We start from the raw sequence: 113560 nt of genomic DNA, 5'->3' as shown, positions 1-113560 counted from the left end.
CCTGTCGCCGCCGGCCTTCCGCTATGAGCTGACCGAGCTGGCGCGCAAAGCCGGCAAACGCATTGTGCTGCCGGAAGGTGACGAACCGCGCACCGTCAAAGCGGCCGCCATCTGTGCGGAACGCGGTATCGCCGAATGTGTGCTGCTCGGTAACCCGGATGAGATCCAGCGCGTCGCGACGGTTCAGGGCGTGGAGCTCGGCAAGGGCGTGACCATCGTCAACCCGGAAGAGGTGCGTGAAAACTATGTGCCGCGTCTGGTGGAGTTGCGTAAAAGCAAAGGCATGACCGAAGTGGTGGCGCGCGAGCAACTGGAAGACAACGTGGTGCTCGGCACGCTGATGCTGGAACAGGGCGAAGTGGATGGCCTGGTCTCCGGTGCGGTGCACACCACCGCCAACACCATCCGCCCGCCGTTGCAGCTGATCAAAACCGCGCCGGGCAGCTCCCTGGTCTCCTCGGTGTTCTTTATGCTGCTGCCGGATCAGGTGCTGGTGTATGGCGACTGCGCCATCAACCCGGACCCGACCGCAGAACAGCTCTCTGAGATCGCCATCCAGTCCGCGGATTCCGCCGCCGCCTTCGGCATCGAGCCGCGCGTGGCGATGATCTCCTACTCCACCGGCACCTCCGGTGCAGGCAGTGACGTAGAAAAAGTGCGTGAAGCCACCCGGCTGGCGCAGGAGAAACGCCCGGATCTGATCATCGACGGCCCGCTGCAATATGATGCCGCCATCATGGCGGACGTGGCGCTCTCCAAGGCACCGAATTCGCCGGTCGCCGGGAAAGCCACGGTGTTTATCTTCCCGGATCTCAACACCGGCAACACCACCTATAAGGCGGTGCAGCGTTCAGCGGATCTGGTGTCGATTGGGCCGATGTTGCAGGGGATGCGCAAGCCGGTGAATGACCTCTCCCGCGGTGCGCTGGTGGATGACATCGTCTACACCGTGGCGCTGACGGCGATCCAGTCCGCCCAGGCCGAAACCCAGACGGCCGCGCTGGCAGAAAAAGAGTAACCGTTCGCCAACACAGAAACGCCGGCAGATGCCGGCGTTTTTTTGCCTGTTTTCAGGCGATGGCCTGTGGATCAGGCCGTGGGGGTCTCGTCATGCGCGTCGGGCTGCGGATCGCTCTTTTTCAGCGTGTCATTCAATAATCCCTTTTCCGCCGCCACCGGCTGAGGTTTCTCGTCGCGCACCAGCGGTTTGCCGTAATCCTGCTGGTTATTGCGGCTCAGCCAGAGTGACAGGGCTTTCAGCGAGTCCGGGGTAAATTCGTCACAGCGGGCGGTGATCTCCTCCGGCAGCATCCAGCTTACCTCCACCACCTCCTCTTCCTGCAAGGCAAACGGCCCGTGGGAAACGCAGCTGAACAGCCCGCCCCAGACGCGGCAATGCTCCTCTTCGAAATAGAACAGCCCATGCTCGGCGAACGGCACCCCGGCAATGCCCAGTTCCTCCTCGGCTTCACGACGGGCGGACTCCAGCACATTTTCGCCGCTCTGCACCACGCCACCGGCGGTGGCATCCAGCCAGCCCGGATAGTAATCCTTGCTGTCGGTGCGGCGCTGAACCAGGATTTTACCCATGCCGTCATGTACCACGATATAGGTGGCGCGGTGGCGCAGCCGTTGTGCACGCATCTGCTGACGACTGGACTGAGCAATCACTTCGTTCTGCTCGTCAACAATGTCCACCCACTCTTCAGTGTACGCAGTCTGACCTTGATCCATCCTCTGAAACCTTCTTTCTGGGCGCGGGTCCCCGCGCGATTAGGGTTGTTACGGCCGATAATCTGTTGTTATCGCAATGGCTGTTGTTATTGCAATGGCTGTAGTTATCGCCATCGCTGTTTTATAGCACTGGCTGTTTTATGGCAACGGCATCGCGTGCGGGTAGCCCTGGCGCAACCGTGAAAACGTGCCCCGCGCTCCGTGATGGGAAGGTGTCTATGACCATAAATCAACACCTCCTCCCCATGCAAGCGGGGCAATGCAGCGGGATGATAAAGGTGACCGGGGGGCAAAAACAATGGCGGCGGCCGTGTCATTACCTGTTACTGCTATCGCCGTGACACACGCACCACTTTCCGGTGCCAAACCGGACACAGACAGCATCGGACTATTCCCGCATTGCCTGCTATTCTTAGCTGTTATTCTAGCCTGGTTGTTTTGGATGACGGGCCTGCATGCCCGCCCGTGTAATGACTTACAGATCACCTAACGCAGGAGGCACGATGATTGACCTGTATTACGCACCGACCCCGAACGGACATAAAATCACCCTTTTCCTTGAGGAAGCGGGCTTGCCTTACCGCCTTCACCCGATCGACATCAGCGCCGGTGACCAATTTAAGCCGGAGTTTCTGGCCATTTCCCCGAATAATAAAATCCCGGCGATTGTCGATACACAGCCGATTGACGGCGGCGCCCCGGTCAGCATTTTTGAGTCAGGTGCCATTCTGCTCTACCTGGCGGAGAAAACCGGCAAACTGCTGAGCCAGGAGCTGCGCGAGCGCGCCTCAGCCCTGCAATGGCTATTCTGGCAGGTGGGCGGCTTCGGGCCGATGCTGGGCCAGAACCACCATTTCACCCACTATGCGCCGCAGCCGGTCCCTTACGCGATTGAGCGTTACCAGACCGAAACCCGGCGCCTGTATGGCGTGCTCAATACCCAGCTGGAGAAAAAGCCCTATCTGGCCGGGGATCAGTACAGCATTGCGGACATCGCCACCTACCCCTGGGTGGTCTCCCATGAGCGCCAGCGTATCGATCTGGCGCAATTCCCGGCTGTCCGCAACTGGTTCGAGCGTATCAAAGCCCGCCCGGCTACCGTGAAAGCTTACCAACTGGCCCACTGACCCCGTGCGCCCGGCAGTTTCCCGGCCACGGGGGCTGCCTTTCCTGCCCCACCCCGTTGATTCAGGTGAAAATAGCGGCTCCGTCGCATGACGGCGGCAGCGTATCGCCTATGCTAAGAAGAGTCTTTACTGTCTGGACGGGAACCCAATATGCACGTGCTGATAACCGGCGCAACCGGCCTGATTGGCCGCCATCTGATGGCGCAACTTCAGGCCCATCATCAGGTCACGGTGCTGACGCGTAATGAAGCGCGGGCGCGGGCCATTCTGGGGGAGGATGTCACCTGCTGGACGTCGCTCGGCGGGCAGCGCACGCTGGACGGCATCGATGCAGTTATTAACCTGGCCGGTGAGCCGATTGCCGACCGCCGCTGGAGCCAGGAGCAGAAGCGTCGCTTGTGCGACAGCCGCTGGCAACTCACCGGTCAACTGGCGTCGCTGATCACCGCCAGCACCGTGCCGCCTTCCGTGTTTATCTCCGGCTCGGCCACCGGCTATTACGGCGATCAGGGCGAGGCGGTGGTCACCGAAGAAGAGGTACCGCATGACGAATTTACCCACCAGCTCTGCGCCCGCTGGGAAGAACTGGCGCTGACGGCAGAAAGCCCGCAGACGCGCGTCTGCCTGTTACGTACCGGCATGGTACTGGCCCCGCATGGCGGCGCGCTGGCGAAAATGGTGCCGCCGTTCCGGCTGGGGCTGGGTGGCCCCTTTGGTCATGGCCGCCAATACCTGCCGTGGATCCACCTGGACGACATGGTGGCCGGTATTCTTTACCTGCTGCACCATGCGCAACTGCGCGGCGCCTTCAACCTGGTCGCGCCCTACCCGGTCCACAATGACAAATTCGCCGCCACGCTGGCGGAGGTGCTGCACCGCCCGGCCTTTGTGCGCGTGCCGGCCTTCGCGGTACGGCTGCTGATGGGCGAGGCGGCGGTGCTGGTACTCACCGGCCAGCGCGCCATTCCCAAACGGCTGGAGGCGGCCGGTTTCCATTTCCGCTTTTCCGAGCTGGAGGCGGCGCTGAGCAACGTGCTGGCGCGCCGCTAACCTCTACTCCTTCAGCGAGACATAACGGAAGATGTGCTTGCCAAACGGATCGATCTGGTAATTCACCACCTCTTTGCGCACCGGCTCGAAAATGGTCGAGTGCGCAATCATCAGCGCCGGCACCTGTTCGTGCATCATCACCTGCGCCTGCTGGTACATGGCGATGCGCTGGTTCTGGTCGGTGGTGGCACGCGCGGCGGTGATCAGCTTGTCAAACGGCGGGTAGCACCACTGGGAGGAGTTGGAGCCGCCGTTGGCCGAGGCACAGCTGTAAAGCGGGCCGAAGAAATTATCCGGGTCGGCGTTGGCGGTGGTCCAGCCCATCAGCGCAGTCTGGTGTTCGCCGCGTTTCACCCGTTGCAGGTATTCGCCCCACTCATAGGTGACAATGGTCGCTTTTACGCCGATTTTCGCCCAGTCAGCCTGAATCATCTCCGCCATCCGGCGGGCATTCGGGTTATAGGGGCGCTGCACCGGCATCGCCCACAGGTCAATGGCGAAGCCCTGCCCCAGCCCGGCCTCCGCCAGCAATTTTTTCGCCTGCGCCGGATCATAAGGGTAATCCTGCACCGCCGTATTAGCGCTCCAGACGCCGGGCGGCAGCAGGTTTTTCGCCGGCTGGCCGGTGCCGTTGAACACGGCCTCCATAATCGCCGGTTTATTCACCGCCAGCGCCAGCGCCTGCCGCACCTTGAGGTTATCCAGCGGCGGTTTTTTCACATTAAACGCCAGGAAACCGATGTTCAGCCCCGGTTTCTCCATCAGGGTGAGATCCGGGTTCTTGCGCATCCGCGGCAGATCGGCCGGGTTGGGGAACGGCATCACCTGGCACTCATTCTTCTCCAGCTTGGCATAGCGCACCGCCGCATCCGGGGTAATGGTGAACACCAGCCGGTCGAGCTTCGGCTTGCCCTCCCAGTAGTGGTCAAACGCCTTGTAAAGAATGCGTGAATCCTTCTGGTACTGCACCAGCTGGAACGGCCCGGTGCCCACCGGCTGGGTATCGACTTTCTCCGGCGTGCCCGCTTTCAGCATCTGGTCGGCATACTCTTTTGACAGAATCGACGCGAAATACATGCCGAGATCCGCCAGGAACGGCGCTTCGGCGTGTGCCAGCGTGAAGCGCACCGTGTAGTCATCCGGTTTGTCGATGGCGGTGATCAGCGTGCCCAGCGCCATGCTGTCAAAGTTGGCGTAAACCCCGCCGGAGACGTTATGGTAAGGGTTGGCCGGATCTTTTTGCCGCATAAATGAAAAGATCACATCGTCGGCGTTGAAATTGCGGGTGGGCGTGAAGTTTTTGGTGGTCTGGAATTTCACATCTTTACGCAAATGGAAGGTGTACACTTTGCCGTCAGGGCTGATGTCCCACCGCTCGGCGAGGCTTGGTTCCAGTGTGGTGCCGCCGACCTTGAAATCCACCAGGCGGTTATAAATTGTCACGGAGGTGGCATCGACCGTGGTGCCGGAGGTGGTGAGCTGCGGGTTAAAGCTTTCCGGCGCGCCTTCTGAGCAGAACACCAGCGTCTGCGCCGGGGCGTTGGACGCCAGCCCGGCCGTGAGCAATGCGGCCACTAACCCTATTCTGTTTTTCTTCATTGGTTTTCCTTGCCTGAGGTAAAGGACAAATGACGTAGAACGCAGAACCAAAACAGATTACCATTCCTGCGATATTTGGTAACAAGTTGTTATATATGAAAAACGTATGAACGTGGACACCCGGGGAATAACCATGCAAAACGCGCTTGCCGACCAGCTTACTGAACGTTTTTTCCGCTATCTGGCCATTACGACCCAGAGTGACGCGGCCGCCACGACCCTGCCAAGTACCCCCGGCCAGCATGAGCTGGCGGCGCTGCTGGCAGACGAGCTTCGCCAGCTCGGCCTGCAACAGGTGGTGGTGGATGAGCACGCCACGGTGACTGCCGTGAAGCCGGGCAACCAGCCGGGCGCGCCGCGCATCGGTTTCATTACCCATATCGACACGGTGGATGTCGGCCTGTCGCCGCACATTCACCCGCAGATCCTCACCTTTACGGGGGACGATCTCTGCCTGAACGCCGAAAAAGATATCTGGCTGCGGGTCAACGATCACCCGGAAATCGCCGCCTATCAGGGCCAGCCGATCATTTTCAGTGACGGCACCAGCGTGCTGGGTGCAGACAATAAAGCGGCCGTCACGGTGGTGATGACCTTGCTGGCCAACCTGACGCCGGAAACGCCGCATGGTGACATCGTGGTGGCGTTTGTGCCAGACGAGGAGATCGGCCTGCGCGGCGCGAAAGCGCTGGATCTGGCGCGCTTTGATGTCGATTTTGCCTACACCATCGACTGCTGTGAACAGGGCGAAGTGGTGTATGAGAACTTCAACGCCGCCGGCGTCGAGCTGAGTTTCACCGGCATCCCGGCGCACCCGATGTCCGCCAAGGATGTGCTGATCAACCCGCTGCTGATGGCCCATGACTTCATCAGCCATTTCGACCGCAACGAAACCCCGGAACACACCGAGGGGCGCGAAGGCTACACCTGGTTCCAGGAGATGAGCGCCAACGTCAATGTCGCGCACCTGAAAGCGGCGATCCGTGACTTCGATGCCGACAGCTTCCTGCGGCGCAAACAGCGGATTGGCGACGTGGCCGAGATCATCGCCCGCCGTTACCCGCGCGCCAAAGTAGAGTTCAAAATCAGCGACGTCTACAGCAACATCGCCAACGCGATCGGCGACGATCGCCGGGCGATCGACCTGATCTTTGCGGCCATGGATCAGGCAGGCATTGAGCCGAAAGTGATCCCGATGCGCGGCGGCACTGATGGCGCGGCGCTGTCAGCCAAAGGGCTGCTGACGCCGAACTACTTCACCGGTGCGCACAACTTCCATTCGCGCTTTGAATTCCTGCCGATTGGCGCCTTTGTGAAATCCTATGAGATGACGCTGGCGCTCTGCCGGCTGGCCGCCCGGCAGTAAGCCTCTGGCCTGCTGCTGCGGCAGGCTATTTCAGCGCGCCTGACAGGAACTGCCGCAGGCGCGCACTTTTCGGGTTACTGAACAGCGCAGCCGGCGGCCCCTGCTCCTCAATGACCCCCTGATGCAAAAAGATCACCTGGCTCGACACATGGCGGGCAAACTCCATCTCATGCGTCACCACCACCATGGTTTTCCCCTCTTCCGCCAGCTTCTGCATAATGCGCAACACTTCGCCCACCAGCTCCGGGTCGAGGGCGGAGGTCGGCTCGTCAAACAGCAGCACCTCCGGCTCCATCGCCAGCGCGCGCGCAATCGACACCCGCTGCTGCTGGCCGCCGGAGAGGTTGACCGGGTATTTGGCGCGCGCCCGTTCATCGATCCCGACTTTGTCGAGGTAACGGATCGCCCGCTCGCGCGCCTCCGCTTTGCTTAAGCCCAGTACCTGGATCGGCGCTTCCATCACATTCTCCAGCACCGTCATGTGGCTCCAGAGGTTGAAGTGCTGGAACACCATGGTGAGTTTGGTGCGCAGCAGCTGCAGCTGTTTCTTATCAAACACCTTCAGCTGGCCGTCCTTATCCCGCACCATACGGATGTCCTGATTATTGACGCTTATCGACCCTTCACTCGGCTTTTCCAGGAAGTTGATGCAGCGCAGGAACGTACTCTTGCCCGAACCGGAGGAGCCGATGATGCTGATGACATCACCGGCATTGGCATACAGCGAGACCCCTTTCAGCACTTCATGGTCGCCGTAGCGCTTGTGCAGTTCGGTCACCGCCAGTTTGTTGTCAGCCATGGTCAGAATTCCGCAAAAAAAAGTTATCGGTCAGTGCGCGCGCTGCGGCCTGACGTGGGCCAGCCAGCGCCGCTCCGCCTGCCGGAACAGGCCGATCAGCACAAAGGAGATTGCCAGGTAAATCACCGCCGCAATGCCGAAGGCGTAAAACGGCTGGTAGGTGGCGGAGTTGATGTCGCGGGCAATCTTTAAAATATCCGGCACGGTGGCGGTAAAGGCCAGCGCCGTGGAGTGCAGCATCAAAATCACCTCATTGCTGTAGGCGGGCAGCGCGGTGCGCAGCGCCGACGGCAGAATGATGCAGCGGTAGAGTTTGAAGCGGGAAAAGCCGTAGGCGTTGGCCGCCTCAATCTCACCGTGCGGCACAGCGCGGATCGCCCCGGCGAAAATTTCGGTGGTGTAGGCGCAGGTATTGAGCGTCAATGCCAGGATGGTGCAGTTCAGCCCGCTGCGGAAAAAGGTATTGAGAAACTCGGTGCCGCGCACGATATCCAGGCTGTACATGCCGGAGTAGAACACCAGCAGCTGCACATACAGCGGCGTGCCGCGAAACACATAGGTATAAAACCAAATCGGCAGGCTGACCCAACGCAGCGGCGACACCCGCCCCACCGCCATCGGGATCGCCAGCAGGCCGCCCACCACCACTGACGAAATCAGCAGCCACAGGGTCACGGCCAGCCCGGTGAGGCGGTAGCCGTCGCTCCAGAGCAGCGCCATGCCGTACTGTTGCAAAATCTCGATCATAGCTCGCCCCTCTTCACACCCATCGAATAACGCCGCGCCAGCCACCACAGCACCCCATTGGAGAGCGTGGTGAAAATCAGGTAAATCGCCCCGGCCACCATGGCAAAAAAGAACGGCTGGTAGGTGCCTTTCCCCGCCAGCTGTGTCGCTTTGACCACGTCATTCAGCCCCAGCAGCGACACCAGCGCGGTGGCTTTCAGGATCACCTGCCAGTTATTGCCGATGCCCGGCAGTGCGAAGCGCATCATCGCCGGGAACAGGATACGGCGGAAAATCTGCACGCCGCTGAAGCCATACGCCGTGGCCGCCTCAATCTGCCCGCGCGGCACCGCCATAAACGCGCCCCGGAAGGTTTCGGTGAAGTAGGCACCGTAGATAAAGCCCAGGGTGATGATGCCCGCCGTCAGCGGGTCGATGTTGATCTGCGCCATCCCGGCCAGATCGGTCAGGCTGTTCAGGGCGATTTGCAGGCCGTAGAAAATCAGCAGCATCAGCACCAGGTCGGGCACGCCGCGGATAAGCGTGGTGTAGCCGTTGAAAAGGCTGCGCAGCAGCCGGCGTTGGGAGAGCTTACCCCCCGCGCCTGCCAGCCCAATCACCACGGCCAGCAGCACGGACGAAAGCGCCAGTTCAAGCGTGACCAGCGCACCCTGTAAAATCAGTTGGGAATACCCGTCAAGCATGGCGGTTTCTCTGTATTACGGGAGCAACGCAGGGGCGGGCGCCCCTGCGGAAACGGTGCGGGCATCAGCCGCCGTAGACGTCAAAGTCAAAATACTGTTTGGCGAACTTGTCGTAGGTGCCGTCTTTGCGCATCTCGGCAAAGGCCTTGTTCAGCGCCTCCCGGAGTTCGGTCTCATCTTTGCGCAGCCCCATGCCGGTGCCGACGCCAAAGAATTTGTCATCTTTCACCGCTTCCCCGGCGAACGCATAGTTTTTGCCGACCGGCTGCTTCAGGAAGCCTTCACTGGCGGCCACTTCATCCTGGAAGGCGGCGTCGATGCGCCCGGAATCGAGGTCTGCATAAATTAAGTCCTGGTTCTGGTACGCCACCACGTCGATGCCCTTCGGCTGCCACATCGCATTGGCATACGCTTCCTGGGTTGAGCCTTGCAACACGCCCACCCGCTTGCCGCGCAGCGCCTCCAGCGTCGGCAGAATCGGTGAGCCTTTCTTGGCAATCAGGCGCGCGTTGGCGGCAAACAGCTTGTCGGTAAAGGCGATCTCTTTTTCACGCTTTTCAGTGATAGAGAGGGACGAAATAATGGCGTCGATCTTCTTCGCTTTCAGCGACGGAATCAGCGCGTCGAAGTCGCTTTCCACAAACGTACATTTCGCTTCAATGCGTTTGCACAGCTCTTTGGCCAAATCGATATCAAACCCTACCAACTGACCACTGGCATTTTTTGATTCAAACGGGGCATAAGTGGGATCGGTGCCGATACGGATATCTTTCGGCACGGCGGCAAAACTGTGTACGGCCGCAAACGCCAATACCAGGGGAAGGACTTTGACCAGCTTGTTCATAGCGTACCCTCAAATTATTTTATGATGCCAAACCCAGCATTTCCTTTCGGTTTATGCAGTTTCCATGCCGTTTATGCAGGCGTGGCGGGTGCGCAAAAAAAGTGCCGTGGCGCGCTGCAGAAACAGGGGATAACGCGCGCCTTAAGCGCAATTCAGAGAATGAACATAACGGGGTATCAGGCTCATCCGGCAGGCCGCCGGTGAGCATGCACCATAAATGACCGCATCAGGATCAATTATGGTGCAAAGCAGAAAGTGTGATCAGTTATAGGGCAATCTATGTCACAAATATTTAACGCGCACCCTGCCAGCGGGTAAACAGATCGTCAGGTAATTCAATGTCGAACTGATCCAGGACGCGGTTTACCGTCTGATCGACGATCGCCTGCACGCTTTCGGGTCGGTGATAGAAGGCCGGTACCGGCGGCATGATGACCGCCCCCAGTTCGGCGGCCTGGGTCATTAAGCGCAGGTGGCCGAGATGCAACGGCGTCTCGCGCACGCACAGCACCAGCGGGCGGCGCTCTTTCAGCACCACATCCGCCGCGCGCGTCACCAGGCTGTCGGTGAAGCTGTTCACAATGCCGGACAGGGTTTTGATCGAGCACGGCAAAATCACCATCCCGGCGGTTTTAAACGAGCCGGAAGAGATGCTGGCCGCAATGTCACGTGCATCGTGCACCACGTCGGCCAGCGCCTGCACATCGCGCAGGGCGTAGTCCGTCTCCAGCGCCAGCGTCTGGCGGGCGGCATTGCTCATCACCAGATGGGTTTCAATCCCTTCAACCTCACGCAGAACCTGCAACAGGCGCACGCCATAAATGGCGCCGCTGGCACCGGAGATGCCAATGATGAGACGTTTCATGCTTTTCCCTCGGAAGTGATCGCGCCGGGCAACCGTCCGCCGCACAAAAAAAACAGGGCCAGGCAAGCCTGGCCCTCTCAGCAGGGTATGGTAACGAAAGCAGCGGGAATTATCAGCCCTCGTTATGCATTTCCAGATTTTCCACTTCCTGCTGGCCGCGCAGCGCCTTGGCATCGTCATTACGCAGCGCTTCCAGATGCTCCAGGTAACCCTGGTCCACATCTTTGGTCACGTAGATGCCGTCAAACACGGAGCACTCAAACTGCTCGATGTCTGGGTTGTCTTCACGCACGGCGTCGATCAGGTCATTCAAATCCTGGAAGATCAGCGCGTCTGCACCGATCAGCTGGTTGATTTCACTGACTTCACGGCCATGGGCGATCAGCTCGTTCACGCTCGGCATGTCGATGCCGTACACGTTCGGGAACCGGATCTCCGGGGCGGCGGAAGCGAGATAAACGCGCTTGGCACCGGCATCACGCGCCATTTGCACGATCTGCTCTGAGGTGGTGCCGCGCACGATGGAGTCATCCACCAGCAGCACGTTCTTGTCACGGAACTCGGCACGGTTGGCGTTCAGCTTGCGGCGCACTGACTGGCGGCGCGCCTGCTGGCCCGGCATGATAAAGGTACGGCCGACGTAACGGTTCTTCACAAAGCCCTGGCGGTAAGGCTTGTTCAGGATGCGGGCAATCTCCAGCGCGATGTCGTTGGAGGTTTCCGGGATCGGGATTACCACATCGATGTCGAGATCTTCCCATTCGCGGGCAATTTTATTGCCCAGCTTTTCGCCCATGCGCACGCGGGCGCTGTAGACGGAAATTTTGTCGATAAAGGAGTCCGGGCGCGCAAAGTAGACGTATTCGAACAGGCAAGGGTTGCTCTTCGGGTTATCCGCACACTGGCGGGTAAAGAGCTGCCCTTTCGCGGTGATATAGACCGCTTCGCCCGGGGCCACGTCACGCAGGAACTCAAAGCCCAGCGTATCCAGCGCCACGCTCTCGGAGGCGACCATATACTCGTTGCGGCCATCTTCCAGGGCGCGCTTGCCGATCACCAGCGGGCGGATGCCGTTCGGGTCACGGAACGCCACCAGCCCGTGGCCGATGATCATCGCCACGCAGGCGTATGCGCCGCGGATCTGCCGGTTCATCGCCGCCACCGCGGAGAAGATGTTTTCCGCTTCCAGCGGATAGTGCTGGAAACGGTCCAGCTCGCTGGCAAAGATATTCAGCAGGATTTCGGAGTCAGAGGTGGTGTTCACATGGCGACGCGCCCCTTCGAACAGCTTGCTGCGCAGTTCGTGGGCGTTGGTCAGGTTACCGTTGTGCGCCAGGGTAATGCCGAACGGGGAGTTGACGTAAAAAGGCTGCGCTTCAGACGCACTGGAACTGCCGGCGGTCGGGTAGCGGACATGGCCGATGCCCATGTTACCCTGCAGGCGTTGCATATGCCGGGCTTCAAATACATCCTTCACCAGGCCGTTTGCTTTACGCAGACGGAAGCCGTTGTTGGCATCAATGGTGATGATGCCTGCGGCATCCTGCCCACGGTGCTGGAGCACCGTTAACGCGTCATAAATCGACTGGTTTACCGGCATAAAACCGGCGATCCCGACAATACCGCACATGTTGTCTTTTCCTCATCAGCGCTGCCGCAGTTAGAGATGCTGCGGCAAGAAACTCGACGTGCTCTGCAGGTAGCTGAAAAACCACCTGATGATATAGCTGAACTGCGGAATCAACTGAGACTGTTTCCAGTCAGCACTTTGTGAAAAGCCGGTAAAGGTATCCAGAAAAAACAGGATAGCGGCAACAATCAGTACACCGCGCAGCGCGCCGAAACACACGCCCAGCACCCGGTCTGTTCCTGACAGCCCGGTGCGCTCCACCAGCGAGCCAATCACATAGTTAACAACGGCACCTACGAGCAACGTCGCGATAAATAAGATGCCGATTGCGATTCCGTTCCGGACCAGTTCCTCTTGAAAACGGGTGAAGTAGATAGCAAGGTAGGGATAGTAATGACTGGCCACAAAGAACGCACATCCCCAGGTAACCAGTGACAACGCTTCGCGGACAAATCCCCGGATCAGGCTGACCAGAGCCGAAAATCCAATAACTGCAATGATGACGAAATCGATCCAGACCATGGTTATTCCAATGATGATCCGCCCCGCATCCAATTCGCGGCGAATTCTAACAGAAAAAGAAAACGTTTGCGTAGGGGAAATCCGGCCCTGTCGCAAATAATTAATACTGATTATAAAAACATCAATCCAGGCAGAAACATAGCGTGGGGTGCCGGTCTTCTCTCTCCCTGAAAGAGGAAACGGGGCACCTGGCGGTACCCCGTTTGATGGGCCGGAACTAGCGCCCGGCGCTGTATGCCCGGACCTGCCCGCTCAGCCCGCTTAACTGGTTCATCTCCGGCAAGGCGGACTGAAGCTTCTGCTTCGAGGCGTCCGGCCCCACGAAGATGCGGGTGATCTGCCCCTGCACCGGCGTGGACGGCACGGTATAGGCGCGATAGCCCGACAGGCGCAGGCTGGCCACAATCTCATTTACCTTGGCGGCATTTTTCAGCGCGCCGAGCTGGACGATATACGCCTGCCCGGCCGGGGCCGTCTCGGTGGGTTGCGGTTTGATCTCCGGTTTCGGCTGCGGTTTCGGTTCTGCCGGCTTCGGTTCCGGTTTCGGTTCAGGCTTCGGCTTCTCCACCGGTTTCACCGGTTGCGGCTTCGGCTCTGCCGGTTTCGGTGCCGCTTTTTCCGGTTGCGTGGGTTTAGTGACCGTGACCGGTGGTGCCGCGTCCGGGGCGCGCTGCGCCGGTGCGGTCTCCGGCACCTCTGCCGCGCTGCCCTGCCCGGCCGCCGGCTGGCTGGCCGCGCCGACTGCCTGGCCTGCGCCTTCCGGCGGCTGGGCAGGCAGTGACTGGGTTACCGGCGGCACCGCGTCATTCTCCTGGCTGTCACCGGCTTTCGGCACCAGCGGAATGGCCGCGAACTCATCCTCATAATGCTTCTTTTTGCCGTCCAGCAGGCCCGGCAACACGATCACCCCCACGGCCACCAGGATGATGGTGCCGACCAGGCGGTTCTGAAACTTACTTGCCACTGCTGTTCCCTGCCTCTAATACCGCCATGACATGCGCCACGGTATGAAATGACCCGCAGACAATCACGATGTCATGATCATCAGCATCCTGCATGGCCTGTCGCCAGGCCGTCTCGACATCCGCAAACTGCCGCGCTTCTGCCAGGTGTTCCGCCAGCTGTGCCGCCGTGGCCCCGCGCGGCCCTTCCAGCGGCGCGCAGTACCAGACATCCACCTGCGGCGTAAGGCAGGCCAGCGTCCCGGCGATGTCTTTGTCCGCCAGCATCCCGGCCACGGCACGCACCCGGCCGCCCTGCTTCGGCAACGCGGCCAGCCGCTCTGCCAGATAGGCAGCGGCGTGCGGGTTGTGCGCCACATCCAGAATCAGCCGCGGGGATTCACTGACCGTCTGGAAGCGCCCCGGCAGCATCGCCTGTTGCAACCCCTGGCGGATCGCCTCTTCATCGACCGTGTGCGCAGGCACCGCCGCCGTCAACGCAGGCTGGGCGTAGTGCAGCGCGGCCAGCGCGGTCGCGGCATTGTCGAGCGGCACCTGCGGCAGCGGCAGATCGGCCACTACCCGGCCGCCCGCCTGCCATTGCCAGCTGGTGGCCTGCACGCTGAAGTGCCAGTCAGCGCCGCGCGCATGGAGCGCTGCGCCGAGCTCGCGCGCCACGTCCGCAATGGTGTGCGGCATCGCCGGTTCCCCGACCACGGCCGGGCGGCCCGGCCGGAAAATTCCCGCCTTCTCGCGGCCGATGCTTTCGCGGTCCGGCCCCAGCCAGTCGGTGTGGTCCAGCGCGATGCTGGTGATCACCCCGACATCGGCATCCACAATATTGGTGGCATCCAGCCGGCCGCCCAGCCCGACTTCCAGGATCACCACATCCAGCGCGGACTGCTGAAACAGTTGCAGCGCAGAGAGGGTGCCGTACTCGAAATAGGTCAGGGAGATGTCGCCGCGCCCGGCCTCAAGCTGGGCAAATGAGGCGCAGTGTGCCGCTTCCGGCAGCTCCTGCCCCTGAATGCGTACCCGTTCGGTGTAACGCACCAGATGCGGCGAGCTGTACACGCCCACCCGGTAACCGGCCGCCATCAGAATCGCTTCCAGCGTGCGGCAGGTGGTGCCTTTGCCGTTAGTCCCGGCGACGGTGAAAACAAAGGGGGCGGGTTTGAGCAGGGAGAGGCGTTCCGCGACGCGTTTGACGCGGTCAAGGCCCAGGTCAATCGCCTGGGAATGAAGGTGTTCGAGGTAATGAAGCCACGCGGCCAGGGGCGACGTGGCGTGGGGAGTGCGTTGAGTTTGCATGTGTCCCGTTCGCTTGCTTACGCTGCGTATGGCGCAACGGTAGTGGACAATGCACCACCCACGACGTCGGCGCAGGTGGTGCCCCTTGTCAGGTGGCGGGTGGCTGCCGCGGCGGCCACCCGTTGCCGGTTGTTACCGGGCTGGTCAGGCGTCCTGCTGGTTGTCGCTGACCACGTCGTCGCTGTCAACCACGTGAACCACCACATTCGGTTCCGGGTGGTGCGTCAGCTTGGAGAGGATGCTGGCCAGTTTGCCGCGCATCTCAGGGCGGCGGATGATCATGTCGATCGCGCCCTTCTGGAGCAGGAACTCACTGGTCTGGAAGTCCGCCGGCAGTTTCTCACGCACGGTCTGCTCGATCACGCGGCGACCGGCAAAGCCGATACGCGCTTTCGGTTCCGCCACGTTCAGATCGCCCAGCATCGCCAGGCTCGCGGAGACGCCGCCCATGGTCGGGTCAGTGAGCACGGAGATGTACGGCAGGCCGCGCTCCTGGAGTTTGGCCAGCGCCGCACTGGTTTTCGCCATCTGCATCAGCGACATCAGCGCTTCCTGCATACGTGCGCCGCCGCTGGAGGAGAAGCAGACCAGCGGGCAGTTGTCTTCCAGCGCCTGCTCGACCGCACGCACAAAGCGCGCACCGACCACCGAGGCCATGGAGCCGCCCATAAAGGCGAACTCAAAGGAAGCAACCACGACCGGCATCCCGTGCAGCGTGCCCTTCATGACGATCAACGCATCTTTCTCGTTGGTCTCTTTCTGGGCCGCGCTCAGGCGATCTTTATACTTTTTGGAATCCTTAAACTTCAGTACGTCTTTCGGCTCAAGCTCACTGCCCAGTTCCACGTCGCTGCCTTCATCCAGGAAGGTATGCAGGCGCATGCGCGCGGCAATCGGCATGTGATGGTCGCACTTAGGGCACACCATCAGGTTACGTTCCAGCTCGGCGCGGTAGAGAACCTGACCGCAGCTGTCACATTTGGTCCAGACCCCTTCAGGAATGTTCGCCCGACGGGTTTGGGTGATTGTGCTCTTATTGAGAATTCGTTCAATCCAGCTCATTGATGACCTTTCTGTTTGAACCCGGCCATTGCCGGTCCACTGTTCTTGTCCGCCGTAAACCGACCCATAAAAAAATGCCCGAGATGTGCGCCGCTACGGCGCCACTAAGGCACTGACATTAGGGTGTCCGCACGGACAGACCATAAATGCCGCTCATTAAACCATAACGGATCGACACTGTGGATAAAAAACTGGTCGAACCGTTAGGTTTATGTCGTCAAAACTTAACAATAATGTGACGGCGCCACCCTGTTTTACTGTTTTTGCGCCCGCGCAGCAGCGCGGCGGTGACGCCACACTTCAATAATGCCCGGCAGAATTGAAACAAGGATAATGCCGACAATCAAGAGCTTCAGGTTCTCCTGCACCACCGGCAGGTCACCAAACAGGTAACCGGCATAGGTGAACAGCAGTACCCACAGCAGCCCGCCCACCACGTTATAGGCGGCGAAATGGCGGTAGGACATATGCCCCATCCCGGCCACAAACGGCGCAAATGTCCGGACGATCGGCACAAAACGCGCCAGGATAATGGTTTTCCCGCCGTGCTTGTCATAAAACTGGTGGGTTTTGGTCAGGTAGCTCTGACGGAAAATTTTAGAATCAGGGTTACTGAACAACCGGTTACCAAACAGGCGGCCGATAGTGTAATTCACTGCATCGCCCAGCACGGCGGCGCAGACCATCAGAAACGCCATCACATGCACATCCAGGCTGTTGGACGGCAATGCCGCCAGCGCACCCGCCACAAACAGCAGGGAATCGCCCGGCAGGAACGGGGTGACCACCAGCCCGGTTTCACAAAACAGGATCAGGAAGAGAATGCCGTAAATCCACACGCCATACTGCGCGACCAGTTCTGCCAGATGAACATCAATATGCAGAATAAAATCAATAACGAAATGGATGAATTCCATAGGGCCCATCTTCTGTGATGCAGGTAACAACCCCGCAGGTTTAAACGTATACCCGGCGAACCGGGTCCCTGTGTTGCCTGTCAGTGTGCCGGGACAAGATCATCCGGCAGGAACAGCGGCCCCAATGGCGGGGCCGGCAGATCAAAGCGTGCCGGGTAATCCACCGACACCAGATAAAGCCCTTCAGCGCGGGCCGTGGCCGCCGCCTGCGTGCGATCTTTCAGCGCCAGCAGGTCGGCCATCCACGTCTCCGGCTGGTTACCGCAGCCGATCTCCATCAGGCTGCCGACAATGTTGCGCACCATATGGTGGACGAAGGCGTTGGCCTTGATATCTACCACAATATAGTGACCCAGGCGTGTAATATTTACATGCTTTACATTGCGCCACGGGGTGCGTGACTGGCACTGCACCGCCCGGAAAGAGGTGAAGTCATTCTCCCCCAGCAGGCTCTGCGCCGCGCGCTGCATCCGGTGCTCATCCAGCGGCTGGTGGTAGTGCGTCACCCCCTGCTGGAGGATCGCCGGGCGGTAGCGGTGGTTATAAATCACATACCGGTAGCGGCGGGCGGTGGCGCTGAAACGGGCGTGGAAATCCTCCTCCACGGTTTTTACCCAGCGCACGGCGATGTCACGCGGCAGATGGGTATTGACCCCCATGGTCCACGCGGCATCTTTGCGCACCGCATCGGTGGTGAAATGCACCACCTGCCCGGTGGCATGCACCCCGGCGTCCGTGCGCCCGGCGCAGAAGACGCTGACCGGGTGGGCGGCCACCTTACTGAGCGCCTGCTCGAGGCAGCCCTGCACGCTGGCGACCTCCTGCTGCCGCTGCCAGCCGAAATAACGGCTGCCGTCATACTCAATACCCAGCGCAATTTTTAACTGGCCTGCCGCCGGTTCCGACGGCAGGGTCACGGCCTCAGACATCAGTACATGTACTCCTGCACCAGCTTCTCAGCGGTTTCCACGGCCATCAAGGCGCCGCCGAAGCGGATATTGTCCGCCACCGACCAGAATTGCAGGATCTCCGGGATGCCGTAGTCATTACGCACGCAGCCGATGCTCAGCGCATCGTTGCCGGAAGCATCCGTCACCTGCGTCGGGAAGTCCTGCTCATCACTCAGCTGGATCTCTTCGACGGTCTGGAAGGCGTCACGCGCCTCATCGGCGGCCATCGGGCGCAACGCCTCCAGGCTCACCACCTGCGCCTGGCCATAAAACACCGGCGACTGGATGCAGTTCACGGAGATCGGCAGCCCTTCGTCCTGCAACACCTTGCGCACCTGATCCACCAGGCGGCGCTCCTGGCGCACACTGCCCTCTTCATCTGCCAGCAGCGGCAACAGGTTGAACGCCAGCTGCTTGCTGAACAGGCTCTGCTCCACCGGCAGGCCGTTAAGCAGGCGGGCGCTCTGTCCGGCCAGATCGTCCACCGCGGCCTTGCCGTGCGCCGAGGCAGAAATCAGGCTGGTGACGTGCAGGCGGGAAAGCCCGGCCTGTTCGGTCAGCGGTTTGATGGCGGTCAGCAGCTGGCTGGTCAGGCTGTCGGCCAGCGCCACGATGTTGCGGTTACGGTAATCCGCCAGCACCTGCGGGTTCACGCCCGGCACCACCAGCGGCACATCCGGCTCCAGCGCAAACAGGCCGCTGCTGTCAATCACCAGGCACCCGGCGTTGCCTGCTTCGTCCGCATAACGTGCAGTGGCCTCTGTGCCGGCCACAAAAAACGCCAGTTGCGCCTGCGACCAGTCAAACTGCGCGGCGTCCTGTACCATCACCGATTTCCCGTTGAAACGCAGGGTCTCACCGGCGCTGCGATCGCTGGCCAGCGGGAAAAGCTCCCCCACCGGGAACTGACGTTCCTCCAGCAATTCCAGTAAGGCGTTGCCTACCGCGCCTGTGGCCCCCAACAGGGCAATGTTCCAGCCGTCAGACATAGTGGTTTCTCCAGAAAAACAAAAACAAAGGGCGGTCACTGCCGCCCATGAAAAGAGGGGTGACGCGCTTAGCGTAGCCGGGCGGTAAAGCCGAGCCGGGTCAGCAACGCGGCCGTGGCCTCGTCGTCACACTGTATGCAGAGCGACGACCATTCGCGCCGCTCCTGATAAAACTTCCGCAATTTGTCGAATTCACCGGGGATACCGGCCACCCGCCGCAGCGGGGCATCATCACGGCGCACATCATACACCAGGTGCATCAGGCGCAGCAGGGTTCCCTCATCGAGATGGGCGACCAGGGAGCCGTTCAGCGTCACCTCACTGACATCCGGCACCGGCAGCAGCGTCTCCAGCGGCACCGCGTGCGGCTGCCCCAGGAAGCGGCTGTACGCCTCAAACACCTGCGTGGTGCCGCGCGCCTTGCCCTCCAGGCTGTAACCGGCGATGTGCGCAGTGCCGATGTCCACCGCGCGCAGCAGCGGCAGGGAGAGATCCGGCTCCGGCTCCCACACATCCAGCACGGTGCTCAGCACCTTGCCGCCGTTGAGGGCGGCCAGCAGCGCGGCGTTGTCCACTACTTCACCGCGGCAGGCGTTGATCAGCACGCGGTTGTCCGGCAGGGCGGCCAGCAGCTCTGCGTCCACCAGGTGTTGGGTGCGGTACGGGCCGTCTTTATACAGCGGCGTGTGGAAGGTGAGAATATCCGCCTCGGCCACCAGCTTCTCCAGCGGCCAGAACGGGCCGGCGTCACCGCGCGCGGCGCGCGGCGGATCGCACAGCAAGGTTTTCACGCCCAGCGCTTCAAAGCGGGCCTGCAGGCGTGAGCCAACGTTGCCGACGCCCACAATCCCCACGGTTTTGTCCCGCAGTTGCCAGCCGTCGCGCTGGGCGAGGATCATCAGCGCGGAGAAAACATACTCCACCACGGCAATGGCATTGCAGCCCGGCGCGGCAGAAAAGCCGATGTCCTGTGCGGCCAGCCAGGCTTCATCCACGTGGTCGGTGCCCGCCGTGGCGGTGCCGACAAATTTCACCCCGGTGCCGGTCAGCAGATCGGCATTCACTTTGGTCACGGAGCGTACCATCAGCGCGTCAGCCCCCAGCAGCGCCTCCCGCGGGATCGGGCGGCCGGGCACCGCCTGGACATCCCCCAGGCGGCTGAACAGGGTCTGGGCATACGGCATATTTTCATCAACCAGGATTTTCACGGCACACTCCGGCAGCTAAGCGGTAAAGAAGGGCAAATATTCTGCCACTGAATGGCGCAGAATCCCATTACTTCAGGCGAAACCCAGACTATTGCGCACGGCGGAAGCGCTCCGGCGTGGTGCCGGCGATCTGCCGGAACATGGCGATAAAGGCACTGGAGCCGCTGTACCCCAGCTCCAGCGCTACCTGCTGTACGCTTTTCCCCTGCTCGAGCAGTGAAATGGCATGTAAAAACCGCAGGCGCTGCCGCCATTCGCTGAACGCCATGCCCAGATCCTGGCGGCAACGGCGCGACAGGGTTCGCTCGGTGGTGTAGACGCGCTGCGCCCAGACGCCGAGCGGCGTGTTGTCTGCCGGGTTGCGCTCCAGTTCACGCAGCACCGGCGCGAGCAGCTTGTCCTGCGAGGTCGGCAGGTAGGTGCGCTGGAGCGACGAGCGCCGCAGCTGGTCGATCAGCACCCGGCAGAGCCGCAGGTCACTGCGCGTGGCCGGTTCCGCCAGCTGGCGGGCGAAGCAGTCATCCACAATGGCGGTGAAAATCGCGCTGACGCCGAGCAAACAAGGGGATTCCGGCAGGCCATGGCAGAGTGACGGCGCAATATTAATGGAGCGGAAGCGGGTGGCGCGGCGGCTGGAGCTGCTGTGCTCGTGGAGCGGCGGTAACCAGACGGCGAACTCCGGCGGTGCCAGAAAGCGCTGGCCGCCCACATTCAGCGACACCACCCCGCTTTTCACATAGATCACCTGGCCCCAGGGGTGCGTATGGGGCAGAAAATCGGTGAAGGGGTCATGATGCTCTTCGCGGAAAAAAAGATGCCGCGGCAGCGCCGCGCTGTCGCCGGGGGCGGTCACCGGCAACAAAGGATAGTGCGCCGGCGGGGCAAAGGTGGTGTGTGGGCGTGGCATGTTGTCCTGTTATGCGCATGGGATGTCGGGTTATCGCTATCTCTATCAAACCAGACAATCGTACACTAGCGCTTTTCTGAGATTGAGACGAGTTTCACTATGAATGCGCTTTTTCCGCTGCTGGCGGTACTGATTTGGTCACTGAATGCCGTGGTCAGCAAAATCGCGGCCGGCGCCATTGATCCGGCGGCCATCTCTTTCTACCGCTGGCTGCTGGCCTTGCTGGTGCTGACGCCCTTTGTGCTGCCCGGCCTGTGGCGTAACCGGCAGACGCTGGGCCCGCAGCTGGGGAAACTGCTGGTGCTCGGGCTGCTCGGGATGGTGCTCTACCAGAGCCTGGCCTATTACGCTGCGCACAGCGTCAGCGCGCTGTTTATGGGCATTCTCAGTTCGCTGATTCCGTTGCTGACCATCCTGTTCAGCATTGTGCTGCTCGGTATCGCGCCCACGCGCGGCATGGCGCTCGGCGGCGTACTCTCCTTCGGCGGCCTGCTGTGGCTGGTGAGCGCCGGCCGGCCGGGGCAGTTGCTGACGCACGGCATCGGCAGCGGTGAGCTGATGATGTTTGCCGCGTCAGCCTCGTACGCCTGTTACGGCGTGCTGACCCGGCGCTGGGCGATCCCGTTGCCGAACTGGCAATCGTTATATGTGCAGATCCTGTTCGGCGTGCTGCTGTTGCTGCCCAATTTCCTGATGACGCCGGACGTGGCCCTGACACCGCAGAATATCCCGCTGGTGCTGTTCGCCGGCATCCCAGCCTCGCTGATTGCGCCATTCCTGTGGATTCAGGGCGTGATGCGGCTGGGGGCGAACACCACCTCGATCTTTATGAACCTGACGCCGCTGTTTACGGCGGTCATCGCGGTGCTGTTCCTGCATGAGCAGTTGCACAGCTATCACCTGATTGGCGGCGGCGTCACGCTGCTGGGGGTTTTCCTGGCGCAGCGCCTGCGCACGCCGCTGCTGCGCCCGGTGAAGCGCGCTGATCCCTGACGCCCTCCCCTTTCGCGCCCGTTGTGCGGCGCATCAGCCCGACGCCGGCCAGCATCAGGGCGCTGCCCAGCAGTTGCCACGGCGTCAGGGTTTCCCCCAGCAACACAAAGGCGATGGCAGCGGTAAACACCAGCTCCAGCGACAGGATCAGGTTAGCCACCGCCAGCGGCAGGGTTTTCAGGCTGAGGTTATACAGGCCGAAGCCCAGCAGGGTCGGCCCCGCGGCCAGCAGCAACAACAGCCCCCAGCCGTGCCACTGAATGCCGGCCTCCCCCCGCGATAAAAACCAGAGGCTGCCGGTCAGGCTGCCGTCCGGTACCGGCAGGTGCCCGGCCACCGTGTTGAACAGCAACTGGTAAAGCGCCGCGAAGGCGAACACATACAGAATGGTATTCCACTCCGGGTAGCCGCGACGGCTCGCCAGCCGCCCGCACAGCGCATACAGCGTGGAACCGGCGCCGGTCAGCACGCCAATCAGCAGGCCGAACAGGCCGGTGTGCGCCGCCCCGGCGCTGCCGCACAGGCTGACCAGCGCACAGCCAATCAGGCTGATGCCGATCACCGCCAGCTGCCGGGCGCTCAGCCGCTCACCAAAGCAGGCCCAGCCGAGAAACACCGTAAACCCCACTGAAAAGTAGCTGAGGATGGTGGCGACAGACGCGCCGTTCAGCATGATGGAGAACGTCCAGAGCGCATTGAACAGCGCCAGCACCAGCCCGAACAGCGCATAAAAGCGCAACCGTGCCCAGCTGAGGCGCAGCCACTGCGGCCGCACACAGAGCAGCACCGGAAACAGCACCGCCGCCACCAGCGCCGCCCGCCAGAAAGCCAGCACCAGCGCGGGCAGCCGGTACTGCTCCGTAAGCACGCGGATGATGATGGCGGTAAATGCCAGCAGAAAGGCGCTCAGCACCGCCAGCGAAAACCCGTTCCCGGCGCGGGCAAGCAGGCCACCCGCCGTGGGGGTGCCTGCGGGCGCTGTTACGGTGGAGATCGGCATAACATCCTCTCTGATAACAATAAAAACCATTATTCGCAATTTTACGCCGCGCCCCCTTTCCGGCCAGAGCCACTTACTATTAATCTTAAGCAGGCCACTTTATGCTGATACAGGCCACCTTATGCGTAAGCAGGCCACATTGCCTTTTTCTCTGCCGCTCAGGAGCCCCATGCATATTCCTCTCGATCGTCACAGCGTCATTCCGCTCTACCTGCAAATTGAAGAGACGCTGCGCTGCGCCATTCTGGACGGCAGCCTGAAAGAGGGGGACAAGCTGCCCTCCACCCGGGTGCTGGCGGCGGAACTGGCCGTCAGCCGACTGACGGTGGAAAACGCCTACGGTGAACTGGCAGCCAAAGGCTTTTTGCAGGCGCGGCGCGGCAGCGGTGCCTATGTGTGCCACCCCTATGCGCCTCCCGCCCGGCCAGTGGCGGAGGCGGCCCCGTTCCCGGTTGACCCGTTTACCACCGGCGCGTCGCGGCTGGATGGGCAGGCCGACAGCCCGCTGCCGCCGGATGTGATCAATTTTGCGGCCGGGGTGGGTAACCCACGCATCTTCCCGCAGGAAGCCTTCCGCAAAGTGATGCACTCGGTGCTGCGCCGCCATGCAGAGGAGGCGTTCCACTATGGCGATTACTGCGGTTACTACCCGCTGCGCGACACGCTGGCGCGCATCCTCTCGTTGCAGGGCATCCCGGCACGGCCGGAACAGATTCTGATCACCAACGGCTCGCAGCAGGCGCTGAGCCTGGTAAGCCAGACGCTGCTGCGCCCCGGTGACACGGTGCTGGTGGAGGAGCCGACCTACGCCGAGGCGCTGACGCTGTTTGAGCTTCAGGGCATCCGCACCGTACCGGTTCCCTGTGATGCTGACGGCCTGTGCGTGGACGCCCTGCCCGCGCTGCTGGCCGCGCACCGCCCGGCGCTGATCTACACTATCCCCAATTTCCATAACCCTACCGGGCGCTGCCTGAGCGAACCCCGGCGGCGGCAACTGGTGAAACTGGCAGAAGCGGCCGGGGTAACGCTGCTGGAGGACGACTTTGTCGGTGATTTGCGCTACCAGGGCGCGGCGCTGCCCTCGCTGCGTTCACTGGCGACCTGCGGGCAGGTGATCTATGTCGGGACCTTCTCCAAAATGCTGATGCCGAGCATCCGCATTGGCTACCTGGTGGCCGACGCTCCTCTCTACCCGCGGCTGGCGCTGCGCAAACATGTAGACAGCTTCACCACCTCCAGCCTGCTCCAGCGCTCGCTGGACGCCTTCGTGACCGTGGGCAGTTACCAGCGCCAGTTGCAGCGCGCCTGCCGCCTCTACCGCCAGCTGCGGGATGTCGCGGCCGACGCGCTGGCCCGCCACCTGCCGCCGGGGTGCCGTGTGGAGCTGCCGGAGGGCGGGCTGTTCCTCTGGGTGCAGCTGCCGCCGGATATCCCGGTCTCCCGGCTGATGCCGCTGGCGTGGCAACAGAACGTGACCTTTGCCCGTGGCGCGTGCTTCTACCGCGATAACCCACAGGCGGAATTCACCCTGCGGCTCAATTTCAGCGCCCAAACGCCGGAGCGCACCGTAGTGGGTATTGAGCGGCTGGCGCGGGCCATGGCGCTGTGCCGGGAACAGACCAGGGGCCGGGAACAAACCGGCGACCCGGAGCAAACCGGAAGCCCTCCACAGCAACAGGAAGGCGCACCGGGTTACCCTGCGCCCGAAAATGCGGGCGGAGTGAGCAATCAGCCGCCGCCGATGATTTAAGCGACATTCATCACTATCCGTGATGGGTACAGGTTGGTATCATTTGCCCACACTGCCGCCCCGGCGATTCCTCTGCGCGGCACCCGGCTGATACCACCCTGCACATTAAGGACTCCAACGCTATGCAACCATTGAGTGGCCCCGGCACCCCTCCGGTCAGTGACCGGCACCTGCCGTCAGCCAAAACCGGGCCGACCCCGCCCGGCGAGAACCAGCCGCTCACCTCCGCACAGCGCACCACACTGGAGAAACTGGTGGTGAAAATCATGGCGCTGACGCCGATGAAAGCTGCCGAGCTGTGGGCCACGCTGCGCCACGACCTGCATGTGCCGAACGAGGGGGAGATCAGCGCCGGGCAGTTCCCGCAGGCCGAGCAGAATTTGCAGAGCCGCCTGGTTAGCGCGCAGGAGAGCCATGCCACCCGCCAGTTGCTGCAACAGCTCACAGAACTGCTGCCGCTCGGCAATAACCGGCAGGCGGTCAGTGATTTCATCCGGCAAAATTTTGGCCACACGGTGCTCAGCCAGCTGAGCCATGAGCAGCTGCATCAGGTGCTGGCGTTGATCCAGACCGGCGGGCTGACCATTCCGCCGCCGCAGCAGACCCCGGTGATGGACCGCCCGGTGCTGCCCGCCGAGCAGCGCAGCCTGCAACAGCAGGTGGCGCGGCTCAGTGCCGCCACCGGCGAGAAACCGGCCAAGCTGTGGCAGGAGCTGTTCAACCTGGCCGGGGTCTCCACCACCGACCCGATGCCGGCGCGCCATTTCCAGGTCATTACCCAATACCTGCAGGCGCGCCATACCCTGAGCCAGCAGACCAGCCCGACGCTGCACAGCCTGCATGGGGCGCTGAAGCACCCGGCCAGCCCGGAGGAGCAGCAACAGCTGACGGAGTACGCCCAGACGCAGTTTAACGCCGGGCCGACCACCCCGCTGACCGCCGCACAGCTGCATGACCTGCTGGGGATGCTGTTCAGCCGCCGCGTCGATCGCAGCGTGACCTCCGCGTCGATGGTGCAGTCCGCCACCGCGCCGCAGCCGCTGGTGAACCCGCTGATCGCCCTGCTGCCGCCGCAACTGCAAGGGTTGGGCGGCGCGCCGCTGCTGTTTGCCGCGCTGCTGGTGGTGCTGATCCTGCTCTGGCTGCTGTTCTGATCTCAGCCGGTTAACGCCAGCAGCCCCCAGCCCACCAGCGCGCTGACCAGCAAAAACGGCAGGGAGTAGAGGTGGAAGCGCAGCCAGATGCGCCGGTCAGCGGCCATCCTGAGTGCGATCAGGTTCGCCAGCGAACCGATGGCCAGGCCGAAGCCACCAATGTTGACGGCATAGGCCACCAGCGCCGTGGAGGGCACGGTGTTCATCAGCAGGATAGTGGCCGGGACATTGCTGATAAGCTGCGACAACCCGATGCCGAGCAGGTAAAGCCCGCTTTCCGGCAAGTGGGCTACCTGGGCAATCAGCGGCCGCAGCGGGGGCAGATCCACCAGCAGGCGGATGTCGATGAACATCGCGATAAACACCAGAATCAGCCCCCAGTCGATCTGCACCAGCACCCGCCGCGCCAGCAGCAGCAACCCCAGCAGCACCGCCAGCAGGCCATACCCGGCCGCCCCGAGCTCCACCGACACCAGAAACACCCCATACAGCACCGCACAGGTGGCAAGCAGCGGTTTGCGGCAGGCGGTGCCTTCCGGCAACCGGACATCCTTGATCGGCCGTGCCGGGAAGCTGAACCAGGTCAGCGCCAGCAGCAACGCCATGCTGACCGCCATCAGCGGCAGCATCTGGCCGGTAAAGGCAGCAAACGACACCCCGGCGCGGTTCCATAACAGGATATTTTGCGGGTTGCCGATCGGCGTCAGCAGTGACCCGGCATTCACCGCCAGCGCCTCAAAAATGATCAGGCGCGTCACCGGCAGCGCAGAGAGTTTTTTCAGCGTAATGGTCAGCGGTACCACGATAAACAGCGCCACGTCGTTGGTCATAAAGGTGGAGAGCAGCGCCGCTGCGGCCACCAGAAACAGCGCCAGCGCCCGTTCCCGGTGCAGGCGGCGGATCATCGCCCGCCCCAGCAGGTCAAAGAACCCGCTGCGCTCCACCCCTTTGGTCAGCAGCAGCAGGCCCAGCAGGGTGATGATGGTCGGCCAGTCAACGGCCGCCGGAAAGGTGCGCACCGCCGCCGGGTGCAGCGCGGTGAGCACCACGCCCACCAGCAGCAGCGCCTGCAACAGGCGGTCATGGAACAGGCCGCGAAGTACGCGGTAAAACAACGTCTTGACCATACAGAACAGCTCTTGGGAAACGGGAGAGAGAAGGTAACGCGGCGTGCGGGATTATGCCAGTGCGGTGCGTGATTCTGGAAAGCGTCCCGCAAACTTCTGTTTGCGGGACGACGGAGGCGGGATCAGCGCGTCAGGCTTTTTCCCTTGCTGCGGATGACCTCCTGGTACCAGGAGAAACTCTTCTTACGGCGGCGTTCCAGCGAGCCCTCGCCGTTGTCATCGCGGTCCACATAGATGAAGCCGTAGCGCTTCGACAGCTCCGCTTTCGAGGCGCTGACCAGATCGATCGGCCCCCACGCGGTGTAACCCATCACCTCTACGCCATCCTCAATCGCCTCGCCCACCTGCACCAGGTGGTCGTTGAGGTACTGGATGCGGTAGTCGTCCTGGATGGTGCCGTCCGCCTCGATCTTATCTTTCGCCCCCAGGCCGTTTTCCACGATAAACAGCGGCTTCTGGTAGCGATCCCACAGCAGGTTAAGCAGGATGCGCAGCCCCACCGGGTCAATCTGCCAGCCCCAGTCTGAGCTGGCGAGGTGCGGGTTCGGCACCATGTTGAGAATGTTGCCGCGCGCTTTCTGATTCTGCGCCTCATCAGTGGTGACGCAGCCGCTCATGTAGTAACTGAAGGAGATGAAATCGATGGTCTCTTTCAGCGTCTCGCGGTCTTCGTCGGTGATCTCAATCTGGATATTGTTCTCACGGAAATAGCGGTTCATGTAGGCCGGGTAGTAGCCACGCGCCTGCACGTCGCCAAAGAACAGCCAGTCACGGTTCTGGCGCTGCGTTTCCAGCACATCCTCCGGTTTGCAGGTGAGCGGGTAGAGCAGCCCGCCCAGCAGCATATTGCCGATTTTGCCGTCCGGAATTATCTCATGCAGCGCCTTCACCGCCGCGGCGCTGGCCACCAGCTGGTGGTGGATCGCCTGGTAGATCTCACTTTTGCTGCTCGCTTCCGGCAGGCCGACGCCGGTGAACGGCGCATGCAGCGACATGTTGATCTCATTGAAGGTCAGCCAGTGTTTGACCTTCGCGCCATAGCGCTGAAACACCGTGCGCGCATAGCGGGTAAAGAAGCCGATGGTGTCACGGCTGCCCCAGCCACCGTGGTTTTTCACCAGCCCGTAGGGCATCTCATAGTGTGACAGCGTCACCAGCGGCGTGATGTTGTGCTTTGCCATCTCATCAAACACCCGGTCATAGAAGGCCAGCCCGGCTTCATTCGGCTGTTCTTCGTCGCCCTGCGGGAAGATACGCGTCCAGGCGATGGAGATACGCAGGCAGGTAAAGCCCATCTCCGCGAACAGCGCGATGTCTTCCGGGTAGCGGTGGTAGAAGTCAATCGCCAGATCTTTGATGCCGCTGTCGCCCTCATGGCGCTCAGTGATCTCACCAAAAATGCCGCGGGGTTGCAGGTCAGAGGTGGACAGCCCTTTGCCGTCCGTCAGGTAGGCGCCCTCGACCTGGTTGGCGGCAATCGCCCCACCCCAGAGGAAATCCGCCGGAAATGCCTGTGTCATGGTTCTCTCCTTGTTGATTAATGAATCACGGTCAGCAGCGGTGACTGCCCCAGGATGCGGGCACCCGGTACGCAGAGCACATCAGTGAAGTCGTCGCTGTTATTGACCAGCATCGGTGTGGTGAGGTCATAGCCCGCCGCCGCAATCGCCTGGCGGTCAAAGGTCAGGAGCAGGTCGCCGGCCGCCACCCGGTCGCCCGCCTTAACATGGGCGGTGAAATAGTGACCGTCAAGTTTTACCGTGTCGATGCCGACATGGATCAGAATCTCACTGCCGCCCTGTGACGTGATGCCGATGGCGTGGCGGGTGGCGAACACTGAAGCGATTTCGCCGTCCACCGGCGAGGTGACGCGCCCCTCCTCCGGCACAATCGCCACGCCTTTGCCGAGCAGGCCGCTGGCGAAGGTTTTGTCCGGCACCTGATCCAGCGCCACCAGCGCCCCGCTCATCGGGCTGAGCAAGGTCTCCCCGGTAGCGGTTTTTGGTACGGGCGCGGCGGGCGGGGCCTCCACCGGCGCGGCAGCTGTGGTGCGCGGCACGCCGAACAGCCGGGTCATCAGGGCGGCGAACAGCAGCGCCGCCAGTGACCCGGCGATCGCCGCCCATACGGTGCGGTCAATGCCGCCGGGCGGGATAATCTGCGCGAAGGTGAAGATGCTCGGCAGCCCGAACGAGAAGATTTTGGTCTGGTAGAAGCCCATTATGCCGCCGCCCAGCGCCCCGCCCAGGCAACCGAAAATAAACGGCCGCCGGGCAGGCAACGTCACGCCGTACACCGCCGGCTCCGTGATGCCGAACAGCGCGGCGGTAAAGGCGGAACCGGCCAGCGCCCGCGCCCTGGCTTCGCGGCTGAGCAGGAACATGCCGAGCGCTGCCCCCGCCTGCCCGAGCACTGCCGGGATCAGCAGCGGCAGCAGGGTGTCATGCCCCAGCACGCTGAGGTTGTTCATCATCAGCGGCACCAGCCCCCAGTGCAGGCCGAAAATCACGCAGACCTGCCAGAACGCCCCCATCACCGCCCCGGCCAGCCATGGCGCGAAGGTATAGATCGCCTGGAAGCCGTGCGCCAGTTGCTGGCTGAGCCAGGTGGCGGCCGGGCCAATCAGCAGGAAGGTCAGCGGCACGGTGATCATCAGGCAGAGCAGCGGCGTACAGAAGTTGCGGATGCTGCTGTGCAACCGGGGGTGGATAAGGCTTTCCAGCCGGCAACTGACCCAGGCCGCAAACAGGATCGGGATCACCGAGCCGCTGTAGTTAATCAGCGTCACCGGCAGGCCAAAGAAGGTAAACGGCGCGCCCGTGCCGCTGCTCTCCGCCTGAAACGCCGCCAGCATCAGCGGGTGCATCAGCGCACCACCAATCGCCATGGTGACAAACGGGTTGCCGCCAAATTTTTTGCCGGCGGTGTAGCCTAAAATCAGCGGCAGGAAGGTGAACAGCGCGTCACCGGCGGCAAAGAAAATACGGTAGGTGCCGCTGCTTTCAGCCAGCCAGCCGCAGGCCAGCGCCAGGGCCAGCAAGCCCTTCAGGATGCCGGAGGCCGCCATCAGGCCAATCACCGGCGTGAAGATGCCGGAGATTACATCGATAAAGCGGCTGAACAGGTTCTGCCGGGTGCCCTCATCCGGTTCCGGCGCGCTCTGCTCGCCCAGCCCCGCCTGCTGCACCAGTGCCTGATACACCTCGCCCACGTGGTTGCCGATCACCACCTGGAACTGGCCGCCGCTCTCCACCACCATAATCACGCCGGGATGCTGTTTCAGCCCTTCGGCATCCGCCTTTTCACGCGCCCGCAGCCTGAAGCGCAGCCGGGTGGCGCAGTGCATCACGCTGAGGATATTCTCCCGGCCGCCGACCCCATTAAGGATGTCACGTGCCGTCTGCTGGTTATCCATTGCCTCTTCTCCTGATAGGGTGACAGGCCGCCGGGGCAAAAAAAAACCTGAATGCCCCACGCCGCCTGCCGGCAACCGGGAACATTCAGGTTTTGCCCGCCTGACGGCAGTAACAATCCTGTGTGCTGACTGCGTGCGCACCCGGCTCAGCCCGGCGGCAACCGCCCTTCCTTACGCACCCGCTCAATGTGGATGGTCAGGAACATCAGCTCTTCTTTGGTCAGCGCCTGCTGATACTGACCGGCCATATGCTGTGCAATTTTTCCCGCGCACCGGTACGCCGCCGGGTAGGTGGCTTTCACGGCGTCGTGCAGCGAGAGATCGTCACTCTCCACCACCGTGCGGGCGTGCATCCGCTGGGCGAAAAATTTCAGGTGCGTCACAAAGCGGTGGTAGCTCAGCGAGGCTTCGTCATAGTCCAGCGCCAGCTGGTATTTGACGATCTGCAAAATCTCCTGCATCACCCGGGTCACGTGCATCACTTCCGGCATGTGGCCGTTGAGCTGGGCATTCACCAGATGCAGGGCGATAAACCCCGCTTCGTCATCCGGCAGCTGCACCTTTAACCGCCGGGCGATCAGCGCCACCGCTTCCCGCCCCAGCGCGAACTCTTTCGGATAGAGCCGGGCGATTTCCCACAGCAGGCCGTTGCGCAGCGGCGTGCCGAGTTTTTGCCGCTCAATGGCGTGGTAACAGTGATCGGCCAGCGAGATGCAGAGGCTCTCATGCAGTGTGCCGAGTCTGGCCGCCGCCAGGGTAATGATGCAGTCACAGGTGGTCATTACCTCCAGCGGGATGTGGCTGAGCAGTTCGCCCAGGCGCGCCGTGAGATCATTGCCTTTCAGGGCAAAAATCTTCTCCACTGCCGCCTGGCGGATAGCCTCGCCCACCTGTTTCTGGAAGCCGATGCCGCGCCCCATCACCACCTGTTCCTGCCCGTGGCCGTCCAGCACCACCACCACATTGTTATTGAGTATCTTGGCGATCTGCATTCTCATACCCTGAAAACAAAAAAACCCGACCGCCCGGCGTAAGCCGTTCGATCAGGTCTTGCCTGCGGTTGCAGTCACAATCCTACTGCGGTCAACGTATCATATTGATGAATAGCAGCAATATGATGAATACAAAAACGTGATGTATCTCTCCCGCCGCCCATAAAAAAACCCGCCGGAGCGGGTTTTTATCAGCATCGGTCAACGCTTACTGGGCGAACTTGCGCATCACCAGGGTGGCGTTGGTGCCGCCAAAGCCGAAGCTGTTGGACATCACGGTGTTCAGCGCGCGCTGGGTCGGCTGGGTGATGATGTCCATGCCTGCTGCTTTCTCATCCAGCTGTTCGATGTTGATGCTCGGCGCGATGAAGCCATGCTCCAGCATCAGCAGGCTGTAGATCGCTTCCTGCACGCCCGCCGCGCCCAGCGAGTGGCCGGTCATCGCTTTGGTGGCAGAGAGGGCCGGGGTGGTGTCACCGAACACTTCACGGATCGCACCCAGCTCTTTCACGTCGCCTACCGGGGTGGAGGTGCCGTGAACGTTAATGTAGTCAACCGGGGCATCCAGGCCCTGCATCGCCATCTTCATGCAGCGCACCGCGCCTTCACCGGACGGGGCCACCATGTCTGCGCCGTCAGAGGTCGCGCCGTAGCCGACGATCTCTGCGTAGATGTGTGCGCCGCGCGCCAGTGCGTGCTCCAGCTCTTCGACAACGACCATACCGCCGCCGCCGGCGATAACGAAACCGTCACGCGCCTGGTCGTAGGTACGGGAGGCTTTTTCCGGGCAGTCGTTGTAGCTGGTGGAGAGCGCGCCCATGGCGTCGAACTCACAGGCCATTTCCCAGCACAGCTCTTCGCCGCCGCCGGCAAAGACCACGTCCTGTTTGCCGAGCTGGATCATCTCTACCGCGTTGCCGATGCAGTGTGCGGAGGTAGCACAGGCGGAGCTGATGGAGTAGTTCACGCCGCGGATTTTGAACGGGGTCGCGAGGCAGGCGGAGACGCCGGAGGCCATCGCTTTGGTCACCATGTACGGGCCAACGCCGCGCAGCCCTTTGGCGCGCATGCCGTCAGAACCGGCAACCTGGTTACGCGGAGAGCCGCCGCCGGAACCGGCAATCAGGCCGGTACGCTCGTTGGAAACCATCTCATCCGTCAGGCCGGAATCTTTGATAGCTTCCTGCATGGACAGGTAGGCATAAAGAGAGGCATCACTCATAAAACGCATGATCTTGCGGTCAATCAGGCCGGTGGTATCCAGTTTCACATCGCCCCATACGTGGCTGCGCATACCGGAATCTTTCAGTTCCTGTGAGAAAGTGATCCCAGAACGCCCTTCCTGCAGGGAGGCCAGAACTTCCTGTTTGTTATTACCAATACTTGAGACAATCCCCAGGCCAGTAATCACTGCACGTTTCATGTAATACCTCTTCCACTTTTAAGTCGGGATTTTGCCACGCACTCTAGCGTACAGTTGTACGCCGAACAAGTCCGATCAGCAACAGTCTGCTTATTATATGCAAATTTGCACCGGCGTGGCGGCGCCGTTAAACTCCCCCGCAACCCTTGAGCCATGAGTATCGCGCGTGAATCACCCCCCTATCCAACCGGCCAGCCTGAGCTGGAATGAACAGGGTACACCTGTTTCGCAACAGTTCGATGACGTCTACTTTTCCAACCAGGATGGGCTGGCGGAAACACGCCATGTTTTTCTGCACAGCAACGGTTTCCCGGCCCGTTTTTCTGACCATCCGCGCCGCCGCTGCATCGTGGCTGAGACCGGCTTCGGTACCGGCCTCAATTTCCTGACGCTGTGGCAGGCGTTTGACCAGTTCCGCCGGGAGAACCCGGACGCGGTGCTGCAACAGCTGCACTTTATCAGCGTGGAGAAGTTCCCGCTGTCGGTAGACGATCTGGCGGCCGCCCACGCGCGCTGGCCGGAGCTGGCCGCCTACGCGCAGGCGCTGCGCGACCAGTGGCCGTTGCCGTTCGCCGGTTGCCACCGCCTGCTGCTGGCCGGCGGTGCCGTAACGCTGGATCTCTGGTTCGGGGATGCCAACCAGTGGTTTGCGCAGGCGGACAGCAGCCTGGAAAATCAGGTGGATGCCTGGTTCCTTGACGGGTTCGCGCCTGCCAAAAACCCGGATATGTGGTCAGAGACGCTGTTTGGAGCGATGGCGCGGCTGGCGCGCCCCGGCGGCACTTTCGCCACCTTTACGGCGGCGGGCTTTGTGCGGCGCGGGTTGCAGCAGGCCGGGTTTGCGGTGCAGAAGGTCAAAGGGTTCGGCCAGAAGCGCGAAATGCTCGCGGGCGTGATGGGTGAACAGCCCGCCGCCCCGTTAGCCGCGCCCTGGTACGCCCGCCCGGCGGCAGATCACCCCGCTGAGGTGGCGATTATCGGCGGCGGCGTTGCCAGCGCGATGCTGGCACTGGCGCTGTGGCAGCGCGGCAGCCGCGTCACGCTCTATTGCGCAGAGAGCGAGGCGGCGCACGGTGCCTCCGGTAACCGGCAGGGGGCGGTCTACCCGGCGCTGACCGGCCGCCAGGACGCGTTCGAGCAGTTCTTCGCCGCCGCCTTTACCTTCGCCCGCCGCCACTATTCTGAGCTGGCGGCGCAGGGCGTGGCGTTTGACGGCGAATGGGGCGGCGTCGGCCAGCTGGCCTATGACGACAAAAGCGCGCGCAAAATCGGCACGCTGCTGGCGGGCGGCTGGCCGCAGGCGCTGGCGCAACCGCAGGATGTGGAGGCGATGGCGCGCCACAGCGGCGTGGAAACCGGCTGCGGCGGCGTGCGTTATCCGCTGGGCGGCTGGCTCTGCCCGGCGCAGCTGACCCGCTCGCTGTTGGGCTGGCTGGGTGAGCGCGGCGTGACGCTGGCCTTCAGCCACCGCCTGCAGAGGCTGACGCCGGAGGGCAGCGGCTGGCAGTTGCAGTTCGCCAACGGCACCACCGCGCAGTACGCCACGCTGGTGCTGGCCAACGGCCACCAGCTGACCGACTTTATCCCGCTGCCCGCTTACCCGGTGCGCGGCCAGGTGTCACACATCCCAACCACCCCGGCGCTCAGTGCGTTGCAACAGGTGCTCTGCTATAACGGCTACCTGACCCCGGCCGATGCCCAGGGGCAGCACTGCATCGGCGCAAGCTATCAGCGCGGCGACACCGACACCGGCTACCGTATTGAGGAGCAGCAGCAGAACCGCCAGCGGCTGATCGACTGCCTGCCGGAGAGCGCCTGGCCGCACGAGGTGGATGTCTCCGCCGGTATGGCGCGCAGCGGCGTGCGCTGCGCCACCCGCGACCATCTGCCGGTGATCGGGCAGGCACCGGACTTTGCGGCCACGCTGGCCGCCTACGCTGACCTGCCGCGCCAGCTGGTCGCCAGTGCACCCATTGTGAACGCGCCGGGCTATGCCAACCTTTACCTGCTCGGCGCACTGGGCGCGCGCGGCCTGAGCACCGCCCCGCTGGCCGCCGAGATCCTGGCGGCCCAGATCCACGGCGAGCCGCTGCCCTGCCCGGCCGATATTCTGGCCGCGCTCAACCCGAACCGGTTCTGGGTCAGGAAGCTGCTGAAGGGCCGCCCGGTGGGTGATGCGGACTGATCGCCGCCCGCCCCTGACCTTCGCGCCATGAAAAAGGGCCTCATCATGAGGCCCTTTGTTCAGGTATGTTCAACTGCCGGATCAGGATTCGAGCTTCGCCTGATGGTAGAGATTGTCCCACATCGCCTGCACCAGCACCTGATCGCGCGGGGCCAGTTCACCGGCATGGATCGCCTTGTTCAGACTGATTTCAACGCGCTGTTTCAGCGCCTGCGGCGTATGCTCGCCGTTCTCTTCGGCTTCCGCCACCGCCAGGGTCAGATGACCGCGCAGGTAACCGCCCGCAAACAGTTCATCGTCACTGGCGCGGTCCACCATGTCATCAATCAGCGCCAGAATACGCGCTTCAAATTCAGCGATCATCACTCTTCCTCATTCATCAATCGGGGCGAATGCTGCGCTCAGAGATCTTCCGGGTAGGGGAAGTGCTCTGCGGTCAGCGTTGGCGTATTGTAAAACGAATGTAACGCGTTAATAAAGCGCGCCGGTCGCGCCGGGATGCCTTCCGCCAGCAGGTGCAGCACCCGTTCGCGCACTTTGCGCTGGAACGCAATGCGATCCGGCTCCACATCGCCGCTCAGATTGTCACAACTGACATTAAACGGGAAGCCTGCCGCCACGCAGAACATCCACTCCAGCGCCTGGGGCTTGATCTCGACCTGTTCAAATTCAGACTGGGTCTGGGCGTCGCGCCCGTCCGGGCAGTACCAGTAGCCGAAATCAACCTGCTGACGCCGCGCCTCCCCGGCGATGCACCAGTGGGAGATCTCATGCAGCGCGCTGGCGTAGTAGCCGTGGGCAAACTCGATGCGGTGGTAAGGGATCTGATCGTCTGCGGGCAGGTAGATCGGCTCGCCCTCGCCGCGCACCAGCCGGGTATTGAACTCGTCGCTGAAGCAGTGGTTAAAGATCTCGATCAACTGCGGATAGTGGTGTGTGGTCTCTGCCTGGGTCGTGTTCATCATGGTCATGTCGTAAAAAGTAAGGGGCCGGAAAAGGCGATAACCCTACCGGCCCTGTGGAAAAAGGCAAGCCGCACTTTTTCTGAATCGTTACGTCAGGTGCAGCGCCAGCCAGTGCTGGATTTCCGGGCCGTGATTGTCATACAGCAGTTTGCCGCTCATCACCAGTGACACCAGCACTATCATCGGGCGGATCAGTTTTTGCCCGCGGGTCAGCACCATGTGCGCACCGAGCCGCGCGCCGAGCACCTGCCCCACCAGCATCACCAGCCCGATCCCCCAGATGACCTTGCCGCCGAGGATAAACAGCAGCAGGCCCCCGGCGTTGGAGGTGAAGTTCAGCACCTTGGCGTGGGCGGTGGCTTTCGCCAGCGTAAAGCCGGAGAGCGTCACATAAGCCAGGGCGTAAAATGACCCGGCCCCCGGCCCGAAGAAGCCGTCATAAAAGCCGACGCAGCCCCCGGCCACCAGCCCGAACGCCAGGCCGGTGAGGCGCTGCGCCCGCTCCTCCTCGCCCAACCGCGGCGTCAGCAGGAAGTAGAGGCCGATGCCCACCACCAGCAGCGGCAAAATTTGCCGCAGCACGTCGGCGCGCATATGCTGCACCATGATCGCCCCGGTCATCGCGCCGATAAAGGTCAGCAGGATGGTGAGCTTCTGCTCGCCCAGCTTCACCGCCCCCCGGCGCACAAAGTAGAGGCTGGCGGAAAACGAGCCGCCCACCGACTGCAACTTATTGGTGGCCAGCGCCTGCGCAGGCGGCACGCCCACCGCCAGCAGCGCCGGGACAGTCAGCAGCCCGCCGCCGCCGGCGATCGAATCAATAAACCCTGCCAGTAACGCCACGGCAAACAGGATGCCGAGCATCTCCGGCCCGAGAAGCATACCTTCCATGATTACTCTCCGAAATGGTTATCCAGCAAGGCCTGACAGGAGGGCGGCAACGGTGGCGGCACGGCTTTACCCGGCTTGCCGGTGGACGGTTTCGGCGGCAGGAACCAGCTTTCCAGCTCCGCGCCGCAGCCGTCACCCGGCGGTGGCGGGGCCTGATCCTGGCACTCGAGGCTGTCCGGCGGGCAGTAAAGCCGCACGTGCATATGGGCGCGATGGGCGAACCACGGCCGCACCTTGTTCAGCCAGGCGCGGTCGCTGCCTGCATCAGCACACAGGCGCTTTTTGATGGCGGCATTAACGAAAATGCGCGCCACCTGGTTATCTTCCGCGGCCATCCTGATCAGCTGCTCAATCTGCGGCTGCCACTGGCGGCTCACCACCTGTTTACCGTCAGCGGAGACCAGATCGATCGGCTGCGGCTTCAGCAATTGTTGCGGCGTCCAGCGCTGTTTCGGCAGTTGCAGCCAGATGTCGACGTCCAGCCCCGACTGGTGGCTGGCATGGCCGCTGCTGAACCGGCCGCCGGCCGCCATGCCCATGTCGCCAATCAGCACCGTGCCCAGCCCGCGCTGGTGCGCCTGGTTGCTCAGGCGGCCGATGAAGTCCAGCAGGTGCGGGTGGCCGAAGTAGCGGCGCTGGTCCGGGCGCATCACCTGATAATCGGGTGACTGCAACGGCAGCGGCCGCGCACCAACAATACAGCCGTTGGCATAACTGCCGATCGCCTGCGGCGACCCGGCCACCGGGTGCGTGAGTTGCTGCCACGGCGTCAGCGCCATGGCGGGCAGCGCCGTGAGAAGCGCCAGGCCGCCTATAAGTGCGGCAAGAAGGGGCTTGCTCATCATGTTACCAACGTGGAACAGAAGTCGTGACATCCGCGCACTGCGCACGCTGGCGCAGCAGGTGGTCCATCAGCACAATCGCCATCATCGCCTCAGCAATCGGCACCGCCCGGATGCCGACGCACGGGTCGTGGCGGCCACGGGTCACCATCTCCACCGCCTCGCCCTGCCGGTTAATGGTGCGGCCCGGCACCATAATGCTGGAGGTCGGTTTCAGCGCCAGGTGCGCAATCACCGGCTGGCCGCTGCTGATGCCGCCCAGCACGCCGCCCGCGTGGTTGCTCTGGAAACCGCCCGGGGTGATTTCGTCACGGTTTTCGCTGCCGCGTTTGGTCACCACCTCAAAGCCGTCGCCAATCTCCACCCCTTTAACCGCGTTGATGCTCATCAGCGCGTGGGCCAGATCGGCATCAATCCGGTCAAATACCGGCTCGCCCAGCCCGGCCGGGACGTTCTCCGCCACCACCGTGACTTTGGCCCCGATGGAGTCGCCCTCTTTTTTCAGCGCGCGCATCAGTTCGTCCAGTGCTTCCAGCTTGGCCGGATCGGGGCAGAAGAACGGGTTCTGTTCTACCTGATCCCACTCCTTCAGCTCACAGCAGACGTCGCCCATCTGCGCCAGATAGCCGCGCACCTGCACGCCATGTTTCATCTGCAGGTATTTTTTGGCGATCGCCCCGGCCGCCACGCGCATCGCGGTTTCACGCGCCGAGGAGCGGCCGCCGCCGCGGTAGTCGCGCAGGCCATATTTCTGTTCGTAGGTGTAGTCAGCATGGCCGGGACGGAACACGTCTTTAATGGCGCTGTAGTCCTGCGAGCGCTGGTCGGTATTTTCGATCAGCAGGCCGATGCTGGTACCGGTGGTGACGCCCTCAAAGACGCCGGAGAGAATTTTGACCTGATCCGGCTCGCGGCGCTGGGTGGTGTAGCGGGAGGTGCCGGGGCGGCGGCGATCCAGATCGTGCTGGAGGTCGGCCTCGGTGATAGGGATGCCGGGCGGCACCCCGTCGATAATGCAGCCCAGCGCGACGCCATGGGATTCACCAAAGGTGGTGACGCGGAAAAATTGCCCAATACTGTTCCCTGCCATCACGGCTCCTTACCGTTGTCTTGGTTATCTGAATGCTTGAAAGAGGCCGCGCCGGGTGAAGGTGCCCGGCGCGGCAGGCCCGTGGTTACGAGCGGTACATCGCGAAGTGTGCGTGGCAATCCAGCAGCTGTTGCCGGGTCAGCATAAAGACGCCGTCGCCGCCGTTGTCAAACTCCAGCCAGGTGAACGGGATGTCCGGGTACTGATCCATCAGGTGCACCATGCTGTTGCCGACTTCACAAATCAGCACGCCCTGCTCGCTGAGGTAGTCCGGCGCGCAGGCCAGGATGCGGCGCACCAGTTTCAGGCCGTCGCTGCCCGCTGCCAGGCCCAGTTCCGGCTCAAAGCGGAACTCGTCCGGCAGGTCGGCCATGTCCTCTTCATCCACATACGGCGGGTTGGTGACGATCAGGTCATACTTCAGCGCCGGCAGGGCGCGGAACAGGTCGGAACGGATCGGCGTCACCTGGTTCTCCACGCCGTGCTCCTGGATATTGCGCTCGGTGACGGCCAATACGTCTTCGGAGATGTCCACTGCGTCCACTTCCGCATCCGGGAAGGCGTAACCGCAGGCGATGGCGATGCAGCCGCTGCCGGTGCACATGTCGAGAATATGGCGCGGGGCGTCAGCGATCAGGCCGTTGAAGCGGTTGTCGATGAGCTCACCAATCGGTGAACGCGGCACCAGCACGCGCTCATCCACATAGAACTCCAGGCCGCAGAACCAGGCTTTGTTGGTGAGGTAGGCCACCGGCACGCGCTCATTCACGCGGCGGATCACCCGCTCAACAATGCGCTGGCGCTCGCTGGAGGTCAGGCGCGCGGTGTGCATGTCCGCCGGGATGTCCATCGGCAGGTAGAGGCTCGGCAGCACCAACTGCACCGCCTCGTCCCAGGCGTTATCGGTGCCGTGGCCGTAATAAATGTTAGCCGCGTTGAAGCGGCTGACGGCCCAGCGCAGCATATCCTGAATGGTATGCAGCTCGCTGACGGCTTCGTCGACGAAAATCTTGTCCAAGGTGTTCTCCCACGCTGCGGCGGGCGTGTGCCGCCGCCTTACAAAATGCCGTCTAGTGTGCCATGAAGCCGGCGACAAATCAGCAGCTATAGTCACAGCCAAAGGATAGCGAAGCGGCAGGCCGGACTTTTTATGCCGGAATAGGTAAACTGGGGTTAACTTTTTTATCACACTCTTTCACGACGACCACCGTATGAAAAAACGATATCCGCTCAGCAGTGAGGAGCAGCAGCTGTTCCGTGAGACCCTGGCGGGCACCAAACGGCTGCACCATGACACGAAAGTGCACCCGAAGCCCCGCCCGAAAGTAAAGGCGCCCGCCCCGAAGCGGCTGATGCAGGAACAGATCGACGCGACCTACTATTTCTCGGATGAGTTCCAGCCGTTGCTGGAGAGTGACGGCCCGATGCGCTACGTGCGGCCGGGGGTGGATCATTTTGAGGCGAAGAAATTACGGCGCGGCGACTATTCGCCGGATCTGTTCCTTGACCTGCACGGGCTGACGCAGCATGAGGCGAAACAGGAACTGGGGGCGTTGATTGCGGCCTGCCGGCGGGAGCACGTTCACTGCGCCTGCGTGATGCATGGGCACGGCAAGCATATTCTGAAACAGCAGACGCCGCTGTGGCTGGCGCAGCACCCGGATGTGCTGGCGTTCCATCAGGCACCGAAAGCGTTCGGCGGCGATGCGGCGCTGCTGGTATTGGTGGAGCTGGCGGAGTAAGGGTTACCGCGGCCGGGCAGACCGGCCGGGCAATCAGGCTTTGGCCATGACCTGAGCGGGGCTGAGCTGCCAGTCAAAGGTGCCTTTGCCGCTGGCGGCATCCAGCGTGATGCCGGCAACCGCAGAGGTCGCGAACATCGGCGGGCATTCGCCGGGGCAGAGTTCCGCCACCAGGTAACCGACCAGCGGCAGGTGGGAGACCACCAGCGCCGCAGAGACGCCCTCTTTCGCCAGCGCCTGTAAATAGCAGGCTACCAGCGCCGCATCCCCACCCGGCGTGAGTTCCGGCAGCACTTCCTCGCCTTCCGGCAGGGTCAGCGCACTGCGCAGGGTCGCGAGGGTTTGTTCGGCCCGCAGATAAGGGCTGACCAGTACCCGGTCAATATCCAGCGGTTTGCCGTTCAGCCAGACCGCCATCTGATGGGACTCATCACGGCCACACTGGGTAAGCGGCCTTACCGAATCGCTGGCGGCCTCAAGGGCGGCCTCACCGTGACGCATAATCAAAACTTGCATATTGCACCGTTTTTGTTGACAAAATAACGCCATACAGAAACGCGTCGCGTGCTGTATCGCTGACTTCCCCAGTCTCCCCGGGGCAACCTGATAACGATAACGCGCCGTCTCTCTCTTATGGCGGCCGGGCATTTTGCCTGAAAGTTCTCACAAAGAAAATGCTGTTTTTTAGAGCAACCCGGGGTCAGCCCGTGCGGCACTGGTTACTTAACCAGCAATTCAACATCTTATTGAATGCCGTAACCTCTCGAAAAGTTTTGTAAAATTCTGGTTCACTTTTCGTGGTCGCTCTTTTTACGGTAGTCCTCTGCTCATAACGTGTACAGCGTTAGGCCATCCTCAACCCTCAGCCAGTGATCTGCATCACAAAAACCAATGAAATACCCGGTAAAACGCTGAATTAGCGTTCTGCCTGCCGGGCGATCTTTACCTTTCCGGGGCGTTCAGGCTTCCGGGGGATAGAACCTCTGCTGCGCTTCGGCCATGGCGACCAGCCGTTCGCAGGGAGCAAAGCGCTCGCCGAAGCGTGCTTCCAGCGCCCGCAGGCGGCTGACCGCCTCGGCAGCACCAAGCCGGTCAAGGTAGCGGAACGGGCCGCCGAGGAATGGCGGAAAACCGATGCCGAACACCGCACCGACATCGCCGTCACGCGCGCTGTGAATCACCTGCTCATCCAGGCAGCGCACCGCCTCATTCAGCATCATCATTACGCAGCGCTCGGCCAGTTGCGGCTCCGTAAACACCGGCTTCGGCGTCACGCCCAACAGCGTGTAGAGCGAGGGGTCAGGCTTTTTGCTTTTGCCCCCACCGGAATAGAGGTAGAACCCGCGGCCGTTCTTGCGCCCTTTGCGGCCATCTTTCAGCACCGCGTCAAACGCCTCCGGCGCGGCAAAGCGCGGCCCCAGCTCCCGCACCAGCACCGGAATAATTTTGGTGCCGACATCAATCCCCACTTCGTCGAGCAGCATGATCGGCCCGACCGGGAAACCATAGTTCACCAGCGCCCGGTCGATGCGCTCCATCGGCTCACCTTCCAGCAAACAGCGCGCCGCCTCATTGATATAAGGGGCAAGGATGCGGTTGACGTAAAACCCGGCGCGGTCGGCCACCACAATCGCCGTTTTGCCCTGCTGTTGCGCCAGCCGAACGGTGGTGGCGAGCGTGCGCGCATCCGTGCCGGTATGGGGAATGACTTCCACCAGCGGCATTTTCTCGACCGGGCTGAAATAGTGCAGGCCAATCACCTGCTGCGGGCGCTGTGCCTGCGCGGCAATCTGCGCAATCGGCAGGGACGAGGTGTTGGAGGCAAAAATGGTATGCGGCGCGGCGTGCTGCTCCACCTCGGCCACCATCTGCTGTTTCAGCGCCAGATCCTCAAACACCGCTTCAATCACCAGGTCAACATGGGCGAAGCCCTGATACCGGGTGCTGCCGGTGATCAGCTGCATCTGCCGGTTACGCTGCCCGGCGGTGATTCGTTTGCGCTTCACCTGTTTGCCCAGCGTCTCCCAGGTGGCTCTCAGCGCGTGGCCGATCCCCTCCTGGCTGATGTCTTTTATCCGCACCGGCAGCCCGGCACGGGTGGCGGTCACGCAGGCGATGCCGCCGCCCATCAGCCCGCCGCCCAGCACCCCGACCCGCGCCACCGTGGCCGGTTCCGCGTCGCTGCCGCGTGCTTTTTTCAGGGCAGTCGAGGCAAAAAACAGGCTGCGCAGCGCGGCGGATTCCGGCGTCATCGCCAGTTCGCCAAATGCCCGCGCCTCTGCGGAATAACCGCTGGTGCTGCCTTCATCCAGCCCTTTGCGCACCACCGCCAGCACCCTTTCCGGGGCCGGGTAGTTGCCGTGGGTTTTAGCCAGGGTTTTCTTGCGCACCATCGGGAACAGCAGCGCCTTGCCCAGCGGGCCGCCCATCAGCCGCTCCTGCCAGGGCAGCGGCCGCGAGGGCCGCCAGCCGCGTTTAACCAGCGCGGCCGCGCTCTCCAGCAGAATAGACACCGGCACCGCCTCATCCACCAGCCCCATCTTCAGCGCCTGTCGCGCCCGCAGGTGGCGGCCGGTGAGGATCATATCCAGCGCCTTGCTGACGCCCACCAGCCGCGGCAGCCGCTGGGTGCCCCCGGAACCGGGCAGCAGGCCGAGCTGCACTTCCGGCAGGCCGAGCCGGGTGTTGTCTTCCAGCGAACAGACGCGGTAATGGCACGCCAGCGCCAGCTCCAGCCCGCCGCCCAGACACGCGCCGTTGATCGCGGCGGCCACCGGCACCGGGAAACCGGCAATCTGCGCCATCGCCATCTGCCCTTTTTTCGCCAGCCGGGTCGCCTCCCCCGCCGTATGGCAGGCGGCGATCATGCTGATGTCCGCCCCGGCAATAAAGGAGTCAGGCTTGCCGGAGATGATCACCAGCCCCTGCAACCCCGGTTCGGCCTGCGCCTGTTTCAGCACCTGCGCCAGCTGTTCGGCAAACGCCGCTTTCAGCGTATTCATCTTTTCGCCCGGCACATCCAGGGTGATCACCCCAACCCCGTCCGGCCGCAAGGCAAAGCGGAACGCCGCCTCCGGCGGCAGGCCCGCGTCCAGCACTTCCGGCGGCCGGGCCGCTGCGTTGTCAAAACTCATGATGCCACCTCCAGAATCATCGCCGCGCCAAGGCCACCGGCAGCACAGGCGGTGGTCAGGCCGAACCGGCCACCCCGGCGGCGCAGCTCATGCAGCGTCTGGGTAATCATCCGTGCGCCGGTGGCGGCAAACGGGTGGCCGTAGGCGATCGAACCGCCCAGCACGTTGAATTTTTGCGGGTCCACCTCGCCTACCGGCTGCGGCCGGTGGAGTTTGTCGCGGGCGAAACCGGCGCTGGCGAACATCTTCAGGTTCGCCAGCGTCTGGGCGGCAAACGCCTCATGCATATCCACCAGGTCCAGCTCCCCGAGCGTTAACCCGGCGCGATCCAGCGCCAGCGGCGTGGCGTAGGCCGGGCCGAGCAGCATATCTTCCCAGACGTCGGTGGCGGTAAAGGCATAGCTGCGCAGGTAGCCCAGCGGCACCATGCCGAGTTCCGCCGCGCGCGATTCGCTCATCATCAACACCGCGGCGGCCCCGTCAGTGAGCGGCGTGCTGTTGGCGGCGGTGACGCTGCCGTGCCGCCGGTCAAACGCCGGGCGCAGTTTGGCGTAGTGCGCCAGCTGGGAATCCTGGCGGATGTTGTTGTCCTGCTCCAGCCGGGTACGGTAGGGCGGCAGGTGAGCGGCCATCACCTGCTGTTGCAGATGCCCCGATTTCCAGGCCTCTGCCGCCAGCTGGTGCGAGCGGTGCGCCAGCGCGTCCTGCTCTTCGCGGCTGATGTGGTGGCTTTTCGCCATCTGCTCGGCGGTGTCGCCCATGCGCAGGCCGGTGGAATACTCCGCCACGGCGGGCGGCACCGGCAGCAGGTCACGCGGGCGCAGGCGGCTGAAGAGTTTCAGGCGCTGTGACAGGGTGCGCGCTTTGTTGGCATCCACCAGCGTGCGGGCCAGCGTTTTGCTGACGCCGATCGGCAACACTGAGGAGGAGTCCGCCCCACCGGCAATGCCGACCCGCACCGTGCCGGCCATGATGCTCTCCGCCACATTCGCCACCGCCTGGAAGCTGGTGGCGCAGGCGCGTGACACGCTGTAGGCGTCGGTCTGCACATGCATACCGGTACCGAGCACGATCTCGCGGGCGATGTTCGGCGCTTCCGGCATCTGCACCACCTGGCCGAACACCAGTTGGTCAATCACCTGCGGGTCCAGGCCGCTGCGCGCCAGCAGTTCACTGACCACCATTTTGCCGAGATCCACGGCCGGGATGCCGTGGTACGCCGTGGCCTGTTTGGCAAACGGCGTGCGCAACCCATCGACAATCGCGATGCGATCGCCGCCGCGGGTGATCAGCGGTAACACCTTGTCCATAGCTGCTCCTGAAACCGGGATAATGATCGTCTGCCGTTAACAGGTCAGACCTGACAGGGGTATTTTTAACCAAATGTTTACATGTCGCAAACCGCAACACGCTGAAAGTGGGAGCCTGAACACCTTTTGCCCCAGAAACCGCGGTTCATCGGCCGGCCTTCCCGGCATAGCAGATAAAAAAAACCCCCGCCGGGGCGAGGGAGAGAGAGGCAGTAAAACAGCGGGATCAGCGCAGGCCGAGCTGGAAGATCATGGTTTCAGCCTGGCAGGCAAAGGTGAAATCCACCGTCAGGCGCACGCCCTCGCCTTCCGGCGTGATCTGGCTGTCAACCTGGCACGGGTCGGACTCCACGTTGCGCGCTTTTTCAGTCAGTGTCGCCAGCATCGCTTCAGCGGCGGCGCGGTCAGCAAACGTCTGACTGTAAGAGGCGGTGCAATCGCTGTTATCCATGATGGTGCCGACATCAACACAGCAGCAGGCGGCGGTTTCCTGGGCGTTACACGCATTAATGGCATCGGACATAGTTCGCTCCTTGGTGGGAAGTAAAAGGGGAAATGACAAGATGTGTAAGATTTTACGCCTGCCGCCGGGGATGCACTAGCACTTACTTTTTGTATGCCTTTTATGGAGCACTTATCACACAAAATCCCGGGTTCGTGCCGGGAAATGCCGACAGTGCGATAAGTTCACGGCTTTTTTGTTAACACCGTCTAATTTTTGTTATCAACACTGCAATATTTGGAAAACATTATTGCAACAAAAAGCAAGGTCAGCTCTATAATTCGCTCACTGGTCTGATTTGTCGGCCGCTCCCCGGACCCTACAATCCGCGCTCCTTGTTACGTCATGTAACATTGCTAAAAATAAACAGATAACATGAGGTTTTGGTCATGAACCAGAAAAACCTGTTCAAAAGAACTGCACTGGCAGCAGCACTCACCGTCATTACCTCGCAGGCTTCTGCCGCGGGCTTCCTGCTGAATGAATATTCTGCCGCCGGGCTGGGGCGCTCATTTTCTGGTGAAGGGGCGATTGCAGACAGCGCCGCCTCCGGCAGCCGTAACCCCGCGACCATGACCATGTTTGATCGCCCGGCGTTCTCCGTGGGCGCGATTTACATCGACCCGGACGTGGACATCACCGGCAATTCGCCGCTGACCGGGGCCAGCACCAGCGCCAGTAATATTGCCCCGTCCGAGTGGGTGCCGAATATCCACTTTATTCTGCCGCTGGATGACCAGTGGTCAGTGGGCGCGTCCGTGACCTCCAACTATGGCCTGGCGACCGAATTCAACAGCGGCTATACCGCAGGCCCGATGGGCGGCAAAACCGACCTGAAAACCGCTAACTTCAACCTCAGCACCGCCTACCGCCTGAACCAGCATTTCAGCGTCGGCGTGGGGTTTGACGCCGTCTACGCACGCGCCAAAATTGAGCGCACCGCCGGTGAGGCGGGCGTGCTGGCAAGCCGCGGCCTGATCTCCGCCGATACCCAGATTGCCCACCTGAAAGGTGACGAATGGGGCTACGGCTGGAACGCCGGGCTGTTATATGAAGTGGATGACAACAACCGCTATAGCCTGACCTACCGCTCGAAAGTCGATATCGATTTTGACGGCGACTACCGCAACGAACTGCCGGCGCAACTCGGCGGCACCGGCGGCAGCACCATCCCGGGCGCATTGACGCTGAACCTGCCGGAGATGTGGGAAGTGTCGGGTTACAACAAAGTGGCGCCGAAATGGGCGATCCACTACAGCCTGACCTACACCAGCTGGAGCCAGTTCCAGGAGCTGAAAGCCACCGGCACCAGCGGCCAGACGCTGTTTGAAAAGCATGAAGGCTTCAAGGATGCTTACCGCCTGGCGCTCGGCACCACCTATTACTACGACGACAACTGGACGTTCCGCACCGGTATCGCCTTTGATGACAGCCCGGTACCGGCGCAAAACCGCACCATCTCTATCCCGGATCAGGACCGCTTCTGGCTCAGCGCCGGGACGACCTACGCCTTTAACGAGGATGCGTCCGTGGACGTGGGCGTCTCTTATATGCACGGCCAGAAGGTGCACATCAGCGAATCCGTCTCAGCCAGCCTGCCGAACTACGAGTTTGACTCCGAAGGCAAAGCCTGGCTCTACGGTATTAACTTCAACTACCTGTTCTGACAAACGTTTCCCCAACAAAAAAAGCGCCCAAGGGCGCTTTTTTTATGGGTGGGGATGCTCCGCTACTGCGAGTCGATATCATCCAGATCGCCCTGAATCGCTGACGCGTTCGGGTTGGTGGCAGGGGTGAGCTTGCCGCCGCTCGCCAGGAAATCGTGCCGCTGGAAGTACGCCTCACGCACCATCACGTAAGGGTCGGAGGAGTTACGCAGCAGGCCGTCAGAGTCCAGCAACTGGGCGCGGGTTTCGATCCCTTCCACCACCCATTTTCCGGCGGACATCCAGAAAGTCAGGTAGCTCAGCGGCGGGTAGAGTTTGTCTACCCATTCGCCGCCATCCTCACGCACGGTAAAGCTGCCGTAGCCCGGCAACTCGACATACGGGCCGTAACCCACGCCGTAATAGCCCAGGGTGCTGCCGAAGCGGTGCGGCTCTTCGCGCGCCAGCTGCGGGTTCGCCATACCGGCGACGTCAATCAGGCCGCCCATCCCCAGCAGGGTGTTGAGGAAGAAGCGGGTAAAGTGCTTCATCGCATCATAGGGTTTGCCTTCCAGGAAGTAGTTGACCATGGTGGCCGGTTCATCCAGGTTGCCGGTAAAGTTGCTCAGGCCGTTACGTGCCGGCATCGGCACATAATCCCGCCAGGCTACCGCCGCAGGCCGGACAATATAGGGGTCCAGCACATCGTAGTTAAAACTGAACATCGCCCGGTTGAAGCCTTCGAGCGGGTCAGACCGCCCCTGCTGCTGCTTATCCGGTGAACTGGCGCAACCGGCAAGCAGTACGCCGGCAAAGGCCAGTCCCATCAGGCGGTAGTTCATTCTTCTCTCCCTATTTTTACGGCAGGCGCGCTACGGCACCTGCTGATTAATCTCAATGTTAACCTGTTTTTGCCCGGAAAATGGCTGGAGGCCGCTCTCACCGGCCCACTCCCCGGTGTGGGGGGTGGCCGATCCGTCCGGCGATATGCGTACCTTGACTTTGACCTGATGCATTGAAGAAAGCAACCTTTCAGGCATCATTGCATTGGTGTCATCAATAGTCAGCGTTAGCGGGAAGCGACTGAGCGGCAGGCGTTTTACCGCCACCGGCACCGGGCTGCTGCCGTCAGTAACCGAGATCAGCACCATGCCCTGCGGCGGCAGGTGGCGCGCCGCTTCCGGCGAGAGCGTGACCGCCACTCCGAGCTGCACATTATCCATACCTGCTTTGCTGCGCGCTTGTTGAATGCTGCGCCGCAGCATTTCCGCCCGCGGATCGTCCGGCGGCAGCACTTTCAGCATCAGGCCCCAGCCCTCAATCGCTTTCGGGTAGTTCCCCTGCTGGAAGGCGTTAAACGCCAGCAGGTTCAGCACCCGCAGATCGGTAGGGTCGGCGCTGCCCAGCGCTTTCAGCATCGTTTCCGCCTGGCGCTGATCGGCCGGGTCGGCTGAGCGGGTCAGCACATCGGCATAGGCGAGCTGCACCTCGCGGTTCTCCGGTTGCAGCGCATAGGCGCGGCCAAACGCCTGGGTGGCGGTGGCGGCATTGTTCAGCGCCACGCCGACCCGCCCGAGCATCAGCCAGTTGTCCACATTCTGCGGGTCATGCTGCAACGCGGTGCGCAGCCCCAGCCCGAGGCGCGCCACGTCATCCCCGGTCAGCGGTTCCGCGTGTTCATCCGCCACCTGAGCGCGCAGCGCAGGTAAGTCGCGCACCGCCTGCTGCCAGGCGGCCACCTGCACCAGTCCGCCGGTTTTCAGGTAGAACCCCACTGACACCAACACCAGCGCCAGCACGCCGGGAATCAGCACCCAGCGGCCCAGCGGCCGCACCGGGGCGGCGTCACGGCCGGGGATGTCGCTCAGCAGATTCTCCTGCAGCTCCTGCACCAGCACCGGCCGCTCAGCAATAATGCCCTGCTGTTCGTCATGGGCCAGCTCGGCCAGCCGCTCATGGTAAAACGCCTTGTTCAGGCTGTCCCGGCTGGCACCCGCCGTGCGGTCAACCCGGCGGAAGGTGGGCGCAACCAGCAGGGTCGCGGCGATCACCAGCAATAACAACGCAATCAGCCAAAAAGCCATCAGTCATGTGTCCTGTCAGAATCATTCAGCAGTTGCGCCAGCCGCGCCTGCTCCTGCGGCGAAAGCGTTGCCGCCCGCCCCTGCCGCCGCGCGCGCAGCAGTACCACCAGCCCGCCCACCAGCACAAACAGCGCCGGCCCGGCCCACAGAATCAGGGTGGAGGCGGTCACCGGCGGCTCATAAGTCACAAAGTTGCCGTAACGCGCCACCATGTAATCGATGATTTGCTGGCGCGACTGCCCCTGCTGCATCAGCTGGTAGACCTTGGTGCGCATGTCCGCCGCGATCATGGAGTTGGAATCCGCGATGCTGTTGTTCTGGCATTTAGGGCAGCGCAGCTGCCCGGTCAGCTCGCGGTACTGCTGCTCCTGTTCAGTGCTCTTGAACTGGTAGGTGTCAATCGCCGCCCAGAGGTTGGCGCTCAGCAGCAACCCGGCCAACAGGCAAATCAGCCTTCTCATGAAGCGCCCCCGCCATATTTGCGGTAGAGCGGCGCGACCTCACGCTGCCAGACTTCCGCGTTCAGGTCACCGGCATGGCGGTAGCGGATGATGCCCTGCCCGTCGATCAGGAAGGTTTCCGGCGCGCCGTAAACGCCGAGATCCAGCCCCAGCATCCCGTCGCCGTCATACAGGCTCAGCGCGTAGGGGTTGCCGAGGGTGTTCAGCCAGTTCACCGCTTTGGCGCGGTCATCTTTGTAGTTCAGCCCCACCACGCGCACGCCCTGCGCCGCCAGGCTGTTCAGGTACTGGTGTTCCGCGCGGCAGGTCGGGCACCAGGTCGCCCAGACATTCAGCAGCAGCGGTTTGCCGTCATGCAGCACTGACTGGCTGTAGGTTTTGCCCGGCTCCGCCAGCGAGGCGAGCGTAAACACCGGCACCGGTTTGCCGAGCAGCGCCGACTCCAGCCGGGTCGGGTCGTCGCCGTGGGCGTTGCGCTGCAGCTGCACCACAAAGGCGGTCGCCAGCAACAGGAACAGGATCAGGGGAATAAATAACAGCTTACGGTTCATACTTTCTCCACCACAGGCCGGCGCGCCTGCTTTTTGCTCATCCGGTAGCGCGGGTCAAGGATGCAGAGCACCCCGCCTGCCGCCATCAACAGGCCGCCCAGCCAGATCCAGCGCACAAAGGGTTTATAGTAGAGCCGCACCGCCCAGCTGCCGTCGTCCAGCTCTTCGCCCAGCGCGGCGTAGAGGTCACGCACCAGCCCGCCGTCGATCGCCGCTTCGGTCATCATGCTGCGCGCCACGCTGTAGTAACGCTTTTCGGCGCGCAATTCGGTCACCGGTTTGCCGCCTTCGCTGACGTCAATGATGCCCGCGCCGCCGCTGTAGTTGGGGCCGGAAATGCTGTGTACGTCGCGGAACACAAAGTGGTAGCCGTGAATATCCACGCTGTCGCCCGCTTTCATCCGCACGTCACGCTCGACGCTGTAGTTCTGGCTGAAGGCGATGCCGATCACCGTGACCGCCACGCCGAGGTGGCCCAGCACCATGCCCCAGTGGCTGCGCGTCAGGGTGGTCAGCCCGCGCCAGAAGCTGTGGCGGTGGGTGGCGCGCTCATGCAGCTCCAGCAGGGTGAGAAGGGTCACCCACAACGCCATCATCAGCCCGAGCACCGTCATCCCGGCGATGCGGTCCTGCATCAGCCACGGCAGCAGCACTGACAGCAGCAGCGTCACCACCAGCGAGGCCGCCAGCCGCTTCCAGAACTTCCCGGCGTCGTCCCGCCGCCAGCGCACCAGCGGCCCGATGCCCAGCAGCAGCGCCAGCGGCGCCATCAGGAAGGTGAACATGGTGTTGAAGAACGGCTCACCAATCGAGATGCTGCCGAGGCCGAGTTGCTTGTGTACCAGCGGCAACAGGGTGCCGAGCAGCACCACCAGCATCGCCGCGATCAGCAGCACGTTGTTGCCGAGCAGGAAGGTCTCACGTGAGAACACTTCATGGCGGCTCGGGCTGCGCACCTGCGCACCGCGCACCGCATACAGCAGCAGCGAACTGCCGATAACGATCACCAGATAAGCCAGGATGTAGAGGCCGCGCTCAGGGTCGGAGGCGAATGAGTGTACCGATACCAGCACGCCGGAGCGTACCAGGAAGGTGCCGAGCAGGCAGAGCGAGAACGCGGTGATCGCCAGCAGCACCGTCCAGGCTTTGAAGGTGCCGCGTTTCTCCGTCACCGCCAGGGAGTGGATAAGCGCGGTGCCCGCCAGCCACGGCATAAAGGAGGCGTTTTCCACCGGGTCCCAGAACCACCAGCCGCCCCAGCCCAGCTCGTAATAGGCCCAGGCAGAGCCGAGCACGATGCCGATGGTGAGGAACACCCAGGCCGCCGTGGTCCAGGGGCGTGACCAGCGCGCCCAGGCGGTGTCGAGCCGCCCGGCCATCAGTGAGGCGATGGCAAAGGCGAACGCCACCGAGAAGCCGACGTACCCCATATAGAGCAGCGGCGGGTGGAAGATCAGGCCGATATCCTGCAACAGCGGGTTGAGGTCACTGCCGTCAATCGGGAAGTCCGGCAGGGTACGGGTAAAGGGATTCGACGTCAGGATAATAAACAGCAGGAAACCGCCGGTGATCATGCCCAGCACCGACAGCACCCGCGCCACCGCATCCTGCGGCATCCGGCGGCTCAGCAGCGCTACCGCCAGCGTCCAGCTGCTCAGCAGCAGCACCCACAGCAGCAGTGAGCCCTCATGCGCGCCCCAGGTCGCCGCCACCCGGTAGTAAACAGGCAGGTGGCTGTTGGAGTTGGTGGCCACATAGGCCACGGTAAAGTCATTGACCACAAAGGCGTGCACCAGGATCGCGAACGCCCCGGCGATGCAGGCAAACATGCCGTAGGCCAGCGGCCGCGCCACCGCCATCATCCGGGCGTCCTGGCGCGCCGCGCCCCACTGCGGGTAGATACTCAGCAGCAGGGCCACCGCCAGCCCGAGGCAGAGCAGAAAACTGCCGATTTCCGGGATCATGATTTACTGCCCTCATTGGCGACATACTTCGCCGCCGGGCCGTGATGGTTCTCTTTCATGGCGTCTGCCACCTCCGGCGGCACATATTTTTCATCGTGCTTGGCCAGTACCTGTTTGGCATTGACCACGTTGTCCGGCCCCAGCACGCCCTGCGCCACCACCCCCTGCCCTTCGCGGAACAGATCGGGCAGGATGCCGGTGTACGTCACCGCAATCGCGCCGCGTGCGTCATAGACCTTAAAGCTGACTTGCAGGCTTGTATCGTCCCGCCTGACCGAGCCGGGCATCACCATGCCGCCGATCCGCAGGTGGTCGCCCACTTCCGGCTTCTCATGGTTTTCACCCTTGCCCTGTAGAATTTCACTCGGGGTATAGAACAGATCGATGTTGGAACGCAGGGCATAGAGCACCAGCGCGGCGGTCAGGCCCAGGCCGACCAGCACGGCCACCGCCAGATAAAGGCGGCTTTTACGACGTGGATTCACAGTGAATTCTCCTGCGCTGACGCGGCGGCGGCAGGCGTAACAGATTTGGACGCCCGGATGCGCACGTCACGCGCCTCGCGGCGCTGGACAGCGGCGATCAACCGGCGGCGTTGCAGGCGGGTATGCAGCAGCAACCCGGCCAGTGACAGCAGCGTCACGGCCACCGACAGCCAGACGTAAAAGGCGTAGCCGCCCATGGCAAAAAAGGCGGCCCAGGATGGAAAAGCAGGACTCATGGGCGGGGTCTCCGGCTGAACAGGGCCAGCACCCACGGGCGGTGGCTCTCCTGCATCAGGATCAGGTTGCGCAGGCGCATCAGGGTCAGGGTCAGGAAGAAGAACAGGTAACCGACAATCGCCCAGCGCAACGGGTAGCGCATGCTTGGGTCGATGGTCTGCTGCATGTTGGTCGAGCCCTGGTGCAGAGTGTTCCACCACTGCACCGAGTAGTGGATGATCGGGATATTGACGATGCCGACCAGCACCAGAATGCCGGCAGCACGCCCCGCCAGCCGCCGGTCTTCAAAGGCGTTATAGAGCGCGATCACCCCGAGGTAGAGGAACAGCAGCACCAGTTCGGAAGTGAGGCGCGCATCCCAGATCCACCAGGTGCCCCACATCGGCTTGCCCCAGGCCGAACCGGTCACCAGCGCGATAAAGGTAAAGACCGCGCCGACCGGGGCCATGGCGGCCACCACCAGGTTCGCCATCTTCATCTGCCAGACCAGCGCCGTAAACGCGGCCACCGCCATCGCGGTATAGATGCCCATCGACCACATGGCGGCCGGCACATGGATGTACATAATCCGGTAGCTGTTGCCCTGCTGGTAATCCGCCGGGGCAAAGCCAAAGCCCCAGACCCAGCCGAGTGTCAGCGTCAGCGCCCCTGCCAGCCCCAGCCAGGGCACGAACCGGCCGCACAGGTGGTAAAGCCGGTCCGGCTTACCGAGTTGGTGTAACCATTTCCACATTGTTCAGCGCTCGTTGTAAAAAATTCACGGTGTCAAAGCCTGCCCGTGGTGCGGGGTGGCAGCCTCCCGCAGGGGCCGCTCTTGTCAGGCGGAGTTAAAACAGCGCGCCCGGTGGGCGGCAGACGTTATGGTCAATCAGTACGGTCATTCAGTACGGTCATTCAGTACGGTAAGTCAGTGCACACTTATGCGCAGCGACGCGGCGGCAGCGAACGGCGCCAGCGTCATACTGCCCACCAGCATCGCCCCGAGGATCGCCAGATAGCCGTCAATCGCCATGCCGTTGGCGGCGGCCTGAATCGCCCCGCTGGCGAAAATCAGCACCGGGATCGACAGCGGCAGCACCAGCAAGCTGAGCAGCACCCCGCCCTTGCGCAGCCCGACCGTCAGCGCCGCACCAATCGCACCGATGAAGCTCAGGGTCGGCGTGCCCAGCAGCAGGGTTAAGGCCACCGCCCGCCAGGTGGTGAAATCCAGTGACAGCAGCAGCGCCACCAGCGGCGAGAGCAGCAGCAGCGGCAGCCCGGTCACCAGCCAGTGAGCGCACACTTTGCCCGCCACCGTGACCGCCAGCGGCGTCGGCAACAGCAACAGCTGTTCCAGTGAGCCGTCCAGCAGGTCATCGCGGAACAGCCGCTCCAGCGACAGCAGCGACGCCAGCAGCGCCGCCACCCAGACCACGCCGGGCGCAATGCGCGCCAGCAACTGCGGCTCGGGGCCAATCCCCAGCGGGAACAGCGTGATCACGATCAGGAAAAACCAGAGCGGATTCACAATCTCCGCCCGGTTGCGGAATGCGGTTTTCAGCTCATGCCGGATCAGGGTAATAAACATCAGGCCGGTTCCGTTTGGGTCAGGCGCAGGCGGCGTATTGCCCGGCCGGTGGCGGGCAATTCCTGATGGGTGGTCAGCAACACCATGCCGCCGCGCGCTGCCTGCTGCTCAAACTGCGCCATCAACAGGGCGACGCCCTCACGGTCAATCGCCGTCAGGGGTTCATCCAGCACCCAGAGCCGGGCCCGGCTCAGCCAGAGGCGCGCCAGCGCCACGCGCCGCTGTTGCCCGGCAGAGAGCTGCCCCACCGGCACCTCTTCATAACCCAGCAGGCCCACTTGCGCCAGTGCCTGCCAGAGGGCGTCGTAATCCGGTTTACCCGTTACCGACTGATAAAAGGCCAGATTCTCAAACGGCGTCAGCAGGGCTTTCACCCCCGGCTGATGGCCGAGAAACAGCAACTGTGCGTGAAACGCTTCCCGCACCCGCCTGACAGGCTCCCCTTGCCAGTGCACTTCCCCGCTTTCCGGCTGGGCCAGCCCGGCCAGAATACGCAGCAGCGAGGTTTTGCCCGCCCCATTCTGCCCTTCCACCTGGACAATTTCGCCTGGCGTAATGTTAAAATTTAAGTCACTGAACAGCACCCGCTCATCGCGGACGCAGCTCAGCCGCAAGGCTTCCAGCATCGGGAAACTCGTCTCTTTTATTGGGAGCGCGAATCATAACATAAGCCACAAGCCGCACGCAGCCCGCCCCGGAAGGGTTTACCTATCGTTAATACCGCTTCACCGCCATTCCCCCGCACAATGCTGCATTTTTCCTCAAAGTTAAGATTCTGTTACTTTTTTCTTTAATTGGCGTAACAGTTTGTGCCGCCCCTCCCGTGAATTGTGAAATCTTCTATGCTTAGTGAGGCGCTTTACGGCCTGCATTTTTCATTAGCCAAGATGGCTGATGGTTCACCACACTGGGAAATCACCATGAATCAACATACCGATAAAAAACGCCCACAGGGCACGCAGGATGAACACAACGTCGACAGCAAAGAGAGCGATCGCGGCACCGACATTGAAGTGGATGAGGAGAAGCTGCCGTCCCGGGCGGCGGCGGTGCATGAGCAGATCCGCATGGAGGGCGAGAAGGAGCTGGAGCGCGACGGCATGGCGCTGCTCTGGTCAGCGATTGCTGCCGGGCTGTCGATTGGCGCATCACTGATGGCAAAGGGGATTTTACACGCCCACCTGCCTGACACCCCGGCGCGCTTCTTTATTGAGAACCTCGGTTACACCTTTGGTTTTATCATCGTCATCATGGCGCGCCAGCAGCTGTTCACAGAGAACACCGTGACCGCCGTGCTGCCGATCATGCATAAACCCACGCTGAAAAACCTTGGCCTGCTGTTCCGTTTATGGGGCTGGGTGCTGCTCGGCAACGTGCTCGGCGCAGCCTGCGCCGCCCTCGCCTTCCTGTATATGCCGATTTTCGATGAGTCAGTACGCCATGCCTTTATCAGCATCAGCGAGGCGATCATGGAAAACACGCCGACGGAGATGTTCGCCAACGGCATTATCTCCGGCTGGCTGATCGCGACCATGGTCTGGATGTTCCCCTCCGCCGGGGCCGCCAAACTCTGGGTGATTGTGCTGATGACTTACCTGGTGGGCATCGGTGACCTGACGCACATTGTGGTGGGGTCGGTGGAGATTCTCTACCTGGTGTTTGCCGGGGCTATCCCCTGGCAGGAGTTCTTCTACCCGTTTGCCCTGCCGACGCTGGCCGGCAACATCATCGGCGGTACCTTTATTTTCGCGCTGATAAGCCATGCGCAGATCCGTAATGACATGAGCAACGAAGCCAAAGCGCGCCTGGAAGCCGGGCAGAAAAAGACGCAGAAAGCCGGGGAAAACGGGCAGCAGAGCCGTTAAGCCGCCACGGTAACGCCACGGATTGGCGAGGGAATAGGCAAACGGTCAGCCGGGCGCTTATTCTCAGAGCAAAAATGGGTATAATGCCCGCCGGACGGCAGCACGCCGCCCGGTTGTCCCCTTAGTTAAATGGATATAACGAGCCCCTCCTAAGGGCTAGTTGCAGGTTCGATTCCTGCAGGGGACACCATGTAACAGTTCGCCACTCTCCGTAGCCGTTCGCAAATTCCCAGTAAACCCGCACCCAGCTGTAATCGCCGTTCGCTTTCGTTCGCAGTCGCTGTAACGTCGTGCGTAAGCTGAAGGTCAGGCTGATGCTCAACACGCGCCAAAAGCGCTAAAACCTGATACCCACCACGTGTTTACTCCCGCTGCGTTAGCATTTTGGGCGGTTCTCCTCTGCCGGCCCCCTTTCTCCCCCTAAATGTTCACGGTCAGCCTAAAGGATTGCCGCCGGCGGCCGATTTGTTTTTCTGCCCTTTTTCCAGGGTAACCGACTCAATAAACGTTTAACGCGTGGGTAAATGAATCATGCTCAAGAATTTCAGTATCCGTCAAAAATTTATCGCCGCCTTTGGTGCCGTGGTTGCGGTTCTTATCATTATCTGCGCATCGTTTTATATGAACTTCTCACGGATTGTCAGTGCGAATGACTGGAACGTACACACTTACCAGGTGATCGACGAAAGCCGTGCGCTGGTAGAAAGCCTTATCAATATGGAAACCGGCTTGCGGGGCTTTGCGCTCAGCGGCGATGACGCCATGCTCGCGCCTTACACCACCGGCCAGGCCGCGTTTACCCAGCACCTCAATAAAGCCAAAGCATTGACCTCAGACAACCCGGCCCAGCAGGCGCGTCTGGACCAGTTACTGCAACAGGAACAGCAGTGGACCACTTCCTTCGCCCAGACGTTGCTGGATAACCGCCGGGCGCAGGCCACCGGTGCCATGACGCCGGAAGCGTTCCTTGCGGCCTTCCGCGCCAATACCGGTAAAGCGCAGATGGACAGCATGCGCGCGGTGATTATGGAAATCTCAGGCGAGGAGCAGTCACTGCTTGGCGCACGCCAACTGGCGGTACAATCCACCCGCACGCACACCACCCTGACCCTGGCGTTGGGTGCGCTGTTTGGCCTGGGGATTGCCATTGCACTGGGTTACCTGCTCTCCCGCGCAATCACCGCCCCGCTGCACCGGGCCGTCGCCGCCGCGCAAGCCATCGCGAAAGGGGATCTGACCTCAACGCTGGTGGCGGATTCCCGTGATGAAACCGGCATGTTGCTGGATGCTTTAGCCACCATGCAGTCGCAGCTGATCCGGGTAGTGTCTGACATCCAGACCGCCGCCTCGCTGATTGATAATGCTGCGAAAGAGGTCTCCTCCGGCAATACCGATCTCTCCAGCCGCACTGAACAGCAGGCGGCCTCGCTTGAAGAGACCTCGGCCAGCATGGAACAGCTCACCGCCACCGTGCGCCAGAACACGGCCAACGCCCAGCATGCCAGCTCGCTGGCCACCGAAGCCTCCCAGGTGGCGGTGCGGGGCGGCGATGTGGTGCAACAGGTGGTCACCACCATGTCTGCCATTGCGGAAAGCTCCAAACATGTGGTGGATATTATCGGCACCATCGAAAGCATCGCGTTCCAGACCAACATTCTGGCGCTGAATGCCGCGGTGGAAGCCGCCCGTGCCGGTGAGCAGGGGCGCGGGTTCGCCGTGGTGGCCAGTGAGGTGCGGGCGTTGGCGCAACGCAGCGCCAATGCAGCCAAAGAGATTAAGCAATTGATTGGTGCCTCGAACACCCGCGTTACCCAGGGCTCCGGGCTGGTCGCAGACGCCGGTGCCACCATGGGCGAAATTGTCAGCGCGATCCGCCGTGTCTCGGACATTATGGGTGAAATCTTTACAGCATCGGATGAGCAAGCCAACGGCATTGAGCATGTCAGCATTGCCGTGGCGCAGATGGACGAGGTCACGCAACAGAATGCGGCCCTGGTTGAGCAGGCGGCTGCAGCGGCTGTGTCACTGGAAGAGCAGGCCGATCATCTGGCAAAAACCGTCTCTGTGTTCAAAACCACCGCTGCCTGAGTCAGCACGGGAACCGGCACGCAGTAACAGGCCGGTTCCCGGTATTCAGAAAAACCCCTTTACAAAAAACCGGTGACCACATCACCTTTACGCCTGGCAACTGCCGAAATCGCTATTTTACGCAGACACACCCTAAGGAACCGGTTCCATTACTGCTTCATGCCCTGCCGGGTAATAATATTGCTATTCTTCCACGAAATTACCGGCCGTTTTCCTGCCGTTTTTATTTCTCAATTATTTTTATTCCAGCGATCAATCCGGTAATAAACGCATTAATCCAGCCGTTTTTCGGCGATTTAAAAAATAAGATTTATGCCAGGACGAAAGCGTCCTTAAAATAACTAAGGATTACGATCGGTAACAATGTTACCGGGCATCCGCGTGGCAGTGAGGGGGTGTAAACCAGAAATGTTCAGAGGGCTATACAAGGCAGGCAATACCTTTAAATAACCCTCAATGAGATAAAGGAGATTACAGAGAAGTGAAAAGAGCAGATGATATAACCGGAGAAAAGAGAAGGGATCATTGAATACAGAATACACACTATAAACACCCGACTTTTTACCGATTAATGCGGCTATTCAACCAGCCAGCTAATACTTTCATCTTTGATAAGATAATGAAACCTATGGATATCCTCTTGATTCACTTGGTGACCGCAGTCACAACACAGATAAACAGGAGATGTACCGGAAACTTCAGATTGGTCCAAAGACTCAAAATCTTCACCTCCACAATGCTGACAGATGAAGTAAAAATTATTCATGTACCTCACTCATAAAAAAGTGCCACGCGGTAATACCCGCAGTAAAGCCTGCATCCGGTGACTATAGTGTTGACATTGCTACCCTAATCAGCGACCACACGTTATCAATTTTTTCAGGGTGGATACCCGGCTATTGATTTTATCGGTGTTGCTGCCTTCATTCGGTACTGCCTCACTGAATTGCTGCCTTTCCATGGTGAAGTGTTGACACTTATTCAGAAGCACACCGCAACACGATAAACTGCGGCGATAACCTTATAAGCGTAAACAGAAACTGGGAATTTTGCCTGCCGGCTACGCCGGTGTTGTTTTTTCAGCACGGCAAGGATTAAAAAATTTCATCATGATTTTGGCAAGTGGGGTTAACTCCGCCATAAATCGTCAGGAAATTCTGCTCCTGGACAGCGCTTCACCACTAAGCCCCCTATTTTATACACACTCAAGGCGTTAGTTTTAATTAAAATTCATAATATTTTTAACACAGCATGAGTGCTGCTTCACCGGTAATGGGTTGCATTACAATGAGTAGAGACATAATCCAAATGTTAAAACCATTAAATCAACTTATAAGTCACATCTATAATTATATTTTTCCTATATATAAAACTGGGCTTAAGCGGCACTTTAACCACAAAAGCGGCAGTAAGGCCAAAATTTGTGGCTGCGTGGCTAAAGTTTTCCCTGCCGGGGCCGATATCCGGGATATCTGCTCTCAGCGAGGCAACCACTATGATGAGCCGCCGCATAACCTGGCTTGGCATTTTTACCTTTTGTGTTCTGTTCTGGGCATTGGTCTTCTCCCTGTTTTAACCCCACCACCGGAAAACCGGGCAGGCCGGGTTATTACGCAGGTTTTCGCCAGCGCCATGTTCCGCCGTGGTTACCGGGATGATGGCGGGCGGCATTCGTTTTCAGAGGTAGCGAAGTGAAATATTTAATGATGGGTCTGTCGTTTATGATGGCGGTCTGGCTGGGCGCGTTTGCAATGCTGATGCAGTAAGGCCGTCAGGCGGTAAGCCGCTGATGCGACACAAAAAAAGGGCGCTTTCGCGCCCTTTTTGTTTGCCCGGAAGACTTAACCGGCCGCCTCGTTGCTTTTGGCGGGGGTGGTCAGCAGGCCATCGGCCCGGAACATCGCTTTGAGGCCGCGTATCGCCTGGCGGATGCGGTCCTGGTTTTCAATCAGGGCAAAGCGCACGTGGGTGTCCCCGTAGTCACCAAAGCCGATGCCGGGCGACACACAGACTTTCGCCTCGGCCAGCAATTTTTTGGCAAACTCCAACGACCCAAGGTGGGCGTAGGCGGCCGGGATTTTCGCCCAGACGTACATTGAGGCTTTCGGGTTTTCCACCATCCAGCCCGCCTCATGCAGCCCTTTCACCAACACATTGCGCCGCTGGCGGTACTGCTCGGCGATATCGCGCACGCACTGCTGATCCCCTTCCAGCGCGGCGATGGCGGCCACCTGCAATGGGGTGAAGGTGCCGTAGTCATGGTAGCTTTTGATGCGCGCCAGCGCGCTGACCAGCTCCGGGTTGCCGACCATAAAGCCGATGCGCCAGCCCGCCATGTTGTAGCTTTTGGAGAGCGTGAAGAATTCCACCGCGATATCTTTCGCGCCCGGCACCTGCATGATAGACGGCGCTTTCCAGCCATCATACACGATGTCAGCGTAGGCCAGGTCATGCACCACCAGCACGTCATACTGCTTCGCCAGCGCCACCACCCGCTCAAAGAAATCCAGCTCCACGCACTGCGCGGTCGGGTTGGACGGGAAGCCCAGAATCATCATTTTTGGCCGGGGAATCGACTCACGGATCGCCTTTTCCAGCTCGGCGAAGAAATCGACGCCTTCCGCCAGCGGCACGGAGCGCACCTGCGCCCCGGCAATCACCGCCCCGTAGATATGGATCGGGTAGCTGGGGTTCGGCACCAGCACGGTGTCGCCGTGGTCCAGCGTCGCCAGCATCAGGTGCGCCAGTCCCTCTTTCGAGCCGATGGTCACAATCGCTTCGCTTTCCGGGTCAATCTCCACCTGGTAGCGGTCAGCGTACCAGCGGGAAATGGCGCGGCGCAGGCGCGGGATGCCGCGTGAGGTGGAGTAGCCGTGGGTATCCTCACGCTGGGCGACGGTGCAGAGCTTTTCCACAATATGCGGCGGCGTGGGGCCATCCGGGTTGCCCATGCTGAAGTCAATGATGTCTTCACCGCGGCGACGGGCGGCCATTTTCAGTTCGGCAGTGATATTAAACACATACGGGGGGAGACGTTCAATGCGGGTAAAACGGCGTAATGCACGGGGTTCAGCCATGGTGTCCTCAATGTCACGTTAGCGCCCGGACCGTCCGAGCGACGTTGACCGCGTTACGGTCGAAAGATGACCTTATCGCAGCGAAAAGCAGCTGTCGAGATAACTGCAACTTATTTTTTACATTTACGTCACTTATCTATAAAAATTTTTTATCGATCTTTTTTTTGATCAGGCCCTGATAAACCCCTTTCCTGTGCCGAATCCCCCGCTATTAAGCACGGTTGACCCGCGCCAGCAGCCAGTCACTTTCCCACTCTCCGGCCAGTTGGTAGTTGTCCCGCAAGGTGCCTTCCCACTCAAAGTCGCACTTTTCCAGCACCCGGCGTGATGCCCGGTTGCCTTCGACCACCAGCGCTTTCAGGCGATGGAAGCCACAGGTATCAAACGCAAAGTCGCACACCGCGGCCAGCGCCTCGCTGGCGTACCCCTGCCCCTGCGCCTCCGGCAGCATCATGTACCCCATTTCGGCCTGGCGGAACGGCTCCCACTCCGGCAGAAAACCGGTGACGCCCAGTGCTGCCCCACGCGCTTTTTCGCGGATTACCAGGCAGAGCCAGTGGTGGCTGGTTTTATCCCAGGCCGGTAGCCGCGCCTCAAACTGGGCGCGGATCGCCGCTTCACTGCGCGGGTCCGCCACGAACGCCATCACACGCGGGTCTTGTTGCAATCGCAGAAACAGCGGCCAGTCCGCTTCCGTCATGGTCTGCAAGGTGAGCCTGGGGGTCATCAGGTGCATCGTCATCTCCTGGGAAATTTACTTCATATGAAAAAGAGGAACTTTCATTTGAAAGTACATCCCTTTTCTTTCGTTATAATGCGGCTCATAATGGTTAACAGTTGTACTACACAAACAAAACAACTCTGCCTGTCACCCCCTACCCTGGAGATCAGCTTATGGCCGCCCTGACCCTTGATAACATTCCCGATGCCATCCGAAAAGTCAAACAACAGCTTCGCCGCGATCTGCCTGATTACACGCAGGTTTTTCAGGAAGTTGAGCAGGAAATCCGCCAACAGGTCGCCGCCATCCGTGACGAACTGGCGCGCGGCGAAAACCCGGTACCGCAATTGGACGCCGACGATATTTTGCAGGGCCGCGTCAGTGAGCAGCAGAAAGCGCTGATCCGCCAGCGCGGTGCCTGCGCCATCCGTGGGGTATTCCCGCGGGAAAAAGCGCAGCGCTGGAACCAGATGATCGGCGACTATCTGGAGGGCAACAACTTTGTTGAGCGGTTGAAAAACGCCGCAGAAGACAACTATTTCGGCACGCTGGCCGCCAGCAAGCCGCAGATTTACGGTATCTACTGGTCGCAGCCGCAGGTGGAGGCGCGCCAGGATGCGCGGATGAAAGCGGTGCAGGTGTTCCTGAACCGGTTGTGGGAGTCGGAAAGTCACGGGAAACAGCATTTCGACCCTGACCGGGTGGTGAGTTACGCTGACCGTACCCGCCGCCGCCCGCCGCGCTCCTCGTCGCTGGGGCTGTCACCGCATGTGGACGGCGGATCGCTGGAGCGCTGGCTGGATGAGAATTTCCGCCATGTCTACCGCCATGTGTTCGCCGGGAACTGGCGCGACTATAACCCGTTTGCCGCAGAAGGGCGGCCGGAGGTGCGTGAGTTCCCCTCCCCGGCGGTCTGCTCGATGTTCCGTACCTTCCAGGGCTGGACGGCGCTGACGCCGCAACGCACCCACGCCGGGACGCTGAACCTGATCCCGATCGCCAATGCCATGGCTTATGTGCTGTTGCGGGCCTTGCAGGACGATGTGCCGGAGGACAACCTGTGTGATGCCGCGCCGGGCCGCGCGCTGTCGATCTCTGAGCAGTGGCACCCGCTGTTGCTGGAAGCGGTTTCACCTATCCCCGATCTTGAGCCGGGCGACACGGTGTTCTGGCACTGTGACGTAATCCACGCGGTGGAAAATGAGCACAACGGCGAGTTTGACAGCAATGTGATGTATATCGCCGCTGCGCCGTGGTGTGAGAAAAATGCCGCCTATCTGCCGAAACAGGCGGCGAGTTTCCTCGACGGCCGCTCACCGCCCGATTTTGCCGCCGATGATTTTGAGGTCGATTTCACCGGCCGCGCCACGGCTGACGATCTCACCCCGGCCGGGCGGGCGCAAATGGGGATCGACGCGTCGCTTACCTGTTAATTCCCTGTAAACGCTAAGGCCACCGGTGCTGGTACCCCCGGTGGCTTTTCTTTATAGTGAAAGCCCGTGATATGGCACAGGATGCCTGTTGTGCATGTGATGTTCGAAAATTCGGTGTTTGAGATGCTGCTGGCGGTGTTTGACCGCGCCGCGCTGATGTTGATCTGCCTGTTCTTCCTGACCCGTACCCGCCCGTTCCGCCAGCTGTTGCAAAAAGAGCAGCACACGCCGCGTGAACTGGCGGCGGTGACCGCCATCTTCTCCCTGTTTGCGCTGTTCAGCACCTATTCCGGCATCAATGTGGAAGGTTCGCTGGTCAACGTGCGGGTGATCGCCGTGATGTCCGGCGGCATCCTGTTCGGGCCGTGGGTCGGCATCATTACCGGGGTGATTGCCGGGGTACATCGCTACGCGATTGATATGCATGGCATTACCGCCATCCCATGCCTTATCACCAGCGTGATTGCCGGGGTGCTCTCCGGCATTATCCACCAGCGGGTGCTGAAGGAGAAACGCTGGTCGGTGGGGATTGCCGCCGGGATGGCCTGTGAATCGCTCACCATGCTGCTGGTGGTGGTGTGGGCGCAGCCGCTGTCGCTGGGGCTGGAGATTGTCTCAAAAATTGCCGTGCCGATGATCCTCGGCGCCACCTGCATCGGGCTGATTGTGCTGCTGGTGCAGAGCGTGGAGGATGAAAAAGAGGTGATCGCCGCCCGCCAGGCCCGGCTGGCGCTGGACATCGCCAACAAGACCCTGCCCTATTTCCGCAATATCAACCACGCCTCGCTGACCACCATTTGCGACATTATCCGCCTTGATATCAAAGCCGATGCGGTGGCGATCACCGACACGAAAAATATCCTCGCCTATGTCGGCACCGGCGCGGAGCAGTACAACATCGGCCATGAGATCATCAGCGAGATGACCAAAGAGACGCTGCGGCGCGGCAAGATCACCATCAAGAACAACGATGAGATGCACCGCACGCCGCAGATCCACTCGCTGATCATCATTCCGCTATGGGAAAAAGGGGAAGTCACCGGCTCGCTGAAGATCTACTACTGCCGCGCCCACAAGATCACCTATTCGCTGAAGGTGATGGCGGTCGGGCTGTCGCAGATGATCTCAACCCAGATGGAGGTCTCCCGCACTGAACAATTACGGGAGATGGCCAACAAAGCGGAGATGCGGGCGCTGCAAAGCAAAATTAACCCGCACTTCCTGTTTAACGCGCTGAACGCCATCTCCTCCTCGATCCGCATCAACCCGGACACCGCCCGCCAGCTGATCATTAACCTGTCGCGCTACCTGCGTTACAACCTCGAGCTGAACGACGAGCTGATCGACCTGCGCAAGGAGCTGCATCAGGTGCAGGATTACATCGCCATTGAGCAGGCGCGCTTCGGCAGCAAACTCACGGTGCTGTATGACGTGGATGAGGAGATCGCGGTGCCGATCCCGAGCCTGCTGATCCAGCCGCTGGTGGAGAACGCGATTGTGCACGGCATCCAGCCCTGCCGCGGCAAAGGGGTGGTATCGATCAGCGTGAAACACGTGGGCGAGCGCATCTGCGTGGCGGTGCAGGACACCGGCCACGGCATCAATCAGGAGACCATCGACCGGGTGGCGCGCAATGAGATGCCGGGCAATAAAATCGGGTTGCTGAACGTCCACCACCGCGTGTCGCTGCTGTATGGCGAAGGGTTGCAGATCCGCCGGCTGGAGCCGGGCACGGAGATCGCGTTCTTTATTACCAAAGACGGCGGCAAGCACCACGCCGCGCTGGCCTGATGCCAGGCTTTTTGCTGGGGAGAGATCGTGAAAGCCATTATTGTTGAGGACGAGTTCCTGGCTCAGGAGGAGCTGAAATACCTGATTAACGCCCACAGCAGCATCCAGCTGGAGGGCAGCTTCGACGACGGGCTGGATGTGCTGAAATACCTGCAACACCACCAGGTGGATGCCATTTTCCTCGACATCAATATCCCGTCGCTGGACGGGGTGCTGCTGGCGCAGAACATCAGCAAATTTGCCCACCGGCCTTACATTATTTTCATCACTGCCTACAAAGAGCACGCCGCCGAGGCGTTTGAGATCGAGGCCTTTGACTACATCCTCAAGCCTTACCATGAGGCGCGCATCGTCACCATGCTGCAAAAGCTGGAGGCGCATTTCCGCCGTGACCGGCAGGCAGGCGGTGACCAGCCGGTACCGGCGCGCCACAGCCACAGCATCAACCTGATCAAAGATGAGCGCATCATCGTCACGGACATCAATGACATCTACTACGCCGCCGCGCAGGAGAAGGTGACGCTGGTCTATACCCGGCGGGAGGCGTTCACCATGCCGATGAATATCACGGAATTTTGCAGCCGCCTGCCGGATGAGTTCTTTTTCCGCTGCCACCGCTCCTACTGTGTGAACCTGGCGAAAATCCGCGAAATTGTGCCGTGGTTCAATAACACCTACATCCTGCGGCTCAGTGATTTACCCTTTGAAGTGCCGGTAAGCCGCAGCAAGGTCAAAGAATTCCGGCAACTGATGCGCATCTGAGTGCATTTCATTCCGCCCTGGCGGCATCTCATTCCCGATTCGAACTATGGCTGGAAAGCCGCCCGTATACTGGCTTCAGTGGGCGGGCCGGATCCCCTCACCTGAGTGCTTCCGGCCTGTAAAATTTGGCCCAGCGGGCCATGTGTGCGTATCAGGAGGCCGGAATGAACAGCAGTAAACCGGTAAGTCGCGGGTTGATCGTCATGGGTACTATCATCGTGCAGATGGGGCTGGGCACCATTTACACCTGGAGCCTGTTTAACCAGCCTCTGGTGGAGAAATTCCACTGGGCGCTGGGCGATGTGGCTACCACCTTTTCCATCACCAGTTTCTCCCTTGCCATCGCCACGCTGTTTGCCGGGCGGCTACAGGAGCGCCTCGGCATCCGCCGCCTGACGCTGCTGGCCGGCCTGCTGCTGGGCTGCGGGCTTATCGCCAGCGCGTATGCCACCTCGCTCACCCAGTTCTACCTGCTGGCCGGTGTGGTGGTTGGCTTCGCCGACGGCACCGCCTACATCACCACCCTCTCCAACCTGATTAAGTGGTTCCCGGAACGCAAAGGGCTTATCTCCGGTGTGTCGGTGGGCGCCTTCGGCACCGGCAGCCTGCTGTTTAAATATGTGAATGCGGCGCTGATTGCGCAGGCGGGTGTGTCACAGGCGTTCCTTTACTGGGGCGTGATTGTGACGGCGCTGATCGCTGCCGGCTCCCTGCTGCTGAAAGAGAAAAAGGTTCCGGCGGCCTCTGCCCAGCAGGCGCAAACCGGGAAGCCCGATTTCAGCGTCGCACAGATGCTGAGAACCAAGGAAGCCTACCTGCTGTTCCTGATTTTCTTCACCGCCTGTATGAGCGGGCTGTACCTGATTGGGATTGTGAAAGACATCGGGGTGCAGCTGGCAGGGATGGACCTGGCGACGGCGGCCAATACCGTCTCGGCGATTGCTATTTTCAACACCGCCGGGCGGATCATCCTCGGGGCGCTGTCAGATAAGGTTGGCCGGATGCGGGTGATCAGTTTCACCCTGCTGGTGACTACGCTGGCGGTGGCGACGCTGAGCTTTATGTCGCTCACCTCTTCGCTGTTCTTTATCTGCGTGGGGGCCATCGCCTTCTGCTTCGGCGGCAATATCACCGTGTTCCCGGCGATTGTCGGTGACTTCTTCGGCCTGCGTAACCACAGCAAAAACTACGGACTGGTGTATCAGGGCTTTGGCCTGGGCGCGCTGGCTGGCTCCTTTGTTGCGGCGCACTTCGGCGGCTTCCACACCACCTTCCTGGTGATTGGCGCGATGTCAGTGCTCTCTTTGCTGATCACCCTGATGATCAAGCCGCCGCTGGGCGACACCACCGGCTCCGCTGCCGCCCTGCATGCCCGTCAGCATGCCTGACAAAAAAACCTGACAGAAACAGCGGGCGTAAAAAAAGCAGAGCCACCCGGCTCTGCTTTTTTATGGGGCAAACCCGCTTACAGGATCACGCCCAGCGACTGGCGCAGGTGCGCACCGGCACCCAGCAGGCCCGGTTGCTCATGGGTGATCATATAAACCGGGATATCGACCAGGTAATCTTTGAACCGCCCTTTGTCTTCAAACGCGGCACGGAAACCGGACGCCTTAAAGAACTCCAGGAAACGCGGCACAATACCGCCGGCGATGTACACACCGCCAAAGGTGCCGAGGTTCAGCGCCAGGTTGCCGCCAAAACGGCCCATGATCACGCAGAACAGGGACAGGGCGCGGCGGCAGTCGATGCAGGTGTCTTCCAGCGCACGCTCAGTGACGTCTTTCGGTTGCAGGTTCTCCGGCAGGCGTTCGTCAGCTTTGACGATCGCACGGTAGAGGTTCACCAGCCCCGGCCCGGAGAGCACGCGCTCAGCGGAAACGTGGCCCAGCTCGGTGCGCAGCTGCTCGAGGATGATGTCTTCTTCCACGCTGTTCGGCGCGAAATCCACATGGCCACCCTCGCCCGGCAGGCTCAGCCAGCGGTTGCCGGCATGCACCAGATGCGCAACGCCAAGCCCGGTACCCGCGCCGTAGATGGCGATAGGTTTGCCGTGCTGCGCTTTTTTACCGCCGAATTGCAGTACATCCTGCTCACCGAGCATCGGGATCGCCATCGATACCGCGGTAAAGTCATTGATGATTTCGAGGTGGCTGAACCCCAGGTTCTGTTTCATCTCCGCAATAGAGAACGCCCAGGTGTGGTTGGTCATCGCGACCCAGTCACCGGTAATCGGGCAGGCAATGGCGATGCAGCCATCCTCTACCACCGCTTCCGGATGTTCTGCCAGATAATGGCGGACCACGGCCTCCAGGCTCTCAAACTCCAGGCCGGAAAAGGTCTTGGCCTGTGAGATCTCACCCGTCTCCAGTGCACATAGCGCCAGACGGGCATTGGTGCCTCCCACATCGCCCACCAGGGAATATTTGTTCATTGAGGATGCTTCTCCACGAAAAGGAATGTTATTAGCTGCGCACACTGTAAATTTACCCCTGCAAAACAACAATGCCGGGGGGTCAGCCTCCGGCTTTTTAGTGATCTCGATCACAAAAATAAGTTTCTACTTTCGTTTACGGGCGAAAGTGTCACCACTTTGCCGGCACGCTGCCCGGCATTTTCCGGGTTTTATCACGTGCACAGGGGCTGCTCCAGCCCGTTGACCGCCTATCCTATACTGCTTCGGTGACAATGGATCAGGCTTGTGGCGATTGCAGCGATAATTAGGAATTTACGACATCCTTTTGTGGGTGGAACCCAGGCGCAGGCATCCCAGCCATTACGCCAGCGCGAAACGGGCAGCCGCGGCAGCGTGCAGGGCGGTGGTGTCAAAAACCGGTACCTGGGCATCCTGCGGCCCCACCAGCAACGCGATTTCGGTACAGCCCAGGATGATGCCGCCCGCGCCCTGGCTTTCCAGCCGGTGCATGATGCGGCGGTAAGCGTCGCGCGACGCTTCACGGATAATCCCGAGGCAGAGTTCGTCATAGATGATGCGGTGAACGGTGTCGCGGTCTGCCTCGTCCGGCACGATGACCTCCATGCCAAACTGTTGCGCCAGCCGCCCTTTGTAGAAATCCTGTTCCATGGTAAAGCGGGTGCCGAGCAGCGCCACACGGCGGATGCCCTGTTGCTGCACCGCCTGCGCGGTGGTATCCGCTATATGCAGCAGCGGCAGGCCGCCAATGCGCTCAATATCCTCCGCGACCTTGTGCATGGTGTTGGTACAGAGCACGATCACCTCCGCCCCGGCGCGGCGCAAAGCAGCAGCGGCATCACCTAATATCTGCCCCGCCTCCTGCCAGGCGCCCTGCATCTGTAACTGCTCGATACGGGCGAAATCCACGCTGTAGAGCACCAGTTGCGCGGAATGCAGGCCGCCCAGTTGCTGCTTAACCTGCTCATTGATCATGCGGTAGTACGGCACGGTGGATTCCCAGCTCATGCCGCCAATCAGCCCCAGTGTTTTCATCAGCGTTTCCTGTGCGTATGGTCTGCCCTGACCTTACCGCAGATTCGGCGACGCGGCGAGAGGCAGGCAACGGGGCCGTCATTAAAGATAAAAGTATGTTGTAACTATTAATAAGCACGTGGATTCCCGATTGATTAGCCCGGCTGGGGAAAGGTTTCCCCGGCCGGGCCGGACACGCTTTATTCTGCGGCGGAATGTTTCCCGCTATTACGCTGTTCAATCGCCTGCGTCACGGCCTGCAGCAAGGCCGGAATATCCATTTTCGGCAGGATGACCTCAATCAGCGCCAGCTTATCCGCTGCCGAGGCCTGTGCCAGTGCATCATGCAGTTGCGCGGTATCTGCCGCTTGCAGCGCCATAACCTGCCCGTCGCGGCTACCCAGCGCCTGCGGCAGGTGCGTCCAGTTCCATTGCGCGATATCGTTATAACGCTGCCGGGGGCCATGGATCGCCCGTTCCACCGTGTAACCCTGGTTATTGATGATGAAAATCACCGGCTTCAGGCCATCGCGGATCATTGATCCCAGCTCTTGCGCGGTCAGTTGGGCCGATCCGTCACCGATCAGTAACACCACCCGGCGATCGGGCTGGGCAACCTGTGCGCCAAACGCCGCCGGCAGCGTATAGCCAATCGACCCCCACAATGGCTGAACCACCATCCGGCACCCTTCGGGCAGCGTGAGCGCGGCCGCGCCAAAGCAGGCGGTGCCCTGTTCGGCAATCAGGATGTCGCCCGGCCGCAGGAAAGCCTGTATCGCCTGCCAGAACGCCGGTTGATCAAACCTGCCGGACGCTGAAGGCGGCAGCGCGGGCCGCGTCACCGGGACGCGCCGCCAGCGCGGCCGGTGCCGGGCAACCACCTGCTGCAATGCGGCCAGCGCTTCTGCCATCGGCACCTGATTAAACACCTGCGCGCCTACCCGTGCCTGGAACGGTTGCAGGTTGATGGTTTTTTCCAGCGGCAACTGCTGGCTGAACCCGGCGGTGATGGTGTCGGTGAATTTTACTCCCACGGTAATCACTGCGTCCGCGCCCTCCAGCGTAGCACGCACCTGCTCATCACTGGCGGCCCCGGCGTAGGTGCCGGTAAAGGCCGGGTGTTGCTCATTCACGACGCCTTTGCCCAGCAGCAGCGTGCTGTGCGGCAAGCCGCACTCCGCCAGCCAGCGGTTCAACGCATCGCCCACACCAAAACGGTCAGCCAGGAAATCAGCTAATATGGCCGCGCTGCCCGCCCGGCTCAGCAAGGTATCAGCGGCCGCGGTAAACGCTGCCAGCGCCTCCGGCGAGCATTCGGCCTGACGCCGTGCCAGCGGCAGCGGCGGTGCGGCCAGGGGCGCGGCGGCCACGTCACTCGGCAGCAGCAGGTAGCCGGGGCGGCGCTCATGCAGCACGGTGGTAATCACCCGGTCAATCTCTGACTGCGCGTTCTCTGCCGTCAGGCGCGCCTGCGCGATCGTGACTTCCTCTGCCATGCGGGCAAAATGGCCGAAATCGCCGTCGCCCAGCGAGTGATGCAGCCACTCCCCGCGTTGCTGGGAAGCGAGCGGCGGCGCGCCCACCACATGGACAACCGGCACATATTCCGCATAACTGCCGGCCGTGCCGTTAATGGCACTCAGTTCACCCACGCCAAAGGTGGTCAGCAAGGCACCGGCCCCTCGACAGCGCGCGTAGCCGTCTGCCGCATAAGCGGCATTCAGCTCATTGGCACAGCCAACCCAGGTGATGCCCGGATGATCAATCACATGATCCAGGAATTGCAGATTGTAGTCGCCCGGCACGCCAAACAGGTGCTGAACCCCTACCTCAGACAACCGTGCCAAAAGATAATCACCCACCGTAACCTTTTCACTCATCGCTCACCCTGCCCTTTCAGTTTTATCCAGCATTAAGTATTGCCGATGACCCGGAGGCGGCGAATCTTATCCGGTGATAATGCTGGCAAGCGGGCGTTACAGCCCTGCACCATTAACGTACCGTTGCCGGGCCGGATAAGCGCAGTTAATGGCCGGCCACCTAAGCCGACACACAGGGTTTACGCAGACACAGGGGTCTAAGCCGGCAGCACAGGGGAAGTTGTGATCCTGCCAACGGCACCCGGTTGTGTAACCGTCTACACTACAGTGCAACTTTTCTCTCACTGATAAGGGAATACTATGGTGTACCACGCCAGCCCGGCACGTTATGAAAGTATGGAGTACCGCCGTTGCGGCCGCAGCGGCCTGAAGCTGCCCGCCGTCTCTCTCGGCCTGTGGCACAATTTTGGCGATACCACGCTGCTGGAAAACAGCCGCCAGCTATTGCGCCGTGCGTTTGACCTTGGCATCACGCATTTTGACCTGGCCAATAACTACGGCCCGCCGCCCGGCTCCGCAGAGCTGAATTTCGGCCGCATTCTGAAAGAGGATTTCCTGCCCTATCGGGATGAGCTGATTATTTCGTCCAAAGCCGGGTACACCATGTGGGATGGCCCCTATGGTGACTGGGGATCAAAAAAGTACCTGGTTTCAAGCCTTGATCAGAGCCTGCGCCGTATGGGGCTGGAGTATGTGGACATTTTCTACCACCATCGCCCCGATCCCGACACGCCGCTGGAAGAGACCATGGCGGCGCTTGATCTGCTGGTGCGCCAGGGCAAGGCGCTGTACATCGGCCTGTCAAACTACCCGGCGGAGCGCGCGCGCCAGGCGTTTGAGATCCTGAATCAATTGGGCACCCCTTGCCTGATCCACCAACCGAAATACTCTATGTATGAACGCGGGATTGAGGCACAACTGCTGGATACGCTGGCCGAGCACGGTGTCGGCTCCATCGCGTTTTCGCCGCTGGCCGGCGGCCAGCTGACCGACCGTTACCTGCACGGTATTCCGGAAGATTCACGCGCCGCCAGCGGCAGCCGTTTCCTCAACCCGGAACAGCTGACGGAAGAGAAACTGGCACAGGTGCGGGCGCTGAATGCGCTGGCACAACGGCGCGGGCAGAAGCTTTCGCAGATGGCGCTGGCCTGGGCGCTGAGGGGCGATCGCGTGACCTCAGTGTTGATCGGGGCGAGTAAAACCAGCCAGATTGATGATGCGGTGGGCATGCTGCAAAACCGTGACTTTAGCCCGCAGGAGCTGGAAGAGATCGAAAAAATTCTGATGTAACCGCTTACCCTACCTGCCGGCCTTAACCGCCGGCAGGCCCTTTTCTGTCCCCCTCCGCCATGTTATTTTTTCTCCATAATTGCTCCATTTTGACCGCCTTTGTCAGTAAACTGTTAAGACTGGTAAATGATTCAAAATGACCTGTTATCCGATAGTGATTAACAGTGATTGGTCGTATATCTATGACACCCACTGAGGTGGTCCGGAGGATAATAAGAATGGTTAAACTAAAAACACTTTTGCTGAGCGCACTTTTCATTACCTTGTTACCCGCAGTATTACCTGCCAAGGCAGATAATCTGAGCGTACGGATGCCCGGCTTCTCGCTTTCTATCGGTGATCGCGACCGCCACGGCAACTACTGGGACGGCGGCCGCTGGCGTGACCGCGGCTGGTGGGAACGCAACCATCATCGCCCTTACCGCCACTATGGCCCGCGTTTTTATGGGCCGCCGCATGGACATGCCTATGGGCATGACCGCCGCCGGGGTTACGAGCGCGGCTTTGAGCGTGGCTATGAACGGGGTTATGAGCGCGGCGGCCGGGATAGTCACCATGGCCGTGACTGGCGCTAGTTAACAGAATAAGAACACACAGCAATAAAAAAGGCAGGCCAATTGGCCTGCCTCTCTTTTTTCACCGGCATGTTACATGATCATGCTGACCAGCAGATACCCGTTCAGGCCAATCACCACCAGCACAATGATCCGACCCAGATTCTGCATCAGCGGCGTGTTGGTCATGTCACCCATTAGTTCCCGGTTACCGGTAAAAGAGAGCAACGGCAGCAGAGCCAGCGCAATACCAAAACTCAGCAGCACCTGGCTCATCACCAGAATTTTAGTGGCGTCCATTCCGGCGATAATCACAATAAATGACGGCAGCATGGTTACCACGCGGCGTACCCAGAGCGGGATATAAAAGCGCACAAAGCCCTGCATCACCACCTGCCCTGCCAGCGTACCCACGACTGTTGAGGAGAGGCCGGCGGCCACCAGGCTCAGGCCGAAGATGGTGGCAGCCGCATGGCCGAGCAGCGGCTCCAGCGTCAGGTAGGCCTGATCCAATTCACTGATGCCGCTGTGCCCGCTGAAGTGGAACGCAGCGGCCGCGGTGGCCATCATCGCCAGGTTAACAAACCCGGCAATCGTCATGGCGATGGCTACATCCAGCTTGGTGGAGGAGTAGCGGTCAGATTTGGAACTGGAACCGGAACGCTGGGTCAGCGAGGAGTGCAGGTAAATGACGTGCGGCATAATCGTGGCACCCAGCACCCCGGCAGCCAGATAAACGGCTTCAGCCCCCGGCAAAGACGGCAGCGCCATGCCCTTCACCAGCTCGCCCATTTTAGGTTGTGAGAAGAACAGCTCTACAATGTAAGCGGCAGCCACGAACAGCAACAGCCCGCCAATTACCCACTCCAGCGGTTTCTGGCCGCGGCGCTGAATGGCCAGAATGATGAAAGTCGCGATGCCGGTAAGTACCGCGCCCTGCAACAGCGAAACGCCGAGCAACAGCTTGAAGCCGATCGCCGCGCCGATAAATTCAGCCAGGTCGGTCGCCATGGCGATGATTTCCGCCTGCACCCAATAGGCCCAGACTGCCGGGCGTGGGAAACGGTCGCGGATATGTTCTGCCAGGTTTTTGCCGGTTGCGATGCCGAGCTTGGCAGAAAGCAGCTGAATCAGCATGGCCATCAGGTTGGCCCAGACCACCACCCAGAGTAATTTATAACCGAACGAGGCTCCTGCCTGAATGTTGGTGGCAAAGTTACCCGGATCGATATAGCCAATCGCGGCGATAAAGGCCGGCCCCATCAAAGAAAGTTTAATTTTTCTGGACGTGCGGCTGGTACCATCAGCGCGACTGTTCAGCATAGCGTGTAACCCTTAATCATTGTGTGCTTACCTGTCATCTTCAGGTAAATGAGAATCGTTATCAAGCGCATCCCTGGTGCTTGTGCTTATTTCTATGATAGGCCACAGCGATAAAGGAAGATGTGCCAGAGGAGTTGCCGCCATAGAGTCCCCTGCTTTTTGAAGGTTTTACCGATGTAAAATCAGTCAATCCGGCAAAATTCAGCGCGTATTACCGCAATTAATAAAACTAGCATAGATATTCACCTGACACATGAATTTCTTAACATCTTGATATTTCATGGCGAAATGCGCGAATTGATTGATTTCATGGGCATGAATTTTTATATTTGCAATGGATGTCTCGTTTTTAATGTCGCCGTTACATAAAATGACCCCCGAAATATTGCCTGCCTCAAATTTGGAGCACACATGTCCCGAATACTGCACTTTGTGTTAGCGTTGGCTGTGGTCGCTGTTCTGGCTATGCTCGCCAGCCGCGATCGCAAGAACATCCGCTTACGTTTTATCGCACAGTTACTCGTTCTTGAAGTCCTGCTTGCCTACTTCTTCCTGAATTCAGAAATTGGTTTAGGATTCATTCAGGGTTTCGCTAACTTCTTTGATAAGTTGCTTGGTTTTGCCGCTCAGGGCACCGATTTTGTTTTCGGTGGCATGGGCGACAAGGGCCTCGCCTTCTTCTTCCTGAAAGTGCTCTGCCCGATCGTCTTCATTTCTGCCCTGATTGGTATTCTGCAACACATCCGCGTGCTGCCAATCGTGATCCGCTGGATTGGTACCGTGCTCTCCAAAATCAACGGCATGGGTAAACTGGAGTCGTTTAACGCCGTCAGCTCCCTGATCCTGGGTCAGTCTGAAAACTTTATTGCCTATAAAGATATTCTCGGCAAAATGTCTGAAAAGCGCATGTACACCATGGCCGCGACCGCGATGTCCACGGTGTCGATGTCGATCGTCGGCGCGTACATGACCATGCTGGAGCCAAAGTATGTGGTGGCAGCGCTGGTGCTGAACATGTTCAGTACCTTTATTGTGCTGTCGCTGATTAACCCGTACAAAGTGGAAGGCGAGCAGGATCTGCAGCTCGGTGAGCTGCACAAAGGGCAGAGCTTCTTTGAGATGCTGGGTGAATATATTCTGGCCGGCTTTAAAGTTGCGATTATTGTGGCAGCGATGCTGATCGGTTTTATCGCGCTGATTTCCGCCATCAATGCCCTGTTCAGCACCCTGTTCGGCCATAGCTTCCAGGAGCTGCTGGGCTATGTCTTCTATCCGTTTGCCTGGGTAATGGGCGTGCCTTCCAATGAAGCATTGCAGGTCGGCAGCATCATGGCGACCAAGATGGTCTCTAATGAGTTCGTCGCTATGATGGATCTGCAGAAGATTGCCGCTACCCTCTCCCCACGTTCTGAGGGCATCCTGTCGGTGTTCCTGGTCTCCTTTGCCAACTTCTCCTCTATCGGGATTGTGGCTGGTGCGATCAAAGGGCTGAATGAGCATCAGGGTAATGTGGTGTCCCGCTTCGGCCTGAAGCTGCTCTACGGCTCTACGCTGGTGAGCGTGCTTTCTGCGTCTATCGCGGGCCTGGTACTGGGCTAAGGCTATTTCTCTGCTAAAAAGGCGCTGCGGCGCCTTTTTTAATGCCCGCAATCTGGCCGTCAGCGCAGTAAATAACGCAGGGAGCAGCTGCGAAGGCAGAGACTCACAGGGGAGGTACAGAAAAGACCGGGAATGTGAAAATACAGAAATGAGAAATACAGATAGCAAAAAACCGGCCTGAGCCGGTTTCTTAAATTTGGTGGAGCTAGACGGGATCGAACCGTCGACCTCTTGCATGCCATGCAAGCGCTCTCCCAGCTGAGCTATAGCCCCACAGATGTGGTCACACAGGATTTTCAGGACGGGTGTGAACGTCCTTAACCAACTTTTCTGGGAAGAAAGTTGGTGGAGCTAGACGGGATCGAACCGTCGACCTCTTGCATGCCATGCAAGCGCTCTCCCAGCTGAGCTATAGCCCCGTATCAACACAACATGTCGTGTGGACGGGGCGCATAATATGAAACCCACCAGATCCTGTCAACGGCTAAATATCATAATTAATTCAAGCGTTGAAAAAGCAGCCAACGTCATACCGGGGGGACGATCGCCTCGCCAGAAAAGCGGTGTCCTGAATGCGCTGCGGTTGCCGTCTGTGGCAATGCCCGGCTGCCGCGCTGGCTGGCTGTTGATGCGCCAGACAAAAGGCAACCGCACATATTGCAACATATTAAGATCATGAAGTTAGAGGCAGTTTAAAAAAATGTTAGCAAGGGTAGCAAACCCGCTTGTTTTGAGATAATTCTCATACTAGACTTCCCGCGCCTTTATCATAACTTTTACATCCGGGTTACACATGTCATTGCACACACCAAAAGAAATTGCCTTACTTGCCGTTCAGGCGGGTGTGGTGAAAAGCCGTGCCTCCATCCTGAATCTGCTTATTCTGGGCTTTATGGCCGGGGCCTTTATTGCGACCGGTTTCCTGCTTGATCTGCACGTTATCGGTACCTTGCCGCCGCAGTGGGGCTCCTTTGGCGGCCTGCTGGGGGCAGCCGTGTTCCCGGTCGGGTTAATTCTGACCGTGCTGGCCGGGGGTGAGTTGCTGACCGGTAACATGATGACGATGCCGATTGCCTGGTTCTCACGCCAGATCAGCGGGCTGGCCATTCTGCGTAACTGGTTCTGGGTAACAATTGCCAACCTGCTGGGCAGCCTGGCGGTAGCCTACTTCTTCGGCCATATGCTCGGCATGACGGAAGGGGCATTCCTGGCGAAAACCGTCTCTATTGCGCAGGCGAAAGTGAATGCTGACTTCCTGCACGCGTTTATCTCCGGCATCGGCTGTAACTGGCTGGTCTGCCTGGCAGTGTGGCTCTCCTTCGCCAGTAAAGAGATGGGCGGGAAGGTGATTGGCATGTGGTTCCCGGTGATGGCGTTTGTGGCCATCGGCTTCCAGCACGTTGTGGCGAATATGTTCATTATCCCGGCGGCTATTTTTGCCGGCGCGATGAGCTGGGCAGATTACTTCCCGAACTTCGTGGCGGTATTCCTGGGCAACGCCGTGGGCGGTGCAGGGTTTGTTGGCCTGATCTACTTCCTGGCTTACCGCCCTGGTGCCGAGATCAAACAGCTTCAGAGCTGATCTTTCCCCCTCTTGCACCCCTCCCCTTCACTGCCCGCACCTGCGGGCAGTTTTCTTGTGATCCAGATCGCGCCTTTTTTCAATCCCATCAATCCTGTTAGTGAATCATGTAAAATAACCTACTTACGATAACCGTTAATTTCACCTCATCAGGGAAGCATGATGAACGACGAATGGATCACCCCAAAAGAGCTGGCACAGAAGACCGGCTATACCGAGCAAAGCATTAATCAGCGGGCCGCCAAAGAGAACTGGAAAAAACGCCGCCGCCCCGGTGTACAAGGTGGCCGGGCCCATGAGTTTGCTTTGGCAAGCGTAGCCTCTTTTCTCGCCCAAAGCCGCTCAGCACAGGAAGATCCTGCGCCTTACCTTGCGTCCTCTTCCCAGCCGCGGGACATCTGGATCGCGACGTTTGCCCGCCTCAACCGCCGTGAAAAGCATCTGATTACTCAATTCATCTTACGTGAAGGCATCACCGGAATGATGAAAAAGCTGGGGCTGGACGATCTGTCCGATGACATGCCGCAGGAGTAACCGCTGCCGCTGTTTTTCAGCGGAACAACGCCCATAAAAAAGGCCGGTAAGTCTCCTTACCGGCCTTGCTGTTTCTGAAGAGAGCTTATTGCTGCGCTTCGCGCTCCGCAATATAAGCCAAAGCCTGATCGATACGCGCCAGGGTACGGCGCTGACCAATGGCATGCACCGTGACATCCATGCCCGGCGACTGGCCGGCACCGGTCACGGCCACACGCAGCGGCATACCAACTTTGCCCATACCGACACCCAGCTCATCCGCCGTGCCCTGGATCGCGTCATGCACGCTGGCTGGCGTCCACTCGGTCAGCGCGGCCAGTTTTGCTTTTACCGCTTCCAGCGGCTGGCGGGCGACCGGGCGCAGGTGTTTTTTCGCAGCGTCCGCATCAAACTCGCTGAAATCTTCGTAGAAGTAGCGGCAGGCTTCGGCCATCTCTTTCAGCGTTTTGCAGCGCTCGCCCAGCAGGGTCACGATCTCAAACAGCTGCGGGCCGTTGCGGGTATCAATGCCCAATTGCTCCACGTGCCACAGCAGGTGTGTCGCCACGTACTCCGGCGGCATCGCGTTGATGTAGTGATGGTTCAGCCACTGCAATTTTTCCGTGTTGAACGCACTGGCAGATTTATTGATCGCTTCCAGGGTAAACAGGGATTTCATCTCTTCAATAGAGAAGATCTCCTGATCGCCGTGGGACCAGCCGAGGCGCACCAGGTAGTTCAGCAGGGCTTCCGGCAGGTAACCGTCATCCCGGTATTGCATGACCCCAACCGCACCGTGGCGTTTGGAGAGCTTTTTGCCGTCATCGCCGAGGATCATGGAGACGTGCGCGTACTCCGGCACCGGCGCGCCCAGCGCTTTCAGGATGTTGATCTGGCGCGGGGTGTTGTTGATATGGTCTTCACCGCGGATGACGTGGGTAATTTCCATGTCCCAGTCATCGATCACCACGCAGAAGTTGTAGGTCGGCGAGCCGTCGGTGCGGCGGATGATCAGGTCATCCAGCTCGAGGTTGCTGAACTCAATCGGCCCGCGGATCTTGTCATCAAAAATAACGGAGCCGTCCTGCGGGTTACGGAACCGCACCACGCACGGCTCATCAGCAGCATGATGTTCATGGCTGTCACGGCAGCGGCCGTCATAACGCGGTTTTTCACCGTTGGCCATCTGGGTTTCACGCAGCGCTTCAAGACGCTCTTTCGAACAGTAACATTTGTAGGCGGTGCCCTTTTCCAGCATCTGGTCAATTACCGCGTTATAGCGGTCAAAGCGTTTGGTCTGGAAGTACGGGCCCTCATCCCAATCCAGGTTCAGCCAGTTCATGCCGTCCATGATTGCGTCAATGGCCTCCTGGGTGGAGCGTTCCAGATCGGTGTCTTCGATACGCAGTACAAACTCGCCGCCCAGGTGGCGGGTAAACAGCCAGGAGTAGAGGGCAGTACGGGCGCCGCCAACATGCAGGTAGCCGGTCGGGCTGGGGGCAAAACGGGTTTTGATTTTCATGGGGAACACAGCCTTATTACGCAATGCAGCCGACGCGGGCCACAGCTTGCTCGGAAAGAACCAAAAAGTGGGCAACATTCTACCACTCCATCCCGATTCCTCAACGCTCAACGCCCCCGCCTTTCGCTCATTCATCAAAGATATGCATAAAATCGCAGCAGCATTGCTGATAAATATTGCATCCTGATTACTTTTGCGGCGAACGATTATTTTCTCCGGAAAAAGCGTTGACTCACTTTGAACTATCCCTATAATGCGACTCCATCACGACGGGGGCGATTAGCTCAGTTGGTAGAGCATCTCCTTTACACGGAGGGGGTCGGCGGTTCGAGCCCGTCATCGCCCACCATCTTACAGGTGGCTCTGTTGTGATAAACAGTGTGATAAAGAGTAGTGTGATAAAGAGTTTTAAGCAGTAAACAGCAGTGACAGATGGGCGATTAGCTCAGTTGGTAGAGCATCTCCTTTACACGGAGGGGGTCGGCGGTTCGAGCCCGTCATCGCCCACCATCTTTCACGTAGTTTACTGAACAAAGAGTTACGGCATTCAGAAGTGGGCGATTAGCTCAGTTGGTAGAGCATCTCCTTTACACGGAGGGGGTCGGCGGTTCGAGCCCGTCATCGCCCACCACTTCTGCAGGCCACACACTAAAGCAGTAAAAATACGCAGTATCTGATGGGTCGTTAGCTCAGTTGGTAGAGCAGTTGACTTTTAATCAATTGGTCGCAGGTTCGAATCCTGCACGACCCACCATCAGTTAAAGAATAACGTTGCAGTACGGACGTGAAGGATAACAACGCAACGCGTTGGCCCGAAGGGCGAGGTCGAAGACCGAGTCATCCTGCACGACCCACCATCAATAAAGAAGTACACGTAGTACCCTGTTTGAGAAATGGGCGATTAGCTCAGTTGGTAGAGCATCTCCTTTACACGGAGGGGGTCGGCGGTTCGAGCCCGTCATCGCCCACCATTTCTCACCTCTCGTTTTACCCTCCTTGTTTAATACTCCTTTGTTTTACCTGATACCCAATCTGTCTCCCGCTATTCCTTTTATTTTCTATGCCCTGCCTGATTCGCCCCTCGCCTGCGCCTCATTGGCTTTCGTCTGACGAGAGTGTAAAAAATTCGAAAGGATGATAAAGGGCTGAAGTACGTCGCCGATACCCAATAAGCCCGCGTTCCGGGCAATCACTTAATAATGAGGTAATTATGACGACTATCAGCGCATCAGGCTCCGCATCAACCCAAAGTACCAGCGCGTCTTCTTCCAGCGATCCGGCCCAGCAAATTGCACAGCTGAACAAACAAGTTCAGAAACTGACCCAGCAGGTCAAGGATTTGAGCACCTCTTCTGAGAGCAGCGACGAAATCCAGAAACAAAAAGATCTGCTGCAAGCCCAGATTGCGCAGTTGCAGGCCCAGATTGCCCGCCTGGAAGCGCAACAGGCGGAAGCGGCTCAACAAAAGCAGCAGGCTGCACAGACTAAATCTGCTGATACCAGCAACGCACGCGTTGAAGGGGTGAACCGCCCAAGCGCCACTAACCAGATCGACATCTACGTTTAACCGCCCTGCTCTGGCGGTAGCCCTGAAACGCATCGGGCACGGCATAATGCCGTGCCCGATGGCGCCATAACTTTCTATGACGGTTCAGCTGCGTTTCAGCGGCCTGACCAGCCCTTCCAGGCCTTCCATACGAATCGCCAGCGTCAGTTGCATCAACTGGCCCAGCTTGCCTTCCGGAAAGGCCTCTTTGCGGGCAAACCACAGCAAATACTCTTCCGGCAGATCGATCAGCATCCGGCCCTGATATTTACCAAACGGCATCGGCGTAGTGGCAATCGCCACCAGATCCTCTTTCTCCATCATGCAGAGGCATCCAGCAAGCGGATCATTTCGGCCTCATCAATCACCTCAATGCCCAGTTCCTGCGCTTTCGCCAGCTTCGACCCGGCCGCTTCACCGGCGATCACCAAATCGGTTTTCTTCGAGACACTGCCGCTGACTTTGGCACCCAGCGCCGTCAGCCGGTCTTTGGCCTCATCGCGTGACAGCAAGGTCAGGGAACCGGTCAGCACCACGGTTTTACCGGCGAACGGGCTGTTGATCTCTTCAGGCACAATCACCTGCACCTCCGGCCAATGGATACCGATGGCCGGGTCAAGCAATTCATCAATCACCTGCTGATTATGCGTCTCTTCGAGGAAGTTACGCACATGCTTTGCCACCACATCACCGACATCCTGCACGCTTTTCAGCGCGTCCAGATCGGCCGCTTTCAGGGCCTCCACCGAGCCGAAATGCGCCGCCAGGTTGGCCGCCGTAGCCTCACCGACTTCCCGGATACCGAGCGCATAGAGGAAGCGTGCCAGCGTGGTCTGCTTCGCCTTTTGCAGCGCATTCACCAGGTTCTGCGCAGATTTCGGCCCCATGCGATCCAGCCCGGTCAGCTTGCCGGCCGTCAGGCGGAACAGATCGGCCGGGGTTTTGACGTACTCTTTCTCCACCAGCTGATCGATGATCTTATCGCCCATGCCGTCCACGTCCATCGCCCGGCGCGAAACAAAGTGCTTGAGGGATTCTTTGCGCTGCGCGCCGCAGAACAGGCCGCCGGTACAGCGGGCCACCGCCTCACCCTCTACGCGCTCTACGTCCGAACCGCACACCGGGCAGGTAGTGGGGAACGTTACCTCACGCACCTGCTCCGGCCGCTCGCTCATGACCACACCCACCACCTGTGGGATGACATCCCCGGCGCGGCGTACAATAACGGTATCGCCGATACGCAGGCCAAGCCGTTCTATTTCATCGGCATTGTGCAGCGTGGCGTTACTGACCATCGCCCCGGCCACCAGCACCGGCTCCAGCCGCGCTACCGGGGTGATCGCGCCGGTACGCCCTACCTGGAACTCCACATCCCGCACGGTCGTGATCTGCTCCTGGGCGGGAAACTTAAAGGCGATGGCCCAGCGCGGGGCGCGGGCCACAAAGCCCAGTGCCTCCTGAAGATCCAGCGAATCGACTTTGATAACGACGCCGTCAATGTCGAAGCCCAGGGTGGCGCGGGTTTCCTCTACATGGCGGTAAAACGCCAGTACCTCTTCACTGCCGTTGCATAAGCGGATGCGATCGCTGACCGGCAACCCCCAGTCGCGGAACTGCATCAGGCGTGCCCAGTGGCTGCGCGGCAGCTCCCCACCTTCCAGTGCCCCGACGCCGTAACAGAAAAAGGTCAGCGGGCGTTTGGCGGTAATGCGCGGATCAAGCTGCCGCAGTGAGCCGGCCGCCGCGTTACGCGGGTTAGCGAAGACCTTGCCGCCGGTGCGCCGCGCTTCGTCATTCAGCGCTTCAAACCCTTTTTGCGGCATAAAGACTTCGCCGCGTACTTCCACCCGGCGGGGAATGTTCTCCCCCGTCAGGCGCAGTGGAATGGCTCGAATAGTGCGCACATTGGCAGTAATGTTCTCGCCGGTGGTGCCGTCGCCGCGCGTGGCGGCCCGTACCAGTTCGCCATCCTCATACAGCAGGCTGACGGCCAGGCCATCAAGTTTCAGTTCACAGCAAAACGTCAGGGTATCCGCGCTTTTCAGCCGGTCCTGCACCCGCTTGTTGAACGCCAGATAGCTGTCTTCATCGAACACGTTATCCAGCGACAGCATCGGCACGTCGTGGCGCACCTGTTCAAAGGCGGTCAGCGGGGCCGCCCCGACCCGCTGGGTGGGCGAGTCAGCGGTAATCAGCTCCGGATGCGCGGTTTCAAGCTCGCGCAGTTCGCGCATCAGCCGGTCATACTCCGCATCCGGAATTTCAGGGGCATCCAGAACGTGATACTGGTATTCGTGATGGCGCAGTGAGGTCCGCAGCTGATTGATTTTTTGATTGATCGGTTCCATTGGCTCACCATTAGAGGATAAAAAACCCCCGGCATGCGGGGGTTTAGAGAGGAAGGGACGGTGCCTGACCCAGGCCGTTCAGGGCCGTCAGGCCGTGGCCTCCAGCACTTCGCGGATGCGGGCTTTATAGGTTTCCAGCTTCTGCGGCGTCATCATGCGGCGCTCATCGTCCAGCACCACGCCACCGACATCATCCGCAATACGCTGCGCAGATTGCAGCAGCAATTTAAAGTTCTGATTGGCATCACCATAGCACGGCACCATCATAAACATGGTAACGCCCGGCGTGGAGAAGTCCGCCATGGTGTCCGGGTTAAAGGAGCCGGGTTTCACCATATTCGCCATGCTGAACAGCACCGGGCCACTGCCGGCCGGGCTCAGATGACGGTGGAAAATGTTCATCTGGCCAAACTGGAAACCGGCCTGCAACACGCTCTGCAACAGCACTTCGCCGTTGATCACGCCGCCCTGATGGGCCGCAACGTGCAGTACCAACACCGTTTCTGTCAGTTTTTCTTTCGGCGGCGCAGGTGGTGTAACCGGCTCAGCCGGTTTTTCAGGCGCGGCCGGGGCAGGTGCAGGCCGCGCAGCAGCAGGAGCGGCCGACGGGGCAGCACCAAATGCCGGCAGATCGTCCTCGTCATCGTCTACCGGCACAAACGTATGAACCGGTTCGCGTTCCTGTACATCACGCTGACGCGTGACCGGCGCAGTCACCGGCTCCGCAGCGGAATAACCACCCAGCAAAGGATCATCGCCTTCAGGCGCAGGCGGTTGTGGCGCACGGGCCTGAGGCTGAGGGGCCGGTTGCGCCGGCGCGCGGGGTTGCGGTGCCGGCTGCGGCGGAACAGGGCGGCGTGCAGGCGGAACGTCCGGGGCATCAAATTCACCCAACTCCGGTTCGTCATGCGGATGCGCAGGGCGTACCCGGACATCACCTACCCCATCGTCCACTTCATCATCGGCCGGGGCACTGTTACGCTCTTTTTTGCTTCGTTTAGCCGGGCGATCGCGGAAAAGGGATGAGCGTTCCTTGCGGCTGGTCCACAGACCATGCAATAACAACGCTATTATGGCGATCGCGCCAACAACGATTAATATCAGACGCAAATCCTGCATCATTGCTATCTCTGGTTGCTTTTATACATTGCCACCGCAGCCTGGTTGCCGCGGAAAACATTCATTCTAGTAACTCTATTTGCCCTCGTACACAAGTGCAAGTATTGACTCTGTTTTCCCGGCATAAACATGAGCGACCACCCTTTTTTTGCTGTTTTTTCCAGCAATTGGCCCCTAGCCAGCTGAAAATCATCCCGATATGATAGCCGGGCCGATTTTCCACGTTGAGATGTTCCTTTCATGCCTGCACCACGACACGCGCCAGATGGGGCTAACGGGTTCCATTATGTGGCCGAGGGATGGCGCCTGCTCTCCCTGCCCGGTATCAAACGTTTTATCATTATTCCCCTGCTGCTCAATATCGTGCTGATGGGGGCCGCCTTCTGGTGGCTCTATACCCGGCTCGACAACTGGATACCCGCGCTGATGGGCCATGTGCCTGACTGGTTACAGTGGCTGAGCTACCTGCTGTGGCCGCTGGCCGTTATCTCCATTGTGCTGGTGTTCAGTTACCTGTTCAGCACCGTGGTCAACTGGATTGCCGCCCCGTTTAACGGCTTGCTGGCTGAACAGCTCGAAGGGCACCTGACCGGCACCCCGCTACCGGACAGCGGCCTGGTGGGCATCCTGAAAGATCTGCCGCGGATCATGAAGCGGGAGTGGCTGAAACTGGTGTATTACCTGCCGCGTGCCCTGCTGCTGCTGGTGCTCTACTTTATCCCCGGTGTGGGCCAGACAGTGGCCCCGGTGCTGTGGTTCATCTTCAGCGCTTGGATGCTGGCGATCCAGTATTGCGACTACCCGTTTGACAACCACAAGATCAGTTTTGCCGAGATGCGCCGGGCGCTGCGCCGCCATAAAGTCGACAATCTGCAGTTCGGCGCGCTGGTCAGTGTGTTCACCATGATCCCGCTGCTTAACCTGTTCATTATGCCCGTTGCCGTCTGCGGCGCGACGGCTATGTGGGTTGACCGTTACCGCACCCCGGGCGGTGAAATCCGCCGTTGATTCCTGCCTTTTCCGGGGAGTTTTTCTCCCCGCCTTTCTCTTGTTATTGTGACAAAAACATATTTCCTAATAACATATAGATATACCAATTCCTTACTTCCTTGTGGGAAACGTTAGCGTATGCTCGTGGCGTTCCCCAAAATTTTCAACCAGTTAAAGGACGGGTTATGAGCAAGATCTATGAAGACAACTCTCTGACAATCGGCCATACGCCGCTGGTACGTCTTAACCGTATCGGCAATGGGCGTATCCTCGCCAAAGTCGAATCGCGTAACCCGAGCTTTAGCGTCAAATGCCGTATTGGCGCCAACATGATTTGGGATGCGGAAAAGAAAGGCATTCTGACCAAAGACAAAGAATTGGTAGAGCCCACCAGCGGTAACACCGGGATTGCGCTGGCCTATGTGGCCGCGGCACGCGGCTATAAACTCACGCTGACCATGCCGGAAACCATGAGTGTGGAGCGCCGCAAATTGCTGAAGGCGCTGGGTGCCAATCTGGTGCTGACCGAAGGTGCCAAAGGCATGAAAGGGGCGATTGCCAAAGCAGAAGAGATTCAGGCGTCTGACCCGGAGCGCTATCTGATCCTGCAGCAATTCAGCAACCCGGCTAACCCGGACATCCATGAAAAGACCACCGGCCCGGAAATCTGGGAAGACACTGACGGTGAAGTCGACGTGCTGATCGCAGGCGTGGGCACCGGCGGCACCATTACCGGTGCAGGGCGCTTCCTGAAAAGCAAGAACCCGGCGATTACCCTGGTGGCGGTAGAGCCGACCGACTCACCGGTGATAAGCCAGACGCTGGCGGGCGAAGAAGTTAAACCCGGCCCGCATAAAATTCAGGGCATCGGTGCCGGGTTTATTCCGGGCAACCTGGATCTGGAACTGCTTGATCGCGTATCGAAAATCACCAACGATGAATCCATCAGCATGGCGCGCCGACTGATGGATGAAGAAGGCATTCTGGCAGGGATTTCATCCGGGGCGGCGGTTGCGGCAGCGGTCAAACTTTCAGAAGAAGCAGGGTTTACCGATAAAACCATTGTGGTTATCCTGCCCTCTTCCGGTGAGCGCTACCTGAGCACGGCATTGTTTGCAGATTTGTTTACAGAAAGTGAGCTGCAACAATAGTGCCACAAGCCTGGCAACGTTGAAAAAAGCACCCTCCGGGGTGCTTTTTTGTGGGCTGCATCAAAGTTTGCACTACCTGAAGATTGCTTTTGACCACCAGGTCTAGTATTTAAGCGAGCAATTATTTCGATGCGCAAAATTAATCCGGGCCCAACTGGCATCGTTGCTGAATCGGTTTACCTGTTTGTTACAATCCGGACAAACACGGCATAATGGGGCGCGGATTGGAATCGCCCCGCACCGGGGTTTTATTACCGTGCGGCCCTGCGTTTCCTGTAGCATCAAAGCTTGCCCCTGACCTCGTCAGGCGCTATCAAACAGGCTAAAGTTGGCCGCGTAAGCTAAACTTTAGCTCCACAACATTAATCCAATAAGTTGGGGAAACATAATGTTCCAGCAAGAAGTTACTATTACCGCTCCGAATGGCCTGCACACTCGCCCTGCTGCACAATTTGTCAAAGAAGCAAAAGGTTTTGCCTCTGACATCACTGTCACCTCCAACGGCAAAAGCGCGAGCGCTAAGAGCCTTTTCAAACTGCAAACCCTGGGTCTGACCCAAGGCACCGTAGTGACTATCTCTGCTGAAGGCGAAGACGAGCAGAACGCAGTTGAGCACCTGGTAAAACTGATGGCTGAGCTCGAATAAAAAAGCCCGTCTTTATTATTAACATCAGTCAAGAGTAAGGTAGGGTTATGATTTCAGGCATTTTAGTATCACCGGGTATCGCTTTCGGTAAGGCTCTTCTGCTGAAAGAAGATGAAATTATCATCGACCGGAAAAAGATCTCTGCTGATCAGGTTGATCAGGAAGTCGAACGTTTCCTGGCGGGCCGGGCAAAAGCCTCTGCCCAACTGGAAATCATTAAAACCAAAGCCGGCGAAACCTTCGGGGAAGAGAAAGAAGCGATCTTCGAAGGCCACATCATGCTGTTGGAAGACGAAGAGCTTGAGCAGGAAATCATAGCCCTCATCAAAGATGAGCATGCCTCGGCTGACGCTGCCGCCTATTCTGTGATCGAGACCCAGGCACATGCCCTGGAAGAGCTGGATGACGAATACCTGAAAGAGCGTGCGGCGGACGTACGCGACATCGGCAAACGTCTGCTGCGTAATATTCTCGGCATGACGATTGTTGACCTCGGCTCCATTCAGGATGAAGTCATCCTGGTGGCGACCGACCTGACGCCTTCTGAAACCGCGCAGCTGAATCTGAACAAGGTGCTGGGTTTCATTACCGACCTGGGCGGCCGTACCTCCCACACGTCCATCATGGCGCGCTCCCTGGAGCTGCCGGCGATTGTGGGCACCAGCGACGTGACCAAACAGGTTCACAACGGCGACTATCTGATTCTGGACGCCGTCAATAACAAGATTTATGTCAACCCGACCGCTGACGTCATCGACGAGCTGAAAGCGGTACATAACCAGTACGTGACCGAGAAAAACGATCTGGCGAAGCTGAAAGACCTGCCGGCCATCACCCTTGACGGCCATCAGGTAGAAGTCTGCGCTAACATCGGTACCGTGCGGGACGTTGCCGGTGCTGAACGTAACGGTGCGGAAGGCGTTGGCCTCTACCGTACTGAATTCCTGTTCATGGACCGTGACTCCCTGCCGACAGAAGAAGAACAGTTCCAGGCCTATAAAGCGGTGGCAGAAGCGGTGGGTTCTCAGGCTGTTATCGTGCGCACCATGGACATCGGCGGTGACAAAGACCTGCCGTACATGAACCTGCCGAAGGAGGAAAACCCGTTCCTCGGCTGGCGCGCTATCCGCATCTGCCTGGATCGCAAAGAGATTCTTCATGCCCAGTTGCGCGCTATCCTGCGTGCCTCTGCGTTCGGCAAACTGCGCATTATGTTCCCGATGATCATCTCGATTGAAGAAGTGCGCGAGCTGAAACAGGAGCTTGAGCTGCTGAAAACGCAACTGCGTGATGAGGGCAAAGCCTTTGACGAAACCATTGAAGTGGGCGTGATGGTGGAAACCCCGGCTGCGGCCGCGATTGCACACCATATGGCTAAGGAAGTTGACTTCTTTAGTATTGGGACAAACGATTTAACCCAGTATACTCTGGCGGTAGATCGTGGCAATGAGCTGATTTCTCATCTCTACAACCCAATGTCACCGGCTGTTCTGACGCTTATTAAGCAAGTGATTGATGCATCTCATGCTGAAGGCAAGTGGACAGGCATGTGCGGCGAGCTAGCAGGCGACGAACGTGCTACACTGCTGTTATTGGGCATGGGATTAGATGAATTCAGCATGAGTGCTATTTCGATCCCACGCATCAAGAAAATTATTCGTAATACGAACTTCGAAGATGTGAAGGCGTTGGCCGACGAAGCACTTGCTCAGCCGACGGCGCAAGAGTTGATGAACCTGGTGAACAAGTTCATCGAAGAGAAAACACTCTGCTGATTCCGCTGCGTGGAACGCCGCCCAAATTAATGCTTAGGAGAAGATCATGGGTTTGTTCGATAAACTGAAATCACTGGTTTCTGATGACAAAAAAGAGTCGGGCATGATTGAGATCGTTGCCCCGATTTCTGGTGAAATCGTCAATATTGAAGATGTGCCTGATGTCGTTTTCGCGGAAAAGATTGTGGGTGATGGTATTGCAATCAAACCTGCGGGCAACAAAATGGTTGCCCCGGTAGATGGCACCATCGGCAAAATCTTTGAAACCAACCATGCTTTCTCAATCGAATCCGACAGTGGCATTGAGCTGTTTGTGCACTTCGGTATCGATACCGTGGAACTGAAAGGCGAAGGCTTCAAACGCATCGCCGAAGAAGGCCAGCGCGTTAAGAAGGGCGACGTGGTTATTGAGTTCGATCTGCCGCTGCTGGAAGAGAAAGCCAAGTCTACCCTGACGCCGGTAGTGATCTCTAACATGGACGAGATCAAAGAACTGATTAAACTTTCCGGCAGCGTTACCGTGGGTGAAACCCCGGTTATCCGCATCCGCAAGTAATCGGCGTTTCCGCTTTAGCGGTAAACAGCAACAAAAACGGCACCTTCTGGGTGCCGTTTTTCTTTATGCTGCTTTCGCAGTCCATGATGCTGCTCTCGCAGGCTATGCCATTATTGCCACTGCGGGATCCGCAGGGTAATCACCAGGCCATGCGGCGAGACGTTGTGCGCTTCGACCTGCCCGTGATGCGCCAGCACCACTTTACGGGTAATCGCCAGCCCTAACCCATACCCCTTCCCGGAAAGCGGGGACTTCACCCGTACAAAGGGGTCAAAAATGCTGGAGAGTTTCTCTTCTTCCACGCCCGGCCCCTGATCGGCCACTTCAATCTGGTAATAGACGTCCGATGCCCGCAGGGACACAGTCACAGTTTGCCCTTGTGCCGAGAAGCGCAGCGCATTACGCACCACGTTATCCACTGCACGGCGAATCAGCTCAGCGTTACCTTTGACGGTATACTCACGCTCCTCATCCGCGTTCAGCGCAATATGAACGCCCGGGATCTGCGCCTCATAGCGCGCATCGTTGACCACCGCCTCCACCAGCCCCAGCAGGTCGAAATACTCTTCGTCCGGCATGGTGCTATTCTCAGCGCGTGACAGCGCCAGCAGCTCGCCTATCATCTTGTCCAACCGCCCGGCTTCATGTTCAATGCGTTGCAGCGAATTCTCCACATTCACCGGATTCTGCCGCGCCAGCCCGATGGCCAGTTGCAGGCGCGCCAGCGGCGAGCGCAGCTCATGCGACACATCATGCAGCAGCTCCTCACGCGCTTTTACCAATACCTGTAACCGCTCGGCCATCGCATCAAAATCCCGCGCGACCATCGCCAGCTCATCATGGCGGCGGCGCATCCGCGGGAACAAGCGCACCGAGAGATCGCCCTGAGAAACCTGATCAAACGCCCGGCGGATTTGCTGCAAGGGCCGGGTCAGGTTCCAGGCCAGCACCGCACTGAACAGCAAACCGCCCAGCGCGCCAATCCAGAACAGCGGTGCCGGCATATGCAGAATGTCACGCGGGCGGCTGTGGTGATACTGGTCCATCAGGCCACGCACGTTATAACGCAGGCGGTAACCCTGCCCATCCGGCCCCTGCACAAAAGCGACAATCTGCGCCGGCTCCACGCCCGGCTCCATGGTATCCAGTGAAGCTCCGGGTGCGGGCAGCATTGCCCGCGTCACGGTAAAGAATTGTTTATCGTTGTCCGGCCAGTCAGTCATCATCGCTTCCAGCGCCGGCAAGCCGCCGCTTTCCAGCGTGGAGATGGCTGAGGTCATCTGCAATTTCACGAAACGTCGCGCCAGCCCGCTTTCCGGCGGCTCATGGTGATTGCCGTAAAAGCTGAACACCACCCAAAGCACCTGAGTCATGATGACGAAGGTGAACCAGAATCCCAGCAGGATTTTCCAGAACAGGCGGCCGCGCATGTTGTTATTTAATGCGATAGCCAATGCTGCGTACCGTTTCGATGGTGAGGGTCTCGCCGCCCGGCAGGGCAGCCAGCTTCTGGCGGATATTGCTGATATGCACATCCACGCTGCGGTCATAGGCCTCACGCGGGCGGCCGAGCCCTTTCTCTGACAGTTCATCTTTTGACACCACGCGCTCCGGCGAGCGCAGCAGCAGCTCCAGCAGGTTGAATTCTGACGCCGTCAGGTCAAAGACCTGGCCGCGCCACTCGCTGGTGCGTGTCGAGGGGTTGAGCGTCAGGAAACCGTAACTGACCGGTGCGGAGTCAGACGCCACCTCCGGCTGCTCCTCAAAGCGGCGCAGCACCGCACGCAGGCGGGCCACCAGTTCACGCGGGTAGCAGGGCTTCGGCATATAGTCATCCGCGCCCATTTCCAGCCCAATCACACGGTCGATGTTGTCACCTTTGGCCGTCAGCATGATGATCGGCAGGCGGCTGTTTTTACGCACCTGCCGCAGCACATCAATGCCGCTCATGTCCGGCAGCATAATATCGAGGATCATCGCGGTGTATTCGCCGGAGAGCGCCCCATCTACACCGGCTTTGCCGGTCAGCACCAGCGAGGCGTCAAACCCCTCGGCAATCAGGTACTCACTCAACATGGTGCCGAGTTCGAGATCGTCATCGACTAACAGAATTTTCATTTTTTGGACCTTATACGCATAGATTGCTCATTTTTACCCCGTTGAACGGGCTACGCAGCAGCATTTACTGTTTTTTTACACATTATCCCACCCCTGTATCGCGCCCAACGCCGGTGCAGAGTAAATTACTCCTTTGCTCGCTTTTTCTGTTGCTGACGAATTTTTACCTCTGAAACAAGGAACCGCTGGATGATGGCGCCGCACACCGAAGGACGATCCCCATTTTTCACCCGCCGCACAATACTGGTTATCCTGGTTCTGCTGATTATAGCTGCCGCCGGCTACGCTGCCTTCCACCGCCCTGCCCCACCTGCCTATATCACCGCCACGGTCACGCAGGCGGATCTGGAGCACACCGTGCTGGCAGACGGCACCATTGAGGCGCAGAAGCAGGTCAGCGTCGGGGCGCAGGCCTCCGGCCAGATCAAGGCACTGCATGTGGCCCTGGGGGATAAAGTCACTGCCGGGCAACTGATCGCGGAAATTGATGACCTGACCCAGCAGAACAGCCTGCGTGATGCCCAGGCCGCGCTGAAGAATGTACAGGCGCAACATGCCGCCCGGCTGGCCCAGCTGCGTAATGACCGGCTGACCTTCAGCCGGCAGAAAGATATTCTGGCGCGCGGCGTCGGGGCGCAGGCGGACTATGATGCCGCCCGCGCGGCGCTGGAAGGCACCGAGGCAGAGCTGAACGCGCTGGAAGCGCAGATTGTACAGGCGCAAATCGCCGAGAACACTGCGCAGGTAAATCTGGGCTATACCCAGATCCGCGCACCCATGGCCGGCACCGTGGTGGCGATCCCGGTCGAGGCCGGGCAAACGGTGAACGCCGTGCAGAGCACGCCGACCATCATCAAAGTCGCCGATCTCGACACCATGACCATCAAGGCGCAGATCTCCGAGGCAGATGTGGTCAACGTGCGTACCGGCATGCCGGTCTACTTCACTATTCTCGGCCAGCCGGGCAAGCGCTATCAGGCTACGCTGCGCGCGGTGGAACCGGCACCGGATTCCATCAATGATGAGAGCAGCAGCGCCCTGACCGGCACCAGCAGCAGCAGCACCACCAGCGCCATCTACTACAATGGGCTGTTTGATGTCGCCAACCCGGAAGGCGTGCTGCGGATCTCCATGACCGCGCAGGTTTACATTGTGCTGGCCGCCATCAAAGACGCCGTGGTCGTGCCGGCTACCGCGCTGCACCGCGCCGGCGATCGCACCACGGTGCAGGTGGTGGATGCGCAGGGTGAGGCGCACGAACGCCAGGTCACCGTGGGCCTGAACAACAATGTGCAGGCGCAGATTACCGCGGGCCTGAAGGTGGGGGAAAAGGTGGTGGTTAACCCGCTCGGTGACGCCGCCCCGGCTGCCGCCGGTGGGAGGTCATGATGAGCGTTGCCCGCCCGTCCGCCCCGCTGCTTGAGCTGACCGGCATCCGCCGGGAGTTTATGGCCGGTGAACAGCGCATTACCGTGCTCAAGGGCATCAACCTGTCGATTCAGGCCGGGGAAATGGTGGCGATTGTCGGTGCCTCCGGCTCCGGTAAATCAACCCTGATGAACCTGCTGGGTTGCCTCGACCAGCCCAGCGCCGGGGAGTACCGGGTGGCCGGGCGCGCCACCCGCGATCTCAGCCGCGACCAACTGGCCGAACTACGGCGTGAGCATTTTGGTTTTATCTTCCAGCGCTACCACCTGCTCAGCGACCTGACGGCACTGGGCAATGTCGAGGTGCCGGCGATTTATGCGGGTACCCGGCACGATCTTCGCCGTCAGCGGGCGGCCGCGCTGCTGACCAGGCTGGGGCTGGCGGAGCGGCTCGATTACCGTCCGAGCCAGCTCTCCGGCGGCCAGCAGCAGCGGGTCAGTATTGCCCGGGCGCTGGTGAACGGCGGCGAAGTGATCCTGGCGGACGAACCCACCGGCGCGCTGGATACCCACAGCGGGCAGGAGGTGCTGGCGATCCTGAAAGATCTGCACGCCCAGGGCCACACGGTGGTGATCGTCACCCATGACATGCAGATCGCCCGGCATGCCGAAAGGATCATCGAGATCAGTGACGGCGAAATCATTGCGGACCGCGCCAACCCGCAGCCCCCGGTCACCCCGGCGCAGGCTGTCATGGATGAGGCGCCGCCTGCTGCAGCCGCCTCACGCTGGCGGGCGCAGCGTGACCGCTTCAGCGAGGCGTTCAAAATGGCGTTGCTGGCGATGGCCTCCCAACGGCTGCGCACCTTTCTGACCATGCTCGGCATTATTATCGGCATCGCCTCGGTGGTGTCGGTGGTGGCGCTCGGCAAAGGCTCTCAGGAAAAAATCCTGGCGGACATCAGTGCCATGGGTACCAGCACGCTGGAGGTGTTCCCCGGCAAAGACTTCGGCGACATGCGCTCCGCCTCCATCCAGACGCTGCGCGCCACCGATGCCGACGCCCTGCGGCGGCAGGCGTACGTACACAGCGTGACGCCCACGGTCACCACCAGCACCACCCTGCGCTTCGGCAGCGAATCCGTGACCGGCACGGTCAGCGGCGTCGGTGAGGAGTTCTTCGTGGTACGGGGTTACCGCATGGCGCAAGGCATGGCCTTCACCCGCCAGAGCGTCGACCAGCTGATGCAGGAAGCGGTGATCGACACCAACACCCGCAATAAGCTGTTTGTACGCGGCGAAAACCCCCTCGGCCAGGTGATCCTGCTCGGCAACCTGCCGGTGCGGGTGATTGGCGTGGCGGCGCAGAAACAGGGCGGGTTCGGTACCAGTGAAAGCCTGAATGTCTGGATCCCCTACAGCACCGCCATGGGGCGGATGCTGGGCAAAACCTACCTCAGCAGCATCACGGTACGGGTCAGTGACAACGTGGATCTCAGCGCGGCCGAGCGTGGCATCACCGCCCTGCTGGAACAGCGCCACGGCACCAAAGATTTCTTTGTAATGAATACCGACAGCATCCGCCAGACGATTGAAAGCGCCACCAACACCCTGGCGCTGCTGGTGTCGATGATTGCGGTAATCTCGTTGATCGTGGGCGGGATTGGCGTGATGAATATCATGCTGGTGTCGGTGACGGAACGCACCCGCGAAATCGGCGTGCGGATGGCGGTAGGCGCGCGCGCCGGGGACATCCTGCAACAGTTTTTGATTGAAGCGGTGCTGGTCTGCCTGCTTGGCGGCATTATCGGCGTGCTGCTGTCACTGGGGATCGGGGTGCTGTTCAGCCAGTTCAACAGCCCGTTCCGCATGATCTACTCACCGTTCTCGATTGTGGCGGCATTTGTCTGCTCCAGCCTGATCGGCATCCTGTTCGGCTTCTTCCCGGCGCGCCGGGCGGCGCGCATGGACCCGATTCACGCGCTGGAGCGGGAATAGAACAGTCATCGTCAGCCGAAAATGCCGGTGGAGAGGTAACGGTCGCCGCGGTCGCACACAATCGCCACCACCACGCTGCCGGGGTTTGCGGCAGCCAGGCAGAGCGCACCGGCCACTGCGCCGCCGGAGCTGACGCCGCAGAAAATCCCCTCCTGCTGGGCCAGCGCGCGCGTGGTCTGCTCCGCCAGCGTCTGGCTCATGTCGATCACTTCATCCACCAGTTCCGGGCGGTAAATGCTCGGCAGGTAGGCGGCAGGCCAGCGGCGGATGCCGGGGATGCTGCTGCCTTCCGCCGGTTGCAGGCCGATGACCCGTACCGCCGGGTTCTGCTGCTTCAGGTAGCGGCTGACGCCGGTGATGGTGCCGGTGGTGCCCATGCTGGAGACGAAGTGGGTGAGCCGCCCGCCGCTCTGCTGCCAGATTTCGGGGCCGGTGGTGGTGAAGTGCGCCAGCGGGTTGTCCGGGTTATTGAACTGATCGAGCACAATCCCCTGCCCCTGTTGCGCCATCTGCCGCGCCAGATCGCGTGCGCCTTCCATGCCGCCCTCGCGGCTCACCAGCAGCAGCTCAGCGCCGTAGGCGCGCATCGCCGCCTGCCGCTCGGCACTCATGTTCTCCGGCATCAGCAGCTTCAGCCGGTAGCCTTTCATCGCGGCAATCATTGCCAGCGCAATGCCGGTATTGCCGCTGGTCGCTTCAATCAGCGTGTCGCCGGGGCGCAGCTCGCCGCGCTTTTCCGCCTGCTGGATCATAAACAGGGCGGCGCGATCTTTCACCGACCCGGCCGGGTTATTGCCCTCCAGCTTGACCCAGACTTCGCTGGTCAGGCCGTCGGTCAGGCGTTGTAATTTGATGAGCGGCGTATTGCCGATGCAGTGTTCCAGCGTGGTCACAATCGATGCCTTCGGGGAGAAAATAAAAAGGGCGGCCTCCAGGGCCGCCCTTGCGTGCTGTGGTGCCTAAAAATTATCAGGCACTCTGCGCCAACGCAACAGGTTGTAGCGGCTGGTCACCGGCATAGAGCCGCGCATTCAGGCTGCCGATGTAGTACCGGCTGCCGCGCACCGGCGCTTTTTCGCTGTCGTGGGTGGTCAGTACGACGCTTATCGGCTCCTGCTGCCAGCCCTGCGGTTGTACCGTGAGTTGCCAGAAGTGGCCGCGCGGGCTGACTTCCAGCACCTGCACCGGCAGCGGGCAGCGCGGGCTGGGCTGGGTGCTGACTTCCATCTCCCACGGGCGCAGGAAGAGATCCACCGGCCCCTGGTGCAGCGGCGTCAGCGCCAGCGGCCACTGGTGCGGGCCGACAAACAGCTGCGATCCGCGGATTTCGCCGTCCAGCCGGTTGACCTCGCCCAAAAACTCCAGCACAAAACGGGTGGCCGGCTCGCGCCATACCTCGTCCGGCGTGCCGATCTGCTCAATATTGCCCTGGCTCATCACCACCACCTGATCGGCGACTTCCATCGCCTCTTCCTGATCGTGGGTCACGAAGACGCTGGTGAATTTCAGCTCCTCGTGCAGTTCACGCAGCCAGCGGCGCAGCTCTTTACGCACCTGCGCATCCAGCGCGCCGAACGGCTCGTCCAGCAGCAGGATTTGCGGCTCCACCGCCAGCGCACGCGCCAGCGCCACGCGCTGTTTCTGGCCGCCGGAGAGCTGGGCCGGGTAGCGGTTTGCCAGGTGGCCGAGCTGCACCATCTCCAGCAGCTGGGTCACTTTCTGTTTGATCACCGCCGCTGACGGCCGCTCACGGCGCGGCAGCACCGTCAGGCCAAAGGCGATGTTGTCAAACACCGTCATATGGCGGAACAGCGCGTAATGCTGGAACACAAACCCAACCTGACGATCGCGCGCATGCAGGCGGGAGACGTCTTTGCCGTGGAAGCTCAGGCGGCCGCCGTTCTGGCTCTCCAGCCCGGCGATAATCCGCAGCAGTGTGGTCTTCCCGGAACCGGACGGCCCCAGCAGGGCCACCATCTGGCCGGAAGGAATATCGAGCGAGATATCATTCAGCACTTTCGTGCGGCCAAAATATTTGCTGATTTTATCGATCTCAATGCTCATTATTTTCCTCCTGTTCAAGGCGGCTGTTGGTGCGCGCCAGGCGCCATTGCAGGGCACTTTTCAGAAATAGGGTTACGATGGCCATCAGGGTCAGCAGCGCGGCGGCGGTAAAGGCCCCGGCGGTGTTGTAGTCCTGATGCAGCAATTCAACCTGCAACGGCAGGGTATAGGTTTCGCCGCGGATCGAGCCGGAAACCACCGACACCGCGCCAAATTCACCGATAGCGCGGGCGTTGGTCAGCACCACGCCGTACAGCAGCGCCCAGCGGATGTTGGGCAGCGTGACGCGGCGGAACATCTGCCAGCCGGACGCGCCCAGCAGCACGGCGGCTTCGTCCTCCTGGCTGCCCTGGCTCAGCATCACCGGTACCAGCTCGCGGACCACAAACGGGCAGGTCACGAAAATCGTCACCAGCACCATGCCGGGCCAGGCGAACATCAGCTGGATATTGTGTGCATCCAGCCAGCCGCCGAGCGGGCCGTTGGTGCCCCAGAACAGCAGATAGAGCAGCCCCGCCACCACCGGCGACACGGCAAACGGAATATCAATCAGCGTCAGCAGCAGCTGGCGGCCGGGGAAGTTAAAGCGCGTCACCAGCCAGGCCAGCAGCGTGCCGAACACCAGGTTCACCGGCACGGTGATCAGCGCTACCAGCACCGTCAGCCAGATGGCGTGCAGCATGTCGGGGTCAGCCAGGTTCTGCCAGACTGCCGCGATGCCGCTGGAGAACGCGGTATGGAAAATCATCACCAGCGGCATCACCAGGAACAGCAGTGAAATCACCACGCCCAGCCCAATCAGCAGCCATTTGCCCCAGTTAATTTTGGCGCGGGCGGAGCCGGTAAACAGCGGTACGTCAGCCATCAGTGCCCTCCCAGACGCTTGCCGAAGCGGCTTTGCAGCGTGTTAATGCCGAACAGCAACAGCAGCGAAGCGGCGAGGATCACCGAGGCGATGGCGCTCGCCGCCGGGTAGTCAAACTCCTGCAAACGGATAAAAATCATCAATGACGTCACTTCAGTTTTCCAGGCGATGTTTCCGGCGATAAAGATCACCGCGCCGAACTCGCCCAGACTGCGGGTAAACGAGAGCGCGGTACCGGCGATCAGCGCCGGGGCCACTTCCGGCAGCACCACGCGGCGGAAACTCTGCCAGCGGCTGGCCCCCAGGGTTTCGGCTGCCTCTTCATACTCCGGCCCCAGCTCCTCGAGCACCGGCTGCACCGTCCGCACCACAAAAGGCACGCTGGTAAAGGCCATCGCCACCGCGATGCCGAGCCAGGTATAGGAGACCTTGATGCCAAACTGCGCCAGCCACTCGCCATACCAGCCGGTGGTAGAGAACATGCCCGCCAGCGTCAGACCGGCCACGGCGGTCGGCAGGGCAAACGGCAAATCCATCAAACCGTCCAGCAGGCTGCGGCCCGGGAATTCGTACCGCGTCAGGATCCAGGCCATCAGCATGCCGAAAAACAGGTTGAAAATACTGGCCACCGCTGCCGACAGCAGCGTCACTTTATAGGCCGCCACCACCTGCGGGCTGGTGACCACCTCCCAGTACTGCGCCAGCGTCATCTGCGACAGCTGCATCACCAGCGCGCTCAGCGGCAGCAGCAGGATCAGGCAGACGTAGAGCAGGCTACTGCCGAGGCTGAGGGTGAAACCGGGTAGAACTCGTTTACTGGCCAACAACATTACTGATGCCCTTGTGCTAACAATGTATCCAGCTCGCCGCCGCTGGCGAAGTGGGTTTTCATGACTTCCGGCCAGCTGCCGAACGCCTCTTCCACGCGGAACAGCGTGGTTTTCGGGAACCGGGTTCCGGCTGCTGCCATGGCTTTCGCGTCATACACCCGGTAGTTGAAACCGGTAATAATCTGCTGGGCCGCCGGGCTGTAGAGCCACGTCAGGTAGGCTTTCGCGGCCTGCTCCGTGCCGTTGGCGCGGACGTTTTTATCCACCCAGGCCACCGGGAACTCTGCCAGGATATCCACCGGCGGCACCACGACCTCGTAATTGTCCGCCCCGTACTGCTTGCGGATGTTATTCACTTCTGACTCGAAACTGATCAGCACGTCGCCCAGCCCACGCTCGATAAAGGTGGTGGTCGCCCCCCGGCCGCCGGTATCAAACACCGCCACGTTTTTCAGCAGCCGGCGCATCTGCGCACGGGTCTGTGCGGCATTGCCGCCGTTGGCTTTGTTCAGGGCGCCCCAGGCCGCCAGATAGGTATAACGGCCATTGCCGGAGGTCTTGGGGTTAGGAAACACCAGCGAGACGCCGGGCTTCACCAGGTCGCCCCAGTCATGGATGCCGTGCGGGTTCCCTTTGCGCACCAGAAACGCCATGGTGGAGTAGAACGGCGAGCTGTTATTCGGCAACCGAGCCTGCCAGTCCGCCGCCAGCAACGCGCCCCGGTCATGCAGGATCTGTACATCTGTGACCTGGTTATACGTCACCACATCCGCCTTCAGCCCCTGGAGGATCGCCAGCGCCTGTTTGGAGGAGCCGCCGTGTGACTGGCGGATAGTCAGCGGATCGTTCGGGTGCCCGGCATTCCACTGTTGGATGAAAGGCGGGTTGAGGGCCGCAAACAGCTCACGTGACACATCATAAGAGCTGTTGAGCAACTCGGCGGCTGAGGCACCGGAGCCGGCACATAACGCCACGGCGGCAAACAAAGCTTTCATTTTCAGGAGGTTTGCTTTCATCTCACACCTGTCTCAATCCCGACAGGCGGGCGTGCCGGAACTATTTTGGTGTTACCAGTGTATTTATAACTCTATGCGGAGCTGTAATGCTTTTATATACCATTTGGTGATTTTCAAGCATAAAACGCTATAAGCAGGCGGAGGGGGCAAAGCGGGCGGGTAACGAAGCAGCGGCTGGAGAAACCGGGCCGGGCAGCGTGGCCCGGCCGCAGCCATTACAAGGCGAGCAGGCGCGTCAGTGAGGGAGCGAAGAAGTAGCTGCCGCTCACCGGGCGGGTAAAGCGCAGCATCTGGTCACGCTGGCCGTCACGTTCGCCGAACATGCTCAGCAATTGCTGCTCAATATTGTGCAGGCGTGCGCAATAGGCGATGAAATAGAGGCCATGCTTGCCGCTGACATTGCCGTAAGGCAGGCTCTGGCGCAGGATTTTCAGCCCCTTACCCTCTTCTTTGAGATCCACCCGGCTGACGTGCGAGGTAGCCGGGCGGCCCGAAGGCGGCAGCTCCTCGTCAGTGAGTTTGGTGCGGCCCATCACCTGTTCCTGCTGCCCGACGCTAAAGCGCGCCCACTGGCGCAGGTTATGCTCCCAGCGTTGCACCATCACATAACTGCCGCCGGCGTCCGGCTGATCGTCACCGATGATCGCCACCTCACGGCGTTTGTCGCCCTGCGGGTTTTCGGTGCCGTCCACAAAGCCGCTCAAATCGCGCTGCTCAATGTTGCGGAAACCGTGCGTCTCCTCCTCAACATGGATGGCGCTGCCGAACGCCGCCAGCGCCGCCTGGGCCAGGGCAAAGTTCACGTCATGGCGCAGGGACTGGATATGGATAAGCATGTCGCGCTGGGTGGAGGGTGCCAGCCCCTTGCCGAGCGGGGTGAAGGATTTCAGCTCCGGCGCGCTTTGCCCGCCGCAGAGATCGGTCCAGACGTCATAACCAAAGGCAATGACTGCGCCGAGGTTTTCCTGCGGGAATTTTTGCTGCATCTCTTTCAACGCCAGACAGAACTTACGGCACCCGTGGCGGATGGTCTCAAATTCGCCCTGGATGTTGGCTTCCAGATAAATGGCAAAACGGCACTGTTCCAATAAGATGCCGCTCTGAACCTGTGTCATGGGGTGTGATCCTTAATGAGGCGCGCGGTGGGCGCGCGTGAGGGTGGTTTTTGGCGGGGGGTATCATATATCAGGTGGCGGGGAATGTTTTTGTTCTTGGGCAAGGGGGATGGGGAAATTGTGTTGGCACACAGGAGCCTCTTTTTTTGTGGAGATGGGGTGGATTGTTTCGGTTGTTCATGTGTGGAGATGAGGTGGAAGGTTTCGGTTGTTCATGTGTGGAGATGAGGTGGAAGGTTTCGGTTGTTCATGTGCCGTTGTCTACCCGGCTTCCGAAGCCTCAACCGAGCAGGGCGCGCCGATGCGCTCGCCCTGCACCCGCGCATTTTCGGTGATCTGGCTGAATCATTGGCCGCTCTCGCGGCTCCCCTCATTTCGCCTACGGGCTTTCGGGCCGCCGCAGACACGCTCCCAGCGTGGCTGCGACTTTCGCGGACATCCATGTCCGCTCACCCGGCCCTGCGGCTCCACTCGGCAATGATTTTTACGCCCCCAACAGACTGCCTGTCTGTTGGTATGTAAGGAAAGAGTAGATAGGCTCTTTGTATGCCCTGCCCGCTCGCCCGGCCCTGCGGCTCCATTTAGTAATAGTTTGTATGTGCTTACAAACTTAGAGGGACGGTAAGCAGAAAAAAGCCCGCAGAGTGCGGGCTTAGGGTGAGTAAATATTAGCGGGCCTGGGCGCGCCAGATGATTTTACTGACTTTCCAGTTTTTCAGGGTGTCGTCAGCGGGCATCAGGCCGGCGGGGGCGTTGCTGGTGCCGGTGAAGAGATAACTCAGGTGGCGGCTGTCCGGCGCGATGCATTCAACGCCCTGCTCATCGTCGCCCTGCCCTTTCTCACAAGAGCCAAAAGCTTTGCTGTAGAGATCGCTGAACGGCGTGCCGATCTTAACATCACCCGCCGTAATCTCTGCGCCGGTCACGTCGATGCGCTCCACCGTGCCGTGCTCCGGGCCGGACACCGTCAGCACTTCCTTGCCGTCATCCAGCGCCTGGTAAAACGCGACCACCTGGCCGTTATTGGTGCCCATGCCGCTGCGCAGCGTGAAGTCGTTATCCAGCGCCGCCTTAATCGCCTGCTCCGTCATCGGCGTGGCAGCGGTCAGATCGCCGACGCCCTTATCGCTCGCCTCCAGACTGCTGCCGAACCAGTTCATCGGGTTAAGCCCCGACCAGGAAATATCAGGCATCGCGGAAGAAACCGTGGCGCAGCCCGTTAACAGCAGCGGAAGCGCCAGCAACAACGGGCGGGGAAACGGCAGATGTTTATACATACTTACACTCCAGTATCGGCATTCACCGGCAACAGGCGGCCGGGCGGGAAAAAGGTTTCGGCTCTTGGAGTCCGGTTGCGGCAAAAAGTGCCGTCATTCGCCATTCTCTGCCGCGCTGAAGGCGCGCTTCAGTGGGCGGCTCAGCAGCCACCAGGCCAGCGAAACCATGTCCAGCAACGTCAGCAACAGATCGCTTAACCCCGGCTCCTGGGCCTGCCACAGCGTCACGCCCTGCACCGCCAGCGAAATGATGAGCGCAGCCAGCATCAGCCACCAGCCGCATTGCCACACACGCGGCCAGAGATGGCGGCGGCCGCTCAGCAAAAACACCAGCGCGGCAGGCAGCCCCAGCGCCATTCCCCACCAGAAGTGGGAACGATCCGGGTAAAACAGCGCCAGCAGCGTAGCGCCCTGCCCCTGCGAGGCACCGGCCATAATAAACAACAGCCAGGTACGGGCCAGCAGCAACAACACCAGCCAGAAAAAAAACGGCAGACGCAGCCAGCCGTGCGCGTTGTAGTGATCGGGGTGATAGGAATGCGGCACCGGTGGCCCTCATAACACGCCGGGCACCCTGCCCGGCCAGAACAGCAGGGTAACAAAAAAAGCCATGCCTTAAGAAGATCTTAAGATCTCTCTGCTTTACTTACTTCAACGGCAACGATGACTGCCCTTTGACAGACCCTAAGGAGATACCATGATGAAAAAAATGACCCTCGCCGCCCTGATTGCCCTCTTCACCCTGCCTGCGGTGGCCCAGCAAGGCGGATTCATCGCCCCGAATGCCCCGGCGCAGGCCAGCCAGGGCGGCTTCACCGGCCCGGCCGCCAGCCCGGCTACCGTCAAAGCGGTGCAGGAGATGAAAGATGATGCCTGGGTACGCCTTGAGGGCCATATCGAGCAGCGCACCGGCGATGAACACTACCTGTTCCGCGACAACACCGGCACCCTGACCGTGGAAATTGATGACAAACGCTGGGCCGGGCAGAACGTCTCACCCACCGACAAAGTCCAGCTGGAAGGGGAAGTGGATAAAGAGTGGAGTACCGTGCAGGTGGATGTGAAATCCGTAAAAAAAGTGCTGTAACCGCCCGGCCGCCGGCCACCGTAACGTGGCCGGCGGCGCGGCTTAATACTCCTGATCTTCAATCAGGCGTTTGCCGAGGGCGATGCTGTCCGCCAGTTCATACCCCATCTTCTCATACATGCTGGTCACCGCATCGTTCTCTTCCCGCACCATCAGGTTGATCTTCGGGCAGCCGCGCGCAATCAGCTTCTTCTCCAGCCGGCTCATCAGCGCATTGGCGATGCCGCGCCCGCGGAAGTCCGGATGCACACCAAGGTAATAAGCCGCGCCGCGATGGCCGTCATACCCGCCCATCACCGTGCCGACCAACTCCCCGCCCACCTGCGCCACCAGAAACAGATCCGGGTCATGGTTCATCTTGCGCTCAATGTCCATTTCCGGGTCGTTCCAGGGGCGCAACAGATCGCACCGCTCCCAGAGGGTAATTACTTCTTCAAAATCATCTTGCCGGAATATGCGAATTTCCATGGGTGTTCGCCGCTATTGTTCAGATTATTCTTGATTATCGCGGGATCTGCCGGTGACGCAATATTAAATTGCCCCCCGGCTGCGCACTCAGACGATTTTTAGGCATTTTCCCGCCCACCGGGCGGCGGCTCTGCTACATTGGCACGGTTGCCCGCGTTTCCCTGACCAGGAGTTTGCCCATGTCGTTAACCGCCCTCGCCTCCCTGAGCCTGTTACCCGCCGACCACTGGGACGCGCTGGCCCCCGCCGGCCAGCCCTTCCTCAGCCACGCGTTCCTGTCGGTGCTGGAGGAGAGCGGCAGCATCGGCCCCGGTACCGGCTGGCGCGCTGAGCACCTGGTGTGGATGGAAAACGGCCGGGCGCTGGCCGCCATTCCCGGCTACCGCAAAAGCCACTCCTATGGCGAATATGTGTTTGACCACGGCTGGGCAGACGCCTGCCGCCGCGCCCGCATCCCTTACTACCCGAAATGGCTCGGCGCGGTGCCGTTCAGCCCGGTAAGCGGCCCGCGGCTGCTCGGCGCACCGGACGCCGCAGCACAGTTGCTGGCGGCGTTGCCCGGTTATCTGGAACGGCACCGGCTCTCCGGTGCGCACATCAATTTCACAGCCGCCACCGATAATGCGCTGCTCAGCGCACAGCCCGGCTGGCTGCACCGGCAAGGGTGCCAGTACCACTGGCATAACCGCGGCTACCGCGATTTTCAGGATTTCCTCGACACCCTGACCTCACGCAAGCGCAAACAGATCCGCAAAGAGCGGGCGCAGGTCTCCGGGCTGGGCATCAGCTTTGTCTGGCGCGAAGGCGCGGAACTCACCGAAGCAGAATGGGATTTCGTCTACACCTGCTACGCCAACACCTACGCCGTACGCGGCCAGACGCCCTACCTGACGCGCGCCTTCTTCAGTTTGCTGGCAGAACGGTTGCCGGGGGCCATCCGGGTGGTGATAGCTCAACAGGCCCACCAGCCGGTGGCGATGGCCTTCAGCCTGCTGGGTGATGACACGCTCTATGGCCGCTACTGGGGCTGCCTGGCCGAGTTCAACCAGCTGCATTTTGAAACCTGTTTCTATCAGGGGATCGAGTATGCGATTGCCCACCACCTGGCGCGCTTTGATGCCGGGGCGCAGGGCGAGCATAAACTGATCCGCGGGTTTGAGCCGGTGCTCACGGACTCATGGCACCGGCTGCTGCACCCCGGCCTGCATGAGGCGGTGGCAGGCTTCCTGGAACAGGAGCGTGAAGAGGTGGCGGGCTGGGCCGAAGGTGCCCGCCAGGTGCTGCCTTACCGGCAGGAACCGGGCAACGGTAAAGCCTTGTAAATAAATCATCACGTTATTCATAAAAGGTAATAGTTACGGGGTAAAAATAATAGTTCCGGAGTCGATTGCCCTGGGGAGATCCGCTATAAACGTCACCCGGCTTTCTGATGATGGTGATCAACAATGCTTAACCCGCTGAATAAATTCCTGCAATTTACGCCAATGACGGCCTCCCCATCGCGCCGCAAGCTGTTGATTTCCGGGCTGGGCCTGGCGTTTGGGCTGTTCGGGGCACGCACGGCGGCGGCGCAACAGCACCACGTCACCAAAACCGCCCCGGCCCCCAAACCGGCCAATGCCAAAAAAATCGTGATGCTGGACCCGGGCCACGGCGGCGTTGATTCCGGCGCAGTCGGCCATGAGGGTTCCGAAGAGAAGCACATCGTGCTGGAGATCGCCAACAGCGTGCGCCGCTGCCTGGCCGCGCATGACAACATTGAGGTGCGCCTGACGCGGGACGCAGACCACTTCATCCCGCTTTACCAGCGGGTGGAGATTGCCCACCAGCATCAGGCCGATCTGTTCGTGTCGATCCACGCTGACGGCTTCACCAGCCCCACCGCGTCCGGTGCTTCGGTGTTTGCCCTCTCCAACCGGGGGGCCAGCAGCGCCATGGCGCGCTATATGTCGAAAAAAGAGAACGATGCCGACAAAGTCGCCGGGGCGAAATATGCGGCCGAGGACAATAACTACCTGCAACAGGTGCTGTTTGATCTGGTGCAGACGGACACCATCAAAAACAGCCTGACGCTGGGCCACCATGTGCTGGAGAAGCTGCGCCCGGTGCATCACCTGCACAGCCAGACCACCGAACAGGCAGCGTTTGCGGTGCTTAAATCCCCGTCGATCCCGTCGGTGCTGGTAGAGACCTCGTTCATCACCAACCACACCGAGGAGCAGCTGCTCAGCACCCCGCGGTTCCGCCAGGAGATCGCGCAGGCGATTGCCGACGGCATCGTCAGTTTCTTCCACTATTTCGACAACCACGAGCGAAAACCGCGTTAGCCCTGCCAACGCCGGGGCAATCGGGTATACTTGGCGGCCTGTTCAGCCTGAGAGTGCATGCCCGCCGTTATGAGCCATCCGACTATCGACCTCGTTAAAACCTTCCTGATGTCCCTGCAAGACCATATTTGTGAACAACTGGCCGCTGCCGATGGCGGCGCGTCGTTTGTTGAAGATGCGTGGACCCGCGCCGAAGGCGGCGGTGGCCGCAGCCGGGTGCTGACGCAGGGCAAGGTATTTGAACAGGCGGGCGTCAACTTCTCCCACGTTTCCGGCACGTCATTGCCGCCGTCGGCCAGCGCGCACCGGCCTGAACTGGCCGGGCGCAGTTTCCAGGCGATGGGCGTTTCACTGGTAATTCATCCGAACAGCCCCTATGTGCCGACCAGCCACGCCAATGTGCGGTTCTTTATTGCGGAGAAGCCGGGCGAAGCGCCGGTCTGGTGGTTCGGCGGCGGCTTTGACCTGACGCCGTTCTACGGGTTTGAAGAGGACGCGGTGCACTGGCACCGTACCGCCGAGCAGATCTGCCGCCCGTTTGGTGACGACGTCTACCCGCGTTACAAAGCCTGGTGTGATGAGTACTTCTTCCTGAAACACCGCAACGAGGCGCGCGGCATCGGCGGGTTGTTCTTTGATGACCTGAACACGCCCGATTTCGACACCTGTTTTAGCTTCATGCAGGCGGTGGGCCACGGCTTCCTGGCGGCCTACCTGCCGATTGTTGAGCGCCGCAAAGAACAGCCGTGGGGCGAACGTGAGCGCGCCTTCCAGCTCTACCGCCGGGGCCGCTACGTGGAGTTTAACCTGGTGTGGGACCGCGGCACGCTGTTCGGGTTACAGAGCGGCGGCCGCACCGAATCGATTCTGATGTCGATGCCGCCGCTGGTGCGCTGGGAATATGGTTTTGAGCCCGACGAGAACAGCCCGGAAGCGGCCCTGACGCGGGATTTCCTGCCGGTGCGTGACTGGCTGGCCGCAGATAAGGGGACACACTGATGCAAATCTGGGTCGATGCCGATGCCTGCCCGAATGTGATCAAAGAGGTGCTGTTCCGTGCCGCTGACCGCACCGCGACGATGGTGACGCTGGTGGCTAACCAGACCATCCGCACGCCGCCGTCGAAATACCTGCGCACCCTGCGGGTCGAGGCCGGGTTTGATGTGGCGGACAATGAAATCGTCAAATGCGTGGAGCCGGGCGATCTGGTGGTCACCAGTGACATCCCGCTGGCGGCAGAAGTGATTGAAAAAGGCGGCGTGGCGCTGAACCCTCGCGGCGAGCGCTACACCACAGAGACCATCCGCGAGCGCCTGAACATCCGTGACTTCATGGACACCATGCGCGCCAGCGGCGTGCAGACCGGCGGCCCGCCCGCGCTGAACCAGCGCGATCGCCAGCAGTTCGCCAACGAACTCGACAAGTGGCTGCAACAGCGCAAACGCTGAACCGATGCCCTGCCCAGGGCGCTGGCCTGATTATTACTGCGTTTTTTCAATCCATTTTTGTTTTTTCAATCCATTTTTTAAGTACCGCGACTGACGCCGGCCCTTCATAGACTATCCCGCGCCCCTCTTTGTGGGGGCGCAGCAATCCCCGGCCGGCCAGCGCTTTCAACCGGGCTCTGGCCGTATTATCCGATACCGCCAGCCGTTCGCTGACACTGGCTGCGCTCAACAGCGCGCCGGGCGCTTTCAGGGCAAGGGCAAGAATATCCAAATCCGTTTTCGTGAGTGCAAAGGCTGATTCCACATACTCAGCCAGCCTCAGTTGCTCTTCCTGCAAGCTTTCCAGGCTCCCGACAAACTCTGCGATGGCCCGGCAGACAACGCTGCATTGATACTGGATAAAATAGGTCAGATCCAATTCATCCGTTCCGGTAAACAGGTAAGCAGTGCCGTATTTAACCGCTGCATTTTTCAGCAATTTACTCACCGAAATATAACGAAATACCGGATACCCTTTACGGATCATCGTGTAATAAAACAGCGCGCGGGCAGTACGGCCGTTTCCATCATTAAACGGATGGATAAACCCGATGGCAAAATGCAGGATACACGCCACGATCAGCGGGTGAATCTCATCCGCCTCAAGCCGCACCACCAGCCCACAGAGCGCGACCAGCATCGCCCTGACCTCCCTGAAATCGGGCGGCTGGTGAATAATCTCCCCTTCCCGGCCGGCGACATACACCTCATTCGACGCCCGGATAACGCCCGGCTGGTATTTGCGCTCATTAATGCCCCGGCATGCGATGCCGTGCATCTTAAGGATCATATCTGTCGTCAGGGGCTGTTCGCTGTTTCCCGCGATATAGCGCATCAGCCGCCAGTTCCCCATGATCATGCTTTCGCTTTCATTGCGGGGCTCGCGCCCGACAGTCAGCATCGCCTGGGCAACCCGCGAGGTGGTGGCGGCGCCTTCCAGCTGGCTGGAGGAGATCGCCTCTTCCCTGATCATTTGCGAGACAAGGTAACTTGTCGCCAGATTTGCAGCCGGTTCCCGGCCGGGGCCAAACGTCACTGTATCCACCACAGAGAGGGCCCGGGCAATAGGTTTAGTGAGGTTAAAGCCCGCCGCCCGATCAGCAAAAAGCACCGGATAAAGCCGGGTGTGACGGATGAATTTTAAGGTCGTCCAGAGTTTCAGTAATGTCACCTTGTCAGCGACGCGCAATGCAATCTGATGATAGTGATAATATTTTTCATCATACTCCCGGTACTTTTTTGCCAGCGCCAGCATCTCCTGGGCAGTCAGGGAGGTGTCCAGCTCAACAGGCGGCCTTTTTATTTTCATCTCATGTAATCTCAAATTAGCGCTATTTTGAGATTACATGAGATTACCCCGGCAGGAAAGCAAACCCGCCCTGGATAGCCGGGCCAGAAAGGCGTGAGGCCGATCGGGGATCGGCCTCACAGAGGGAACAACGTCATTAACGAGACTTACAGCACGCCGGTTTGCGCCTCGACGGCGGCCAGCGCCACCATATTGATGATGCGGCGCACCGAGGCGATCGGCGTCAGAATATGTACCGGCTTCGACACACCCATCAGCACCGGCCCCACGGTCACCCCTTCCGACGAGGAGACGCGCAGCAGGTTGTAGCTGATGCGCGCCGCTTCCATGTTCGGCATGATCAGGATGTTGGCCGAGCCTTTCAGCGGGCTGTCCGGCATCAGGTCGTTGCGGATGCTCTCCACCAGCGCGGCGTCACCGTGCATCTCGCCGTCGATCTCCAGATCCGGCGCGCGCTGGTTGATCAGCGCCAGCGCCTGACGCATTTTTCGCGCCGCCGGATTATCGGACGAGCCGAAACTAGAGTGCGACAGCAGCGCCACTTTGGGTTCAATGCCGAAACGGCGCACGGTTTCTGCCGCCATCAGGGTGATCTCCGCCAGCTGTTCCGGCGTCGGGTCGTCGTTGACGTAGGTGTCGGCGATAAAGGTATTGCCGCTCGGCAGCAGCAGCGCATTCATCGCCCCGGCCACGTGCGCGCCCTCGCGGAAGCCAAACACTTTCTCAATAATGTCGTAGTGCTCATGGTAGCTGCCGATGGTGCCGCAGATCATCGCATCCGCCTCGCCGCGCAACACCATGATCGCCGCAATCAGCGTCGGGTTGCCGATCACCGCCCGCCGCGCCTGCTCCTGTGAAATGCCGCGCCGCTTCATGATCTGGTGGTATTCGCGCCAGTATTCGTTAAAGCGCGGGTCAGATTCGTTGTTCACCACTTCGAAATCCTTGCCCGCTTCCAGCTGTAACCCAAGCTTCTTCAAGCGCATCTCAATCACGCTCGGGCGGCCTACCAGCACCGGGAACGCCAGCCCCAGCGACACCATCTCCTGCGTGGCGTGCAGCACGCGCTCCTCTTCGCCCTCTGCCATCACCACCCGTTTGGTCTCTTTTTTCGCCTGCGAGAAGATCGGCTTCATAAACAGGTTGGTTTTGTAGACGAACTCCGCCAGCTTCTCCGTGTAAGCGTCGAAATCGGCAATGGGCCGGGTCGCGACACCGGAGTCCATCGCCGCTTTCGCTACCGCCGGGGCAATTTTCACAATCAGGCGCGGGTCGAACGGTTTCGGGATGATGTAATCCGGCCCGAAGGAGAGTTCCTGATCGTCATAGGCGGAGGCGACCACATCGCTCTGCTCCGCCAGCGCCAGATCGGCGATGGCATGGACACAGGCCAGTTTCATCTCTTCATTGATGGTGGTAGCGCCGACATCCAGCGCGCCGCGGAAGATGAACGGGAAACAGAGCACATTATTGACCTGATTCGGGAAATCGGAGCGGCCGGTGCAGATGATGGCGTCCGGGCGCACCGCTTTCGCCAGCGGCGGCAGGATCTCCGGCTCCGGGTTGGCCAGCGCCAGGATCAGCGGGTCACGCGCCATCTCTTTCACCATCTCCGGCTTCAGCACGCCGGGGCCGGAGCAGCCGAGGAAAATATCCGCGCCCGGCATGGCATCGGCCAGCGTGCGCCAGCCGTTGTCCGCAATAGCGTAGGCCGCTTTGGTCTCGGCCATGTTCTCCTCACGCCCCTGGTAGATCACCCCGCGCGAATCACAGGCGGTGATGTTGTGCTGCTTCAGGCCCAGCGCCACCAGCAGGTTCAGGCAGGCGATGGCCGAGGCCCCCGCGCCGGAAACCACCAGCCGCACGTCAGAGATGTTTTTCCCCACCACCCGCAGGCCGTTGAGCACCGCGGCGGTGCAGATGATCGCCGTGCCGTGCTGATCGTCATGGAAGACCGGAATGTTCATGCGCTCGCGCAGCTTTTTCTCAATGTAGAAGCACTCCGGCGCTTTGATGTCCTCCAGGTTGATGCCGCCGAAGGTCGGTTCCAGCGCGGCGATCACATCGATCAGTTTGTCCGGGTTATGCTCGTCGACTTCGATGTCAAACACGTCAATCCCGGCGAACTTTTTGAACAAGACGCCTTTACCCTCCATCACCGGTTTGCCGGCCAGCGCCCCGATGTTGCCCAGCCCCAGCACCGCAGTGCCGTTGGAGATCACCCCGACCAGGTTGCCGCGTGCGGTGTATTTATAGGCGGCGAGCGGATCTTTCTCTATCTCCAGACAGGGGGCCGCGACCCCTGGTGAATAGGCCAGTGCCAGATCGCGCTGGGTGGCCAGTGGCTTGGTGGGTGAAACCTGGATTTTTCCCGGGATCGGAAATTCATGGAAATCGAGCGCACTCTGTTTCAGTTGGTCATCCATTGCAGGGTTCCTTGTCTTTATGGATCTTTTTGCGGAAGCGGATGTAGCCCAACCAGTATAGTGAGGGAATAATCACAAACTTTGAGGCACCCCCAAAAAACGGCCGCCCGGTTGCCGTAATCAGCGCGGTTGACCGAAGTACCGGCAATATCGCAAAAAGGGTCTATGCTGATATGTTGTGTCATGACATTTGCGCCCTTCTTCTGGCCGCACCCCTCGTACTTTTTGCGCGTCACGCCGCCTTCTGCCGCGGTGCATTGCTATTACCCATTACAACAATCAGAAAAAGCGTATTCATTTCGTTAATGAAATGATGCAGGGTATACAAATGTGATGAGACTCCGAATTTTCTGAAACAGAACTCGCTATTTTTCGACGTTATCTCGCTAAGGAGCATTGAGATGAACCAGTTAGAAGCCCTGAAGAAAGTAACCACTGTCGTTGCCGACAGCGGTGATATCGAATCTATCCGCCACTTCGAACCGCAGGATGCCACCACCAACCCGTCGCTGATCCTGAAAGCTGCCGGCCTGCCGCAGTACCAGCCCCTGTTCAAAGACGCGCTGGACTATGCCCGTAAGCAAGGCGGCACCAAAGAAACTCAGATCATCAATGCCTCCGATAAACTGGCCGTTAACATCGGCGTCGAGATCCTGAAAAGCGTGCCGGGCCGCATCTCCACCGAAGTGGATGCCCGCCTCTCCTTTGACCGCGGCATGTGCATCGCCAAAGCCCGCAAACTGATTGGCCTCTATCAGGAACAAGGCGTGGACAAATCCCGCATCCTGATCAAGCTGGCGTCCACCTGGGAAGGCATCAAGGCGGCGGAAGAGCTGGAAAAAGAGGGCATCAACTGTAACCTGACGCTGCTGTTCTCCTTTGCCCAGGCACGCGCCTGTGCAGAAGCGGGTGTTTACCTGATCTCCCCGTTCGTGGGCCGCATCTATGACTGGTACAAAGCCAAAGAACCGGCCGCAGACTATAACGCTGACAACGATCCGGGCGTGAAATCTGTCCGTTCTATTTACGAATACTACAAACAGCACCGCTACCAGACCGTGATCATGGGTGCCAGCTTCCGTAAAGTAGAGCAGATTCTGGCTCTGGCCGGGTGTGACCGCCTGACCATCTCCCCGAACCTGCTGGAAGAGCTGAAAAACAGCGATGCCCCGGTTGAGCGCAAGCTGACCCCGTCTACCGAAGCGTTCCACCAGCCGGCCCCGCTGGCTGAAGCGGAGTTCCGCTGGGAACATAACCAGGATCCGATGGCGGTTGAAAAACTGGCGGAAGGTATCCGTCTGTTTGCCGTCGACCAGCAGAAGCTGGAAGACATGCTGTCTGCTGAACTGTAATCACGGAGTTTTACTACATGTCCTCTCGTAAAGAGCTTGCCAATGCTATCCGTGCGCTGAGCATGGATGGGGTGCAGAAAGCCAAATCCGGCCACCCCGGCGCCCCGATGGGGA

At 60.2% G+C, this 113560-nt stretch carries 104 protein-coding genes and 8 tRNA genes (1 of these 112 cut by a window edge); 43 read left to right on the top strand and 69 right to left on the bottom strand.

Annotated features, from left to right (window positions below):
- Window positions 1-1018, top strand: partial view of a phosphate acetyltransferase gene (pta, locus tag CYR55_RS16330; protein ID WP_175580813.1) — the final stretch only. 1139 nt of this gene lie to the left of the window's left edge; only the last 1018 of its 2157 coding nucleotides appear in the window; its start codon lies off the left edge, out of view; its stop codon occupies window positions 1016-1018.
- Between the two features lie 71 nt (window positions 1019-1089).
- Here the strand turns inward: pta and yfcD are convergent, their stop codons facing one another.
- Window positions 1090-1734, bottom strand: a complete 645-nt coding sequence (gene yfcD, locus CYR55_RS16325; protein WP_241522167.1) for an NUDIX hydrolase YfcD — start codon at window positions 1732-1734, stop codon at window positions 1090-1092.
- Window positions 1735-2237: 503 nt separating this feature from the next.
- Between yfcD and yfcG the strand changes: the two genes are divergently transcribed.
- Together yfcG and CYR55_RS16315 are read left to right on the top strand one after the other, a co-directional pair.
- The gene (gene yfcG / locus CYR55_RS16320) at window positions 2238-2861 is read left to right on the top strand and encodes a GSH-dependent disulfide bond oxidoreductase (RefSeq protein WP_101817421.1); all 624 of its coding nucleotides are present in this window, start codon (window positions 2238-2240) and stop codon (window positions 2859-2861) included.
- 150 nt (window positions 2862-3011) lie between these two features.
- Complete coding sequence (locus CYR55_RS16315; RefSeq protein ID WP_101817420.1) at window positions 3012-3911, top strand: TIGR01777 family oxidoreductase; 900 nt, start codon at window positions 3012-3014, stop codon at window positions 3909-3911.
- 3 nt (window positions 3912-3914) lie between these two features.
- Here CYR55_RS16315 and CYR55_RS16310 read toward each other — a convergent pair whose 3' ends face one another.
- Complete coding sequence (locus CYR55_RS16310) at window positions 3915-5510, bottom strand: ABC transporter substrate-binding protein (RefSeq protein WP_101817419.1); 1596 nt, start codon at window positions 5508-5510, stop codon at window positions 3915-3917.
- A gap of 133 nt (window positions 5511-5643) precedes the next feature.
- Here CYR55_RS16310 and pepT point away from each other — a divergent pair, with 133 nt between their 5' ends.
- Window positions 5644-6876, top strand: coding sequence for a peptidase T (gene pepT, locus CYR55_RS16305; RefSeq protein WP_101817418.1), 1233 nt, complete (start codon window positions 5644-5646; stop codon window positions 6874-6876).
- Window positions 6877-6901: 25 nt separating this feature from the next.
- Here pepT and hisP read toward each other — a convergent pair whose 3' ends face one another.
- The 15 genes from hisP to CYR55_RS16230 form a co-directional block, all read right to left on the bottom strand.
- Window positions 6902-7675: a histidine ABC transporter ATP-binding protein HisP gene (hisP, locus tag CYR55_RS16300; protein WP_101817417.1), complete on the bottom strand. Its 774-nt coding sequence runs from the start codon at window positions 7673-7675 to the stop codon at window positions 6902-6904.
- A 30-nt stretch (window positions 7676-7705) separates the two neighbouring features.
- On the bottom strand, window positions 7706-8422 hold the full coding sequence (locus CYR55_RS16295) for an ABC transporter permease (protein ID WP_101817416.1): 717 nt from the start codon (window positions 8420-8422) through the stop codon (window positions 7706-7708).
- Complete coding sequence (locus CYR55_RS16290; protein ID WP_101817415.1) at window positions 8419-9105, bottom strand: histidine ABC transporter permease HisQ; 687 nt, start codon at window positions 9103-9105, stop codon at window positions 8419-8421. The genes CYR55_RS16295 and CYR55_RS16290 overlap by 4 nt, the downstream gene beginning before the upstream one ends.
- A 64-nt stretch (window positions 9106-9169) precedes the next feature.
- Complete coding sequence (gene hisJ / locus CYR55_RS16285) at window positions 9170-9949, bottom strand: histidine ABC transporter substrate-binding protein HisJ (RefSeq protein WP_101817414.1); 780 nt, start codon at window positions 9947-9949, stop codon at window positions 9170-9172.
- A 292-nt stretch (window positions 9950-10241) separates the two neighbouring features.
- Window positions 10242-10814, bottom strand: coding sequence for a UbiX family flavin prenyltransferase (locus CYR55_RS16280; protein WP_101817413.1), 573 nt, complete (start codon window positions 10812-10814; stop codon window positions 10242-10244).
- A 112-nt stretch (window positions 10815-10926) separates the two neighbouring features.
- Entirely contained in the window at window positions 10927-12444 is a 1518-nt protein-coding gene (gene purF, locus CYR55_RS16275; RefSeq protein ID WP_101817412.1) for an amidophosphoribosyltransferase, read from the bottom strand.
- A gap of 30 nt (window positions 12445-12474) precedes the next feature.
- The gene (cvpA, locus tag CYR55_RS16270) at window positions 12475-12966 is read right to left on the bottom strand and encodes a colicin V production protein (RefSeq protein WP_101817411.1); all 492 of its coding nucleotides are present in this window, start codon (window positions 12964-12966) and stop codon (window positions 12475-12477) included.
- Between the two features lie 217 nt (window positions 12967-13183).
- Window positions 13184-13930, bottom strand: coding sequence for a cell division protein DedD (dedD, locus tag CYR55_RS16265; protein WP_101817410.1), 747 nt, complete (start codon window positions 13928-13930; stop codon window positions 13184-13186).
- Window positions 13920-15218: a bifunctional tetrahydrofolate synthase/dihydrofolate synthase gene (folC, locus tag CYR55_RS16260; RefSeq protein WP_101817409.1), complete on the bottom strand. Its 1299-nt coding sequence runs from the start codon at window positions 15216-15218 to the stop codon at window positions 13920-13922. Before folC ends, dedD begins: the two co-directional genes overlap by 11 nt.
- Window positions 15219-15362: 144 nt before the next feature.
- Complete coding sequence (gene accD / locus CYR55_RS16255) at window positions 15363-16280, bottom strand: acetyl-CoA carboxylase, carboxyltransferase subunit beta (protein ID WP_101817408.1); 918 nt, start codon at window positions 16278-16280, stop codon at window positions 15363-15365.
- Between the two features lie 254 nt (window positions 16281-16534).
- Window positions 16535-17197 (bottom strand): DedA family protein, encoded by a 663-nt coding sequence (locus CYR55_RS16250; protein ID WP_101817407.1) that lies wholly within the window; start codon window positions 17195-17197, stop codon window positions 16535-16537.
- Between the two features lie 80 nt (window positions 17198-17277).
- On the bottom strand, window positions 17278-18126 hold the full coding sequence (gene truA, locus CYR55_RS16245) for a tRNA pseudouridine(38-40) synthase TruA (protein ID WP_101817406.1): 849 nt from the start codon (window positions 18124-18126) through the stop codon (window positions 17278-17280).
- On the bottom strand, window positions 18126-19136 hold the full coding sequence (locus tag CYR55_RS16240) for an aspartate-semialdehyde dehydrogenase (protein WP_101817405.1): 1011 nt from the start codon (window positions 19134-19136) through the stop codon (window positions 18126-18128). Before CYR55_RS16240 ends, truA begins: the two co-directional genes overlap by 1 nt.
- Window positions 19137-19204: 68 nt before the next feature.
- On the bottom strand, window positions 19205-20344 hold the full coding sequence (locus CYR55_RS16235) for a DUF3410 domain-containing protein (protein ID WP_101817404.1): 1140 nt from the start codon (window positions 20342-20344) through the stop codon (window positions 19205-19207).
- Between the two features lie 88 nt (window positions 20345-20432).
- The gene (locus CYR55_RS16230; protein WP_101817403.1) at window positions 20433-21251 is read right to left on the bottom strand and encodes an AraC family transcriptional regulator; all 819 of its coding nucleotides are present in this window, start codon (window positions 21249-21251) and stop codon (window positions 20433-20435) included.
- Between the two features lie 99 nt (window positions 21252-21350).
- Between CYR55_RS16230 and CYR55_RS16225 the strand changes: the two genes are divergently transcribed.
- Window positions 21351-22244, top strand: a complete 894-nt coding sequence (locus tag CYR55_RS16225) for a DMT family transporter (RefSeq protein ID WP_101817402.1) — start codon at window positions 21351-21353, stop codon at window positions 22242-22244.
- Here CYR55_RS16225 and CYR55_RS16220 read toward each other — a convergent pair.
- Window positions 22168-23244 (bottom strand): DMT family transporter, encoded by a 1077-nt coding sequence (locus tag CYR55_RS16220; protein ID WP_101817437.1) that lies wholly within the window; start codon window positions 23242-23244, stop codon window positions 22168-22170. The genes CYR55_RS16225 and CYR55_RS16220 overlap by 77 nt on opposite strands.
- Window positions 23245-23413: 169 nt before the next feature.
- On the opposite strand from CYR55_RS16220, the gene pdxR reads away from it, so the two are divergent.
- Both pdxR and flk read left to right on the top strand, forming a co-directional pair.
- Window positions 23414-24994 carry a MocR-like pyridoxine biosynthesis transcription factor PdxR gene (gene pdxR / locus CYR55_RS16215; RefSeq protein ID WP_101817401.1) on the top strand — a complete coding sequence of 527 codons (1581 nt, stop codon included), beginning with the start codon at window positions 23414-23416 and terminating at the stop codon, window positions 24992-24994.
- Between the two features lie 122 nt (window positions 24995-25116).
- Window positions 25117-26148, top strand: a complete 1032-nt coding sequence (flk, locus tag CYR55_RS16210; protein WP_101817400.1) for a flagella biosynthesis regulator Flk — start codon at window positions 25117-25119, stop codon at window positions 26146-26148.
- 2 nt (window positions 26149-26150) lie between these two features.
- Here the strand turns inward: flk and CYR55_RS16205 are convergent, their stop codons facing one another.
- The 5 genes from CYR55_RS16205 to fabB all read right to left on the bottom strand — a co-directional run bounded on the left by CYR55_RS16205 (window position 26151) and on the right by fabB (window position 33105).
- A complete protein-coding gene (locus CYR55_RS16205; protein ID WP_101817399.1) occupies window positions 26151-27275 on the bottom strand; it encodes an SLC13 family permease in 1125 nt (374 codons plus the stop codon).
- A gap of 122 nt (window positions 27276-27397) precedes the next feature.
- Window positions 27398-28795: a glycoside hydrolase family 1 protein gene (locus CYR55_RS16200; protein ID WP_101817398.1), complete on the bottom strand. Its 1398-nt coding sequence runs from the start codon at window positions 28793-28795 to the stop codon at window positions 27398-27400.
- Between the two features lie 17 nt (window positions 28796-28812).
- Window positions 28813-30690, bottom strand: a complete 1878-nt coding sequence (bglF, locus tag CYR55_RS16195) for a PTS beta-glucoside transporter subunit IIABC (protein WP_101817397.1) — start codon at window positions 30688-30690, stop codon at window positions 28813-28815.
- A 146-nt stretch (window positions 30691-30836) separates the two neighbouring features.
- A complete protein-coding gene (licT, locus tag CYR55_RS16190; RefSeq protein WP_101817396.1) occupies window positions 30837-31682 on the bottom strand; it encodes a BglG family transcription antiterminator LicT in 846 nt (281 codons plus the stop codon).
- A gap of 208 nt (window positions 31683-31890) precedes the next feature.
- Window positions 31891-33105 (bottom strand): beta-ketoacyl-ACP synthase I, encoded by a 1215-nt coding sequence (fabB, locus tag CYR55_RS16185; RefSeq protein WP_101817395.1) that lies wholly within the window; start codon window positions 33103-33105, stop codon window positions 31891-31893.
- 166 nt (window positions 33106-33271) lie between these two features.
- Here fabB and mnmC point away from each other — a divergent pair, with 166 nt between their 5' ends.
- On the top strand, window positions 33272-35290 hold the full coding sequence (mnmC, locus tag CYR55_RS16180; RefSeq protein WP_101817394.1) for a bifunctional tRNA (5-methylaminomethyl-2-thiouridine)(34)-methyltransferase MnmC2/FAD-dependent 5-carboxymethylaminomethyl-2-thiouridine(34) oxidoreductase MnmC1: 2019 nt from the start codon (window positions 33272-33274) through the stop codon (window positions 35288-35290).
- Window positions 35291-35371: 81 nt separating this feature from the next.
- Here the strand turns inward: mnmC and CYR55_RS16175 are convergent, their stop codons facing one another.
- The 6 genes from CYR55_RS16175 to prmB all read right to left on the bottom strand — a co-directional run bounded on the left by CYR55_RS16175 (window position 35372) and on the right by prmB (window position 40096).
- Window positions 35372-35653 (bottom strand): YfcL family protein, encoded by a 282-nt coding sequence (locus CYR55_RS16175; RefSeq protein ID WP_101817393.1) that lies wholly within the window; start codon window positions 35651-35653, stop codon window positions 35372-35374.
- Window positions 35654-35691: 38 nt separating this feature from the next.
- Window positions 35692-36252 carry an elongation factor P hydroxylase gene (locus CYR55_RS16170; protein WP_101817436.1) on the bottom strand — a complete coding sequence of 187 codons (561 nt, stop codon included), beginning with the start codon at window positions 36250-36252 and terminating at the stop codon, window positions 35692-35694.
- 90 nt (window positions 36253-36342) lie between these two features.
- Window positions 36343-37146, bottom strand: coding sequence for a sulfite exporter TauE/SafE family protein (locus CYR55_RS16165; protein ID WP_101817392.1), 804 nt, complete (start codon window positions 37144-37146; stop codon window positions 36343-36345).
- Window positions 37147-37148: 2 nt separating this feature from the next.
- Window positions 37149-37988: a penicillin-insensitive murein endopeptidase gene (mepA, locus tag CYR55_RS16160; protein ID WP_101817435.1), complete on the bottom strand. Its 840-nt coding sequence runs from the start codon at window positions 37986-37988 to the stop codon at window positions 37149-37151.
- Window positions 37989-37992: 4 nt separating this feature from the next.
- A complete protein-coding gene (gene aroC / locus CYR55_RS16155) occupies window positions 37993-39078 on the bottom strand; it encodes a chorismate synthase (RefSeq protein ID WP_101817391.1) in 1086 nt (361 codons plus the stop codon).
- 85 nt (window positions 39079-39163) lie between these two features.
- A complete protein-coding gene (prmB, locus tag CYR55_RS16150; RefSeq protein ID WP_101817390.1) occupies window positions 39164-40096 on the bottom strand; it encodes a 50S ribosomal protein L3 N(5)-glutamine methyltransferase in 933 nt (310 codons plus the stop codon).
- 193 nt (window positions 40097-40289) lie between these two features.
- On the opposite strand from prmB, the gene smrB reads away from it, so the two are divergent.
- Complete coding sequence (gene smrB / locus CYR55_RS16145) at window positions 40290-40820, top strand: endonuclease SmrB (RefSeq protein ID WP_101817389.1); 531 nt, start codon at window positions 40290-40292, stop codon at window positions 40818-40820.
- Window positions 40821-40853: 33 nt separating this feature from the next.
- On the opposite strand, the gene sixA is transcribed toward smrB, so the two are convergent.
- From sixA to CYR55_RS16125, 4 genes are all read right to left on the bottom strand, one after another.
- Window positions 40854-41336, bottom strand: coding sequence for a phosphohistidine phosphatase SixA (sixA, locus tag CYR55_RS16140; protein ID WP_101817388.1), 483 nt, complete (start codon window positions 41334-41336; stop codon window positions 40854-40856).
- 443 nt (window positions 41337-41779) lie between these two features.
- Window positions 41780-43954 carry a fatty acid oxidation complex subunit alpha FadJ gene (fadJ, locus tag CYR55_RS16135; RefSeq protein WP_101817387.1) on the bottom strand — a complete coding sequence of 725 codons (2175 nt, stop codon included), beginning with the start codon at window positions 43952-43954 and terminating at the stop codon, window positions 41780-41782.
- Window positions 43951-45264 (bottom strand): acetyl-CoA C-acyltransferase FadI, encoded by a 1314-nt coding sequence (gene fadI, locus CYR55_RS16130; protein ID WP_101817386.1) that lies wholly within the window; start codon window positions 45262-45264, stop codon window positions 43951-43953. The genes fadJ and fadI overlap by 4 nt, the downstream gene beginning before the upstream one ends.
- 226 nt (window positions 45265-45490) lie before the next feature.
- Window positions 45491-45787 (bottom strand): YfcZ/YiiS family protein, encoded by a 297-nt coding sequence (locus CYR55_RS16125; RefSeq protein WP_101817385.1) that lies wholly within the window; start codon window positions 45785-45787, stop codon window positions 45491-45493.
- A gap of 368 nt (window positions 45788-46155) precedes the next feature.
- Here CYR55_RS16125 and fadL point away from each other — a divergent pair, with 368 nt between their 5' ends.
- The gene (gene fadL, locus CYR55_RS16120) at window positions 46156-47433 is read left to right on the top strand and encodes a long-chain fatty acid transporter FadL (protein ID WP_101817384.1); all 1278 of its coding nucleotides are present in this window, start codon (window positions 46156-46158) and stop codon (window positions 47431-47433) included.
- 62 nt (window positions 47434-47495) lie between these two features.
- Here fadL and mlaA read toward each other — a convergent pair whose 3' ends face one another.
- The 10 genes from mlaA to ccmA form a co-directional block, all read right to left on the bottom strand.
- Entirely contained in the window at window positions 47496-48254 is a 759-nt protein-coding gene (gene mlaA, locus CYR55_RS16115) for a phospholipid-binding lipoprotein MlaA (RefSeq protein ID WP_101817383.1), read from the bottom strand.
- Window positions 48255-48284: 30 nt separating this feature from the next.
- A complete protein-coding gene (ccmI, locus tag CYR55_RS16110; RefSeq protein ID WP_101817382.1) occupies window positions 48285-49496 on the bottom strand; it encodes a c-type cytochrome biogenesis protein CcmI in 1212 nt (403 codons plus the stop codon).
- A complete protein-coding gene (locus tag CYR55_RS16105) occupies window positions 49496-49957 on the bottom strand; it encodes a cytochrome c-type biogenesis protein (protein ID WP_101817381.1) in 462 nt (153 codons plus the stop codon). Before CYR55_RS16105 ends, ccmI begins: the two co-directional genes overlap by 1 nt.
- A complete protein-coding gene (locus CYR55_RS16100) occupies window positions 49954-50508 on the bottom strand; it encodes a DsbE family thiol:disulfide interchange protein (RefSeq protein ID WP_101817380.1) in 555 nt (184 codons plus the stop codon). Before CYR55_RS16100 ends, CYR55_RS16105 begins: the two co-directional genes overlap by 4 nt.
- A complete protein-coding gene (locus CYR55_RS16095; protein WP_101817379.1) occupies window positions 50505-52472 on the bottom strand; it encodes a heme lyase CcmF/NrfE family subunit in 1968 nt (655 codons plus the stop codon). Before CYR55_RS16095 ends, CYR55_RS16100 begins: the two co-directional genes overlap by 4 nt.
- Window positions 52469-52957, bottom strand: coding sequence for a cytochrome c maturation protein CcmE (ccmE, locus tag CYR55_RS16090; RefSeq protein WP_101817378.1), 489 nt, complete (start codon window positions 52955-52957; stop codon window positions 52469-52471). Before ccmE ends, CYR55_RS16095 begins: the two co-directional genes overlap by 4 nt.
- A complete protein-coding gene (gene ccmD / locus CYR55_RS16085) occupies window positions 52954-53193 on the bottom strand; it encodes a heme exporter protein CcmD (protein ID WP_101817377.1) in 240 nt (79 codons plus the stop codon). The genes ccmE and ccmD overlap by 4 nt, the downstream gene beginning before the upstream one ends.
- Complete coding sequence (locus CYR55_RS16080) at window positions 53190-53927, bottom strand: heme ABC transporter permease (protein WP_101817376.1); 738 nt, start codon at window positions 53925-53927, stop codon at window positions 53190-53192. The genes ccmD and CYR55_RS16080 overlap by 4 nt, the downstream gene beginning before the upstream one ends.
- Before the next feature lie 174 nt (window positions 53928-54101).
- Window positions 54102-54761 carry a heme exporter protein CcmB gene (gene ccmB, locus CYR55_RS16075; RefSeq protein WP_101817375.1) on the bottom strand — a complete coding sequence of 220 codons (660 nt, stop codon included), beginning with the start codon at window positions 54759-54761 and terminating at the stop codon, window positions 54102-54104.
- Window positions 54761-55387 carry a cytochrome c biogenesis heme-transporting ATPase CcmA gene (gene ccmA, locus CYR55_RS16070; RefSeq protein WP_101817374.1) on the bottom strand — a complete coding sequence of 209 codons (627 nt, stop codon included), beginning with the start codon at window positions 55385-55387 and terminating at the stop codon, window positions 54761-54763. The genes ccmB and ccmA overlap by 1 nt, the downstream gene beginning before the upstream one ends.
- Window positions 55388-55681: 294 nt before the next feature.
- On the opposite strand from ccmA, the gene CYR55_RS16065 reads away from it, so the two are divergent.
- From CYR55_RS16065 to CYR55_RS23365, 4 genes are all read left to right on the top strand, one after another.
- On the top strand, window positions 55682-56626 hold the full coding sequence (locus CYR55_RS16065; RefSeq protein WP_101817434.1) for a formate/nitrite transporter family protein: 945 nt from the start codon (window positions 55682-55684) through the stop codon (window positions 56624-56626).
- A gap of 115 nt (window positions 56627-56741) precedes the next feature.
- Window positions 56742-56816 (top strand) — tRNA-Arg (locus CYR55_RS16060).
- 341 nt (window positions 56817-57157) lie between these two features.
- Complete coding sequence (locus CYR55_RS16055; protein WP_101817373.1) at window positions 57158-58714, top strand: methyl-accepting chemotaxis protein; 1557 nt, start codon at window positions 57158-57160, stop codon at window positions 58712-58714.
- 1308 nt (window positions 58715-60022) lie between these two features.
- Window positions 60023-60409, top strand: a complete 387-nt coding sequence (locus tag CYR55_RS23365) for a hypothetical protein (protein WP_146000994.1) — start codon at window positions 60023-60025, stop codon at window positions 60407-60409.
- Window positions 60410-60555: 146 nt separating this feature from the next.
- On the opposite strand, the gene alaC is transcribed toward CYR55_RS23365, so the two are convergent.
- Both alaC and CYR55_RS16035 read right to left on the bottom strand, forming a co-directional pair.
- Window positions 60556-61791 carry an alanine transaminase gene (gene alaC, locus CYR55_RS16040; RefSeq protein WP_101817371.1) on the bottom strand — a complete coding sequence of 412 codons (1236 nt, stop codon included), beginning with the start codon at window positions 61789-61791 and terminating at the stop codon, window positions 60556-60558.
- A gap of 211 nt (window positions 61792-62002) precedes the next feature.
- Window positions 62003-62527, bottom strand: a complete 525-nt coding sequence (locus tag CYR55_RS16035) for a GNAT family N-acetyltransferase (RefSeq protein ID WP_101817370.1) — start codon at window positions 62525-62527, stop codon at window positions 62003-62005.
- Window positions 62528-62685: 158 nt separating this feature from the next.
- On the opposite strand from CYR55_RS16035, the gene CYR55_RS16030 reads away from it, so the two are divergent.
- The 4 genes from CYR55_RS16030 (at window position 62686) to CYR55_RS16015 (ending at window position 67886) form a co-directional block, all read left to right on the top strand.
- Window positions 62686-63945 carry a DUF1479 domain-containing protein gene (locus CYR55_RS16030; protein WP_101817369.1) on the top strand — a complete coding sequence of 420 codons (1260 nt, stop codon included), beginning with the start codon at window positions 62686-62688 and terminating at the stop codon, window positions 63943-63945.
- A 99-nt stretch (window positions 63946-64044) separates the two neighbouring features.
- Window positions 64045-65736, top strand: coding sequence for a sensor histidine kinase (locus CYR55_RS16025; protein WP_101817432.1), 1692 nt, complete (start codon window positions 64045-64047; stop codon window positions 65734-65736).
- Window positions 65737-65763: 27 nt separating this feature from the next.
- Window positions 65764-66498, top strand: a complete 735-nt coding sequence (locus tag CYR55_RS16020; protein ID WP_101817368.1) for a LytR/AlgR family response regulator transcription factor — start codon at window positions 65764-65766, stop codon at window positions 66496-66498.
- Window positions 66499-66662: 164 nt separating this feature from the next.
- On the top strand, window positions 66663-67886 hold the full coding sequence (locus tag CYR55_RS16015; protein WP_101817367.1) for an L-lactate MFS transporter: 1224 nt from the start codon (window positions 66663-66665) through the stop codon (window positions 67884-67886).
- 77 nt (window positions 67887-67963) lie between these two features.
- On the opposite strand, the gene glk is transcribed toward CYR55_RS16015, so the two are convergent.
- From glk to CYR55_RS16000, 3 genes are all read right to left on the bottom strand, one after another.
- Complete coding sequence (gene glk, locus CYR55_RS16010) at window positions 67964-68932, bottom strand: glucokinase (RefSeq protein WP_101817366.1); 969 nt, start codon at window positions 68930-68932, stop codon at window positions 67964-67966.
- A gap of 342 nt (window positions 68933-69274) precedes the next feature.
- Complete coding sequence (locus tag CYR55_RS16005) at window positions 69275-69967, bottom strand: aspartate/glutamate racemase family protein (protein WP_101817365.1); 693 nt, start codon at window positions 69965-69967, stop codon at window positions 69275-69277.
- Window positions 69968-70146: 179 nt separating this feature from the next.
- The gene (locus CYR55_RS16000; protein WP_101817364.1) at window positions 70147-71826 is read right to left on the bottom strand and encodes an alpha-keto acid decarboxylase family protein; all 1680 of its coding nucleotides are present in this window, start codon (window positions 71824-71826) and stop codon (window positions 70147-70149) included.
- A 300-nt stretch (window positions 71827-72126) separates the two neighbouring features.
- Between CYR55_RS16000 and mgrA the strand changes: the two genes are divergently transcribed.
- Window positions 72127-73116: an L-glyceraldehyde 3-phosphate reductase gene (gene mgrA, locus CYR55_RS15995; protein ID WP_101817363.1), complete on the top strand. Its 990-nt coding sequence runs from the start codon at window positions 72127-72129 to the stop codon at window positions 73114-73116.
- A gap of 218 nt (window positions 73117-73334) precedes the next feature.
- Window positions 73335-73691: a DUF2502 domain-containing protein gene (locus CYR55_RS15990; protein WP_101817362.1), complete on the top strand. Its 357-nt coding sequence runs from the start codon at window positions 73335-73337 to the stop codon at window positions 73689-73691.
- A 72-nt stretch (window positions 73692-73763) separates the two neighbouring features.
- Here CYR55_RS15990 and CYR55_RS15985 read toward each other — a convergent pair whose 3' ends face one another.
- Window positions 73764-74993 (bottom strand): Nramp family divalent metal transporter, encoded by a 1230-nt coding sequence (locus CYR55_RS15985; protein ID WP_101817361.1) that lies wholly within the window; start codon window positions 74991-74993, stop codon window positions 73764-73766.
- 411 nt (window positions 74994-75404) lie between these two features.
- On the opposite strand from CYR55_RS15985, the gene CYR55_RS15975 reads away from it, so the two are divergent.
- Window positions 75405-76592 (top strand): NupC/NupG family nucleoside CNT transporter, encoded by a 1188-nt coding sequence (locus CYR55_RS15975; protein ID WP_101817359.1) that lies wholly within the window; start codon window positions 75405-75407, stop codon window positions 76590-76592.
- A gap of 197 nt (window positions 76593-76789) precedes the next feature.
- Here CYR55_RS15975 and CYR55_RS15970 read toward each other — a convergent pair.
- The 3 genes from CYR55_RS15970 to CYR55_RS23600 all read right to left on the bottom strand — a co-directional run bounded on the left by CYR55_RS15970 (window position 76790) and on the right by CYR55_RS23600 (window position 77258).
- Window positions 76790-76865, bottom strand: a tRNA-Ala gene (locus CYR55_RS15970).
- Between the two features lie 70 nt (window positions 76866-76935).
- Window positions 76936-77011, bottom strand: a tRNA-Ala gene (locus CYR55_RS15965).
- A gap of 58 nt (window positions 77012-77069) precedes the next feature.
- The gene (locus CYR55_RS23600) at window positions 77070-77258 is read right to left on the bottom strand and encodes a hypothetical protein (RefSeq protein WP_165699614.1); all 189 of its coding nucleotides are present in this window, start codon (window positions 77256-77258) and stop codon (window positions 77070-77072) included.
- 127 nt (window positions 77259-77385) lie between these two features.
- On the opposite strand from CYR55_RS23600, the gene CYR55_RS15955 reads away from it, so the two are divergent.
- Complete coding sequence (locus CYR55_RS15955) at window positions 77386-78174, top strand: formate/nitrite transporter family protein (protein WP_101817358.1); 789 nt, start codon at window positions 77386-77388, stop codon at window positions 78172-78174.
- Window positions 78175-78333: 159 nt separating this feature from the next.
- Window positions 78334-78708, top strand: a complete 375-nt coding sequence (locus tag CYR55_RS15950; protein WP_101817357.1) for a YfeC-like transcriptional regulator — start codon at window positions 78334-78336, stop codon at window positions 78706-78708.
- A gap of 85 nt (window positions 78709-78793) precedes the next feature.
- Here CYR55_RS15950 and gltX read toward each other — a convergent pair whose 3' ends face one another.
- Window positions 78794-80209, bottom strand: coding sequence for a glutamate--tRNA ligase (gltX, locus tag CYR55_RS15945; RefSeq protein WP_101817356.1), 1416 nt, complete (start codon window positions 80207-80209; stop codon window positions 78794-78796).
- A 273-nt stretch (window positions 80210-80482) separates the two neighbouring features.
- On the opposite strand from gltX, the gene CYR55_RS15940 reads away from it, so the two are divergent.
- The 6 genes from CYR55_RS15940 (at window position 80483) to CYR55_RS15915 (ending at window position 81776) form a co-directional block, all read left to right on the top strand.
- Window positions 80483-80558, top strand: a tRNA-Val gene (locus CYR55_RS15940).
- 85 nt (window positions 80559-80643) lie between these two features.
- Window positions 80644-80719 (top strand) — tRNA-Val (locus CYR55_RS15935).
- A gap of 45 nt (window positions 80720-80764) precedes the next feature.
- Window positions 80765-80840 (top strand) — tRNA-Val (locus CYR55_RS15930).
- A 47-nt stretch (window positions 80841-80887) separates the two neighbouring features.
- Window positions 80888-80963, top strand: a tRNA-Lys gene (locus CYR55_RS15925).
- Window positions 80964-81104: 141 nt separating this feature from the next.
- Window positions 81105-81180: transfer RNA gene (locus tag CYR55_RS15920), tRNA-Val, on the top strand.
- A gap of 239 nt (window positions 81181-81419) precedes the next feature.
- On the top strand, window positions 81420-81776 hold the full coding sequence (locus CYR55_RS15915; RefSeq protein WP_101817355.1) for a FlxA-like family protein: 357 nt from the start codon (window positions 81420-81422) through the stop codon (window positions 81774-81776).
- An 84-nt stretch (window positions 81777-81860) separates the two neighbouring features.
- Here the strand turns inward: CYR55_RS15915 and CYR55_RS15910 are convergent, their stop codons facing one another.
- The 3 genes from CYR55_RS15910 to zipA all read right to left on the bottom strand — a co-directional run bounded on the left by CYR55_RS15910 (window position 81861) and on the right by zipA (window position 85225).
- The gene (locus CYR55_RS15910; protein ID WP_072933189.1) at window positions 81861-82076 is read right to left on the bottom strand and encodes a DUF3820 family protein; all 216 of its coding nucleotides are present in this window, start codon (window positions 82074-82076) and stop codon (window positions 81861-81863) included.
- Window positions 82076-84103, bottom strand: a complete 2028-nt coding sequence (gene ligA, locus CYR55_RS15905) for an NAD-dependent DNA ligase LigA (RefSeq protein WP_101817354.1) — start codon at window positions 84101-84103, stop codon at window positions 82076-82078. Before ligA ends, CYR55_RS15910 begins: the two co-directional genes overlap by 1 nt.
- 87 nt (window positions 84104-84190) lie before the next feature.
- Entirely contained in the window at window positions 84191-85225 is a 1035-nt protein-coding gene (gene zipA, locus CYR55_RS15900; RefSeq protein ID WP_101817353.1) for a cell division protein ZipA, read from the bottom strand.
- 237 nt (window positions 85226-85462) lie between these two features.
- On the opposite strand from zipA, the gene cysZ reads away from it, so the two are divergent.
- From cysZ to crr, 5 genes are all read left to right on the top strand, one after another.
- Window positions 85463-86230, top strand: coding sequence for a sulfate transporter CysZ (gene cysZ, locus CYR55_RS15895; protein WP_101817352.1), 768 nt, complete (start codon window positions 85463-85465; stop codon window positions 86228-86230).
- A gap of 167 nt (window positions 86231-86397) precedes the next feature.
- Complete coding sequence (gene cysK / locus CYR55_RS15890; RefSeq protein ID WP_101817351.1) at window positions 86398-87363, top strand: cysteine synthase A; 966 nt, start codon at window positions 86398-86400, stop codon at window positions 87361-87363.
- A gap of 388 nt (window positions 87364-87751) precedes the next feature.
- Entirely contained in the window at window positions 87752-88009 is a 258-nt protein-coding gene (gene ptsH, locus CYR55_RS15885) for a phosphocarrier protein Hpr (protein ID WP_072933123.1), read from the top strand.
- A gap of 47 nt (window positions 88010-88056) precedes the next feature.
- Window positions 88057-89784, top strand: a complete 1728-nt coding sequence (gene ptsI / locus CYR55_RS15880; RefSeq protein ID WP_101817350.1) for a phosphoenolpyruvate-protein phosphotransferase PtsI — start codon at window positions 88057-88059, stop codon at window positions 89782-89784.
- A 46-nt stretch (window positions 89785-89830) separates the two neighbouring features.
- The gene (gene crr / locus CYR55_RS15875; RefSeq protein WP_072933119.1) at window positions 89831-90340 is read left to right on the top strand and encodes a PTS glucose transporter subunit IIA; all 510 of its coding nucleotides are present in this window, start codon (window positions 89831-89833) and stop codon (window positions 90338-90340) included.
- A gap of 110 nt (window positions 90341-90450) precedes the next feature.
- Here the strand turns inward: crr and CYR55_RS15870 are convergent, their stop codons facing one another.
- Window positions 90451-91770 (bottom strand): sensor histidine kinase, encoded by a 1320-nt coding sequence (locus tag CYR55_RS15870; protein WP_101817349.1) that lies wholly within the window; start codon window positions 91768-91770, stop codon window positions 90451-90453.
- 4 nt (window positions 91771-91774) lie between these two features.
- On the bottom strand, window positions 91775-92458 hold the full coding sequence (locus CYR55_RS15865; protein ID WP_101817348.1) for a response regulator transcription factor: 684 nt from the start codon (window positions 92456-92458) through the stop codon (window positions 91775-91777).
- A 192-nt stretch (window positions 92459-92650) separates the two neighbouring features.
- Here CYR55_RS15865 and CYR55_RS15860 point away from each other — a divergent pair, with 192 nt between their 5' ends.
- Together CYR55_RS15860 and CYR55_RS15855 are read left to right on the top strand one after the other, a co-directional pair.
- Window positions 92651-93847, top strand: coding sequence for an efflux RND transporter periplasmic adaptor subunit (locus CYR55_RS15860; RefSeq protein WP_101817431.1), 1197 nt, complete (start codon window positions 92651-92653; stop codon window positions 93845-93847).
- Entirely contained in the window at window positions 93847-95823 is a 1977-nt protein-coding gene (locus tag CYR55_RS15855; protein WP_165699615.1) for a MacB family efflux pump subunit, read from the top strand. Before CYR55_RS15860 ends, CYR55_RS15855 begins: the two co-directional genes overlap by 1 nt.
- 11 nt (window positions 95824-95834) lie before the next feature.
- Here the strand turns inward: CYR55_RS15855 and cysM are convergent, their stop codons facing one another.
- The 8 genes from cysM to CYR55_RS15815 all read right to left on the bottom strand — a co-directional run bounded on the left by cysM (window position 95835) and on the right by CYR55_RS15815 (window position 103536).
- Window positions 95835-96716, bottom strand: a complete 882-nt coding sequence (gene cysM / locus CYR55_RS15850; protein ID WP_101817347.1) for a cysteine synthase CysM — start codon at window positions 96714-96716, stop codon at window positions 95835-95837.
- Between the two features lie 76 nt (window positions 96717-96792).
- Complete coding sequence (cysA, locus tag CYR55_RS15845) at window positions 96793-97887, bottom strand: sulfate/thiosulfate ABC transporter ATP-binding protein CysA (RefSeq protein WP_101817346.1); 1095 nt, start codon at window positions 97885-97887, stop codon at window positions 96793-96795.
- Window positions 97877-98752 (bottom strand): sulfate/thiosulfate ABC transporter permease CysW, encoded by an 876-nt coding sequence (cysW, locus tag CYR55_RS15840; protein ID WP_101817345.1) that lies wholly within the window; start codon window positions 98750-98752, stop codon window positions 97877-97879. The genes cysA and cysW overlap by 11 nt, the downstream gene beginning before the upstream one ends.
- Complete coding sequence (gene cysT / locus CYR55_RS15835; RefSeq protein ID WP_101817344.1) at window positions 98752-99582, bottom strand: sulfate/thiosulfate ABC transporter permease CysT; 831 nt, start codon at window positions 99580-99582, stop codon at window positions 98752-98754. Before cysT ends, cysW begins: the two co-directional genes overlap by 1 nt.
- Window positions 99582-100577 (bottom strand): thiosulfate ABC transporter substrate-binding protein CysP, encoded by a 996-nt coding sequence (gene cysP / locus CYR55_RS15830; protein WP_241522168.1) that lies wholly within the window; start codon window positions 100575-100577, stop codon window positions 99582-99584. The genes cysT and cysP overlap by 1 nt, the downstream gene beginning before the upstream one ends.
- Before the next feature lie 236 nt (window positions 100578-100813).
- Complete coding sequence (locus CYR55_RS15825; RefSeq protein WP_101817342.1) at window positions 100814-101713, bottom strand: Dyp-type peroxidase; 900 nt, start codon at window positions 101711-101713, stop codon at window positions 100814-100816.
- Between the two features lie 668 nt (window positions 101714-102381).
- The gene (locus tag CYR55_RS15820; RefSeq protein ID WP_101817341.1) at window positions 102382-102990 is read right to left on the bottom strand and encodes an RpoE-regulated lipoprotein; all 609 of its coding nucleotides are present in this window, start codon (window positions 102988-102990) and stop codon (window positions 102382-102384) included.
- A gap of 93 nt (window positions 102991-103083) precedes the next feature.
- On the bottom strand, window positions 103084-103536 hold the full coding sequence (locus tag CYR55_RS15815; RefSeq protein ID WP_101817340.1) for a DUF2919 family protein: 453 nt from the start codon (window positions 103534-103536) through the stop codon (window positions 103084-103086).
- 154 nt (window positions 103537-103690) lie between these two features.
- Between CYR55_RS15815 and CYR55_RS15810 the strand changes: the two genes are divergently transcribed.
- The gene (locus CYR55_RS15810) at window positions 103691-104077 is read left to right on the top strand and encodes a YgiW/YdeI family stress tolerance OB fold protein (RefSeq protein ID WP_146000995.1); all 387 of its coding nucleotides are present in this window, start codon (window positions 103691-103693) and stop codon (window positions 104075-104077) included.
- 42 nt (window positions 104078-104119) lie between these two features.
- Here CYR55_RS15810 and CYR55_RS15805 read toward each other — a convergent pair whose 3' ends face one another.
- The gene (locus CYR55_RS15805; protein WP_101817338.1) at window positions 104120-104545 is read right to left on the bottom strand and encodes a GNAT family acetyltransferase; all 426 of its coding nucleotides are present in this window, start codon (window positions 104543-104545) and stop codon (window positions 104120-104122) included.
- Between the two features lie 179 nt (window positions 104546-104724).
- On the opposite strand from CYR55_RS15805, the gene CYR55_RS15800 reads away from it, so the two are divergent.
- The 4 genes from CYR55_RS15800 to CYR55_RS15785 all read left to right on the top strand — a co-directional run bounded on the left by CYR55_RS15800 (window position 104725) and on the right by CYR55_RS15785 (window position 108320).
- Window positions 104725-105867 (top strand): GNAT family N-acetyltransferase, encoded by a 1143-nt coding sequence (locus CYR55_RS15800; RefSeq protein WP_101817337.1) that lies wholly within the window; start codon window positions 104725-104727, stop codon window positions 105865-105867.
- 123 nt (window positions 105868-105990) lie between these two features.
- The gene (amiA, locus tag CYR55_RS15795; RefSeq protein WP_101817336.1) at window positions 105991-106872 is read left to right on the top strand and encodes an N-acetylmuramoyl-L-alanine amidase AmiA; all 882 of its coding nucleotides are present in this window, start codon (window positions 105991-105993) and stop codon (window positions 106870-106872) included.
- A 69-nt stretch (window positions 106873-106941) separates the two neighbouring features.
- Window positions 106942-107871 carry an oxygen-dependent coproporphyrinogen oxidase gene (gene hemF / locus CYR55_RS15790; protein WP_101817429.1) on the top strand — a complete coding sequence of 310 codons (930 nt, stop codon included), beginning with the start codon at window positions 106942-106944 and terminating at the stop codon, window positions 107869-107871.
- Window positions 107871-108320: a YaiI/YqxD family protein gene (locus CYR55_RS15785; RefSeq protein ID WP_101817335.1), complete on the top strand. Its 450-nt coding sequence runs from the start codon at window positions 107871-107873 to the stop codon at window positions 108318-108320. The genes hemF and CYR55_RS15785 overlap by 1 nt, the downstream gene beginning before the upstream one ends.
- Before the next feature lie 46 nt (window positions 108321-108366).
- On the opposite strand, the gene CYR55_RS15780 is transcribed toward CYR55_RS15785, so the two are convergent.
- Both CYR55_RS15780 and maeB read right to left on the bottom strand, forming a co-directional pair.
- A complete protein-coding gene (locus CYR55_RS15780) occupies window positions 108367-109668 on the bottom strand; it encodes a Fic family protein (RefSeq protein ID WP_101817334.1) in 1302 nt (433 codons plus the stop codon).
- 146 nt (window positions 109669-109814) lie between these two features.
- Window positions 109815-112094 carry an NADP-dependent oxaloacetate-decarboxylating malate dehydrogenase gene (gene maeB / locus CYR55_RS15775; protein WP_101817333.1) on the bottom strand — a complete coding sequence of 760 codons (2280 nt, stop codon included), beginning with the start codon at window positions 112092-112094 and terminating at the stop codon, window positions 109815-109817.
- A gap of 401 nt (window positions 112095-112495) precedes the next feature.
- On the opposite strand from maeB, the gene tal reads away from it, so the two are divergent.
- Window positions 112496-113446, top strand: a complete 951-nt coding sequence (gene tal / locus CYR55_RS15770) for a transaldolase (RefSeq protein ID WP_101817332.1) — start codon at window positions 112496-112498, stop codon at window positions 113444-113446.
- A 17-nt stretch (window positions 113447-113463) separates the two neighbouring features.
- The coding region (locus CYR55_RS24230; RefSeq protein ID WP_201900571.1) for a hypothetical protein at window positions 113464-113560 on the top strand (97 nt) is incomplete at its 3' end.

The organism is Chimaeribacter californicus (genome assembly GCF_002858675.1).
GTDB lineage: Bacteria > Pseudomonadota > Gammaproteobacteria > Enterobacterales > Enterobacteriaceae > Chimaeribacter > Chimaeribacter californicus.
The sequence above is the reverse complement of the archived record's forward strand: the minus strand, read 5'-3'. Positions and strand labels throughout refer to the sequence as shown.

What these genes read in the sequence shown, in the direction of transcription:
- CYR55_RS15860 (WP_101817431.1), top strand. Translation starts at nt 92,651, where the DNA reads ATGGCGCCGCACACCGAAGGACGATCCCCATTTTTCACCCGCCGCACA.
- CYR55_RS16000 (WP_101817364.1), bottom strand. Translation starts at nt 71,826, where the DNA reads ATGAGTGAAAAGGTTACGGTGGGTGATTATCTTTTGGCACGGTTGTCT.
- CYR55_RS15955 (WP_101817358.1), top strand. Translation starts at nt 77,386, where the DNA reads ATGTCATTGCACACACCAAAAGAAATTGCCTTACTTGCCGTTCAGGCG.
- CYR55_RS16295 (WP_101817416.1), bottom strand. Translation starts at nt 8,422, where the DNA reads ATGATCGAGATTTTGCAACAGTACGGCATGGCGCTGCTCTGGAGCGAC.
- CYR55_RS16220 (WP_101817437.1), bottom strand. Translation starts at nt 23,244, where the DNA reads ATGCCGATCTCCACCGTAACAGCGCCCGCAGGCACCCCCACGGCGGGT.
- cysP (WP_241522168.1), bottom strand. Translation starts at nt 100,577, where the DNA reads ATGAAAGCTTTGTTTGCCGCCGTGGCGTTATGTGCCGGCTCCGGTGCC.
- CYR55_RS16025 (WP_101817432.1), top strand. Translation starts at nt 64,045, where the DNA reads ATGTTCGAAAATTCGGTGTTTGAGATGCTGCTGGCGGTGTTTGACCGC.
- cysT (WP_101817344.1), bottom strand. Translation starts at nt 99,582, where the DNA reads ATGTTGTTGGCCAGTAAACGAGTTCTACCCGGTTTCACCCTCAGCCTC.
- truA (WP_101817406.1), bottom strand. Translation starts at nt 18,126, where the DNA reads ATGTCTGAGGCCGTGACCCTGCCGTCGGAACCGGCGGCAGGCCAGTTA.
- CYR55_RS23600 (WP_165699614.1), bottom strand. Translation starts at nt 77,258, where the DNA reads ATGTTGCAATATGTGCGGTTGCCTTTTGTCTGGCGCATCAACAGCCAG.
- pepT (WP_101817418.1), top strand. Translation starts at nt 5,644, where the DNA reads ATGCAAAACGCGCTTGCCGACCAGCTTACTGAACGTTTTTTCCGCTAT.
- CYR55_RS16170 (WP_101817436.1), bottom strand. Translation starts at nt 36,252, where the DNA reads ATGAACACGACCCAGGCAGAGACCACACACCACTATCCGCAGTTGATC.
- ccmD (WP_101817377.1), bottom strand. Translation starts at nt 53,193, where the DNA reads ATGAGTCCTGCTTTTCCATCCTGGGCCGCCTTTTTTGCCATGGGCGGC.
- CYR55_RS16030 (WP_101817369.1), top strand. Translation starts at nt 62,686, where the DNA reads ATGGCCGCCCTGACCCTTGATAACATTCCCGATGCCATCCGAAAAGTC.
- CYR55_RS16315 (WP_101817420.1), top strand. Translation starts at nt 3,012, where the DNA reads ATGCACGTGCTGATAACCGGCGCAACCGGCCTGATTGGCCGCCATCTG.
- CYR55_RS15810 (WP_146000995.1), top strand. Translation starts at nt 103,691, where the DNA reads ATGAAAAAAATGACCCTCGCCGCCCTGATTGCCCTCTTCACCCTGCCT.
- CYR55_RS16080 (WP_101817376.1), bottom strand. Translation starts at nt 53,927, where the DNA reads ATGTGGAAATGGTTACACCAACTCGGTAAGCCGGACCGGCTTTACCAC.
- CYR55_RS16055 (WP_101817373.1), top strand. Translation starts at nt 57,158, where the DNA reads ATGCTCAAGAATTTCAGTATCCGTCAAAAATTTATCGCCGCCTTTGGT.
- CYR55_RS16200 (WP_101817398.1), bottom strand. Translation starts at nt 28,795, where the DNA reads ATGACACAGGCATTTCCGGCGGATTTCCTCTGGGGTGGGGCGATTGCC.
- CYR55_RS16310 (WP_101817419.1), bottom strand. Translation starts at nt 5,510, where the DNA reads ATGAAGAAAAACAGAATAGGGTTAGTGGCCGCATTGCTCACGGCCGGG.
- CYR55_RS16035 (WP_101817370.1), bottom strand. Translation starts at nt 62,527, where the DNA reads ATGCACCTGATGACCCCCAGGCTCACCTTGCAGACCATGACGGAAGCG.
- ccmA (WP_101817374.1), bottom strand. Translation starts at nt 55,387, where the DNA reads ATGCTGGAAGCCTTGCGGCTGAGCTGCGTCCGCGATGAGCGGGTGCTG.
- CYR55_RS16290 (WP_101817415.1), bottom strand. Translation starts at nt 9,105, where the DNA reads ATGCTTGACGGGTATTCCCAACTGATTTTACAGGGTGCGCTGGTCACG.
- purF (WP_101817412.1), bottom strand. Translation starts at nt 12,444, where the DNA reads ATGTGCGGTATTGTCGGGATCGCCGGTTTTATGCCGGTAAACCAGTCG.
- CYR55_RS15915 (WP_101817355.1), top strand. Translation starts at nt 81,420, where the DNA reads ATGACGACTATCAGCGCATCAGGCTCCGCATCAACCCAAAGTACCAGC.
- ccmI (WP_101817382.1), bottom strand. Translation starts at nt 49,496, where the DNA reads ATGGCTTTTTGGCTGATTGCGTTGTTATTGCTGGTGATCGCCGCGACC.
- mepA (WP_101817435.1), bottom strand. Translation starts at nt 37,988, where the DNA reads ATGAGCAAGCCCCTTCTTGCCGCACTTATAGGCGGCCTGGCGCTTCTC.
- bglF (WP_101817397.1), bottom strand. Translation starts at nt 30,690, where the DNA reads ATGGATAACCAGCAGACGGCACGTGACATCCTTAATGGGGTCGGCGGC.
- mgrA (WP_101817363.1), top strand. Translation starts at nt 72,127, where the DNA reads ATGGTGTACCACGCCAGCCCGGCACGTTATGAAAGTATGGAGTACCGC.
- hemF (WP_101817429.1), top strand. Translation starts at nt 106,942, where the DNA reads ATGAGCCATCCGACTATCGACCTCGTTAAAACCTTCCTGATGTCCCTG.
- ligA (WP_101817354.1), bottom strand. Translation starts at nt 84,103, where the DNA reads ATGGAACCGATCAATCAAAAAATCAATCAGCTGCGGACCTCACTGCGC.
- CYR55_RS16205 (WP_101817399.1), bottom strand. Translation starts at nt 27,275, where the DNA reads ATGGTCAAGACGTTGTTTTACCGCGTACTTCGCGGCCTGTTCCATGAC.
- CYR55_RS15865 (WP_101817348.1), bottom strand. Translation starts at nt 92,458, where the DNA reads ATGAAAATTCTGTTAGTCGATGACGATCTCGAACTCGGCACCATGTTG.
- zipA (WP_101817353.1), bottom strand. Translation starts at nt 85,225, where the DNA reads ATGATGCAGGATTTGCGTCTGATATTAATCGTTGTTGGCGCGATCGCC.
- cvpA (WP_101817411.1), bottom strand. Translation starts at nt 12,966, where the DNA reads ATGGTCTGGATCGATTTCGTCATCATTGCAGTTATTGGATTTTCGGCT.
- yfcD (WP_241522167.1), bottom strand. Translation starts at nt 1,734, where the DNA reads ATGGATCAAGGTCAGACTGCGTACACTGAAGAGTGGGTGGACATTGTT.
- gltX (WP_101817356.1), bottom strand. Translation starts at nt 80,209, where the DNA reads ATGAAAATCAAAACCCGTTTTGCCCCCAGCCCGACCGGCTACCTGCAT.
- CYR55_RS15805 (WP_101817338.1), bottom strand. Translation starts at nt 104,545, where the DNA reads ATGGAAATTCGCATATTCCGGCAAGATGATTTTGAAGAAGTAATTACC.
- CYR55_RS15855 (WP_165699615.1), top strand. Translation starts at nt 93,847, where the DNA reads ATGAGCGTTGCCCGCCCGTCCGCCCCGCTGCTTGAGCTGACCGGCATC.
- CYR55_RS16100 (WP_101817380.1), bottom strand. Translation starts at nt 50,508, where the DNA reads ATGAACCGTAAGCTGTTATTTATTCCCCTGATCCTGTTCCTGTTGCTG.
- smrB (WP_101817389.1), top strand. Translation starts at nt 40,290, where the DNA reads ATGAAAAAACGATATCCGCTCAGCAGTGAGGAGCAGCAGCTGTTCCGT.
- sixA (WP_101817388.1), bottom strand. Translation starts at nt 41,336, where the DNA reads ATGCAAGTTTTGATTATGCGTCACGGTGAGGCCGCCCTTGAGGCCGCC.
- CYR55_RS15950 (WP_101817357.1), top strand. Translation starts at nt 78,334, where the DNA reads ATGATGAACGACGAATGGATCACCCCAAAAGAGCTGGCACAGAAGACC.
- pdxR (WP_101817401.1), top strand. Translation starts at nt 23,414, where the DNA reads ATGCATATTCCTCTCGATCGTCACAGCGTCATTCCGCTCTACCTGCAA.
- CYR55_RS16240 (WP_101817405.1), bottom strand. Translation starts at nt 19,136, where the DNA reads ATGTCTGACGGCTGGAACATTGCCCTGTTGGGGGCCACAGGCGCGGTA.
- alaC (WP_101817371.1), bottom strand. Translation starts at nt 61,791, where the DNA reads ATGGCTGAACCCCGTGCATTACGCCGTTTTACCCGCATTGAACGTCTC.
- licT (WP_101817396.1), bottom strand. Translation starts at nt 31,682, where the DNA reads ATGCAGATCGCCAAGATACTCAATAACAATGTGGTGGTGGTGCTGGAC.
- CYR55_RS16015 (WP_101817367.1), top strand. Translation starts at nt 66,663, where the DNA reads ATGAACAGCAGTAAACCGGTAAGTCGCGGGTTGATCGTCATGGGTACT.
- fadJ (WP_101817387.1), bottom strand. Translation starts at nt 43,954, where the DNA reads ATGAGTTTTGACAACGCAGCGGCCCGGCCGCCGGAAGTGCTGGACGCG.
- CYR55_RS16095 (WP_101817379.1), bottom strand. Translation starts at nt 52,472, where the DNA reads ATGATCCCGGAAATCGGCAGTTTTCTGCTCTGCCTCGGGCTGGCGGTG.
- CYR55_RS16250 (WP_101817407.1), bottom strand. Translation starts at nt 17,197, where the DNA reads ATGGAATTCATCCATTTCGTTATTGATTTTATTCTGCATATTGATGTT.
- aroC (WP_101817391.1), bottom strand. Translation starts at nt 39,078, where the DNA reads ATGGCAGGGAACAGTATTGGGCAATTTTTCCGCGTCACCACCTTTGGT.
- cysW (WP_101817345.1), bottom strand. Translation starts at nt 98,752, where the DNA reads ATGGCTGACGTACCGCTGTTTACCGGCTCCGCCCGCGCCAAAATTAAC.
- flk (WP_101817400.1), top strand. Translation starts at nt 25,117, where the DNA reads ATGCAACCATTGAGTGGCCCCGGCACCCCTCCGGTCAGTGACCGGCAC.
- tal (WP_101817332.1), top strand. Translation starts at nt 112,496, where the DNA reads ATGAACCAGTTAGAAGCCCTGAAGAAAGTAACCACTGTCGTTGCCGAC.
- ptsH (WP_072933123.1), top strand. Translation starts at nt 87,752, where the DNA reads ATGTTCCAGCAAGAAGTTACTATTACCGCTCCGAATGGCCTGCACACT.
- crr (WP_072933119.1), top strand. Translation starts at nt 89,831, where the DNA reads ATGGGTTTGTTCGATAAACTGAAATCACTGGTTTCTGATGACAAAAAA.
- CYR55_RS15780 (WP_101817334.1), bottom strand. Translation starts at nt 109,668, where the DNA reads ATGAAAATAAAAAGGCCGCCTGTTGAGCTGGACACCTCCCTGACTGCC.
- fadI (WP_101817386.1), bottom strand. Translation starts at nt 45,264, where the DNA reads ATGGACAAGGTGTTACCGCTGATCACCCGCGGCGGCGATCGCATCGCG.
- ptsI (WP_101817350.1), top strand. Translation starts at nt 88,057, where the DNA reads ATGATTTCAGGCATTTTAGTATCACCGGGTATCGCTTTCGGTAAGGCT.
- cysK (WP_101817351.1), top strand. Translation starts at nt 86,398, where the DNA reads ATGAGCAAGATCTATGAAGACAACTCTCTGACAATCGGCCATACGCCG.
- cysA (WP_101817346.1), bottom strand. Translation starts at nt 97,887, where the DNA reads ATGAGCATTGAGATCGATAAAATCAGCAAATATTTTGGCCGCACGAAA.
- CYR55_RS16165 (WP_101817392.1), bottom strand. Translation starts at nt 37,146, where the DNA reads ATGGAAGGTATGCTTCTCGGGCCGGAGATGCTCGGCATCCTGTTTGCC.
- CYR55_RS15820 (WP_101817341.1), bottom strand. Translation starts at nt 102,990, where the DNA reads ATGTATAAACATCTGCCGTTTCCCCGCCCGTTGTTGCTGGCGCTTCCG.
- fadL (WP_101817384.1), top strand. Translation starts at nt 46,156, where the DNA reads ATGAACCAGAAAAACCTGTTCAAAAGAACTGCACTGGCAGCAGCACTC.
- hisJ (WP_101817414.1), bottom strand. Translation starts at nt 9,949, where the DNA reads ATGAACAAGCTGGTCAAAGTCCTTCCCCTGGTATTGGCGTTTGCGGCC.
- CYR55_RS15800 (WP_101817337.1), top strand. Translation starts at nt 104,725, where the DNA reads ATGTCGTTAACCGCCCTCGCCTCCCTGAGCCTGTTACCCGCCGACCAC.
- CYR55_RS16105 (WP_101817381.1), bottom strand. Translation starts at nt 49,957, where the DNA reads ATGAGAAGGCTGATTTGCCTGTTGGCCGGGTTGCTGCTGAGCGCCAAC.
- CYR55_RS15825 (WP_101817342.1), bottom strand. Translation starts at nt 101,713, where the DNA reads ATGACACAGGTTCAGAGCGGCATCTTATTGGAACAGTGCCGTTTTGCC.
- folC (WP_101817409.1), bottom strand. Translation starts at nt 15,218, where the DNA reads ATGCAAACTCAACGCACTCCCCACGCCACGTCGCCCCTGGCCGCGTGG.
- cysZ (WP_101817352.1), top strand. Translation starts at nt 85,463, where the DNA reads ATGCCTGCACCACGACACGCGCCAGATGGGGCTAACGGGTTCCATTAT.
- CYR55_RS15910 (WP_072933189.1), bottom strand. Translation starts at nt 82,076, where the DNA reads ATGGAGAAAGAGGATCTGGTGGCGATTGCCACTACGCCGATGCCGTTT.
- CYR55_RS15870 (WP_101817349.1), bottom strand. Translation starts at nt 91,770, where the DNA reads ATGCGCGGCCGCCTGTTCTGGAAAATCCTGCTGGGATTCTGGTTCACC.
- yfcG (WP_101817421.1), top strand. Translation starts at nt 2,238, where the DNA reads ATGATTGACCTGTATTACGCACCGACCCCGAACGGACATAAAATCACC.
- amiA (WP_101817336.1), top strand. Translation starts at nt 105,991, where the DNA reads ATGCTTAACCCGCTGAATAAATTCCTGCAATTTACGCCAATGACGGCC.
- CYR55_RS15785 (WP_101817335.1), top strand. Translation starts at nt 107,871, where the DNA reads ATGCAAATCTGGGTCGATGCCGATGCCTGCCCGAATGTGATCAAAGAG.
- CYR55_RS15985 (WP_101817361.1), bottom strand. Translation starts at nt 74,993, where the DNA reads ATGCTGAACAGTCGCGCTGATGGTACCAGCCGCACGTCCAGAAAAATT.
- mlaA (WP_101817383.1), bottom strand. Translation starts at nt 48,254, where the DNA reads ATGAACTACCGCCTGATGGGACTGGCCTTTGCCGGCGTACTGCTTGCC.
- CYR55_RS16175 (WP_101817393.1), bottom strand. Translation starts at nt 35,653, where the DNA reads ATGATCGCTGAATTTGAAGCGCGTATTCTGGCGCTGATTGATGACATG.
- CYR55_RS16005 (WP_101817365.1), bottom strand. Translation starts at nt 69,967, where the DNA reads ATGAAAACACTGGGGCTGATTGGCGGCATGAGCTGGGAATCCACCGTG.
- CYR55_RS16065 (WP_101817434.1), top strand. Translation starts at nt 55,682, where the DNA reads ATGAATCAACATACCGATAAAAAACGCCCACAGGGCACGCAGGATGAA.
- CYR55_RS15990 (WP_101817362.1), top strand. Translation starts at nt 73,335, where the DNA reads ATGGTTAAACTAAAAACACTTTTGCTGAGCGCACTTTTCATTACCTTG.
- CYR55_RS23365 (WP_146000994.1), top strand. Translation starts at nt 60,023, where the DNA reads ATGTTAAAACCATTAAATCAACTTATAAGTCACATCTATAATTATATT.
- ccmB (WP_101817375.1), bottom strand. Translation starts at nt 54,761, where the DNA reads ATGTTTATTACCCTGATCCGGCATGAGCTGAAAACCGCATTCCGCAAC.
- maeB (WP_101817333.1), bottom strand. Translation starts at nt 112,094, where the DNA reads ATGGATGACCAACTGAAACAGAGTGCGCTCGATTTCCATGAATTTCCG.
- CYR55_RS16280 (WP_101817413.1), bottom strand. Translation starts at nt 10,814, where the DNA reads ATGAAACGTCTCATCATTGGCATCTCCGGTGCCAGCGGCGCCATTTAT.
- glk (WP_101817366.1), bottom strand. Translation starts at nt 68,932, where the DNA reads ATGAACAAATATTCCCTGGTGGGCGATGTGGGAGGCACCAATGCCCGT.
- accD (WP_101817408.1), bottom strand. Translation starts at nt 16,280, where the DNA reads ATGAGCTGGATTGAACGAATTCTCAATAAGAGCACAATCACCCAAACC.
- hisP (WP_101817417.1), bottom strand. Translation starts at nt 7,675, where the DNA reads ATGGCTGACAACAAACTGGCGGTGACCGAACTGCACAAGCGCTACGGC.
- CYR55_RS15975 (WP_101817359.1), top strand. Translation starts at nt 75,405, where the DNA reads ATGTCCCGAATACTGCACTTTGTGTTAGCGTTGGCTGTGGTCGCTGTT.
- CYR55_RS16225 (WP_101817402.1), top strand. Translation starts at nt 21,351, where the DNA reads ATGAATGCGCTTTTTCCGCTGCTGGCGGTACTGATTTGGTCACTGAAT.
- fabB (WP_101817395.1), bottom strand. Translation starts at nt 33,105, where the DNA reads ATGAAACGTGCAGTGATTACTGGCCTGGGGATTGTCTCAAGTATTGGT.
- CYR55_RS16230 (WP_101817403.1), bottom strand. Translation starts at nt 21,251, where the DNA reads ATGCCACGCCCACACACCACCTTTGCCCCGCCGGCGCACTATCCTTTG.
- CYR55_RS16125 (WP_101817385.1), bottom strand. Translation starts at nt 45,787, where the DNA reads ATGTCCGATGCCATTAATGCGTGTAACGCCCAGGAAACCGCCGCCTGC.